This is a genomic window from Balneola sp. (assembly GCA_003712055.1).
Lineage (GTDB): Bacteria > Bacteroidota > Rhodothermia > Balneolales > Balneolaceae > RHLJ01.
Window position 1 is genome coordinate 461,370 of record RHLJ01000002.1, and the last position, 83,180, is coordinate 544,549.

Consider the following 83,180-nt stretch of genomic DNA (forward strand, 5'->3'; position numbering starts at 1 on the left):
AGAAGTATTACTCCATACACCTTTAGAAGCTTCATCATATGAGGTATTTATAACAATTATTTTATCATCCTGATCAAAGCTTATCTCGATTTTTGAATCAGATAATTCTTTGAGAGCAACGTCAACTTCAGTTAAAAACTCATCCCTTACTTCGTTAGGAATTAGGTGCGCCAATGTTTTTAGCTTTTCAAGGTCCTCAAGCTCTGATATTTTTTCTAGCTCAGCCAAAGCAGAGAGTTCGGAAAGGTTCTCTAAATCAATTACATGTACCGGACTTGGTTTATCAGGAGGGGTAGGTGCAGTTGGAGCGGGGGCCGCGTCAGTATGATCATCGTAATCGTTGCCTGAAGGTTTGCCTGACAAATAAATAGCAATCGCTATAAATAAGAAGCCGGCTAGAACTATTTCCCAAGATAATTTCTTCATTCTCTAATTAATTTCGTGCACTGGTGCACGTACGCACCTATACATACTAAGTTACACAATAGTATATTAAGCCGTATTATCTCAAAAAAAATCTAACAACCCTTTCAATGTCTCTTAGAAATCGAATAATTGAGCTTTCAAGAACATATAAAGATGAAATGATAGCCACCAGAAGGCATCTGCATCAATATCCTGAAGTAAGCTTTAAAGAATTTGAAACAACAAAATATATCAAGCAAAAGCTTGGAGACCTGGGAATACCTTTTGAAAGCCCACTTGAAACGGGGTGTGTGGGAATACTTGAGGGAGGAAAAAAATCAAATCGAGTGATAGCTCTTCGAGCTGATATCGACGCCCTACCAATGGAAGAAGAGGGGAAGTACAAAAGTGAATTCTTCTCAAAAAAACCTGGTGCTGCGCATTGTTGCGGACATGATGCACATACAGCAAATCTATTGGGAGCGGCAAAGATTTTGTCGGAGCTTAAGGATGAAATTGAAGGGACAGTATTACTCGTATTTCAACCTGGAGAAGAGAAGTTACCTGGTGGGGGAAAGCTATTATGCGATACAGGCTTTCTTCAGGACAAAAAAGTATCCGCCATTTTTGGGCTTCACACTTCTCCTTCACATAAACCTGGTACCATTGCAGTTAAATCCGGCCCACTTATGGGGAGCCCAGATGAATTTGAAGCAGAAATTTTTGGAAAGGGAGGGCATGCTGCCAGACCTCATGAGGCTGTTGACCCGATTGTTATTACTTCACAATTCATAACTACAGCTCAAACTATTGTAAGTCGGAGTGTTGATCCAACCGAACCTGCAGTTGTTACCATTGGTCGAATTGAAGGAGGAACAGCCCATAATGTGATTCCAGAAAGCGTAAAGATATGGGGCACTGTCCGAACACTAAATAAAGAAACCGCTGATTTGATAGCGAATCGGCTGGAGACTTTATTAAAAGGGATTACAGAGGGAGCCGGAGGAAGTTATGAGTTTAGTTTTAACCGCGGTTATCCGGCTGTAATAAATACTGAACCGGAAACGGAACAGGTGGTTTCAACTATGGCGTCTCTTTTTGGGGATGAATCTGTAATACATATGGAACGTCCCATCATGGCAGGTGAGGATTTTTCTTTTTATCAGCAACATTTCCCAGGAGCCTTCTTTTTTGTTGGAAGCGGAAGTGAGGAATCTGAATCGACCTATGTATGGCACCATCCAAAATATAATGTAGACGATAGATTTTTTGATACAGCCTGCCCGTTGATGGTATCACTGGCATTAGCCACTTCTTAATCCAAGATGAGACAATCTGCTAGACAGTCGCTTTGGGAAGATGCACTTTATGATCAAAAGTACGATTTAGCTGTTATCGGAGGTGGCTTAACAGGATTATCTACTGCTTATTTCTTCAAAAAAAAGCACCCAAGAGCAAAAGTTTTAGTTATTGATCGGGGCTTCTTCCCAATTGGAGCAAGTACCAGGAATGCAGGATTCGCTTGTATTGGAACTATAGGTGAGTTTATATCTGACCTGGAAATAGATACAGAAGATCAGCTCAAGAGGCGGATCAGTGATAGATATTCTGGGTTAAAACTGCTAAGAGAAGTAATAGGTGATGAGCACCTTGAATATCAGCACACAGGAGGGTATGAGCTTTTCACCGATTCTGATGATTTTGCTACTGTTTGTTCAAAAATTGAATTATTTAATAATTGGATGAAGGAACTGGTAGGCAGCGAAGCTCTTTTCAAGAAAACGGAATACCGAGGATACCCAGCCATCTTCAACCCAATCGAAGGGATGTTACATCCTGGCAAAATGATCCAGGCACTTATTGAAATGAATTCACAGTTGGGGGTGCAATTCAGGTGGAATACCGATGTGGAAGAATTGGATCATGCCAATGGCTTAATTCATGCTGAACAGGGAGTTTCTATACATTCTGAGTTATTGATTCTCACTTCAAATGCATTTACCCAAAAAATATTACCGGATACCTCGATTAAGCCGGGAAGAGGTTTTGTATTTGTTACTTCAAAAATCGAGGACTTGAAGTGGAAGGGTACGTTTCATTACGATAAAGGCTATGTGTATTTCAGAAACCTTGGGAATGATCGGCTATTAATTGGTGGTGGTAGAAATGCAGACTATCAAACAGAAGAAACCGATGAGTTTGGAGTTAATGAATCTATCAAAGAGTATATGACTGATTTTACCAATAATATAATTAAGCCTCCTAAGGGGTGGCAGATTGAGAGAGAGTGGTCGGGGATAATGGGATTTACTGAAACCAAATCTCCGATATTGGAATTCGTATCTGATAACTGTGTAATAGCAGCTGGCTTAAGCGGCATGGGAGTAGCAATGGGCATGAAGCTGGGAGAGTCTGCCGCTAATATATTCGACTACTGATCGGTATACTCCCGGTATAATTCGAGAAGTTCACTAATCATCATAGCCGTAGCACCCCAAAGCGGTACCCGGTGAATATCCCAAAAAGGAACGATATAAGGGGTATCTCTAAGTTGCCATTCTTCTCTTTTTCTGTTTTTTGTGGATGCTAATTCCGAAAGCGAAACAGTAAATACCTCATCTACCTCATTGGGATTCAAACGAAAATCTTGAGCCTGGTCAATAAAACCCACCACAGGTGTTACCATATTATTCGAATGGTTTACATATAAGGGAGTCAGATTTCCTACAACCGATACCTCATTTTCTGAAATCCCGATTTCTTCTCTGGATTCCCTTAAAGCTGTTTGTTCAAAGGTTTCATTTCCTTCTTTACCACCTCCAGGAAAGCTTAATTGGCCTCCATGCTTAATTCCGGATGTTCGTAAGGTAAGAATCAATTCAAGTTCGCCAGTCCATGATGTAATGGGTACCAACACACTGCTATTGCGATAATTTCCATTTTCTACATTATTGGATTTAAAAGAGGGGTTTTTGAGATGAGCTGGGTACGGTCTCATTAAATTCTGTGCTGTTTCACCTGGTAGAATTTGTTCAAATCTTTTTTTGAGAAATACCTCGAAATCTGTCATTAAATGTATCTAGGGGTTGGTTCAAAAGAAGCTTAACTTTGCGCTTCTATAATTAATATAAGTTTCAAAAAATTCGTTCTTAAAGCTTAATGAAAACTTACAATGTATATGGCATTGGAAATGCCCTGGTTGATCTGGAATTTAAAATCTCGGATGAGTTCATCAAAAAACATGGTATCGAAAAAGGAATGATGACCCTGGTTGATGAAGAGAAACAGAATCAGCTTATCAATGCAATTAACATGGAAGGTGTGGGGAGGATGTCTGGAGGATCAGCAGCTAACACAGTTTATGCTATTAGCCAATTTGGAGGAAAATCTTTCTACTCATGTAAAGTGGCTAATGATAAGTTTGGAGATTTCTTTTTGGACGAAATGGGAGAAGCAGGGATAAAAACAAATTTAGATCAAAAAGAGAGGGAAGAGGGTACCACAGGTAAATGCCTTGTAATGATTAGCGAAGATGCTGAACGAACAATGAACACCTTTCTTGGAATAACAACAAACCTCTCTGTTTCAGACGTTGATGAGTTGTCACTTAAAGATTCCGAGTATTTATATATGGAAGGGTATCTTGTGGCATCTCCTACTGCTTTTGAAGCAATGAAATTAACCAAAAGAATTGCAGAAGAGAATGGAGTTAAAACTTCTATAACCCTCTCTGACCCAACCATTGTAGAGTTTTTTAAGGATAAATTTTATGAAGTAATTGGTGCTTCAGTTGATCTTCTTTTTTGTAATGAGGAAGAAGCCATTATGTTTACTGAAACGCAGGATGTAATGGAAGCTCGTGAGGAGTTAAAAAAATCCGCAAAGCGTTTTGTGATTACCCAGGGTAAGAATGGAGCTATGATTTTTGATGGAGACACTTTCATAGATATTGAACCCTATGAAGTAAACGCAATCAATGCGAATGGAGCCGGAGATATGTTTGCAGGAGCTTTTTTGTACGGTATTACTAATGGATTGGGTTATGCCGATTCGGGTAAACTGGCAAGTCTTGCATCTTCAAAAGTAGTATCTCAATTTGGCCCAAGGTTAAAATGGCATGAAGTTCAGGAAATTTTGAAGGCTTCGAGATGAGTGGGATTGAAATACTTGGCTGGACGGGGTTTGGTATCCTGATTATGGCTTGGATACCCCAAACAATAGATACAATCAAGGCAGGGAAAACAGATTTAAATATTGCTTTTATCTTGATGTATGTAGTTTCAAGTTTACTCCTAACAATCTATTCCATTCTCGAAAATGATCACGTATTTATTGCTCTTAATGGTCTTTTAACAATTGGGAGTGGTATTAATCTGTACTACAAACTCTTTCCACGGCAAAAAAATGAATAAACTTGTACTGGCATCGAGGAATAAAGATAAAATAGAGGAAATGAAAAGCCTGCTTTCAAAATTAGGCATAGAAGTACTCTCAGCTTTAGATTTTCCACATCTTCAGGATGTAGATGAAGACCAGCCAAGTTTGGAAGGAAATGCCTTAAAAAAAGCACGCTATGTTTTTCAGGAAACAGGATTTCCAGCACTTTCTGATGATACAGGACTTGAAGTGAATGCATTAGATGGAGCACCGGGAGTATACTCTGCCCGATATTCAGGTGAAGACGCAAGTTATCAGGATAATGTAGATAAACTGCTTAGAGAAATGTCGCCGATGGAAAATCGAACAGCTCAATTTCGTACCGTAGTAGCACTGGTTGATGGAGAAAAAGAATACACTTTTGAAGGGGTTTGTAAAGGTAAAATCCTTACTCAGGAGAAAGGGAACAAAGGTTTTGGATATGATCCTGTTTTTAAGCCTGATGGGTTTGAGAACAGCTTTGCTGAAATGGAAGCTGTTTTGAAGAACGAAATTAGTCACCGTTGGCGCGCCATCCAGAAATTTATAAACTACTTATCCGAATTTGACAACTGATGCAGTTTGGACTGATAGATTATATTGTTCTTGTTTTATATCTGGTTGGAGTAGCCTTTTTTGGATTCAAAGCATCAGGAAAACAAAAATCTGCTAAAGACTATTTTCTAGCGGGGGACGGTGTTCCCTGGTGGGCAGCACTTTTTTCTGTTGTTGCTACTGAAACAAGCACCCTTACTTTTATAAGCATTCCTGCTGTAGCCTATGGAGGAAATCTCACCTTTTTGCAAATTACGCTGGGTTATTTAATAGGTCGGATTATAGTAGCGTTCTACTTCTTGCCTAAATACTATGAAGGAGAACTATATACCGCGTATCAGTTTCTGGAAAGACGTTTCGGTGCTAAAATGCGCAATGCTACGAGTGCCACTTTTATGTTTACCCGATTACTTGCCGATGGAGTAAGGTTGTTTGCAACAGCTATTCCACTTGCAATAATATTGAGGTTTGGAGGAGCTTTTACCCAAATGGGTGATTTAGAACTTTATGTCTTGTCCATTCTGATAATTTCTGTTATTACTCTGTTTTATACTTTTTTTGGAGGAATTAAAGCGGTGGTTTGGATGGACGTGGTACAGATGATAGTGTATTTAGGTGGTGCAGGGCTGGCACTCTTTTTACTATTAAATCAGCTTCCTGATGGGTGGAAAACAGTAACCGATATGGCCAGACCTGATCATAAGCTTCAAATATTCAGATCAGGTTTCGATCTATCATTTAAGGAGTTCATTGCTCAACCCTATACCTTTTTTACTGCACTAGTTGGTGGAGCTGTCTTTTCACTAGCTTCCCATGGTACAGATCAACTATTAGTACAACGATTACTTGCTACCGGAGATCTGAAATCGGGTCAAAAAGCTCTGGTGTGGAGTGGAGTAGTTGTAATGCTACAGTTTGCCCTATTTCTCGTGATCGGCTTACTGCTATTTGCTTTCTATAATGGAGTAAATCCTGATGTACTAGGTTTGGCTACCAATGACGAAATTTTTGCGAAATTCATTGTTGAACATTTACCACCAGGTATTTCAGGATTAATTGTAGCGGCACTTTTTGCTGCCGCTATGAGTAGTCTTAGTTCCTCACTTAATTCTCTAGCCTCAGCTACTACCTTTGATTTCTACAAACCATATTTCAGCAAGGAGAACAATGCTGAAAAAGATTTGATGATCTCAAGGAGGATTACACTTGTTTGGGGAGTCATACTTACAGTTTCGGCGCTTATCTTTGCTTATCTGCAATTGCAAGAAGGTGAACGACCTACAGTAGTTGAACTTGGCTTGGGGATAGCTTCCTATACATATGGTGGGCTTTTGGGTGCTTTCTTGTTGGGTATGTTTTTTACCAAGCCTACTACTAAAGATGCATTAATTGGCTTTTTTGCAGGATTAATTTCTCTGCTCTTTTTAGTTAATGGCCCGGTTCAACAGATACTACCGGGTGAAGGTCTGATAATTGCCTGGCCACTTTACACACTAGTAGGAAGCTTGATTGTAATAGGAGTGGCGTTAGTTAGCGAAAAAATAAGAAGCGGGTTGTCTTAGTCGAGGATAGTTCCTTGGCCGTCTTCCTTGTTTATAGTCCTGATAAACTCTTTTAAACCTTCCAGGCTTTTCATATCAACATGGTAGGCTATAAAGTTATAGAGTTCTTCTAATGGTTCCTGAAGCTCTTTGTCAGTAGTTGCAGTATCCAGATTGATCATAACTTCACTAGACTCAAAATCTTTTCTGATCAAACTGAACATGTAATGATTATCCGAAGAGCCATCAATTCTCTTTAGCGTAAGAATCAGGTCTTCCAGATCCTTATTTACCGTTTTATATACAAATGAGTTTAGACTGTTTCTCTTCCAAATGATATTCTCTGTGATCGTAGCCTCTTGAATTTCGAATAGAGCAGCGGTGTAGTCGTTTATTGCCTTCATAGGAATATGGTTGATTTCAATTGTCCTTTACCTGACGGATTGTTGCTTATGTCTTTTCTATCACTTAACTACCAGACCGACCGATTAATGTTAGGAATAATTGTTAAAAATGTCTAACAAAGATTTAATAGTAAGTTTTTACAACTCTTTTGCTCGGAAAGACTTTGAGAATATGGGAATTGTCTATGATGATAGAGCCACATTCGATGACCCTGCGTTCAGTCTTAAAGGAAGAGAAATCGCAGCCATGTGGCATATGCTTTGTGAGAGAGGCAGAGACCTCGAAATAACTTTTGAAGCAGTTAAAGAAGAAGGAGGATATGTATATGCTCATTGGGAAGCTATTTATTCTTTTTCACTTACAAAGCGAAAAGTTCATAATAAAATTGATGCCAGGTTTCGATTTGAAGACCAAAAAGTGATCGAACATATAGATACATTCAACTTCTGGCGTTGGTCTTCGCAAGCGTTAGGTACACCTGGAATAGTATTAGGCTGGTCTCCATTTTTGAAGAACAGAGTTAGGAAACAGGCAGCGGATTCCTTAACTACTTTTATTTCAAAGAATCCCAAATACCAGGCCGATTAAAAAGCTTTCACTCACTTTTTATGCGTCAAAAATTACTCAGTGACGGAGCAAAAGAGCTCAGTTATGAAATCCGGGAAATTGTAAAGAAAGCAAAGCTCTTACAGGAAAAGGGGCAAGAGATTTTTTGGGAGAATATTGGTGATCCGATACAAAAAAACGCACAAATTCCTCATTGGATCAAAGAAATTGTGACAGAGTTATCCCGTGATGACAAAACCTATGGATATTGTGATTCTAAGGGAGAACTTGAAACCCGTGAATTTTTGGCTCAGCGTACCAATGCATTAGATGGTGTTCAAATAACATCTGAGGATATTTTATTCTTCAATGGGCTTGGTGATGCTATAGCAACATTATATCATTACCTGGAACCCACTACGCGGGTAATTGGGCCTTCTCCGGCGTATTCGACTCATTCATCTGCTGAGGCTGCTCACGCCAATAACCAGCCATTAACCTATAGGCTGGATCCTGAGAACCATTGGTATCCGGATATGGATGATCTGCGAAATAAGGTGAAATATAATCCCAATATCGTAGCCATTTTGATTATCAATCCGGACAACCCAACCGGAATGGTTTATCCAAAGGAGATCCTGGACGAAATTGTGTTACTGGCAAAAGAATACAACCTATTTCTTATATCGGATGAGATCTATAATCAGATCACTTATAACGGAGCACGAGCTTATGCACTTTCTGAGGTGATTAAAGATGTTCCGGGAATAGCTATGAAAGGCATTTCTAAAGAATTACCATGGCCCGGTGCTCGCTGTGGTTGGATTGAGTGTTATAATAGAAATTCAGATCCGGAATTCGATCGGCTTTGTAAAACGCTGGATGACGCCAAAATGATAGAAGTTTGTTCCACAACTCTTCCTCAACTCGCCATTCCCAGGATTTTAGGAGATCCCAGATATCAGGAATACAGGGAGGAATTGAATACAAAAATTGGGAATAGAAGCAGCTTTATCTCCGAAACACTTCAGGAAGTACCAGAGCTTACATTCAACCCAACTTATGGAGCTTTTTACAATACTATCGTTTTTAAGGAGGGTGCATTAAATGAGAAACAATCTCTACCGATTGAGCACCCCGCCATCAAAGAGCTGGTAGAGGATTGGGTGGATGGAGTTTCTCTGGATACACGATTTGTGTACTATTTGCTTGGAGCTACGGGGATATGTGTAGTTCCCATTTCTTCCTTTTGTTCAGATTTGCTTGGTTTCCGTATCACGCTGCTTGAAGAGGACGAAGAGTTACTGAAGGAGATATTTACAACATTGAAAGATTCGATAAGATTGTATCTTGACTCATAGTTTATTAAAGTCGTCCTGAGGGTACTACCGAAGGATCTTGCCGTATACCCGCCAGGATTCTTCGCTTTCGCTCAGAATGACATATTATTTTAATTTTCATATGCCTAATGGAACCCACAACGCCATACATGACCCTCGGAATGAACAAGTTCTCATTTCCATCAATGGGGAGTTATTTCCTAGACAGGAAGCGAAGATCTCAGTTTTTGACAGTGGCTATTTAGTAGGGGATGGGGTCTGGGAAGGTTTGAGATTGCATCATGGAAGCCTAGTCTTCTGGGACGAACATATGGATCGTCTCTGGCAGGGAGCCAAAGCAATTGGCATGGATTTGGGGATAAGCCGGAAAGAGCTCAAAACAATGGTTCAAAACGTACTGGATGCTAACCAAATGGATGATGGTGTCCACGTTCGGATCATGGTAACACGTGGTATTAAAAAGACCCCAAGTCAGGATCCAAGGCTAACTATATCAGGGCCTAATGTGGTAATAATAGCAGAGCATAAACAAGCTGACCCTGAAACCAGAAATAAAGGAATTACCCTCTTCACAAGTACCATCCGGCGCGGTTCTCCGGATTATTTAGATCCAAGACTGAACTGTCATAGTAAGCTTCATGAGGTGCAGGCATTAATTCAGGCATTGGAAGCGGGAGCTGATGAGGCCTTGATGTTGGATATCCATGGATTTGTAAGCACCTGCAATGCTACCAACTTTTTCATGGTGAAAGATGGGGAGGTATGGACATCCACCGGGCAGTATTGCATGAATGGTATTACGCGTGGAAAGGTAATAGAGGTTTGCGAAGAAAATAACATTCCATGCCTCCAGAAGAATTTCTCGTTATATGATGTGTATGGAGCTGATGAAGCCTTTGTAACAGGTAGTTTTGGCGGACTTACACCAGTAACTAAGATTGATGGACGTGTTATTTTGGATTCAGTTCCCGGAACTATTACAGGGCTACTTCAGAAATTGTACCAGGGCAAGATTGAATCCGCTACAAAAAATTAAAAATGTAGAATTAAAGATTAAAAATTGGGAACTAGCTAGTAACCAATTTTTAATCTTTAATTTTTAATTCTTAATCCCACGAAGTGGCAAAACGAATCTGCATCTGGAGCGGGCCACGTAATATATCCACAGCGTTGATGTACTCCTTCGCACAACGAAGCGATACAACAGTTGTTGATGAACCCTTATATGCCCACTATCTCACCTCAACAAATGCCCATGAATACCATCCGGGAGCAGAAGAGGTGATAGCTAACCAGGAAAATGACGGGCAAAAAGTGATCGAGGAAATCATTTTTGGAGACTATGACACTCCAGTTGTCTTTTTTAAGCACATGACCCACCATCTTGTTGATCTGGATTGGGGCTTTATGAAGGATACGATCAACATCATTCTTACCCGCGATCCTAATGATATGCTTCGGTCCATTGTGCACCAAATTCCGAATCCAACGATGAGAGACGTAGGCTATGCGGCTCATTTGGAACTCATGGAATACTTGAAAGGAATTGGCCAACAGCCTATAGTGATCGATTCCAAAGAAGTGTTGATGAACCCTCGCCAAAAACTCACAGAGATTTGTAATCACCTCGATATTCCTTTTGAAGAGACTATGCTAAACTGGGAAGCCGGTGCCCGACCCGAAGATGGCATTTGGGCGAAGCACTGGTATCACAATGTGCATAAATCTACCAGTTTTCAGCTTTATAAAGCTAAAACGGGGCCTTTTCCGGAGGAATTGAGGGGTTTGCTGAATGAGAGTGAGGGGTGTTATTCTAAATTGTTAAGCCTGTAATCAACATCTAAGTCATGCTGAACTTGATTCAGCATCTGTGGGGGATGGAAGCTTTGTTAGGTAAATAAATTTTTCTGAAAGCTCGGGCTCCACAGATCCCGGATCAAGTCCGGGGTGACTTCAAAATAAACTGGGACGATAAAAACGTCGGTCAACCGTCGTTAGTCGTCAATCCTACCGAATAATCGTCTCGGATCTTTTCGGGCCAGTAGAGATAATGGTGAACTTCACCCCTAAATACTCTTCCACAAAATTGATGTAGGATTTGGCGGTATCAGGGAGTTCTTCCCATTTAGTCATTCCAGAGATGTCTTTATCCCAGCCCAGAAGGGTGGTGTACACTGGCTCCACATTTTCTACTTCATCTAAACAAAGAGGGAAAACAGTGGTTTCTTCTCCATCAACTTTGTAACTAGTACAGACTTTAATTTCCTCAAAACCATCCATCACATCCATCTTGGTCAGGGTAAGCTCATTCATCCCGTTAATACGGACAGCATATTTTAGCGCCACCAAATCCAGCCAGCCGCAACGACGTGGACGACCTGTGGTAGCACCAAATTCATGGCCTTTTTTGCGGAGTTCTTCCCCGGTTTCATCTTCTAGTTCAGTAGGGAAGGGGCCATTACCTACACGAGTGCAGTAAGCTTTGGTGATACCCATCACATGTGTAATGGCGGTTGGTGGAACTCCGGTTCCTGTACAGGCTCCCCCGGAAGTAGGAGAAGAAGAGGTAACAAATGGGTAAGTCCCGTGATCTACATCTAACAAACATCCTTGTGCACCTTCTAATAAAATCTGTTCACCCGATTCAATAGCTTCATGAAGCATATTGGAGGTATTGCAAATAAAGGGGGTAAGGGTGTTAATGGCTGGCTCAAGTTCCGACATCAAATTATCGGCGTTGAGTACAGGCTCTTTATAGAGGTTTTCAAGAGCATAATTAATATCCAGGATATTCTGCTCAATCTTTTTCCGGAGTACCGTTTTATCTAGTAGATCAATCATTCTGATACCAATGCGAGCAACTTTGCTCACATAGGCTGGGCCAATTCCGCGTCCGGTAGTTCCAATGGCATCTTTAGCCCGGCGTTTTTCTTTGAGCTGATCCAGGATTTTGTGGTAGGGAAGGATCACGTGTGCAGTCTGGCTAATAAAGAATCGATTGTCTAAGGAAAAGCCCATGGCTTTTACTCCTTCGATTTCTTTGACCAGGGCGATAGGATCGATAACAACTCCATTCCCGATGATGCAGTTGGCATCCCCATTAAAAATACCGGATGGTACCAAGTGGAGGACTACTTCCTTGTCATCAAACTTAAGGGTGTGACCAGCATTTGCACCACCTTGAAAACGAGCAACATAATCTGCTTTATCACTTAACAGGTCAACAATCTTTCCTTTTCCTTCATCGCCCCATTGGGCGCCAATTACAACACGAGTGGCCATTTAGTCAAAAATTATACAATAAAAAAGGGGTGTAGTTCTCTACACCCCTGTAAAGTTTATGTGTTTGATCGGTTAGTCTTCATTGAACGAGTTTACAGCCTCTTCTACAGAGTTGTAGTGTTTGAAGACAGTGATCAACTTAGTAACTACGAGCAAGCTTTGGATTTTATCGGTCGCATTTGCGATACGCAGATCACCACCTGATTTTCTCATAGTGGTTAATGCTCCGATTAACATTCCAAGGCCAGAAGAATTCATGAATTTAACCTTGCTCAGATCAACCACAATGTTGGTTTTACCAGCGTCGATAAGCTCATGAAGTTTTTCGTTGAGGCTAACCGCGTCGGGTCCACCCATTACGTTACCTTTAAATTCGATAACAACACTGCCGTAGCGTTCTGATGTTTTAAAGCTCATAAGTTCCTCTTTAAATTCTTATTTAGTTTTACGGGTACGTTTATCGAGTTCCAGTACCAACGGACTCGCTACAAATAAAGAGCTGTACGTACCAAGAACTACACCTATGATAAGGGCAAAAGATAATCCTTTCAACACCTCACCGCCGAAAATAAACAGCACGAGCACCACAAACAAGGTGGTTACCGAAGTAATAACAGTTCGGCTGAGCGTGTCGTTAAGACTCTTATTGATCATCGGAAGGTATTCCATTCCTTTATGCACAATGCTGTTTTCCCTGATTCGGTCAAATACTACCACGGTATCATTGAGCGAATAACCTACAATAGTCAGGAATGCAGCAATAATATTCTGATCGATAAGCAGACTAAATGAAACGAACTCATTAAGTACGGTAAAAATACCCAGAGTAATCGTTACATCATGCACCAGAGCAGCTACTGCTCCAGCTGAGAATGTCCAGTTCCGGAAACGGAACAAGATGTATATAAAGATGATTGCTATCGCATAAATCACCGATTGCAACGCACCGGATCTTAAGTCGTCGCCAAACCGGGGACTGATATAATTCCCAGATTCAGATTCATAAGTGATTCCAGGCAGTTCCGCCTCAAAGACATCCTCAATAAGCACCTTAACTTCTTCTTTAGTATTTGCATTATCAGTACGAATAAGTACTTCCACATCGCTACCAAAGAGTTTGATTTCAGGAGCTGAACCTAGAGGTTCAGTAAGTAGACTTCTAAGTTCTACTGTGTTTACTGGTTCGGAGAATTTGTATACAAATTCACTTCCGCCTTTGAAGTCGATACCATATTGCAGGCCTTTACTTACTATGGCTGTGATAGAAGCTATCATTAAAATTCCCGAAACTATGTAGGCCGTTTTACGATTGCCCACAAAATTAAAGGTTGGTGTTTCAAACCATCTCATAATGTATTCCTATTAAATAAATCGTTTTAATTTCTTTTGGATTAACCAAAGCTCACAGCTTCAGCTTTATTTCTGGATAAATAGTCGATGACTACTCGTGTGATTACAATGGCACTGAACAGGGAACAACAAATACCTGCGAGCAGTGTTACTGCGAAACCTTTAATCGGGCCAACACCAAAGCTGTATAGAATTATTGCAACAAAACCTGTTGTAACATTCGCGTCTATAATGGCGCTCATTGCGTTTGAATAACCAGAAGAGATTGCCGCTTTGATGGTTTTACCTGAGCGTTGTTCTTCCCGAATCCGGTCAAAAATCAGTACGTTGGCATCTACGGCCATACCAATGGTTAGTACGATACCAGCCATGCCTGGCAAGGTTAATACCGCTCCAAAGCTTGCGAGTACACCTAAAATGAATACAATATTAAGTGTAAGCGCTATATCAGCTACTGCGCCGCCTTTTCTGTAATAAACAATCATGAAAATGGCTACGATACTTAACCCGATGATAATAGAACTCAATCCGGCTTCGATTGAAGCTTCACCTAATGTTGCTCCTACAGTACGGCTACCAATAATTTCAAGTGGGGCTGGTAATGCACCCGACATTAAAATATTTACTAAATCTTCCGCTTCTTCTACACTTTCAAGTCCTGTAATTGATGAACGACCACCAGTAATTTTACCAATTACATTTGGGTACGAAACCACGTAGTTATCAAGTACGATAGCTACCGGTTTTCCGATATTAGCTCCGGTAACACGACCCCAAACACGCGCTCCTTCTGAGTTCATGCCCATTGCTACTTCCGGGATATTGGTAGTAGGATCGAACTGGATACTAGCTTCTTCAATTACTTCACCAGTAAGTTCAGCAGTGGTATTTACTCCAAAAAGAGCGTATTGCTCAAGCCCATCTGTAAATGAAACCGGATTTGATCCCCAAAGAACAGTGGTGTTTCTTGGCATCATTTGCTGCACTTCCGGATCTTTTAACAGAGCCATTACCGCGGCTGTATCTTCTGCGGAAGCATACCCGAAGATATAAGGGCTTTGCTGTTGTAGGAACCCTAAAAGATCAACTAACTGGTTGGTAGCAATCGGTTGGGAAAGACTGTCAGATGAACTATCGGGTACAACATCATAATATTGAATTGCTCTTGTTCTGAAATTTGAGAAGTCCTGTGCATCTGCTCCGGTTCTGAATTCAAGTCGTGCGGTTCCTTTTAAAAGGTCAAATACACGCTGTTCATCAGATACACCTGGAAGCTCGGCAATGATTCTAGTGGTACCTTGCTTAACAATTGAAGGTTCGCTTACACCGAATCTGTCTACACGAGTACGTACAATTTCGATTGCTCTGTCTAAAGCAGCATCACGCTGATTTTTCAGATAAACAACTACCTCTTCGTTTGTTGATCGACGGGTGATATTGTCAACATCGCTTCGATAGTATCGGCTTAGGCGTGCATTTTCGTCTCTAGACTCAAACTCAACGACCATTTCGTCAATGAAATCAGTGTCGTTTGCTTCGGCATTTTGCCGGGCCGTATTTATTACGTCGACTAGAAGTGCATCCCTATCTTCACCTGCTAATTCAGAGATAAGCTGAGGAGTACCTACCTCAAGGGTTACGTGCATACCGCCTTGTAAATCAAGACCAAGAGACAGTATTTGATCGCGAATATTAGAAAGCCTTTCAGCATTTTCTCGTTCATATGTTTCTGCTTCGGGAGCAGGCATTTCTGCAATTTGCTTTTGCTCAAGGTTCCATATAACTGTAGGAGAAAGTTCATACAGGAAATAAGCGAGGAACCCAACAATCAATAAGATTTTAAATCCGTTACCTTGCATAATTTTTTCAATTAGATAATTAAGAATGTTTCAATTAAGAATGGGTTAGAGGCGGTTGCCTTAACCTGAATAGTTTAAAAAGTAGGGGTGGTTAGCTTGGCTTATTGAACATTGAACATTGAACATTGAACATTGAACATTGAACAATTGAGCCATTGAACATTTTCTAAGGAGCGCCTATAGCTGTTCCGCTTTTAAGAGGGGTGAGGATATGTGATTTCGAGATTGATAATTCTGAGTATTCAAAATCAACAGGTCGGTCGAAATCAACGTGAGTAAGATTCTTTTGGACAGCTTTTGAAAAAAAGTTGCCATCTGTTGGTAATACAGAATGTGGCTTAATGTTTTGAACAAAAACTGCTTTACCCATTTCATTACCAGAAGTTTGGTAATGCTCCCATGCAGTAATGATTAGGTGATAAGCGTCTTCTGAAGAACTTTCACCATCCTTAGAAATCGGGAGTTTAAACTCATCATAGTTAGAAGCAACTAATTCAGACGCTTCTTTTATAACATCTTCAAGTTCGGCTTTTTTACTGGATAGTTTTTCAATCTCATCAGCAAGAGAACCATTGTCCTGTTTGAGGTGAGAGCCGAGCCAGTTTGCAAAAGCACTGTGGTCGGTTTCGCTATCAGCTGGCTTTATATAGTGCAGGGTAATACCCAGTACCATTAAGGCAAAGCCAAAAAGATGAGTTTTATATGATCTAAAGAATTTCATCAGACTTTAAAGATAGCTAAGTAGCGTCCCAATTATCAACGACTACGGTAAAAATGATTTTTGTTCCAAATCACAGAGCTTTTTCGTGTTTATTAAGCCTGTCGAATTCCTGTTTGAGGAATTTTCCGGTTTCGGATGTTTTATGGTCTGCCAGTTTCTTTGGGGTACCCTGTGCAATGATTTTTCCTCCTCCACGGCCACCTTCCGGCCCCAGATCTATAATCCAGTCAGCCGCTTTAATTAAATCCAGGTTATGCTCAATTACCATTACAGTATTCCCCTTATCAACCAGTTGCTGTATCACATCTATCAGCATGCGAACATCCTGGAAATGAAGGCCTGTTGTTGGCTCATCCATTACATAAAGAGTATCTCCGGTTCCAATCTTGGAGAGCTCTCGGGCAAGTTTTATACGTTGCGCTTCTCCTCCTGAAAGAGTGGTACTTGACTGCCCCAGGGTTAAATAGCCAAGCCCTACCGAATTTAGTGTAGAAAGGATCCTGGAGATGGCAGGCTGTGCATCAAAAAACTCAGCAGCCTCACCAATAGGCATATTCAATACATCAGAGATATTTTTCTTTTTATAATAAATCTCCAGTGTTTCCCGGTTGTATCGCTTTCCGTTACAGGTTTCGCAAGTCACATAAACATCCGGTAGAAAATTCATTTCAATCTTGCGAACACCATCTCCCTGACAAGTCTCACAACGTCCTCCTTTTACGTTAAAGGAGAATCGCCCTTGATCATAACCTCTGATCTTAGCCTCAGGAAGTTCAGAAAACAGTCTTCTTATATGGTCAAATACTTTGGTATAAGTTCCAGGATTTGATCGTGGAGTCCTTCCGATAGGGCTTTGATCAATAGAAATAATTTTATCGATGTTATCTAGGCCTTCTACCGTGTCATAAGGAAGAGGAACACTTTTCGATTTATAGAAGTGATTAGAAAGAATAGGAACAAGTGTTTGATTGATCAAAGAACTCTTACCACTTCCACTCACTCCAGTAACCGAAATAAATTTGCCTAGCGGGAAAGAGATATCAACGTTATTAAGGTTGTGCCCCCTGGCATTCTTTATAGTAATCTTCTTTCCATTACCCTTTCGATATTGCTCCGGCAGTTCAATAATTTCTTCATCCCTTAGAAAACGAGCGGTCATGGAATCATGCTCTAGTTTATCCGGTGTTCCTGATGAAACGATACTTCCCCCATGTACTCCGGCTCCTGGTCCAAGATCGACTACAAAATCAGCATGCTCAATGGTCTCACGATCGTGCTCCACTACAATAACACTATTACCTAAATCCCTTAGTGTTTCCAGTGACTTTATAAGCTTGATATTATCTCTTTGATGTAGCCCGATACTAGGTTCATCAAGTATATAGAGCACACCAACCAATTGAGTACCTATCTGTGTAGCAAGACGAATACGCTGGGCTTCACCACCACTAAGCGTTTGAGCTTCGCGGTCGAGGTTCAGGTAGTTTAGTCCGACATTTAAAAGAAAATCGAGACGGTCTCGAATTTCTTTTAAAACCTGGTTTCCGATTAATTGTTGACGTTCAGTTAAATTGATGGAGTAGAGTACATTACGTAATCCCTGGATATCCAGCTTTACCAGATCATGGATATTATGTCCATCTATTTTATAAGATAACGCCTCCTGATTAAGTCTGCCTCCGTTGCATTTAGGGCAAACCACCTTGCTCATAAATGCTTTCGCTTTTTCTCTTTGTTTAGGAGACTTACTATTCTCGTATTGCTCTATGATAATACGTCGAAGTCCTTCGAACTTGTGCTGGTAAGTAACCGAGCTGTCTTTGAAATCATAGCTCACCCCGAATTTCTTATCCCCGCTTCCTTTCATGAGCATCTTCCGAGCTTCATCTGAATACTTTTTGAGAGGGGTATCAAAATCAAGGCCAAAGCTTTCTAATACAGCTTTGAGTTGTTTGAATGCAAAAATATCTCGTGGAGGCCCCAGGTAACGGATCCCGCCTTGCGTTACTGTTTGCGACTCATTAGGAACTAAAAGGTCCCAGCTTACATCGTAGGTATAGCCAAGTCCATCACATTCATTGCAGGCTCCATAGGGAGAGTTGAACGAGAACAAGTTTGGAGCCGGATCTTCATAAGCTAAGCCACTTTGTAAATCGAAGAGTTTTTGAGAAAAGAGACGGTCTTTGTAAGAGCTATCCTCTTGCTGTACTGAAAGAACCACATTTCCGTCAGCCATTTCTAAAGCTAACCGAATGCTATCAGCGATTCGCTTTTCACTTTTGGGAGAGATCACAAAGCGATCTATTACAACCTCAATATTGTGGGTTTTATATCGGTCAACCTGAAGCCCTTTTGTAAGTTCTGTAAACTCACCATCAATCCGGGCACTTACAAAACCTTGTTTTATAGTCTGTTCAAAAAGCTCCCGATAATGTCCTTTTCTTCCTCTTACTACAGGGGCGAGGCAATATGCTTTGGTTCCTTTAGGCATGGCCATAACCGCAGCTACAACCTGATCAGCTGTTTGCTTCTCCATCTTATTACCACTTATGTAGGAATAGGGAGTTCCAACGCGCGCATATAAGAGTCGAAGAAAATCATAAATCTCGGTAACCGTACCTACTGTAGAGCGGGGATTTCTATTCGTAGTTTTTTGATCAATAGAAATTACCGGAGAAAGACCATCGATAAAATCTACGGCCGGGCGTTCCATCATTCCCAAAAACTGTCGGGCATAAGCTGAAAGAGACTCAAGGAATCGGCGTTGCCCTTCCGCATAGATGGTATCGAAGGCGAGGGAAGACTTTCCGGAACCAGACAGTCCGGTGATTACAACCAGTTGGTCTCTTGGAATATTAATGTCAAAATTCTTGAGGTTATGCTCGCGCGCGCCTTTTACTACAATGTATTCCTGCAATGTGAATTCCCTAGGAGATTAAACCAATCAATTTAATGAACAGTGCACAAAAAACCTGCATTCCTTTGTTCAAAAAAATTAGGCCGGAGTACCTTTGGAAAGGAAATTATAATCTCTGATAAACAACCTATTTGGGATAAGTCCTTCGCTATCTTCTGATAGCTCAGGTTTAATACGGTTTAGGAAATACATAGGTACCTTACCAATATTCTTTGCTTCAATCTCTCCTCTAGGTTCACACTCAAAAAAGTCTTTAATCCTTTCATAAGTATCTTGAGAAATATTGATACTCTCATTTTCAGAGTTTTGCTCCATTCTGGAAGCGAGGTTTACCGCGGCTCCCCAAACATCATATGCAAATCTTCTTTTCCCAATTACCCCGACCACTGACTGTCCGGTATTAATTCCAATCCGAAGAGGGAAATAGGGGATGGAATCGGGTAATGAGTTTCTAAGATTTGATACAAAAAATCTCATTTTTAAAGCAGCAAGTGCTGTATCAATGGGGTGAGTATTATTTCTCTCAGGGATTCCCCCGGCTGCCATATAACTGTCGCCAATAGTTTTAATCTTGATCAGATTATGTTGTGATATGAAGTCGTCAAACTTATCGAAGTAAAAGCTCAGGCTTTCAATCAGCTTTTCAGGAGAAAGATCGGGTACAATACGGCTGAAATCCTCAAAGTCAGTAAACATAAATGTAGCATCTTCATACCTTTCAGGAGCTACTGTTCCATATGCAAGTAAGCTATCCGCAATTTTCTTGGGAAATATGTTTTGAAGAAGATCTTCATGCTCCTTTTTAGTGAGCTCAAGTTCCTGGTTGGCGGCATTTAAACCCGATTGCATTTTTTCGAGTCTGTTGTTTTGACCCAATGTGTTTTTATAAGTGGATACAAGCAGGCTCACAAGATGAGAGAAATCAGCTTTAACGTGATATTGATTCCCTTCAATAGTCACCGGTACTGTTTCTTTAGTTTGAGAAACAGCGATAGGGTTGCTTAAGAGTTCACTTATTTTCGAGAATAAAGTGTCATCATCATAGGGCTTTGTGAGATAGTTATCTGCGCCGGCTTCAATGCCCTTCATTAAGCTTGTGGCTTCAATTCTGGATGTTACCAGGATTACCGGGATACTCTGCAATTTTGGATTCGTTTTGATGGAACTGCAAAGCTCATATCCATCCATCAGAGGCATTTCTACATCCGAAATAACAATGTCAGGATACTCGGTTTCTACGATTTCTAAGGCGTCCTTACCATTCTGAGCGGTAATTACATCGTATCCCTTTTGTATTAGTTTGTGTCGAATAATGGTTACCAAAGCTGGGTAATCATCAACAACTAGTATCCTGGGTTTTGTTTGTAACATTTACATCTCAATTAAGACAAAGAATATAGAAGATTCATAGAAATTTAAGCACTTAGTTTTTTTTAATGGCTTTCCCAAAAAAAGCGTAGCTTTGCAGGTTCAAAATCACTCACAGTATGGCAGAAACGTTAGAGAAAAACTGGACACCCGTAAGCTGGCTTGATAAGCCAATAAAACAACTTCCTGAATATCCGGATGGGAATTCATTAAAAGAAAACTTTGATACGCTTAAGAGCTTACCACCATTGGTAACTTCGTGGGAAATTGATGCATTGAAAAATAAACTGGCCCAAGTTTCTGCGGGGAAATCTTTTTTACTTCATGCCGGAGATTGCGCAGAAAGTTTCAATCATACTACTTCGCCTAAGATTGTAAATACGGTGAAGGTTTTACTACAGACCAGCTTTATTTTGATTCATGAAATGGGAGTTCCTGTAGTAAGGCTGGGGAGAATAGCAGGTCAATACGCAAAACCTCGTTCGCAAAGCTTCGAAGAGGTAAATGGTAAAACAATCCATAATTACAGAGGAGATTTAATTAACGGTTATGAACCCAATGTAGAAGCAAGGGTTCCAAACCCAGCTCGTTTAGTAGAGGGATACCATAAAGCTGCATTAACACTGAATTTTGTACGGGCTCTTGCTGACGAGGGCTTTGCTGATCTTCACCATCCTGAACAGTGGGAACTGGATTTCATGAAGAATAATGAGTACTACAAAGAATATGAGGCGATGGTGGAGTCGATCACCAAGGCAGTGAAGTTTGTTGACGCAATTGCACCGGATCGCTTCTCTTCGTTCCAGAAAGTAGATATCTACACTTCTCATGAAGCACTGAATTTATATTATGACTCTGCTCAGACTCGTAAAGTGCCTCGTAAGACTGACTTTTATAATTTGAGCTCACATTTAGTATGGCTGGGTAATCGAACCAGAGATTTAGATGGTGCTCATGTAGAGTATTTAAAAGGAATATCTAATCCGATTGGAATAAAAGTAGGTCCTCCTTATACCATTGATGACACCCTTAAGTTGATCGAGACGCTTAATCCAACTCATGAGGCTGGTAAGATTGTTCTAATCACCCGGTTTGGAAAATCATTAATTGAGGAAGAATTACCTAAGCTTATCCAGGCAGTTCGCAGAGAGGGATTCCCTGTGGTATGGAGTTCAGACCCAATGCATGGAAATACTTTTTCATCTTCCAATAACTACAAAACCCGAAATTTTGATCATATCCTTGATGAGATAAAGTCAGCCTTTGCTATTCACAGATCAGAAGGTAGTTATTTAGGTAGTGTTCATCTTGAACTTACTGGTGATAATGTAACTGAATGTGTAGGCGGCGCTAAAGGATTAGATGAAGCCGAGCTTGATAATAACTATGAAACCTTCTGTGACCCAAGGTTGAATTACGAGCAATCTTTGGAGATGGCATTTCTGGTTGCCAAAGAGTGGAAGCAGAGTTATTTGTAATTCCTAAGCATTTATCTGTCATAATTTCCAGCCCCTGACGATGAGGCAAAGCCTCGCTGTCAACATTTCTACCACCAAAAAATAGTACTGAAATTTCTTCATTTCAGTTTTGCCGTCGTGTCATACGAACCTGTTTAAGAGCCATTGGCATATCCATTGCAAAATTCTCTGCGAATTCGAACTTAAAATTAAACATTCAAAAGAGGTTAATTATGGCACTTATTAAATATACCAGACCAACTTCAGATTTATTTTCAAGAAACTTCAACGATATCGTTGATGAGTTCTTCAATCAAAAAACTTCTAATTACAGAAGAGATAATTTTATGCCTAGCGTAGATGTTTCCGAAACGGAAACTCTTTTCGAGGTTTCAGTTGTATTACCTGGACTCAAAAAAGAAGACATCTCCGTAGACCTTGAAAAAGGCAAGCTAACAATCAGTGGAGAGCGCAAATTTGAGAATAAAGATGAAGGTAAAAACTTCCATAGAGTAGAAACACAATACGGAAAGTTTAGTCGTTCTTTCTACCTCCCCGATTCTATTGATGAGAGTAGTATTTCTGCAAAATATGACGCAGGAATTCTTTCAATTACTATTAACAAGAGCGAAGAAGAAGCGAAGAAGCAAATCGAGATTGGATAACAATCCGATTTTAGGTTAAAAAAACCGAAGCCCGTGGAAAGGCTTCGGTTATTTTTATGGTTACAAATTGTAAAGCGGTACAATTTTTAACCGGGAAGGCGTTGTAGCTCAAAATTAGAACTATCATCAAAGTTGACATTATGAACACAGGTGTAAGAAATATTTTCGGAGTAGCAGCAGCTATAATTGTTTTATTAGGGTTGAATGCATTTACAGGTAACAATCGGGTTAGTCTACCTGATTACGATACCGAAGTAACCAAATCAGAGAACAGGCCAGTTGCAACCCTTATGGATTTGAACGAAGCTATTGTTGACATAGCAGAAAAAACGAATCCTGCAGTAGTAACTATCACTACAGAGAAAACCCAACAAGTACGCTATAGCGATCCATTTTCCATGTTTTTTAGAAACCCAAACAGTCAGGATGGGCAAACACGGGAATACGTTCGAAGAGGATTAGGTTCAGGAGTTATTGTTTCTGAGGAAGGCTATATACTGACCAACAATCATGTAATTGCTGATACCGATGAAATCAAAATTCAGCTTTTTAACGGTGACGAGGTTTCAGCAGAACTGATCGGAGCAGATCCTGCAACAGACATTGCTGTACTAAGAATAGATGTTGATAATCTTCCGGTAGTAACATTGGGAGATAGTGATGATGCAAGAGTAGGTTCTTTCGTTCTTGCAATTGGGAGTCCATTGAGCGAGGATTTGGCGCATACCGTATCGTTTGGAATTGTAAGCGCGAGAGGTAGATCATTAAATAATCTCACGGTATATGGAGACTATATTCAAACCGATGCTGCGATAAATCCTGGTAATTCAGGGGGTGCCCTTATCGATATGAATGGGGAACTGGTAGGAATTAATACGGCTATTGCTTCAAGGTCAGGTGGAAATGATGGAATTGGATTCGCAATTCCGGTAAACCTTGCCAAAAGAATTATGGACGATCTTATTGATGATGGATCGGTTTCCCGAGGCTATCTGGGAATTTTACCTGCTGACGTTGACCAGGTTATGGCAGAGGCTCTTGGGCTTGAAAATGTAAGAGGTATCCTCGTAGCTAGTGTTGAGGAGGATACTCCTGCAGACATTGCTGGACTTCAGGAAGAAGACATCATAATTGCTGTAAATGGTGATTTATTGAACTCAGGAGATGCAAATGCATTCCGAACCTTGATCGCAAGTTTTAAACCTGGTAAAAAAGTTGATCTTACTGTAATTAGAGATGGAAGCGAGAAGAAAATTACTGTAACTTTAGGCACGCGACCAGGAGAAGAGACAACTTCTAATACGTCAGGTAGCGAGGACATTGATGAAAAACTGGGTTTCAAAGTATCAGGGATTTCTCCTGAGATAAGAAGACAACTAAATTTATCGAATGATAAGGAAGGAGTTGTTGTTACAGAGATCAGAGAATCTAGTAATGCGTTTGAACGAGGACTGGAAAGAGGAGATGTAATCTCAGCAGTAAAGAGAAAAAAGGTTAGTACCGCTGAGCAGTTCTACAAAGAGATTGAGAAAAGCGTTAACAAAGGTGATGAAGCAGTTTTACTTACTGTTGAACGCAACAATCAGAAACAATTTATCGCATTTAGACTCTAAGTAATCAAAGATTTTATTGTACCCCGAAAAAGCCAAGGCCCAGGTCATGATATGATCTGGGCTTTTTTGATTTTCTATATTCGTCCTAGGCTAAATCTCCACTTTTTATCGTCATCCCGCATCCCGATGCTGGATCTGTAAGGGGTTACTCTAATAATAAATATCTCATGATCAACGATTTTACCTTTTCAGATCCCGGATCAAGTCCGGGATGACCAGTAGAAGGAGCTAGAAATCAAATCAGAACAAAATCTTTGTCCCGGAACAAGGGGCTCAAATCTTCAGGAGGAGGAAAGTGTTTATCTCGGAAATCATTGAAGAACCCGAGCGTTTCATTACTCATTAATTGGATGATGTCGTCCATAGCTTTTCCTGAGATCATCATTGGAGTACGATCAAATACCATCATAGTACCAACGCATTGTGTGCTAATCTGATATTGAGCACATTCTTCAATGGAAGTACCTTTAATTACACACCGGGAAAGCCACTTATCAACATCAAATTCCTGGTTCTTTTTTAATTCTTCATGAGCAGAAAAATCCAGGTTCGATTGAAAATAATCCATCATTTTTTGTTCTGATTCTTCGGAGTATTCTTTCATTTGAGTCTGCATGCATTCCATACAGATAGCAAATTCCCACACCAGATCTCTTGTATTTAATCCAGGATAATTTGTAAACGCTTTCTCGATAATATATTCCTCATTATCCAACAGGTATTTCTCGCAAACCAGGCAATGCTCAATGGGTTTACCTGTTTCAGAGGAGTAAAAAAGTTCCGGGAGTTCAGAAAGTGTTGGAGCCATCTTTACAATTTATAGCTTTCTAAAACTAGTACAAGTTTCTATCAAAATAATATCGAACTGATACGTTGAACCCAAAAAAATGGTTTTGAGTAGTTGATTCCAGCAAATCAGGAGATCGTGTTATTACAAATCTTCTGTTGTAATTAAATGATATTCCAGCCGAAATAGAGACTCTGTTCTCGATAAAAAAAGAAAGGCTACTCTGAGTAGTATTTGCGAAGTAAGTTTCCTCTAATTCTGGATCATCTTTTATATCTGAAGTTTGATAATACGTATTGTTAAATGTATTAATGATCATTTGATCGGCTATATTCCAAAGCCAACCAATCGAACTAGTTCCATTAAAATTCCAATTAACCGGGTCGGTTCTTTCGAGTGGAAGTGAAATAAATGTTGTTATAACTGCACTAATTTGATGCTCCAGACTCAAATTTTTGTACGCCCTTGCATTAACTCGAAAGCCGGCTTCTCTATCAACTATTATATCTCTTAATTGGAGAACTCTATTTTCATCCTCGGTTCTTCTCAACAGGTTTTCATATCTATAAAACCCTGCTAGTTCTATTTCAGCTCCTTCGAAACGCTGCCCTAGATTTTCATTAAAAACATCGTTTAAAAAGAATAATTCATAAGCATTAAGCTGGTCGAGCTTATTATTTGAAGCTTCATTAATGTCTTGCCAGAAATATTTTAAAGGGCGGTCATATCGTTGTAGGTAGCCATTGTATTTGGTGAATAATTCAGCAACTTCTATTATTTCATCGCTTGAAAAAGAGTTATTGCCCAGGTCTTTATAACGCTCGTTTAATCTAAGTGAGCGTAGTATCGGAGAAATATTTCGTACTCTGCCAAAACCTATTCCAAAAGAAGGATATGCATTAATTCTTCGGTTTATAGTTACATCCTTTTCTTCAAAAGAATCCTGTTGTTCATCTCTTTTACTTCTTATGATCCGAAAGTCTGTATTTAAGGAAGTAGAAATAAAAAAATTCTCACCTATATACTCCTTTAGGTCAAAATATACTGATGGTTGAATACCTAAATTTCTGAGTTTTATTTTCTCATGATCTTCACCGAAGAAGAAATCTTGTTTATCCTCAGTGTTTGTTACTTGTGTGAATACAGAAAAAGAGGTGTTTAATTGGTAAACTCGTTGTTCGCTTTCTCTAAAAAGAGTTAAATGGGGAGTAAGATTAATATTAAAATTAGAAACACTATTTGCGAATTCACTATCAGATCCAGAGGAAAAGGGATCAGGAATCTCATTAGTTGTATTTGTATTTCTCCAATCATACCTCAAATGCCCCGTGGAAAGATAGAAGTTTTTGTATCCCCATTCAGGTAATCGGTAATAAATAAGTTTTTGAAAGTCTGCTTTATTTTGGAAGCCTACACTTTCTTGGGATAAACCTATTGTGGGTACCAGGAAGCAAATCATTAAGAAAGAAGTTTTCATTGATGAAGAAGATTTTTAGAAAAGGTTTGAAGAAAATCTAAGTACCAGCTAAGAATGAGTAGTAATCCTGCAATTCCGTCAGAAGCTCAATCCGGGCATGATTTTAGACATTAATAGTGGAAAAAAGAAGTAAAGATCGAACACTATGAATTTAAATAAATTCACTCTCAAAGCTCAGGAGACCATCCAAAAGGCGTTGGAACTAGCCCAGTCTTCAAACAACCAGGCATTGGAACCAGCTCACGTTTTAAAAGCATTTCTGATAGATGCAGATAATATCGTAATCACATTGATTAACAAGCTAGGAGCCAGCTTAAAAGTAGTAGAAGTAAGTACAGATGCTTCCCTTCAAAAGCTTCCAAAAGTACAGGGTGCTTCTGTATCTGGTCAATATCTTTCTCCATTAGCCAAAGAAGCATTTGATTTAGCACAAAAAGAGTCGACGGCACTAGGCGATGAGTATATCAGTTCTGAACATGTGTTATTAGGTTTGGTCCAGACCAAAGGAGAGATCGCCGATGTCTTAAATGACCAAGGTGTTACTAAAGATAATATTCTTAAGGTGCTCAATGATGTTCGAGGAGGCCAAACAGTGGACGACCCCAATGCGGAAAGCCGCTATGGAGCGCTTAAAAGATATGCCAGGGATTTAAACGAATTAGCGGAGAAAAATAAACTGGACCCCGTAATTGGTCGGGATCAGGAAATTCGAAGGGTAATGCAAATCCTTACCCGCCGCACCAAGAACAATCCTGTACTTATTGGTGAGCCAGGAGTGGGTAAAACTGCTATTGCCGAAGGTATGGCACTTCGGATTGTAAGAGGAGATGTTCCCGAAGGGCTTAAGTCAAAACGCATTGTGGCTCTAGATATGGGAGCTTTGGTTGCCGGGACTAAATTCAGAGGTGAGTTTGAAGAACGATTAAAGGCAGTAGTGAAAGAGGTAACAGAATCTGACGGAGAATTAATTCTCTTTATTGATGAAATCCATACACTGGTTGGAGCAGGTTCAGCAGAAGGTTCCATGGATGCAGCCAATATTTTGAAGCCAGCACTTGCAAGAGGAGAGATGCATGCAATTGGTGCCACAACCCTTGATGAATACCGGAAATACATCGAAAAAGACAAAGCACTTGAGCGAAGATTACAGACGGTATTAGTTGGTGAGCCTTCGGTTGAGGATACGGTATCTATCCTTCGTGGATTACAAGAACGATATGAGGTACACCATGGGGTAAGAATTACCGATGCAGCCATTATAGCTGCTGCCGAGCTTTCTCACCGTTATATCTCAGATCGCTTCCTTCCAGATAAAGCCATCGACCTAATTGATGAGGCGGCTTCGAGGTTACGATTGCAAATAGATTCTCTTCCAGAGGAGTTAGACGGCATTGAACGCCAAATCCGCCAATTAGAAATTGAAAGAGAGGCACTTAAGCGAGAAAAAGATCAATCCAAGATTAAAGGGATTGAGAAAGAACTGGCTAATCTTGAAGAAGAGCGCAACAGTATGCGTGTGCAATGGGAGCAGGAACGTGATCTCATTCAAAAAGCGCGTGAACTTAAACAAGCCATAGAAACCACAAGAAATGAAGCTGATAAAGCGGAGCGTTCGGGGGACTATGAAAAAGTAGCAGAACTTCGTTATGGTACCATCACCCGATTAGAAAAAGATCTGGAAGCAGCAAAGGTTCAGTTGGATGAAATGCAGGAGCGAAAAGCATTGCTCAAAGAAGAAGTGGACGGGGAAGATATTGCTGATATTGTAGCTCGTTGGACAGGTATCCCAGTGAAGCGTATGCTTGAAAGCGAACGCCAGAAGTTATTGCTACTTGAGGAAGAGCTTCACAAAAGAGTAATTGGTCAGGATAAAGGAATTGAAGCGGTAGCTAATGCAGTTCGTCGATCAAGGGCAGGATTACAAGACGAAGGCCGGCCTATTGGCTCTTTCTTTTTCCTTGGTTCAACAGGGGTAGGAAAAACCGAATTGGCGCGATCACTTGCTGAGTTTTTATTCAATGATGCAAATGCAATGATTCGAATTGATATGAGCGAGTACATGGAAAAACATAGTGTAAGCCGATTAATTGGACCTCCTCCGGGATATGTGGGCTATGATGAAGGCGGGCAGCTTACCGAAGCGGCTCGCAGACATCCTTACTCAGTGATTTTGTTAGACGAAATCGAAAAAGCACATCCTGATGTATTTAATATCCTGCTTCAGGTTTTGGATGAAGGAAGGCTGACCGATAACAAAGGGGTAACTGTCGATTTCAAGAATACCATCATCATTATGACTTCCAACATCGGCTCTCATTTAATTGTGAATGAAATGGAGAAGAGCAAAGGTGAGCTTAGTGACGAACAATACGAGAAGCTTCAGCAGCAATTAATTGACCAGTTAAAGTTGACCATTCGACCGGAATTCCTGAACAGGGTAGATGACATTATTGTATTCCATCCATTAGGAAAGGAACATATTCGTCAGATTGTAGATATCCAGTTGAAACGAGTTCATCAGTTACTGGAGAAGAATAAGGTCAAACTCACAATCCCAGACTCAGTGAAGGATTGGCTAGCTACCCGGGGATATGATCCGGTATATGGAGCACGTCCTTTGAAAAGAGTAATTCAACAGCATATCACCAATACCCTTGCTACTCAGCTGATTATGAAAGACTCTGATGCTCCTATCAAGTATGAAGCAGCTCTAAACAAATCCGGAGAAGAGATCGCTTTTGCTGAAGTTGTAAGTGATGTAGAAGAGTGGGTGGAGGAATAATTTAAGGTATTAATATTCTAATGTCTTAAGTTAGGGTATGGATAAGCAAAAGTTAATTGATGAGATAGTTCAATATTTTGATGAAAATATTGCTCAAGTGCATCAAGAGAATTTGATTAATAAACACGCAAAATTATCTAGTTATCAGATCAATCCAATACTGGTTAAGTACCTTTCGCAACTTATAGAGAGTGGGATTACTGAAGAGGGAATTGCTAAAGCTCTTTTTTACCCAAGGGCTTTGGGTACTTCAATAACTGGCTCATTTGGAAGTAAATTTCAAAAAATGCTTGTTGATTTAGGGCTTGTTAAAGGATCACTAATCCCAGGGATGGACATAGAATATCAGGATAAGCTAGATGGTAGAGATAAATATTGTCAGTTAAAATCTGGACCAAATACTATCAATTCCAAAGATGTTGATCCAATGCTGAGCGAATTTGATAAGGTCGCAAATTTGGCTAGAGCAAATAGTTCGAAAGATTTTAGCAATAATGATCTTGTTGTTGGAATAATGTACGGTGACAAAGATCAATTAAGTGCTCATTATTTGCGTATAGATGAAAGATACCCAGTCATTATTGGACAGGAGTTTTGGGAAAGAATTACAGGATATCCATCTTTTTATGGTGAGCTTATTTCATCAATTGATGATTTAATTGACAGTATGCCTTTCAGTGATTCATTTCAAAGCGCCTATCATAAGCTTGTATCCGAAATTCGAGCAGCAAACCTAATTTAAAGTGAAAGAGTTGCTTGTCTAGAGTTAAAAACCTGTTCGCTAAAACGATACGTTTCGTATGTTCTATTAAGAAACTCAATGATTGAATACCCAAGTTCCCTTCCTAGATTTACAGGGACAGCATTCCCAATCTGCTTATACTGATTTGTTACTGATCCAGCAAATTTCCAGTTGTCAGGAAATGTTTGGATCCTTGCATATTCTCTAACAGTAAAAGGGCGGGTTTCTTCAGGATGACAGCGTTCTGTTTGTTTTTGAGCAGGGCTACAAGTAAGAGTCAAACTTGGTTCGCTCCAGCTAATTCTTCTTGCCATTCCTGTTTTCCCTCCTCCAAGATAAAAGCTCTTTTGCATGTATTCCTTCTGTAAATCAATTGGAAGGTCTCGCCAATATCCCCCGGGAGGGACAAGATCTAATATTTCTTTTTTCCTTTGAGGGTATGAAGAGCCTTCTGAACTTGGGACATCAGTATCAAAAAGTTCTCCCTTTTTTAATGCATCTCTTAGTGTATATATTTTTTTATAGGGTTTTGGGTAATTAAAATCTATTTCAATGTCTTTTCTAATACCTACCAATATTAACCGTTCTCTTTTCTGAGGAACGTTATAAAATATGGCTTTTAATATTCTAGGATTTAATGGCTTATACCCAATCTCATCAAGTACAGATTTCATTCCTTCTAATGTATTTCCTCCATCGTGATTCAAAAGGCCGCGGACATTTTCTGCAACACAAAGAATTGGTTGCGTTTCGTCAACAACTCTAGCAAACTCATAGAATAAGGTGCCTCTAGCGTCCTCGAACCCTAATTTTTTTCCAGCATAACTGAATGCCTGACAAGGAAATCCACCAGTTACAACATCAACTTTTCCTCTGTAAGACTTGAAAGATACATTTTTAATATCGTCTTCAATTACATGCCAGTTTGGTCTATTGATTCGTAATGTCTCTGCTGCCCAATGATCAACTTCATTTAGTGCAGCACAATTCAGTCCAGCTTTTTCTAAACCCAAAGCTAAACCGCCTGCTCCAGCAAATAACTCTAAAACTGAGTATTGATTATCAGGTTCTTTTTTATTCCCATTTTCATGGTTATTAAATAGGAAGTCTAGTTCATCAAATATTTTTAACTGTTCTTTTTTGTAGACTCTATAGTTGCTCATTGGCTCTCTTACAGCAACTAATTTTCCATTATTATCCCATCTTCTAAGAGTTTCTTTGCTTTTACCAAGCAAGTCTGCAACTTCCGAAATAGTATAGTAATCTTTCATAACCATGTGTAATGTTTAATAACGTGGTTATAATATGTATTAAATATGTAAAGCTCAATACAGGAAATGTCAATTAAGTATCAAGAAGAACCTATTAAAGTTCCTAGATTTGAAGAATCAAGTGGGTTTTATACAACTGAAGATAGAAGCAGGCTTATGTCAAAAATAAAACGAAAGAACACTAAGCCTGAAATTATTCTCCGGAAGTCTCTTTATGAGCTTGGGTTTAGGTATCGTATTGATTTCAAAGGCTTACCTGGGAGACCAGATATCTCTAACAAATCCAAAAAAATTGCAATTTTTATCGATGGCGAGTTCTGGCATGGATATAATTGGGAAGAAAAGAAAAAGTCAATCAAGTCAAATAGAGAATTTTGGATTCCAAAGATTGAAAGAAATATGCAGAGAGATAGGGAAAACAATAGACAACTAAAAGAAATGGATTATCATGTTCTTCGTTTTTGGGAACATGAAATAAAGAAACACTTAGACATTTGTGTAGAGGAAGTTTTTCAGTATTTGAGATCAGGTTAAATCTAGTTTTTTCTTTCCAACCTCATCACCATACACTCATCCTCACCAAAAGTGCGGTATTCCACAAACTTGAAGCCAAGGCGTTTATAGAACCTTATTGCATCTGTATTGGTAATTAAAGGATCGATGATAATTGCGGTTACCTTAGGGTTAGAGAAGCAATGATCGAATGCAAGGTTCATCATTTGAGCGCCATAACCTTTTCCCAAATCATCGGCTTCGCCTATCCAGATATCTATAGCACGAAGGTCCTGCTCTACTTCTCCCCAGTAATGAGTTTCTTCATTTGCAGGATCAATGATTTGAACCATTCCAATAGGGTGATCTCCCAACATGGCTATGAATAATTCTACATAGGGAGAATCTTTGGCTATTTCTTCTTCCCACTCCCATTCATCATCCTCTCCGGAAGCAGCAATTACATGAGGTTGTTCATCCCAATGTTGCAATATGGGAATGTCTTCAAGAGTAGCCGGGCGTAAAGTGATATCAGTCATCAATTACAGTGCGGTTTTCCATGTCATATTTATCACCTGATCGGAGGAAGTAGAAAAGCTCACTGCTAGGAGGAAGAGTCTTCTGAGAGCTTCCTTCTCTTGACCAGAAAGTCCCATCAAAAATGATGACGTAGCTATCACCAATTACTTCGAATTGGTTACCCTGAACTACTGCAGCTGTTCCTTCATCTACACTAATTCCCAATAACTCAGGGCGGTTTTTAAGAATATCAAACATATCGAAATGACGGTTTCGGGCAATTACATGTTGGTCAATAGCGATATTCTTTACAAAGCCAAATCCTTCTTCATGATCTCCCATCATAATCTGGTTGGTTCTGGTATCTCCTCTTGCTAAATAAGAGCCCTGAATAGTAGCACCTGCAGAAGACCCTCCGATTACTCCACCTCGTTCAAGAACTTCCCAAAAAGCTGCTTCCGTTTTAGTACCAGCGTAGGCATCAACAAGCCTCCATTGGCGGCCACCTCCAAAAAATACACCTGCCGCTGTTTTAAGAGGCTCAATGAAAGCGTCTGTATCAGCTTCTTTCGGGTCACGAGTATGTAATACGATAACATTAGTTGCTCCAAAATTTCTTAAGGCCTGTGCTCCTCCCGAGTTTTGAGTGATGTTATCTGAACCTGATGCAGTTGGGATTACTACGATGGGAGCATCCAGTCCACCTGCTAATTCCATAAATTTTTCTATAACACTATCCGGCATACGCCCTCCACCAACTATAACCAGAGAACCGTTTTCCGGACCAGTTGTCACAGCTTTTTGTGCATCAACTGGAATAGATAGAAGAAGAAAAAGAATACAGAAGAGATAGAAAGATTTCATAAAGTGCATCATTTAATTTGAGCACTAATGAAAAGGTTTATTTCGAGATTATAAAATCTTTCTTCGATTTATTTATCTATTGCAGCTGGAGAAATGGTAATGGTTCTTCCCTTTTACAAAATCGAAGGTGTGATGATGGTGATCAAATAAAAGGTGTGAAGCATAAGGCTCTGCAAAAGCAGCTCCCGTTGCAAGAAGTAATACCACGATTAACCCGGTAGTTCGCCTGCCTTTCTTTTTTGAGTTTTTTAGAATCCATGCCACCCAGGTAAGGATACCCACTATGACAATTTTAAACAGGCGTTGTTCCCAGCTTATCCATGGATTAAATCCACCAATGATCCATAGAAATAGAATAGCAGCGCCAACAAGGAAGATAGCTTTAGAGTTTTTCATGACTAGAAAATTTGTTGCAACACTCTAAGCACGAATGGAAATAAAAAAGGTTTCGCTCGGTCAGGAACGAAACCATTAATTTACGATAGGTTTTCTAACTAACTAATCTTGTTAAAGAGTGCTGTCTTTGCCTCTTTTAACACTAACAAGGCCGCAAAAATAAGTCCGGTAAGTACAGCTCTAATGGTCATTTCTGCCATAGAGATTCCGGATTCAAATCCTCCGAGTATTCCAAATAGAGTTATAGCAAGAACGATGGTGATGATGTATTTTGAAAATTCCATGATAATGATCCTCTTGTGATTTCTGATGACCGACTGTATGACGAGAGGAATCCAAAAAAAGTGACAAACAAAATCGCTTTTTTGAACGATTTTACAAGTTCTTAACAAATATCCGCCAGGCTTAACAATTACTTTTCCTTTCTCCAGAAGGCTGCAAGAATGGAACCAGTAATATTTTGGATAATGCTGAATAAGGCAGGAGCCAATCCCATTGTTGCGATCTTCCCCATTTCAACTGCGATTCCTGAAGCCAGTCCCGAGTTTTGGAGACCAACTTCAAATGCAATGGTTCTGGCTGATTTTTTATCCATTCCAAGTAGTGTACTTAATCCATACCCCAATACATAACCAATTGAGTTATGAAGAAGAACAATACCAATTAATAGGAACCCAATAGAGAGTATCGAATCTCGTCCTGACGCTGTGATAATTGCAATGATGAACGTGATGCCCGCCATTGAAAAAATGGGCATAATCTTTTCGAAGATTTTAAAACGCTCATATAAGAAATGATTGAAGATTAAGCCTCCTATGATGGGTAAGAGTACAATTTTAGTAATGCTCCAAAGCATGGCTAATGCATCAATGGGAACATAGCTACTGGCTAACAATTTCATGAGCAAAGGCGTGGAAAAAGGAGCTATAACCGTGGCACAGGCGGTAAGAGTAATGGAAAGGGCCAGGTTAGACTTGGAAATAAAGCTCATTACATTTGAAGCAAGTCCACTAGGTGATGAACCTACTAATATTACTCCTGCAGCTATTTCAGCTGGAAGGTCGGCTACCAGTACTAAAAAGAAGCCAATAACAGGCATTATTGAGAATTGACAAAGTAAACCAACCAAAATAGCCCGAGGCATTTTAATTACTCCTGCAAAATCTTTGATACTCATGGTAGTACCCATACCAAACATGATTGCCATCAATAGGGGAATAATAAGAGCGCTTAATTTGAAATCTCCCCAACTTGTAAAATGAGTGGGGAATATAAGCGCCCAAGCCACAGCGATGATTACCGAAGCGGTAAACGCGATATTTTTTACCTGGATTTTTTGGGTGTCTGCAGGATTCGACATGGCTAAATTATTGATCGCCAAGTATAAGAATCCTAACTATATAAAGAAGGTGAAAGTTAGTTTATAAGACTACCCCATAAGATTCAACGCATCATCAGTTCCCATCTTTTCATACTCTTCATCATTGGGTTCCCAGAGTTCTATCTTGTATCCATTCGGATCCATGATCCATCCAAATTTTCCGTATTCGAAGGACTCCATTTCTCCAACTACTTCTACGCCTTCTTCTCTAAGAGTAGCCAGAAGCTCTTCAAGGTTTTCAACGCGGTAATTGATCATTGCATCTTTTGTGCTTGGATTGGTATAAGTAGTATCGCTTTTAAAAATACTCCAGGCAGTGAACCCCTTTTTTGATTCATCACCTCCGTGGCGCCATTCAAAGGTTCCTCCCCATTGTCCTGTTTTTATTCCAAGGTGTTTTAAATACCATTCATTTGTGGCCTTTGGGTCATCTGCTTTCAGGAAGACTCCTCCGATTCCGGTTACTCTTCGTTTCATTGTGGTGTTGGTTTAGTGATTATTCCTAGTGTGTTGCCGGCAATGTCGTTAAACCAGGCAAAGCGTTGCCCATTGGGTAGCGCAATAGGTGGGACTTTAGTCGTTCCCCCAGCATTTTCAATGCGTTCAAGAGCTTTTTCAATATCATCAACCTGGATGTAGAACAACACATAGTGGTCAATTTCGGTAACTAATGAGGTGATGAATCCATTAATACTATCCTCATTCTTGGTATCAATGCTATCCATATTGTCTGCTTTTGCAATATTCCAGTCAAAACAAGCTTCATAAAAAGCAGAAGTTTCACTTTGGTTACTACAGCCAATCTCAAAAAAGGATATCGGATTAGTTCCAGTATTCATTTTCTTACTCACTCGTTATGTTGATCAATGAGGATTTGATTACCGTCTGGATCGGTGATGCAAAAATGACAAGGACCTTTTTCATCTTTAACCGATTCCGACTCCATAATAAAATTAATGGAGTCGTCGGCTTTTAACTCTTTATAGATACCCCTCGCATTGGTTGGATTGAAGGTGATAATGTTTTCTTCGAACATATCCTGGAATAGGCCAATCTTAACATCTTGTCTCTTCATAATTAACCATTTTTCCTCTACTGAACCATATTCGGTTAGAGCTTCAAATCCTAGTTTCTCATAAAATGCTTTTGAGCTAGCAATATCTTTTACCGCAAGCGATGTGGAGTGGGTACCTAATTCAGGGATCATAATGTTATTCGTTTTGATTAAAAGTTGTCTTATTCCAAGTCCATTGCATTCCTTTTTCACCTGATTCATCTTCGATTCGAGCTGTGAGGGAATTTTCTTCAAGTGAGTAAATAATGCGTTGAGGAAAGTCGTGCTCTAGGTTTTCAAAAACAGCTTTATTTGCAGAAACCTCTTTAAGCTTAAAAGAAGTAGAAGGTCCTCCTCCGAGACTAGCTACATAATGAATTTCGTTGTTGATTTGTACAATTCTAAGGTACTCGAAAGAACCTCTGCCATTAGCAAAAGTATCGCGGTGCAAGCCCAGCATCATACCTGCTGAAGGAGAAGTCCAAACTTCTTCCATGGTCATGCCATTATCAGAAGCTGTCCAATAACCGCTCATCCATTCCAGATCGTTTAGAGTTTGAGAGTTAACCTGTTGTGTGGAAAGAAATAGAAAAGTGATGATTAAATAGAATGTGGTTTTCATATCAGTAGTTTTGGGTTTTTGAATAGCCCAAAAGCTAAATCTCCGGGTTTGATATGTATTGGAAAAAACCGACATCACTTTTCCACAGGGCGGTTTAAGAAGAAGTTGGCCATAGTTTCTTCTTCAAAGAAATATTTGGAAGGATCCTCACCTGTAAATTCCTGGAAGTTTTTTATGAAGTGAGACTGATCATAATACCCGCTTAGATAAGCCAATTCGCTCCAGGACAGCTTTTGTTCTTTGATCAGTTTAAAGATGTAGTTAAAACGAATGATTCGGCAATAAAACTTGGGAGACAGCCCAATAAATTTCTTGAATGATCGCTCTAATTTACGCTCGCTCACATCTAATTGATCAACAATCTCAGAAACAGAAAGTACTCCGTTTCTTGTAAAAATGAGTTGAAGAACCTTATCGATTAGCTGATCGGATGTTTCTTTCGAATTGACAGAGTCTTCTAGGAATGAGCTTAGTGCTGTTATTTTTTTAGAGAAATGATCCTTTCCCAGGAGCATGCTTGAAACGGGGTCAAACTGACCAGGCAGGGTTGTCTCCAGCTCTACCACATCATCGGTTAAGGGCTCCATATTTGTACCAAAAAGGGTAGTAATTCCCTGGGGCCTGAATTTGATTCCGATCATCCCGGAGCGGCCGGTGTTTTCCAAAAGGAAATGGTTTCGTATCTGGCCGGCCAGTAACTGATTGGATTGAGCGCTCCATTCTCCTGAAATATTGATTCTGTAAGGATCTCCATAATGAAAAATGATTTCGGGAAATCCATCAGGAATAATCTTCTGCTGATGTACAGTAGTATCATCACTTTCAATTACCCAAAAACAGTCAATGAATTTGGAAAGGGAAGGCGGAGACTGAATACGCTCGTACAGCATGGATTCTCCAGCTTACCGTTTTATAGAAGTTTGATAGATTGAGATCCAGTCTTCAACAGATATTTTGGAAACTAATTCGCCCATTAAATCATAAGGAATATGCTTTGTATTCTTAAAACGAATACAGCTCTTGCCCATATCTAGTTTAGTAGGAACGAGGTTTTTATACTCTTCCTGAAACCATTTCAACAGATTTTCATCAGCATACACCCCCATATGATAGAATCCAATATGGCTTTTCTGTGATGCTATATTCAAAAAAGGAAGTGGAAGTTTTGGGTCGCAGTGGTAGCCATCAGGAAAAATGCTATGAGGCACTACATAGCCAATCATTCCATAATTGATACATTCTTCAAAGCCTTCCGGGAGATTGTCGAGTACTACCTGGCGTAGTTTGGTTACCGCATCTTTACGGTCTCCTTCTAATTGATCGATGTATTCGTCTACTGTAGTTGGTTTTGTGGCCATGGTATTAAGATTGAGTTTGAGGTTCTTTTGATGCTAAGAAGTTGGGATTTCTAAATAAGAAAGCTCCTACTAGAGAGATTATTAAGCCTACAGGAAAAATCTCAGAAAAAGTGATGGGAAGACGAAATACAGGGTTTTTATAATTTTCCATACTATTCGTCATTTGCTCTGTCAAAGCTTCAATTTCTTCATCTGTTGCTCCAGATTGTATAGACTTCTCAATTATCGATTTTGGATAATCTTCAATAAATGAATAATCGGTTACGTATAGATTTATTTCCCATACTATTACATATACGATGCTTGCGATTAATGAAATCCCCAGGCCGATTTTAAACGCAGTATTAAACTTTATCACACCCCCCAGCGTCTCATCTCTATATTTTTTTATGGCTACAAAAATCATGGAAAAGCCAATGGCCATAATTGAGAAACCAAGAGTTTGAGATGCAAAGAAAGAGTCAGCTCCAGCTCTGGCTGCATAAATTCCAAGTGTCATGCTTCCTATAATTACTGCTCCTACAATTGATCCGTAAACAAGTATTATTTTCCTCATCGTTGTTTGGTTTTGTTTATGTGTTACCGCCGACTAAGAAAAGAATTAGCAAGGCTAAATCCGTCACCCGAAAGTATGATTTTGATAAAATCATCCCAAAAGATGAGCGAAATGGTCACCTTTTGGTCATTCTGGGTTGAATGGTTCTGACTGTTACTTCTTTGTCATCCTGAGGCTACTGCCGAAGGATCAACACAACTGCGAATAGTTCGGATTGTGTGTTGATTCTTCGCTTACGCTCAGAATGACATGAAAAAGTGGTGCAGAAATCACTCAATCAACTTCAGGGACTTTGCTTTCTCTACCGCCTGGGTACGCCGCTTTACTCCCAGTTTTTCGTAAAGCTTGGAAAGATGAGTTTTTACCGTGTTGATGGATACGAAAAGTCTTCCGGCTATTTCTTGATTGGAAAGCCCTTCAGAAACCAGGATTAGTACTTCAAGTTCTCGTTCACTGATCCCAAGGTAATCCAGGGCTTTTTCATTTTTTTGAAAGGAAACGGGTTCGGTTTTTGGTTCTGTCAGTTTTTTTCCTAACCAGAGCCCAAGTCCAGTAAACAGAACCGCTATAATTAGAATGTAGAATTCAGTAGAGAGGTCACGAACAAAGAAGCGATACTCGAAATACTCCAGCAGAAACACTAAGAGAGCAAGTGCTAAACCATATAGAATAATCGTTTTCTTCATTATTTAGTAAGTATCAGGTGGAATCGTCGACATAGCCTTTAAGATGCCACTTGTTTTGGATAGACAAAAACCAGCATGTAATGAATATTCCGTTGTCTACACCAATGATTTGAAATCGGATAAGTTTTGGTTCTACCAGTTCGACTTCTTCAATAGTATTTTCTTGAAAAGTAAGGGCTTCAAATATCCAGTTTTCCTTTGAGACTAAAAGGCGATCCATTTCTGGTAAAAAATGTCCATTCTTTTGTTCGAGGAAATCGCCGGTGGCGTAAACTACTCTAACCGAATCCACAAGCCTGGATTTCTGGAAAGCCTCATCTTGGCGAAATTTTTCTAGAAAAGTCGTAAAGTCCTCATGTTGAGCTTGAGCAACTTGAGGTAAATGAAATAGAAAAGAAATAGCTATTAAGCAGATTTTTTTCATCAAAGCAGTTGATTAGGATTCAATCCTTTTAAGTCATCCACAACAAATTCACGACCTTTGCGAACCAGTTCTCCATCTAAATATACATCAGCACCGATGCACACTAAATCCCAGTGAATATTACTGGAATTCCCATTTGGAGCAATTTCATAGTCTTTGCCTAGTGTGAGGTGATTTGAGCCATAAATCTTTTCATCAAACAGGATGTCGTACATAGGACTTTCAATCACAGGGTTTGTGCCAAAGCTGAATTCGCCAAATCGGCGTGCTCCTTCATCAGTATCAAGAATGTCTTTTAAAGCTTCATTATTGGAGGATTCAAAGTCTACAACCACTCCGTTTTCTACAACCAGCTTCACAAACTCAAAAGGCTTACCCTGATACACAGATGGGGCATAAGTGATGTAGCCATTTACAGAATCGCGGATTGGTGAAGTAAAAATTTCTCCATCCGGGATATTATGTGATCCAAAGCAAGGCACCCAATTTTGGCCTTTGACTGAAAAGCTGATATCTGTTCCTTCGCCCTTTAAATGAATGACATCCGTTTTTCGTAATCGAGCTTCAAGCGGATCCATTGCCTTTTTCAGTTTTCCATAATCCACCAGGCAGGCATCGTAATAGAATTTGGTGAACTCACGCGTCGGCAGTTTTGCATTCATAGCAAAAGAAGGAGAGGGGTAGCGCATAATGCACCACTTCGTATTATTTACCCGTTCTTCGAAGTGAACGGGATGAAGAAAATGCTCAGAATAAGCTTTGTTGGCGTCTTTACTTGCCTGAGAATTTTCGTAAATATTTTCTGAAGCGCGAATTCCAATAAAAATATCCATCTGCTTCATCAAAGGTAATTGGTCTACCGAAGCCTGGTTTTTCCAAAATCCTTCATCACCTTTTTCGATCAGTAATCGTTGCGTTTCGGTATCCTCAATTTGCACAAAAGGATGCGCCTCTTTATCTCTGATCTGCTCAACCAGAGTTCTCAATAAATTGATGCCATTTAAACCTATTAGCTGCACCATTACATTTTCTCCTTTTTGGAGTTGGGTGCTGTGTTCGAGGATGAGTGTTGCTAAATCCTGATCGTTCTGTGAAATCACGGTCTATATTTTGAAGGTGAATGTTTACGATGAGAAAGTAAAAAAACCAAGATTCAATCGTGCAACTGAATCACCTGATCACACAGTTTGATTTCTTCAGGATCATTGGAAGCTATTACCACAAAGGTGCCAGCTTCATTTTGATCTTTTACAATATTCTCTACAAGTGCGTGTCCTTTTGTATCGAGATTAGAGCCAGGTTCGTCCAGGAATAGAATTTCAGGATTTCGTACCAAACTGGCGGCTAATTTAGCTCTTTGTTGCTGACCGGTTGATAAGTTTTTAAAAAGGTGGTCTCCCAGCTTATCGATCTCAACATATTCAAGAAGAGAAAGAATCGGGGCTACATCGTTTGAAAGTCCACTTACTGTTTTTAAGAATCGCAGGTTTTCAATTAAGGTGAGCTCATCGTATAAATTGATATAAGGAGCTGAGTATCCCATCAATGTCTTGGAGTTTTCCTTTGAATAATTGACTTCATCTTTACTCCAAAGAATGGTTCCTGTTTTAGGCCTGAGTAAAAAAGCCAGGCATTTTAAGAGTGTTGATTTACCGCTTCCATTAGCTCCGGAAATGCCCAGTACCCCTTTTGAGTGGGAAAAACTGAGATTATCAAAAACTTTATGCCGATTGTAGTTTTTAGAAAGCTGTTCAACCTGTAGACGAAACATGTTTAAAGGTACCAAGATCAATCCTAAGAAAAGAACAAGTTTTTAGTTTGTAAAACTTATTAGATTTCTGATTAAGCTTTATTGGAAAGGGATAGTATACATCCTATTTTTAATCCTCTATGCAGCAAATAATTGATCAAATATCTGACCATTTGGTTAGCCTGGTTACTAGTGATAAATCGGAATACACACCGAATGAATTATTGAAATCAGGTATACCATCGTTTGTAGTAGAAAGAATTCGCTTATTTCTTGAAGACAAGGTTAAGGAAGAGTTAAAGATAGAATCCAATAGCTGGTTCGATGCAGATTCAAAACTAGTAAGTCAGGCATTCGAAGATTATTTAAGATCGGCCATAAGTTCTTCTCATATCCCAAAATCAGAGCTGTATAAAGTGATCCAAACGATTATTAGTGGAATAATTATGGTATTCATTGAGCCTCGGAAGAATATGGCTGAATACCTATTTAGAGAAGATGAGGAACTGCCCATAGAGGAAGTCGAGTCCAGGTGTGCAACCTTAACGATCTACAAGCACTTCGGAACAGCCATTCCCCTATACATGAGGAAGAGAAACCTCGATACGCTCACTAAAGAACGCTGCAAGCTCCTTATTCATAAACTGGATGAGAAGTTAGTTACTTCCTATTCTGCAAATGATTGGGCTCAGAAATTAGAGCAGCTCTTTGAACTTTTTGGTGGGCAAGTCGAACCTAGACTTCTGGCCACATTTTTTGAGGATAAAGGTCTCTATGGGATGGCAAGTAAATTTGAGGGGCGAACCGACTTACTGGATAAAGCTGTATTTATAGAAATTATTTCATCAGAAGGTTTTGTGGATTTTACTTCAATCGGAAAATCTGAATCTATTGATGCTAAAAATGAAAAGCTGGCTACCGAACAGATCGAGAAAATTTCAGAAGAGGATGCCTCTGAACATAGTTTAATAGAAAGCTTTTTTGGTAATTATGAATATGTACCTGGTGATGAATCACAAGAGGATACTTCACTTGCTGATCAGTATTCCGAAGGTGGACTGTCGGACGATGAAATGTCAGAACTGCTATCAGATATAGCCAGCGAAGGAGTTATTGGGTTAAATGATTATGATGAGGGCAACTCTCTAAATGAACTATTCTCACTAGGAACGGAAGGGAAGGAGGAAGAGGGAATATTGGAAACTTCGGAAGAAATAGCAGAGAGCATTAAAAGAGACCCTAATGATGAAATTAATACCGAATTCAGGGATAACCTGATATCTATTCTTGACCAGGCCAAGACTTCTTTTGATGGAATTGAAAATACTGAAGAAGAAATGGAAGCAGTAGAAGATCTACCTGTTGATATTATTGAGGAGGAAACAGAAGAAGTCTTGGAAGTAGAATCTCCTGATCTAGCAGATACATTTGAAGAAACTCCAGAAGCAGAAGATGAAGAACAGGTTGAAGAAGGGGAGGAAAAACCCATGTGGGCTCAATTCTTGAATCAGGATCAAATGGATGTCCTGATGGGTGGGGAAAGGAGTGCAGAACGGGAACAGGAATTAGAATCGGACATTGCTGAATCCTTTGAAGAAGAAATTGAAGTGGAAGGGGCAATGGAAGAGTCATCTATTTTTGAGGAAGAAGCAGAGGTATCAGGTTCAACCGAGGTTCGGAAAGAGTTAGAGGATATACTGGAAAGCCGAAGAGACGAGTTTATCGAGGTAATCTTTAACGAATCATCCGGAGAGTATGAAGATGCACTAAACGCTCTTAGTACTTTTGAAACCTGGAAAGAAACCTCAACATTTATTCAGGAAGAAATTTTTGCAAAGAACGATGTAGACATGTTCTCAGGTGCAACCGTAGATTTTACCGATCGCATGCATCAGTACTTTAATAAACCACGGAATACATAAGGAGTTGGATGGAATCGAATGAAAAAGTAGAGCGTTTGCTCTCGCTTAGAAAAGAAGCATTAAAGGGTGGTGGAGAAGCTCGAATTGCCAAGCAGCACGAAAAGGGAAAGTTAACTGCCAGAGAGCGTATCGATTTATTAGTAGATAAAGGAAGTTTTGAAGAGATAGATGCTTTTGTAACTCATCGTAGTTCAGCTTTCGGCTTAGAGAAGCAAAAATATCTTGGAGATGGGGTGATAACCGGCTTTGGAAAAGTTCATGGCAAACCTGTGTATGTATTTAGCCAGGATTTTACCGTTTTCGGAGGCTCCCTTTCTGAAACTCATGCAGAGAAAATTTGCAAAATCATGGATCTGTCTTTGAAGAACGGAGTACCTCTTATTGGTTTGAATGATTCCGGCGGGGCAAGAATCCAGGAAGGAGTTACCTCTCTGGGAGGATATGCAGAGGTGTTTTGGAGGAATACAATGGCTTCCGGGGTAGTTCCACAAATCTCAGCTATTATGGGGCCATGTGCTGGTGGAGCGGTGTATAGTCCGGCGCTTACCGATTTTATTTTTATGGTTGAAAACACCAGCTATATGTTTGTAACTGGTCCAAATGTGGTGAAAACAGTAACCCATGAAGAGGTTACCTCGGAGGAACTTGGTGGATCGGTTACTCACAATACAAAATCAGGAGTAGCACATTTTTCAACACCAAATGATGCCGTATGCCTCCAGCAAATTCGAACCTTGATGAGTTATGTTCCTCAAAACTGTGAAGAGAAGGTTCCTGTTATTGAGAGTAAAGATCCTGACGCATCAAAAGCAGAGGCATTAGAAAATATTGTTCCTCTCAATCCAAATAAGCCTTATGACATGCATGAGGTTATTCAAGGTATTGTAGATAAAGACTCTTTCCTTGAGGTACACAAGGATTATGCAGAAAGTATAATAGTTGGTTTTGCTCGTTTAGGGGGTAAAAGTGTTGGGATTATAGCCAACCAACCACTATCAATGGCTGGAGTACTTGATATTAGATCTTCGTTGAAAGGAGCTCGCTTTGTTCGTTTCTGTGATGCCTTCAACATCCCATTGGTTGTATTTGAAGATGTTCCTGGTTTCCTTCCGGGAACTGATCAGGAGTGGGGAGGCATCATTAAACACGGAGCGAAGCTGCTTTATGCATTCTGTGAAGCCACTGTTCCTAAGATGACGGTAATCACCAGAAAAGCCTATGGTGGAGCTTATGATGTAATGAACTCCAAGCATATTCGGTCTGATTATAATGTGGCCTGGCCTACTGCCGAGATTGCAGTCATGGGAACTAAAGGAGCGGTGGAGATTATTTTCCGACGAGAAATTTCAGCTGCTGATGACCCAGAAGTCAAGCAAAAAGAATTGGAAGCACAGTATGCAGAGGAATTTGCACATCCCTATAAAGCAGCAGCAAGAGGCTTTATTGATGATGTAATTCTTCCTTCCGAAACCAGGGAAAAGCTTATTAAGATGCTGGAGGTTACTCAGCATAAAGTGGATTCAGTGCCAAAGAAAAAGCACGATAATCTGCCTTTGTAATTAAGCACTTTAAAAGTCATTCTGAGGCTGCCACCGAAGAATCTTATCTGCTTACTATCCGCTTAGATCCTTCGCAGGTATGCTTAGGATGACCAAGAAGGTTTAGAGCTTCCTCGACATTATGTAGGCATTGGTCAGCCCGTATTCCTGGTGGTCAAAAGCATCAGGAATTTCCCCGATAACTTCGAAACCCAATTCTTTCCAAAGTTTAATAGCACCTGTATTTGTCTTAACTACAATGTTAAACTGGAGGGATAAGAAGCCGATATCTCTTGCCAGGTTTATAGAAAAGATTCCAAGCTTGCGTCCAATTCCTTTTCCGCGGTGTTCTGGTTTTACCATATAAGATGCATTAGCAATATGAGAACCTAAGCCGGGCTGATTTTCAGTGAGAATAAAGGTGCCTATAATCTCACCCTCTTCTTCGGCTACATACGTCATTGTGCCGTGTTTAAACCAATAGTTGATCATTTCTTCTTTCGAAGAATCAGGGTTGAAGACATAGGTATCACCAGTTGAGATAACGGATTGAATAATTTCCCAAACCTGGTTTTGATCTTCTTTTTTTGCTTCTCTAATCTCCATTGATAATGTTATTTCCTACTTCTCTAATAACCTTTATTAGATAGTCTATATCTTCTTTTTGTTTGCGGTGATTGATAACACATGCACGGATTACAAACATTCCATTCAATCGTGTTCCGGTAATAAATACCCGACCATCTTCTTCTAAAGCAGGGATTAACCGATTATTTAACTCGACGATTTCTTCCTCCGTTTTTAGATTACCTGTAAACCTGAAACAGGAAACAGCAAGTTTAGATCGTGCTACTAACTCAAAGTCATTGGCCTCTTCTACTTTATCAGAAAGGTAGTCGGTGAGATCAATATCCTTTTGGATCATCTGTCTGATTCTTTTCATTCCATATCCTTTTACCGACATCCAGACTTTTAAAGCCCTTGCCGATCGGGATAACTGAAACGTGTGTTCGTTAAAATCTAATCTCCCTTCATCCTCAAGGCCGGTATCAAGGTAATCTGCCTTTTTGAAATAGGTGTCTTTTAGTACACTCCAATTTTTAACCAGGGTACATCCAACTCCAAAAGGGGCATACAACCATTTATGAAAATCTATGGCTACAGAATCTGCTAACTCCAGTCCTTTGTAATCTGTTTTTAAGGATTCCAGGGTTGAGGCTAGACCTCCATAAGCTCCATCTACATGAAACCATAATCCATATTTCTTAGTAATAGCTGCAAGGCTGTCTAAATCATCAATTGCTCCGGTATTTACGGTTCCGGCAGTTCCAACAATACAGAAAGGCTCTAATCCCTGCTTAATGTCTGCTTCTATTTGCTGCTTGAGGGCTTCCAGGTTAATAGTAAAATCAGGATTCGTTTCAATTTTTCTCAAGTGTGAGGTGCCGATTCCAAGCATATCAACACTTTTATCGATACAGCCATGTACCTCTTTTGAAGCATAAACAACAAAAGGTTTTTGCCCAAATAATCCCTTTTCTCGGATTCCTCTTTTTTGAAAGAAGATATTCCTGGCAGCAGTTAAGCCTGTTAGATTAGCTGCCGAGCCTCCGCTAACCAACACACCTCCAATATTATCCCCATAGCCGATAATGTCTGAACCCCATTGTACTATACGTTTTTCCATTTCAGCTACAGATGGGCCAAGGTGCCATTTTCCCATATTTTGGTTTATGGTAGCTGCTAAAAACTCTCCGATTATCCCAAGCTGATTACCTCCAGCCATTACATAGGCATACATGTGCCGGCCCAGGTTATCAGTAGCCACATCTGTGACTTTGCTTTTTGTTAGTTCTAGCAGTTCCTCAGCGGGCATACCCTCTTCAGGAAGGGTTTCATCAAACCAGGCTTCGAACTCTTTTTGTGGATGTGAATAGAACGCTTTCTTTTCGGATAGGTTCTCAAACTTTTCAAGCACCAATTCGGTGCTTTTTTCAAGCAATGTTTTAAAATCCTCAGGGGAGAAATCCAGACTATTTTTGATCATTAGACAGTTGTTTCAGGGTTCTTAACTCATAACTTTCTTCCATAAAATATTCTCCCATAGAATCCAGGATTTGGTAAAAGTCCACATCCTTAGGGAGCATCTCTTCAATAACTACGGCACTTGCATCCCAAACTTTTTCAAATTCAGGGAGTTTTTCTTTAGCTGCTTCGCTAAGTGATATTAATTGCCTTCGCGAGTCTGATGGATCACTTCTGGTTAACAGGAACCCTCTTTCCTTCATTTTTCCAATAATAGAGATTACTGATGGGTGAGAGAATTGAATGGCTTCAGCAATTTCAGTTACCGACAGCTCTTCGTGTTCTTGTAGTAATTTGAAAATGAGGTGCCAGTTTGGTTCGATGTCTAAATCCAAGGATTTATACAGAGAACGGGCACTGTGAACCATCGTTTCATGAAGCTGCTTAAGGCGAATGGCTAGAGAATAAACTCCTAAATCTTTGATAAATGGTGTCATAGAATACATTTATGTAGTTGGCTACATAAATGTATTAAAAATGTAGTGGACTACATAATTTATTTATCTTTTATTCTTATATCTCCAAATCTACCTGTAGCCTCTTCAATAAATAGTCCAAGAAAATAGAAGTAGTTGCCTGTGCGTGAGGTGTAAAATCCATAATCTTCGATGGCTACAAAAAACGTGAAATCTTCATGTTTGTTCGTTATAAGAAAACCTTCATTCTTAATTGAAACCAGAAAATTTTCAGAAACAGTATTTATAAAATCTTTCTTCTCAGATATCGAAGCATTATTGAATAAGAAATATTGGGTCATGGTTTTTCAATAATTGCTAGCGTACAACGAGATGTACAAACTAACTTCCCTCTCTCATCAACTATCTTGGTTTCCCAAACATGGATAGTTTTTCCAATCTGGATGGGAGTGGCAGTCGCGGTTACTTTTCCACCTTCAAAAACCGGTCTATGGTGGTTGGCATTGATCTCAATACCAACAGCAGTTTTCCCTTCGGGAAGGTGAATCCAGGCTCCGACTGAACACAGAGTTTCGGATAAAGCTACCGAAGCTCCACCATGCAATACTCGAAAAGGTTGAACGGTTCGATGATCTACAGGCATTTCTGCGACCATTTCTTTCCGGCTGATTTTTAAAAACTTAATTCCGATTGTAGTTCCCATATTTTCAATATTCTTGGTAAGGAACCCTTCTACTTTTTTTTTGATTGATTCTTCTATAATCATTGCTTGCTTAACAGTGTTAAGTTGAGTATTTATTTGGTGGAATCGCTTTCATGTTTTTAGGCGAAAGTGTATCTACCGATACATAGTAACAACCCAGTGCAAAATATGAAATATGAACCGACAGTAGTACCCTTAATGCTGGAAGAGGGTATGAAGAAAAATAAATTAGGGATTTTATCTGCGGTAAAACGCAAAGGTAAATGGCTGGAAACGAGTGTGGACGAGTTCAGGGAAAAAGTTCGCAGTCTTGCTTTGGGGTTATATGAGCTCGGTGTAAGGAAGGGGGATCGGGTTTCTATCCATTCTGAAAATAGTACGGAATGGTTAATCTGCGACCAGGCTATTCTTTCTATTGGTGCGGTAAATGTGGCAATTTATACTACCCAGCCTGCTGATCAAATCAAATATATACTTGAGAATTCAGAGGCAAAGGTGCACATCATCTCTAACGACGAGATGTTTGCAGAAACCAAACCTCTCATTAAAGAGATTGAAACGATTCAGGCGATTATTAGCATCCAGCCTTCTGTACACGAAAAGCTTAAAGGTTTTGAGGAAGTCATGGAAATGGGAAGGGCTTTAGATAAAGACCAGCCTAACTTATTGGATGAATTAAGAAACGCCATCGAGCCTGATGATTTGGCAAACATCAATTATACCTCTGGTACTACAGGAGTTCCAAAAGGGGTGATGTTAACGCACTTGAACCTGGCTTCGAATACCATTGCGTCAGATTTGTACATGCCTTTTGATACTACCAGGATAGAGCAGCCAAAGATTCTTTCTTATCTGCCACTTACACATATGCTGGAGAGGATTGCATCCTATATTTACATCTATTGCGGAGCCTCGGTGTACTATGTAGAGGATGTGCAAGACTTTAGATCAGATCTAATCACCATCAAGCCCATTTACTTTGCTACAGTACCCCGTTTACTTGAAAAGATTATGACGGGGATCAAAGTAAGAGGACAAGAACTTTCTGGGATTAAGAAACAATTGTACTATTGGGCTATTAATCTTGCCGAAGATTATGATCCGGAAGACCCTCCTCAAGGCATGGATGCTGTAAAGTGGAAAATTGCTGATAAGTTGGTGTACTCGAAAATCCGGGAAAATATGGGCGGGAATTTAATGGGCACCATGTCAGGAGGTGCAGCTTTAAGTCCTAATGTGATGCGCTTTTTTAATGGTATTGGTTTGAAATGTGGGATGGGTTATGGCTTAACGGAAACTTCCCCTGTAATGAGTGGTTCCCTTCCGGATCAGATTCGGATTGGATCTGCTGGTAAGGCACTGGTGGATGTAGAAATTCGAATTGCAGAGGATGGAGAAATCCAAACTAAAGGACCGAATCTCATGAAGGGTTATTACAAGATGCCAGAGAAAACGGCAGAAGTAATGACGGAGGATGGGTGGTTTTGTACAGGTGATATAGGCTACTTAGATGATGAAGGCTGGTTATTTATTACCGATCGAAAGAAGTCGATGTTTAAGCTTTCGACAGGAAAGTATGTTGCACCTCAGCCGATAGAAAATGCACTAATGAATAGTGGGTTCATCGATCAGGCCATGGTGATCGGAGATCAGGAGAAATTCTGTGCTGCTTTGATAATTCCTGATTGGGTAAATATGGAAAAACGATTTGAGCAAAAAGGGAGGCCATATCCTCAAAATGATCGGGCATTAAATGAAGACGTAATTGGTAGGATTCAACTCGAAGTAGATAAAGTGAATCGTAAACTACCACACTGGGAGCAAGTCAAAAAATTTGTAATAATAGAAACTCCATTCAGCATAGATACGGGAGAGTTGACGCCAAAGATGAGTATCCGTAGAAGTATTGTTAAACAAAATTATGCTGATGAGATCAAATCCGTTTATATAGAATAATTGAGTAATACATGTCTAGCAAAACATATAGAATTCGTAAAGTAGCTGTATTAGGTTCAGGAGTAATGGGAAGCCAGATTGCTGCTCATTGCGTAAATGCAGGGCTGGAAGTAATGCTTCTTGATCTGAAGAGTGATGATCCAAAACGACCTAACAAAATTGCAGAAGAAAGCCTCAAAAAAATCCTGAAACTGAAACCAGCTCCTTTTGGTCTTTCCAAGTTTGCAGAACGTATCCGGGTTGGGAATTTTGATGACGATATGGATTCTCTTTCTGGAGTAGATTGGATTTGCGAAGTCGTGATTGAGAGAATGGATATCAAGAAAAGCCTAATGGCTAAGATTGAGAAGGTAAGAGGCGAACATACTATTGTAAGTTCAAACACTTCCGGGTTACCTATATCAGAAATAAGTTCAGAATGCTCACAAGAATTTAGATCTCACTTTTTAGGAACTCATTTTTTTAACCCGCCACGATATATGAAATTATTGGAGTTGATACCGACTGAGTCAACTTCCAAAGAAGTAGTTTCTACTATCAAGTCCTTTTGTGAAAGAGTATTGGGGAAAGGGGTAGTGCTATGTAAAGATACCCCAAACTTCATTGCGAATAGGATTGGGGTATTTTCAATGGCATCTATGATGCCTCATTTCTTTAATGGAGATTTCCGCGTTGAGGAGATAGATGCGCTCACCGGAACTCTTGCAGGGTACTCAAAATCGGCCACGTTCCGGACTGGAGATATAGTAGGATTAGATGTAATGGCCTATGTATCAGGGAATTTACATCCGATGATTCCAGATGATGAAATGAGAGATACCTTTCTGCTCCCAGAGGCTTTTATAAAGATGGTAAAGGAAGGAAAGCTCGGGAATAAATCGGGCTCCGGATTCTATAAGAAAGTACAAACAGAAAAAGGGAGGGAATTTCATACGATTAATTCAGAAACGATGGAATATGGGCCTCAAAGGAGTGGTACTTCAGAAGTAATTGCAGAGGCCAAGAAACAACCAGGAACTGCTGGGAAGTTAAAGTTTCTGGCTTTTCATGACTCAAAAGAAGGTAAGCTGGTCTGGCAAACTCAACGTGATGTGTTATTGTATGCTGCCAATAGAGTCCCCGAGATAGCCGATTCTATTGAGTCAATTGATCGAGCGATGAAGTGGGGATTTAATTGGAGATTAGGACCTTTTGAGCGTTGGGATGCTTTAGGAGTGGATGAAGTATGTACTCGATTAGAAGAAGAGGGTATCACAACTCCTAAAGTTGTAAGCGATTTAAAAGAGGCAGGCTTTCAGACTTTTTACAAAGATGGGTTGGTGTTCGATCCGGTTTCAAAAAAGATGATCGAACAAACCGCTAATGTTGATGGCGAAATTACAGTGGCTTCACTTCGTAGAGCAAATGATCCCATTTTTGAAAATGATTCTGCTGCTCTTATTGATATGGGAGATGGGATTGCTTTATTCGAATTCAAAACAAAAAATGCCACGTTAGGCTTTGAACTCGTGACAACATTAGAGCGTTGCCTGAATATTGTAGAGGAGCAGTTCAAAGCCCTTGTTATCAGTCACGATGGCGAAAATTTCGCTTATGGAGCAAATTTAATGGAGGCTGTACAGGCGCTCCAGTCTGGGAAGTTTAATAATGTGGTAGATGCAGTAAGTAACTTTCAGCGGACTGCCCTAAAGTTGCGCTACAGCCCATTTCCTGTAGTATCTGCTCCATTCGGAATGACTCTTGGAGGCGGAACTGAATTCTTGCTCTATTCGGATAGAATAGTAGCACACCATGAACTCTATATGGGTCTTGTTGAAGTGGGTGTTGGTTTGATTCCTGCTGGTGGAGGAACCACAGAATTACTTAAACGAGCAATGACTCAAGTAGAAAAAGAAGCAGATCCGTTACCATATATTCGCGAGGCTTTTAAAACTATTGGTTTGGCAAAAGTCTCAGATAGTGCGCATAACGCAAGAGAAATTGGATTTTTAAGGGATGAAGATATTATAGTGATGAACAGGCATTTACTTATCTCTGTAGCGAAACAAGAAGCTCTTGCAATGGTGGAATCTGGTTATCAGCCACCGGCAAAGGAAGATATCCAGGTGTTAGGTGATAAGGCAATGAGTGTAATGAAGGTTATGCTATATGTGATGCATGAAGCACGATTTGCTACTGATTATGACAAGGTACTAAGTCTTCGGGTAGGGAATATCTTGGCTGGAGGAGAATTAAGTGAGCCACAACTAGTACCTGAGGATTACCTACTTAAGTTAGAAAGAGAAGCGATACTTGATTGTTTCAAAGATGAACGCACACATGCTCGAATTGAGCATATGATGAAGACTGGAAAACCATTAAGGAATTGATATGAGTACTGCATATATCGTAGCAGCAAAAAGAACTGCGTGTGGAAAAGCAAACAAAGGATCCCTTAGATTTACCTATCCCGATACACTAGGGGGTGAAGTAATTAAAGACCTTCTTAAAGAAGTTCCTTCATTGGATTCGGCTCAAGTAGATGATGTGATAATGGGGTGTGCATTTCCCGAGGCCTCTCAAGGATTAAATATAGCACGGCAAATTGCTTTTCTGGGAGGTCTTCCGGATTCGGTTCCCGGAGTCACAGTAAATCGTTTTTGTTCATCCGGACTGCAAACCATAGCGATGGCTTCTGAGCGAATAATAGCAGGAGGGGCAGATGTAATTATCGCTGGTGGGGTAGAGTCAATGAGTATGGTTCCTATGGGAGGATTATCGTTTCAACCTAATCCAACGTTAGTAGATAATCGCCCGGAAGTATATATCAGCATGGGGCTTACAGCTGAAAATGTTGCTGAGAAATATGGCATTAGCCGTGAAAATCAGGACGCCTTCGCATTGCAAAGTCATATGCGATCTATAGCTGCTTGGGAGAATGGGAAGTTTGATAACCAGATCACTACGGTTCAGGTTGAAGAGAAAAAAATTACAGCCGAAGGAGAGTTAGTCAAAGAAATTTTTTCCTTCTCAAAAGATGAAGGCCCAAGGGCTGATACTTCTGTAGAAGTATTAAGTGGACTGAGAGCAGTTTTTAAAGCAGGTGGATCTGTTACTGCTGGTAATTCCTCACAAATGAATGATGCGGCAGCTGCTGTATTAGTGATGAGCGAAGAAAAAGTAAAAGAACTTGGTCTAACTCCTATAGCCCGGTATGTAGGTTTTGATGTGGCAGGGGTAGCGCCGGAATATATGGGTATTGGGCCTGTTGAGGCAGTTCCCAAAGTTTTGAAAAGGACAGGGGTTAATAAAAATAGCATTGACTTAATTGAACTAAATGAAGCGTTTGCTGCTCAGTCATTGGCCGTGATTAGGGAGTTGGAGCTGGATCAGGAAATCACAAATGTAAACGGCGGGGCAATTGCGATGGGGCATCCTCTGGGATGTACCGGAGCCAAGCTAACCACTCAGATCTTACACGAAATGCAATCTCGAAACTCTAAATATGGCATGGTTACTATGTGTATAGGTGGGGGAATGGGAGCTGCGGGTATTTTTGAAAATTTAAATTGATCAGGCATGTTTAAAGAAGATACACTAAAGGGAAAAACCATTTTAATTACTGGAGGAGGAAGTGGCCTGGGTTTGGCAATGGCAAAAGGTTTTACCAGGCATGGAGCTGATGTTGCTATTTGTGGAAGAACCGAAGAAAAATTGCAATCAGCTGTTAATGAAATTAGTAAGGAAAAGGAGGGAGCAGTTTCAAGATATTATATAGTGGATGTGAGAGATCATGGAGCAGTAAGTGAAATGATTTCAAAAGTAATTTCGGATTATGGTTCCCTTGAGGGTCTTGTCAATAATGCTGCTGGTAACTTCCTTTCTGCATCTGAGGACTTATCTCCTGGAGGGTTCAAGGCCATTGTGGATATAGTACTTCACGGAAGTTTTAATTGTACACATGCATTTGGTAATTATCTAATTAATGAAGGCAAAGAAGGAGCAATTTTAAATATTGTGACCACTTATGCGGAAAGCACAGGATGTGCATTTGTACTTCCATCGGCTTGCAGCAAAGCAGGGGTGCTTACTATGACTCGATCTCTTGGCTATGAATGGGCTGAGTATGGCATTAGGGTGAATGCAATTGCTCCTGGTCCATTTCCAACGGAAGGGGCGTGGTCTCGATTAGTACCTGGGAAAGATGCAGAGGCATTATTTTTAAAGAAAATTCCAATGAAGAGATATGGAAAACATGAGGAACTCGCTAATTTAGCTACGTTCCTCATGTCTGACCTCGCTCCTTATATAACTGGAGAATCTGTTGTAATTGATGGAGGAGAGCGGCTTCAAGCTGGGCAGTTTAACTTTATTAGTGAGTTAATGTCACGAGATGATTTAAAAAAAGCATTTAAATCAATCAGGCCTAAGTAAAACTATAATATCAAGGCTAAAATAATTATTACAAGAATCAATCCTAGATAGAACACTTCTGTTCGAATATCTGTTTTGTGAAGCCCGAACAATCTTTTATTAATGAAATGTTCTAGACCAAGCTTATAATAGTGATTGTATAATCCGGATTTCATTTTACCCTCCTAATATAAAGGGGCTGGATTATTCCAATTCGCTTTCATTTACTTGCTTCTCCAGAGCTGCAATACGGTCTTCCAGGCGCTTCACCAATAACTGGTATTTGTCGATCTTTATTTTCTGACCATCGATAATGGTTTCAACCCAAAGTTGATCACCTTTATCATATTTGGCAGTTGTAACTAATTCAAAGGTGTTGTGATCGTATAGTTTCCAAATACCATGCGGCTTCAAACGTTCACCGACTTTAAAGTACTGTCCTTTTTGTAGAACATTACCCTCTTCATCTGTATAAACTACATCGTAATGATTGCCAATTACATGTGTGACTTTCTTTTCGTTTTCAGTCGAAGTTATAGTTTGTTGTGCATTTGTAGTAGATAGCGTTGCTGCTAAAAAAACAAACAGCGTAAAAATGTATTTTTTCATAACAATACCTCTCTAATTTTACTGACATTGCTATGTTACCAAATTGTTAACTCAAAGTAAAGTTAACATCACCTTAATATTATCTAAATGTTACGTGAATTGTGTAAGTCGTTGTTTTACTTTCTCAATTTGAATGGCGAGTTGAAGAGCATCATAACTGGTATATGCAGTCTCTTTATTAAGTTGAACAGCTTTAAGGAATAATAGTGCAGCCTTTTCTGCTGCTGTTGACGGGTCAAAGACCTGTTTCTCAAAAAACAGTCTATTGCTATCGCTTACCCGTCCAAGTTTTATGGTTTGAGTAGGGACATTGCATTCAAGAAATGAAGACTTATTTGAAATAAGTCTTTTGTGGTTACTTTCAGATGCTCCACTGTATACATTAATTGAAGCAGTAGAACCATTATCAAACCTAAGAAACAAATGAAAGGAAACCGGCAATGTGCCCTGAAGATTGATCTGTTTTGCTTCAAGATTATGAATTCCGCTATCAATCCATTTGAGGCATAATCCTAGCTCATCTATCCAGAGATGCTCAAATTCTGTTTCAGCATCAATAATTTGATTTCTGTTTACTTCTTTTTCTATATGGATATAGTTGGGCTTTCCCACTTTATCAATCATCCACTGGGTAGCAGGAGCAAGAGTTGGCCAATGTGCGAACTGTACCAATACACCTGCCTCTTTAGAAGCTGCATGTATCTTTTCCAGTTTTTTAATATCAGTAGGCTGTTTGGCTATAAAGAATATGTTAAATCCCTTTTGAATCCCTTCAAGAAGAATGTCTAAATTTTGCGGAGATTCGTCCAATATAAAACATGCATCTACTTGGTCGATATCAGCAAGATTTGGAGTGAGATCTACCTGTCGAACAATGCTATGGGGGCGTAAGTGTTGCTCCCATGCAAGACCTCTTGAAGCGTCTCCTACAATTCCAACTTTCATAAGCACAAATAATTAATGTGCTTAAGATGCACATGCAAACCTAATTTTCCAACTATGGATAAAAGGGCCTTAATCAGGCATTACTATGGCTAAAATAAAATAGATAAGAACGGGCGAACCATATGAAAAGAAAGCAGCGCCAATAAAAAGAATCCGTACAATAGTAGGATCCCATCCCAGATATTCTGCTAGACCACTACATACCCCGGCGATCATCTTGTCCTTCTTGGATTTTCTTAACTTAGCAGGCATAACAAAATATGTTTAAAATTAAAAAACTCCGCACTAGTACGGAGCCTTAAAATCGAAGTTTCAAAAAAAATTAAAAAAAGAAAAATCTAAAACTATTCTTTGAATTCATGATATACTTTGGCGGTATTTAAACCAATATAGGTAATGACAAATTCATTTCTTCCAGGTGGTAAGTTTGTCAAAGTAACTACCCCATTTTCATTAGCTGCTGAACCTATATTTGTACCCGAAACACTAACAGTAGCTCCAGCAAGGGGTTGAGAGGTTGCGTTTGTAATTTTAAACTTTACTTCATTATCTGAATAACTTAACAATACAGCTACAATATCATTATTTGAAGTAAAATCAGAATCAGATAATCGAAATACAATTGGTAATGTATATTTCACCTTAACTGGCTGTCCTCTTTGAATTCCAGGAGAGAATTTAGCTTCTTTTACCACTCGTAAAGCTTCTTCATCGGCTCCACCACCTATCCCACGGATGATCTCAGGACTTTCCACTTCTCCCTGTTCATTAACTATAAATTGTACGGTTACTCGCCCTTCTATACCGGCTCTTTTAGCCATTGTCGGATATATAACTTTACTTTGAAGTGAACTTAGTCCTCCTATAAGTTGAGGCATTTCTTCAACTACAATAAAGACATCCGGATCATCATGGCTTATTTCTTTGCCATCCAGTCCTAAAAATTGATCAATTGTCTGTGTAGCAGCTGCAACCCCATGAGAAGGCCCTACTATTTTTATAGCTTTATGAGTTACCCATAACTCGGCTTCAGAAATGCCATCAAGGAAATTGGAGCTCGATGAAATCACTACATCCATTTGATTAATTTTAAAACGAGCAGTATTGCCTATGAATTCTCCTGCGAGCTGGCCTTCATCAAATCTTGTTGGGGATATCTTGAATACTCCATATTCTCCAGTATTAATAAAAAGAGCAGAAAGCCCCGAAGAACTAGCTCCAGCATCTCCATCCTGGGAAAAAACTTCTTCTCCATTGATTTCAACAGTAATGCTTTTCATGCTAAACGAAGTGCCTTCGAGTTCTTCATAACTCAAACCTTCAGGTGCTCTTAAGTCGGAGCAAGCAATAGGTATAGTTATAATTATTAGCAGTAAGCTTAAAAATACTAAGCTTCGTTTAAGCGAGGTTTTATAAATAGAATGTTGTTTCATAGTTACAAGGCGTTTTTTAAGTGTAGATTGTCGTACAGCCATACTCACTGAGAATTCACTTAAACCCCTATTAAGAGGTAAAAGCTCATAAAGCATGGAGGCATATTTTTTTAAAGACACATCGGTTGTATTCAATACTTCCTGGTCACATGAGATCTCTCTGTAAGTTTCAATTTCTCGGGCACCAAATTTGATAAGTGGATGGAACCAAAACAGAGATTCAATAACGGATAGAAATAATTGTAATAAGTAATCTCCTCTACGAATATGAACTAGCTCATGCCTAATGGCCATTTCTATTTTTTTGGGTTTCGATTCAATTCTCTTAGGTAGTACTATTACCGGGTGTTTCCATCCAAAAGTGAAGGGAACTAAAGGGTGTTCTATGAAAGAGACTTTGACGTTTTGAAATGAGGTTCCTCTAAACTCGTTGATATTGCTTAAGCTGGTTTTGAACAGTCCCCTGTATAAAGCTTTAAGGCGATAATAGCTTATAGCCAATCTGATGATCATTATAACACTCACTATTCCAAGAATCATTGTAAGGACACCAAGAAGGAAGTTGGGCTCAAACCAGTTCAGGTTTACTACCTCGGCACTTCCAACAGAATTTTCGAGAAGAAATGTTTGCGGAGTTTCCACAATAAATAAAGCTGGATCAAAAGGTTGAGTCGAAGAAGTGTTTGATACAAAGAAATGAACTCCGAAAGCTGTAACTAACCCAAGCGGTATGGCAACTAAGGTTGCTGCTCTTAAGTGATAATGGTAGAGAGGGTTTAGTTTATTTGAGGAGCTTAAAGCCAAAAAAACAATAATAGCGATAGAAGTCCATATGAGTAAGGGAAACCAGAAAACGTCTAAGCTTTGTAAACCGGTTTGTTGAAGAAAATCATATAAAGCTTGCATATCAGTCCTCCAGCTTATCAATCAATTTTTTTATTTCAGCAACTTCTTCTTCGCTAAGATTCTCGTTCTTAACAAGAGTTTGAACTAATGCAGCAGGGGATCCTTTAAATACCTTATCTATTAGTTTATCGATAAGATTAAACTGAACTTCTTCGGGTTTTTTTGCGGCGCTATATACATAGGTTGCTCCATCTTTTCTGTACTTCAAATACCCTTTGTCATTCAGGTTTTTCATGATAGTCATTACGGTGGTGTAGGCAACCTTCCTCTCCTGAAGGATACGTTCCTGGACATCTGCAACGGTTGCTTCTCCAAGCTCCCATACATGATGCAGGATTTCCATTTCAGTTTCACCAAGGGGAGTCAAAGATTTCTTCATACTATTACGATTTAGTTAATACTAATATAATAGTATTAATATTTGAAGCAAACACTTTTTTGGAAAAGGAACTAACTAATGTTCCTTTTTATTTGCTGGGTATGAGTAATCGCGCATATCTCAGATGTATAGATTCAAATATTCAACGACCAAATCTTAAAGAATATTCAAAGGCTGTTTTTATTCTACATGATCAGTTGAATATTGATGCCTGGCCGGAATGGGTTAGGGAGGAAAAGCCTCTTCTAATATTTATAGAGTCGAAGGCCAAAGGTTCTTCTTTGCCATACCATAAAAAGAAGTTAGTATATCTATTGAGTTCGATGAGGCACTTTGCCTTAGAACAATGCTCAGAAGGTTATCCGGTATGTTATCACTCTACACCAGGTCATTATGATGACGGGCTCAGAGAATTATTAGGAGGAAGTATGGATTTGAAAATATCATATATGACTCCTTCCGAGTGGGAAACAAGACAAAGAATAAAAAGCATTTCTGAAGAATTTCCGGAGCGTCTTACGGAAGTTCCAAATACCTTTTTTCTTGCGGATGCTGATAAGTACAAAGAGAAAATAAGGCCGGGTTCTAGAATGGAGTATTTCTATAGGGACATGCGCAGGCAAACAGGTTACTTGATGAATGGAGAAGAGCCTGAAGGAGGTTCCTGGAATTATGATGATCAAAACAGGGAGAAACTTCCGAAAGGAATATCGATTTCGGAGCGAATGACTACCAAATTAGATGTAATTACAAAGGAAGTAATAGAATTGGTAAGGCATGAATTTGATAACCATTTTGGAGAGATTGAGAGCTTTGGATATGCAGTTACCAGGCTCTATGCATTACACCGGCTAAATGAATTCATAGAGAAGTGCCTGGATAACTTTGGGCCGTATGAGGATGCAATGAGCAATGGAGAGCCAGTAATTTTTCATTCTCACCTTTCTATGTATTTAAATAATGGACTCCTATTACCTGAAGAAGTGTGTGATGCTGTAATAAAGGCTTATAAAGAAGGAAAGGCCAGGCTGAACTCAGCGGAAGGGTTTATCAGGCAAGTGATTGGTTGGAGAGAATTTGTGAGAGTATACTATGAAGCGACCATGCCTGAAGCTCGGGATTTTAATTATTTCGAGTTTGATGAGAAGTTACCAGAGCTGTTTTGGACAGCTGATACTAAAATGAATTGCATGAAAGAATGTGTCAGTCCGGTAATAGAACAGGGCTATTCGCATCACATTCCTCGGTTAATGGTACTTAGCAATTTTAGCAAACTTACAAAAACAGATCCAGGGGATTTGAATGAGTGGTTTTGGTTTGCATATGTTGATGCCTATGAATGGGTAGTCCTTCCAAATGTATTAGGAATGTCCACATTTGCTGATGGTGGTATTTTAGCATCAAAACCATATGTAGCAGGTGGGAATTACATTAATAAGATGAGTGACTATTGTAAAAATTGTGCATATAAAGTGAAACAGAAAACAGGGGAAGAGGCATGTCCATTTAACTACCTCTATTGGAATTTTATTGATGAACAACGAGAGACTTTTGTACAGAACGGGAGAGCTAATTTTATGGTAAACTTGTACGAGAAAAAATCTGAAGACGAAAAAAAGGCAATAAGAGAAGACAGTGAAAAATTCCTTTCAACCCTGAAAAGGATCTCTTAGACATGGAATTTTTTGTTAGGCATACCGCACAAACATGCTTCACATCTTTATGTAATACTTTCTCCACTAGGATTAAAAGAAATTCCCCCAACCTAAACAATCTCGGGAGGAGTTATGATACGCATAGTTACCATTTTTTTAATTCTATCTATTTCAGGAATTATCCATGCACAATCATTTAATATTGATGTAGGCTTTGCGTTGGGGACTCCTCAGGGAAGTTTTCAGCAAGCATTGGATAGAAATTCATACGGGGTAGACTTGGCAGGAACATATCAGCTTCCAGGCTTGCCGATCCATATAGGAGGAGGCTTGATATATCAGAATTTTGGTTGGGCAGAGAGATCAGAATACTTTAGTCCTGACATCCAGGAAGTGTTGGTTAGAGTTCGAACCACCAATAATATGGTTACTCCACATTTCTTAATGCGTTTTGAACCAGCTTATGGAGCTATTCGTCCTTTTATAGAAGGAATGATAGGTATCAACTACCTATATACTGAAAGTAGTGTAGTTGATGATTGGAGTGAAGAAGATATTGCAAGCACGATCAATTATGACTACACAACCACAAATTATGGAATAGGTGGGGGGTTAAAATTTAGGCTATATGAAGGGTATGACGAGGATGGAGATTTTTTTGGAGTTTCCATGATAGTAAAAGCTAAACACATGTTGGGTGGAGAAGCATCTTATCTGAGAGAAGGGGGATTGATTAGAAACCGAAGAGGCGTAGAGTATGATGTAACCCGATCCAGAACCGACTTAACAACATTCAATGTGGGAGTAGTATTCAGTTTCTAAAGGAATGTCTTGGACTCTAAATCAGTTTGTACATTTATGCAGACTGATATCAAGAATATTAACAGCTTCCGAAAATTTACAAGAAACAATAAAGCTCCAAATAAGGATGGGGCTTTTGTTTTGTATTGGTTGCAAATTACACGCCGCTTTCATTATAACTATGCTCTGGAATTTGCCATTGCATGGGCCAATAAGTTAGGTAAGCCTTTATTAGTGTATGAAGGATTAAATATTGCCTACCCTTGGGCGTGTGACAGATTCCATAAGTTTATGATGGAAGGAATGAAGGAAAACCTGGATTATGCTAAATCGCAGGGGATAAACTTTTATAGTTTTGTAGAGTCAGAAAAAGGGCAGGGTAGGGGCTTATTCTATAAGTTAGCAGAAGAAGCTTGCATGGTTATTTCTGATGAACATCCAGTATTCATAACCCGAAAACACAACGAATCGGTAAGTAAGAAGCTGGATATCCCATACATTACTATCGATTCAAATGGGTTAATTCCCCTTGGGGTTACTGATAAAGATCCCTATTCCGCTTATCTGTTCAGGAAGGTAATGCAAAAACATTTTATAGAAGCATATACCAATCCGCCAAAAGAAAATCCCATTCGAGATTTAAAAAATAAGGATAAGATCATCCTTAGCTCTGAATTCCTCAACACTTATCCTGCAGGAGATGTTCTACTCGAAGATATTGGGAAATCCATTTCACAATTTGATATTGATCATGAAATCTTACCTATAGGGGCAAAAGGAACAAGAAAAGCAGCATTAGCAAAGCTTGATGATTTTATAGTAAACAGTTTATTTGAATACAATGAAAAGCGGAATCACCCAGATGAGCAGAAGACAAGTGGTCTCAGCGGTTGGTTACATTTTGGAAAAATTAGTGAGTACGAAATTGTAAAGGCAGTTTTGGAAAAGCAACCTGAGGATTGGGATATAGGTTCAATAACCCGCAATGGAGGGAAGAATTCGGGCTTCTTCAACGGGAATTCGAGTATAGAGAGTTTTCTCGATGAGGTAATAACCTGGAGAGAAGTCGGTTTCCATTATGCACATCATAGGCCCGATTACGATAAATTTGAAAGTCTACCGGCATGGGTACAAGAAACAATGGCCGATCATAGGGATGATAAGCGCGAGCATTTATATACGTTCGAAGAATTTGAAAAATCTAAAACTCATGATGAACTTTGGAATGCTGCTCAAACCCAGTTAAGAGAAGAGGGTATTATTCATAATTATCTGAGAATGCTTTGGGGTAAGAAAGTGATAGAATGGACCCCAGATTATCGAACAGCCTTAGATTATTTAATCGAATTAAACAATAAGTATGCAATTGATGGGAGAGACCCAAATAGCTATTCCGGAATTTTTTGGTGTTTGGGGAGATTTGATCGGGCATGGCAGGAAAGAGAGGTTTTTGGAAAGCTTCGATATATGACAAGTGAAAGCACACGCAAAAAGGTAAAACTGAATCAATATCTGAATAAGTACGGAGCTCAAAAAAGTTTGCTGTAAGTTAATTAAAACATATATTGCACATATTTTATTTATATGTGATGGATCTTTTCCAGGAAAAAAAGCACAGCAACAATAACAAGGTTAATGAACCTGACACCTTCGATTACCACCAGCCTTTAGCTACAAGGATGCGTCCTGATAGCTTAGCTGAATTTGCGGGGCAAGAACATTTGGTAGGAGACGGAAAAATGCTACGTAGAATGATAGAGAGTGGTGTAATTGGCTCACTCATTTTTTTTGGTCCGCCAAGCTCTGGTAAAACAACCCTTGCACATGTTATCTCTAAAGAAATTAAAGCGGTATTTGAAGTAATAAATGCAGTATTGGATGGAATAAAAGAATTACGTTTGGTCGTAGAAAAAGCTGAAAAGCTGAGGAAACTCAATGGTCGCAAAACCATCCTTTTTGTTGATGAAATTCACCGATGGAATAAAGCGCAGCAAGATGCTCTTCTACCTCACCTCGAATCCGGAATAATAACTCTGGTTGGCGCGACTACCGAAAATCCATTTTACTCATTAGTAAACCCACTTTTATCCAGGTGTCAATTATTTGAATTAAAGCCTCTACTTACTTCTGATGTTGAGAGAATGATTTATCGGGCGCTTGATGATTCTGAAAGAGGGTTGGCAAGTAAAAAGATTGAAGTAGATAAAGGTGCGGTCAAACATTTTGCTGAATATGCAGGGGGAGATGTAAGAAATGCTCTTAATGCACTTGAGGTAGCTGTATTATCAAGCGAGGAAGAAGGCGGAAGAATCCATATTACACTAGAGGTTGCCAAAGAGAGTATTCAGAGAAGAGTGGTTAGATACGACCGGACTGGAGATGAGCATTATCATTATATATCTGCCTTCATAAAATCTGTTCGAGGTTCTGATCCTGATGGAGCACTTTATTGGATGAATGCGATGCTGGAAGGTGGGGATGACCCAAACTTTATTTTTCGTAGAATGTTCATTCTTGCCAGCGAAGACATCGGACTTGCAGAACCTAATGCAATCACTATTGTAAATTCATGCCACGAAGCTTTTATGAAATGCGGTATGCCGGAGGGTATGTTTTTCCTTTCTCATGCAGCACTTTATTTGGCAGTTTGCCCGAAGAGTAACAGCACATTAGGAATATTTAAAGCCAGTAATGAAATCAAGTCGAGGGGAGTAGGAGAAGTGCCTCCTTATTTGAAGGATAAAACGGCTAATAAACTTTCTTCCCGATACATGGATATTGAAAACGCATCAAAAGAATATAAATACCCTCATGATCATCCCGGGAATTGGGTAGATCAAAATTATCTTCCGGGAAATCTCAAAGGAATAAGTTTCTATAAGCCAGGTTTAGAGGGTAGAGAGGGTTTACTTCATAAAAGACTTGATGAGATAAAAAAGAGAAACAGCTAACCTTGATTTAGCTTTAATGTAACTCCGTATAAAAAAACAGGCGAAGAGGATCAGCACTTCGCCTGTTGTTGTTGGAGTCACTAATACTTCCGGAAGGAAAATTGCAGCCTAACCAACCTAATCCTTCCGGCTTTGTATTAGGCGGAATAAAAACATGAGTAAAGTTATTTTTCTAACTCGTAAAATGATACGGAGTAAAGCTACTAAAACAAAATAAAATTAGATATTTCTTATAAAATATTTAAATAAATTAAATATCTATCTAAAAAGCGCTTACAATATTTATTTAGAAGTTTAAATGAAGGTTGGAATGATTTTCTTTATCAATCAGTATTTTATGCATCATCAAATAGAAAAAAATGCAGTTAAAAATTATTAGTTCTACTGACCGCCCTAATTCAAAATCTTTGGAAGTGTCGGGGTATATCCAAAAGCTATATGATAAGCAAGGGGTCGATACTTCTGTTGTATCCTTAGAAGATTTTCCTTTGCAGGATGTTGCTGGGGGGAAATATGGAGAAGAGATACAATCAGTTAAAAATTTCCGAGATCCGGTACTCAACGCAGATGCACTTCTATTTGTAATACCAGAGTACAATGGAGGTTTTCCGGGTATTCTGAAGGTCTTTATTGATTACCTGCCTTTTCCAGGAGCTTTTGAACATCTTCCAATGGCTTTTATAGGGGTTGCAGCAGGTGCTTTTGGGGCATTAAGAGCAGTAGAACAATTTCAAATGGTTGCAAACTATAGGAACTCTATTCAATTCCCTGAACGAGTATTTATTAATAGAGTAAGCTCTGAGTTTGATCCTGAAAGTGGCCTGAAAAATGAATTCCAGCAGAAGCTTCTAGAGGGGCAAACCAAGAATTTTATCGGTTTCGTAAGGCGTCTTAAGGATAACTAAGTCGTCTTTAATAGGTATCCGACTCCGTGTAGAGTAATTAAATATCTGGGGTCTTCCGGATGAACTTCAATTTTAGCTCTCAATTTAGAAATATGAACATCAACTGTTCTGGTATTAGTACTGTACTCATATCTCCAGACCTTTTCGAGAAGTTCATCTCTTGAAACAGGTTCTCCACCGGCACCAAGTAAGTATCTAATTAATTCTACTTCACGGGCTGTAAGTTCATTAACTGATCCGTCCGGGAATTGTACCTCCGATTCCAATAAATCTATCTTTACTGATCCTAATTTGAGAATCTCGACTTCACTAGAAGAAGAGTAAGTTCCTGCCCTTCTAAGACGAGCTTGAATTCTTGCCAGTAGTTCTTTAACACCGAAAGGTTTCGTTAAATAATCATCAGCACCTAAATTTAATCCCTTTACTTTATCTATTTCCTGATCCTTGGCAGTAAGCATTATAATTGGGAAGGCGTACTTAAGTTCACGTACTTCTTTACAAATATCATACCCACTTTTGCCAGGTAACATGATATCGAGAATCATTAAATCCGGAGAATATTCCTGAACCAGTTCTACGGCTCGTTCTCCATCTTCGCTTACAATTACCTGGTATCCTTCACTTTCCAGGGTGTCCCTAAGTGTAAAGATTAAACTTGGTTCATCTTCAACTACAAGAATTTTGATCGTTTTATTTGGCATACTCCGAAATATTGCTGATTTGTTGAGTTAGATCTCCATGATTTTGAGAATCCCTGTCTATGTGCTTTTCGCGGATGAAAATAGGGAATTTGATCGTGAAAACAGTTCCCCTTCCAACTTCACTAGTAACATGTATAGTTCCACCATTCAATTCGACCAGATTTTTGACAATACTAAGGCCGAGTCCATGTCCCTTTGTCTTTGCATTTAGTGAGTCTTCAACTCGATAAAATTTCTTGAAAATATTTTTAAGATGCTTTTTGGGAATCCCTATCCCTACATCTGAAACTTTCAAAACAACAAACTGATTCACCGTTTTAAGGCGTATTTTTATAGCCTTATCTTCGGCACTATATTTTATTGCATTCTCAATAAGGTTACTGATTACCGTTTCAAAATGATCTCTGTCGATCATAATGAGTGTAGAATCAGAATTATAATTGAAGGATAAGGTAAAGCCCTTACTTTCAATATAAGGTCGGTTTTCCTTCACGTAATCCCGTACTAATTCTAGTAGGTTAGCAGGACTTGCCTTTATGAGAGTTTGTCCGGAATCAGATTTCGCGACATCTAACAGTTTTTCAATCATTCTTCTTAACCGGATAGACTCATTGTAAATATGATCTCCATACTGCTTTAATCTCGCCTTCTCAGTTACTCGCCCATCAGAAATATTTTCGCCTGCAGCCTGCATTACTGCCAATGGAGTTTTCAATTCATGGGTAACATTTGCCAGGAAACCTGCCTGACGCTGAGAAAGGGCTCTTTCTCTTTGTGCGGTATAAAACATGAAGACCAAAGCACCTACTAAGAGGAGCATAGCAACACCCAAAACAATCAGGTTTTTTAGAAGTGATTCGTTGTAAATATTACCAACCGGATTGTCTAGAAAAGCGATCTTGATATTCCAGTTCTCAAGCATGTTTCCATAAATAAAACTTCGACGGGTATTTACAATTTCACGATCGTAATTAACGGAAGGGTTATTAGTCGCCAGTACTACATTATTCGCCCAGTCATGAAGCCAAAGAATAGTACCTGGGTTATCAATTGGATCAAAATACTCCGTTAGAAGAGGAGCGATCATATCATTGACGATATAGTCTTTGTTTAATGTGACCGTGAGATAACCAATGATTCGATTTTCTTTAATGTTAATGAAGCCAATGTTCATTGTTCGATGCGCATCAAACTCTACATTTGTATTCCAGTTATATTCTAAACTATTTAATTCGATACGGGCTTTTGTTCTTACCAGCCCCACTCCATCACACACAGTGCTAGGGTAGGAGTCAGTAAATACCATGGTTTCATTCGAGTAATTATATGAGTAGATCTGCTCCTCATCTAAGCATGGGTCAGTACCTTCTGGTGTATAATAAATGCCATCAAATACTTCATTCTTAGATGCCTCTACAATAATTTCCTGTACTTGAGAAGGAAATTTTCCATGGTTTGCGATAGTGTTTTCAGTAGGTTCGAGCTCCAGTTTTCCTAAGGGTCTGAATGGTCCATAGAATTCGAAACGTACTTTAGATACAAGCTCATCAAGTAGATCGAGCTGCCGCTCTTCTTCAGAAGCAATTATTCTATCTCTAATATCATAGAGCGAATATACATTCATTCCAGTCAGTGCTATTACAGCTAATAGCGCTAATCCGAGCAATGACCATCTAAAAACCTTACTTCGAAGCATGAGTGATATTCTTGTTGATCACAAAAATAGAATAAGAATAGATTACATCAACCTAATTATGGTAAAACTTCGTGAAGGATAAAAGAATTATGGGGAAATGGAAAAGAATGATCTATCTAAAATTCTTTTCTATCGATTCTTTTAGGTCATTAAATTCGATGGGCTTTACAAGATAATCAACGTAGTTAGTTTCCTTAGCTCGTTGAACATGATAAGGGTCAGAATTTCCAGTGATATAAATTACGGGGACATCAGAGAATTTTCGTATTTCTGTCATTGCTTCAATGCCATCCATTTCTCCTTCAAGAGAGATGTCCATAAGTATCAAATCCGGGCTTATTCGTTTGGCGACTTCAATGGCTGTTTTACCATACACTAATTCACCTTCAGCATCATAACCCAGTTTCTCTAGATAACTCTCATAAAGCAGATTCAGTATAAGATCGTCTTCTACGATCATCACTGTTTTGTTCTGAGATTTTTCCATGTGTTAGTCAATCATTCCTTCAAGAACTTACCCTTCACTAATAATAACATGATAAAACATTAAACAAAATTTTTTACATGAATAATTTAGCATGCATTTGTTTTAATTGGGTTTTATCAAACTAGCGGGCAAAAAAAAACCTACCGAATTTCGGTAGGTTTTTAGTACCGCGGGCCGGACTCGAACCGGCACGGGCATTTAAACACCCATTGGATTTTAAGTCCAACGTGTCTACCAATTCCACCACCGCGGCTAACCATTCTTTACATTGGCTTTTAGAACAGCAAATATACGACTTAAATTTAGAACTCTTCAATTCATTTCTACTAAAATGTTATTGAATAAAACTGTGGTTTTGTACTTTCCAGTATTCAGCAATAAGGATTGGTTTATGACTAAAGTTTTTTCGGTATTAATTCCTCTAGTAGTTCTTTTTACGAGCCCGGCATTTGCTCAGTTAGAGGTGGGGGCATCTTATGAATTAAGGGATGAAGATCCTCAAAGTGGATTTGGACTTAGGGTACAAAAAAGCTTTTTAGATCAGTTGTCGATGGTCAATGTTGGGCTTCAAGCTCATTTCAGTTTTTTTAGTGATCAAAATGATGTTTCGGAAGCAGGTATTTCTTACTCGCAGGACTTAACTAATTATGATTTCGGAATTGCTGTAATTGGAGGTGTGTCTGTAGGATTGATAGAGCCTTACCTTGGTTTGGGTTTAGGTTCGACTACATTAGATATAAACAGGAAGGATATTATCGGGGCGCAGGTTGGACTGGAGCCAGGTGACGAAAGTGAATCCAACGTATATTGGAATGGGATTGTGGGAGCAAAAGTAAGTATAATACCTATACTTAAACCTTTTGTAGAATACAGGTATTCAGATACTTCATTAAGTGGCCCTGAACTCTCAGAGGCGACTACTGGAAGGATCCTATTTGGAGTATCGTTAAGCTTTTGATGAGTGATAAAAATAATCACATAAATTTCTGACTAATTCGTTTTAAACTCATCGTTTAGTTAGGTTTATTGATATATGGCTAAACCCACTACCATAGAAAAGTTCAACCTGGATGAATACATCCTCGAAAAAGCTCAACAGCAAGATCTGGAGCAATTACTTGAGGTGTGTAGGTTACATATCGAAAATACCGATATTAATATGGTAACAAGGGCTTTCAAGCTCTGTTATTTGTCTCATAAGGATGGAAAAAGAGCTTCGGGAGAGCCTTACTATTATCACCCTGTTGAGGTTGCTAAAATCGTAGCTCAGGAGATAAATATAGATGATATCTCTGTTGTAGCAGCCTTACTACACGATACCGTAGAAGATACCGAGGTAGAACTCGAAGACATTACTTACTGGTTTGGTGAAGAAGTGTCAGTAATTATAGATGGTGTTACTAAAATAGCTGGAGTATTCAAAAGCAGAGACAGTAAGCAAGCCGAGACCTTCATGAAACTGCTTCTTTCTATGGCAGAGGATATTCGTGTGATCCTGATCAAATTTGCTGACCGTCTCCATAATATGAGAACTATTCAGCACTTGAGAAGGGAAAAACAGATACAGATAGCTTCCGAAACCATGGATCTTTATGCTCCGTTAGCTCATCGCTTTGGATTATTCAGCATAAAAAATGAATTGGAAGATTTATGCTTTAAAGCAATTGATCCAACCTCATTTAAATTCATTGCCAGGAAACTAAGAGAAAAGAAAGAATCGAGAGAAGTATTTATTGATGAGTTTATGATGCCCATCGGCAGGCAGCTTGTTGAACAGGAATTTAAGTTTGAAATTAAAGGAAGGCCAAAGCATATCTATTCCATTTACAGGAAAATGCAAAGGCAGCAAAAACCATTCGAAGAAATTTATGATTTATTTGCCATCAGGATCATTTTAGAAGGGGAGCATACCAAAGAAGATTGTTGGAGAGTATATTCCATTATTACCGATTGGTACACTCCTATTCCGGAACGATTTCGGGATTTTATTTCTGTTCCTAAGGCAAATGGATATCAGTCTCTTCATACCACTGTTATTACCAATAAAGGAAAGAAAGTGGAGGTACAGATCAGAACAAGGAGAATGGATGATATTGCTGAAAAAGGACTTGCAGCACATTGGAAATATAAAGAGGGAGAGCAAAAGGGAAGTGAGACCCTAGATAAATTTGTAAACTGGGTTAGGGATGTATTAGATAATCCTCGCCCGGATTCGACAGCAGATTTTGTAAAAGACTTCCAATTAAATTTATATCAGGAAGAGATTTATGTGTTCACCCCAAAAGGAGAGCTCAGAACCTTACCTAATGGTGCAACTCCTATCGATTTTGCGTTTGAGATTCATAGTGAAATCGGTGAACTGGCTATGGCTTCAAAAGTTAACGGGAAAATGGCTCCATTGCGGCAGAAGCTTAAGAATGGAGACCAGGTTGAAATAATAACAGGAAATAAGATCAACCTTAATCCGGATTGGATTGATGACGTAGTTACTCATAAGGCTAAATCAAGGATCCGTCAGTTTATAAAACAAAAACAAAGAAAAGTAGCTGACGAAGGAAGAGAGATATGGGATAAAAGAGCCGCTCGAGGTAAAATTGAAATTTCAGATCAGGAGCTCACCAAAATAGCAAAACGATTCAAGTATGAATCTACCCAGGGCATGTTCTATGATTTGGGTTTGGGTTCGATGGATGTAAACACTGTTTTTAGACAAGTAAAAAAGTTTAAGAGCACTGGAAGGATAGAGGGAGATGCATCTGAGGCAACTCAAAAGTCTGAGGAAGAAATCCAGGAAACCTATTACTCAACAGCGCGTGGTTTAGGAGGTGCACAATCACTTATTCTTAATGGGGAGTTAAGTAATGTGAAATTTACTTATGCCAATTGTTGTAACCCAATTCCAGGAGATGATGTAATTGGTTTCATAAGTAGAAATGGTGATGTGAAGATACATCGTACTATGTGTAATAACGCCCAACATCTTTTAAAGACTGAGGGTGAGCGAATTGTAGATGTGCAATGGGCAAGAAATATTGAGAACAAATTCCTTGTAGCCATAAGAGTGATTGGAGAAGATAGGGTGGGTCTTATAAACGATTTAACTGATATCTTATCCAAGTCATTATCTACTAATATGAAAAGCATTAATGTTTCAAGTGATGAAGGTATGTTCGAAGGAATTTTGACATTATATGTAGATGGTATATCTCACCTAGATAAGATTATGAAAAGGTTGGGAAAAGTAGATGGGGTTAAGAATGTGCTAAGATATGAGTAAGGGCTTGGGGAAAATTTTGAGTAGACTTTAGCTCAAACTATATGTAAAATCACTTGCTATTCACTTTAGGTTAAAGCGAAGGACAAAAAATAGACATAGCATTCCAATAGGAAGGACAAAAAACATAGCACAAAAAAGTGCACAAACATACGAGGAATAATAGTTATGATGACTTACACTAAGCGTGATATTGTTCGTCGGGTAGCGGAAGCTAAAGGCGAACCAATGATCAAAGTAGAACCTTGGATTGATGCTGTAATCGTTGCAATGCGCGAGATTATGATGTCAGCAAATACCGAGTGCCGTATCGAAATACGCGATTTTGGTGTATTTGAGGTAAAGGAGACTAAAGCAAAGCCAAAGGCTAGGAACCCGAAGACTAACGAGGTGATTTATGTGCCAGCACACCGTAAGACTCACTTCAAACCAAGTAAACTTTTAAAAACCTTTTTACGTCAGCCTTTAGAAGACGTAAAGTAACAGCCACAAACTTTGCAGGAGTATTCACGTCTGGTCGGTATTGATGTTGGAATAAAACGAATCGGTATTGCCCAGACGGATCTCCTCAAAACATTCTCCAGCCCTGTAGGCACCTATTCTCCCGAGCAAGTTTTTGCTCGCTTGGAAGGTATTGTCTCAGAATCGAAGGTTCAGGCATTTATTGTGGGTTGGCCTTTACAACCTGACGGTTCTGAAGGAGATACTGCGACTATGGTGCAATCTTTCATTGATCGATTAAGTGCTACATTTCCTACAATTCCCATCCATAAAGTTGATGAGCGCTATTCGTCTAATGAGGCTATGGGTTTAATGATAGATGCTGGTCTAAAACGAAAGAAAAGGAAGCAAAAAGAGAGTGTGGATAGAATTGCAGCAGCCATTATCTTACAGCGTTATTTGGAAGAAAATCATTCTTAAATCAAATGCCGATTTTACCAATTGTTACTTACAACGATCCTGTTCTAAGAGCTAAGGCTGAGCCCGTTCAGGAATTTACTGAAGAGGTTGTTCAGTTTATTCAAGATATGTTCGATACAATGTATAATTCAGACGGAGTGGGGCTCGCAGCTCCTCAGGTTGGAGTATCAACAAGAATTTTTGTACTGGATGCTGATAATATGTTGGATGAAGAGGAAGAAAAACCAGGTCCTATGGCATTTATCAATCCTGAGATTCTTGAAAAGAAAGGTAGTGAAATCCCAATGGATGAAGGGTGTTTAAGCATCCCGGAAGTAACCGATAAAGTAATTAGGCCAGAAACAGTAGTTGTTAAGTATAAGGATGAAGAATTCAATGATTGTGAAATAGAAGCTTCCGGCTGGCTTGCTAGAGTCATACAGCATGAATATGACCACCTCGATGGGATTTTATTTATCGATTATCTAAGCTCATTTCGCAAAAGAATGCACAAATCAGATCTGAAAGAAATCGAAAAAGGAATTAGAGAAACTAAGTATCCTGTTAAGCCAAAGTGACAAAAAATTCTCCGGGATGAATATTATATTTATGGGGTCACCCGATTTTGCGATTCCAAGTCTTGAAAAAATTTCCAACTCAGAGTTCAACCTTAAAGCAGTTGTAAGCAATGTAGATAAGAGAAGGGGAAGGGGCTCTTCCGTTGCTCCCACTCCGGTAAAAGAGAAAGCAGAGCAATTGGGTGTTCCTGTTATTGAAGTGGATGACTTAAACGACCCTGCTTTTGCTGAACAGTTAGCTTCTTTACAGGCAGACATCTTTGTGGTTGTTGCGTTTCGAATTCTTCCAAAAAACATTTTAGAGATACCGAAAATTGGTTCCATCAATCTGCATGCTTCTCTTCTCCCTAAATATAGAGGAGCCGCTCCAATTCACTGGGCAGTTATTAACGGAGAAGAGGAAACGGGTTGCACAATTTTCTTCCTTGATGAAAAAGTAGATACCGGAAAGATCATTCTCCAAAAAAAGACCCTTATTGATGATAATGAAACAACCGGAGAGGTATATTCCCGTTTGATGGATATGGGAAGTGACGCTTTATTGGAAGCGATGTATCTCATAGAAAGCGGGAGCCATACTGAGGTCACTCAAGACGACGCATTGGCTACTCCTGCTCCCAAGCTTTTTCGGGAAACCTGCCACATTGATTTTGAAAAGCCAGCTCGTGAAGTACACAATAAAATCAGAGGGCTAAGTCCATTCCCAACGGCCTGGGCTAACCTGGATGGAGAGAAATTTAACTTATACAGATCAAGGTTGGGGCCCATTGCCAATATAGATCCCGGAGAGTTATTAGTTCGAGGTGATAAACTATTAGTTGGTTGTGGAGATGGGACAGTTGAACTATTGGAGATTCAACTTCCAGGAAAAAAAAGAATGGAAACTAAAAACTTCTTAGCAGGTAATACGCTCGAAGGAACGCTCAAATAAATTAACGATAATTTAGTTTGAGAAAGAGTCTCCGTTTTTTATCATCCGCGAAATCAAAGGTTATTTGTCAACCATGGAATCACAAGATCTCATTATAGCTGCAAAAGAAGGAAACCTGGAAACAGTTAAAAAACTTCATAAAGAGGGAATTGACCTTAACACAATAAATAGCAGTGGAGCCTCTGCGTTAATAGTAGCAGTTGAAAAAGAGCAGGAAGAAGTAGTTAGCTATTTGATTAAAGCCGGAGCTGATTTAAACATCGAAACGAAAATGGGGGGTACCGCTTTAACTAGGGCTGCTGAGAATGGTAATCTAACAATGATTAACCAGCTTTTTGAAAAAGGAGTAAACGTTAGTTCTCTGGCACTGATTGTTGCTGCTCGTAAAGGTAATCTTGAGGCTGTACAGCTCCTTACTGAAAAAGGAGCTGATATAGATTTTCAACAAAGATGGGGGCATACTGCTCTTATGGTTGCCGCCAAAAGCGGAAGTCTGGATGTAGTAAAATATCTTATTGAAGAGGGGGCAAATATCTCGCTAAGAGATCGCAATGGAGATACGGCGATGATGATCGCGAATGAAAACGATCATGATGATGTAGTGTTGGTATTGAAAAGAGCGGGAGCCATCACGGAATCCAAGCCAAAGAAAGAGAAAAATACTGCTCCTGCGCCTGAAGATGAGGAAGAGGAAGAAATTGATGATACTCCGGATGTAGAAGATTTGGTATCGGATGAGCAAGCTCCGGATGAAATTGACCTTGATGATTAATTTATTCTCTGAGCTGGTTATTTAAGTTATCTCCACTTTCTTCGTTTCCATATACATCTTCTGATTCAATGTTTATCGAAGAAGTATTTGTAGTATTGACTTTCTTTTTTACTTCCTGAATACTGGAGGGAAGTTGATCCAAAATTTTATCCGCTAAAGTTCTGAGGCTTTTTAGTTTTCGTTTCCTCCAGGCTACATCCAGTGTATAAACAAGTAAAGAGGAGATTCCCCAAAGCCCGGCACCCATCACAACTGCATTTCTTATTGACGGTTCAAAAACAGCCATACCAACAACGGTAAGTAAAAAAGCCAATATGGCGCCATATCCGACTCCTTCTGTTAAAGGACTTCCGAGGCCTACTCTTTGAGATAGCCTGAGCTTTGATTGGCCTTCCCTTGTGTTAAGGGACACTATCGTTTCAATTCCAGACACACTGGTATGAGTCCATTCTTTTTTCTGATGATGCTCTTTCGTACTCCCAAAAGTATCGCCTCCAAAGTGATGGGTTAGTTCCGCAATTACGTCATCCCAAACTAAATCTTCAGGAGCTTCAGTATTAAATTCTCTCTCTTCAAAAATATGGGTATCTGTAATCCCTGAATGTCTAACTATCTTCTGACCTCTCATTTCCAGAGCAGCCGTTTTCAGGTATTGGATATCAAGCCCTGCTTCTTCTCCGATGCTTAAAAGCTCATCCATAGTCAAACCGGATTCTTGCTTTTCTTTATTTCTAGCTTCCTTTTTTTGAAGCTCGGTAGCTCTTTTAATGATTCGTTGGATCTCGTCTTCAGAAAAAACTTTATTTGGCGCCACGTTGAAGTTCCGTTTAGTTACAAATAAAAAAACCCCGGTTTTATAACCAGGGCTTTAAAATAATCATTCAAAGACTGAAAATTAGTCTTTTGCATATTCGAATGAATGAACATCCATTTCGACACCCTCACTAGGACGAACAGTCATAGATTTTGGCTGTAGGAAATAGAGAAGGTAGTCACGGCCACCCGCTTTAGCATCCGTTCCACTCATGTTGAAGCCTCCAAACGGCTGGGCTCCTACAAGGGCTCCTGTACATTTTCTGTTTATATAGAGGTTGCCAACTTTGAATTCCCGCAAAGCTTTATCAATCTTCTTTGGATCCTGAGAGAAGTATGCACCCGTTAATCCATATTGAGTACTATTCGCAATTCTCAAAGCATCATCGGTGTCTTTTGCTTTTATAAAAGCGGTGACGGGTCCAAAGATTTCTTCCTGTGCAATACGCGCATTTTCGTCAATATCAGCAAAAACGGTTGGCTCTATATAATGCCCTTCATGTTCTGTTTCAGCACGTTTTCCTCCAGTCATCAGTCGACCTTCTGTTTTACCGATCTCGATGTAGCTCATAATTTTATCTACAGCTTGTTGATTTACAACAGGGCCTGAGGCGAAGTTATCTTTTGCATCTCCAACATTAAGAGCTTTGGTTTTTTCTACGACCTTTTCTAGTACTTCATCATAAACCGACTCCACAACAATAGTTCGAGATCCGGCTGAACACTTTTGTCCCTGGAAACCAAATGCACCTTTTACAATCTCCCCTGCTGCTTTGTCCAGATCGGCGTCGGCATCAACAATTGTTGCGTTCTTGCCGCCCAGTTCACAAACAAGTCGTTTTAAGAAATGCTGCCCTTCTACAACTTTTCCAGCTATTTCTGCCATATGTAATCCAACCGCCTTAGATCCGGTAAAACTTATGAATCTAGTTTTAGGGCTTGTAGTTAAAGCTTCTCCGACTTCAAGATTTTCTCCGGTTACAAAGTTAAATACTCCTTTAGGGAGCCCAACTTCTTCAAATATCTCAGCAACTATATGACCCATTTTTGGAGTATCAGGAGCTGGTTTTGCTACCACGGTATTCCCAGCAGCAATTGGAGCGGCGGCCATACCCAGGTAAATAGCAAAAGGAAAATTCCATGGAGAGATAGAAACTCCTGCACCAATTGGCATATAAATGGTTTTGTTGGCATCACCCCATGAATCTTTCACGGGCATACCAGTATCGAGACGCATAGCTTCGTATGCATAGTAGATCAGGAAGTCGATTCCTTCAGCAGTATCTGCATCAGCTTCTAGATAGTTTTTGCCTGCTTCGCTAATCATCCAGGCATTAATCTCAAGACGACGTCTCTTAACAACATCGGCTGCTTTTAGTAGATATTCTGCACGTTCTTTAGCTGGAGTATATTGCCATGTTTCGAAAGCTTCCCAGGCTGCATCCAGTGCACCAAGTGCTTGCTCGGTACTAGCCATTTGGAAAGTACCAATCACTTCTTTCAAATTAGAAGGGTTGGTGCTTTCAAAGGTACCTGAGCTTCCCTTAACCCATTCTCCATTAATATATAAATCATATTCCTTCCCGAAATTACTGCGAGCCTCTTCAAGTGCTTTTTTCTGAGCAGCATCAATAGTAGGATCAGAGAAATCCAAGTATTCTTCGTTGGTAAATTTTTCTAGGGTTAAGTCAGACATTTTGTTTACAAGTAGATTCTAGAGTTAGTATTACGCTTCAATTTTTGTAAATGAGGAGGATAAATATAGCTAGAAAAGCGCTCCCATTTCAAAAGTGCAATTTCAGATTTTTAAGTTACGGTAAAACCGTTGAAAATGGGACTTAGTAGTGGTAGTTTTGAGCGTATTTAAAAGAACTTTACGTGGATTTAAGCTTCCTAAAAAAGCAGATGAGGTTTAAATTCATTCATCTCAAAAAGGATAAAACATGTCTAAAATTAAAGTCGGAATAAATGGTTTTGGTCGAATTGGTAGAATGGTTACCCGCGCTATTTTAGCGAAGTATACTGATCAGATCGATATTGTTGGAGTTAATGATTTAACCGATACCAAAACACTTGCTCACCTGTTCAAATATGATTCTTCTCAGGGGATTTATGCCGGGGATGTTTCAGCGGATGGTGATACTATTAATATTGATAGCTTAAGCTTTAAAGTTACTGCAGAGCGAGATCCGGCAAACCTTAATTGGGGCGATCTTGGTGTAGACGTAGTAATCGAATCAACCGGATTTTTTGTTGATAAAGACGGAGCAAGCAAACACCTTGCGGCTGGTGCAAAAAAAGTAATCATCTCTGCTCCTGCGAAAGGAGAGGTTAAAACAGTGGTACTAGGAGTAAATGAAGATGTAATTGATGCCGATACTGCTATTTACTCTAACGCAAGTTGTACAACTAACTGCCTTGCTCCAATGGTAAAAGTATTGGATGATGCTTTCGGAGTGGTAAAAGGTTTTATGACAACCATTCACTCTTACACTGGTGATCAAAGAATTTTGGATGCACCACACAGAGACTTGAGAAGAGCAAGAGCTGCGGCTATTAATATTATTCCAACCTCAACAGGCGCTGCTAAAGCTGTTGGTTTAGTACTTCCTCATTTAAATGGTAAGCTTGATGGCGGAGCTGTCCGTGTTCCAACCCCAACGGGATCACTTACTGACTTTGTTTGCGAAGTAAGTAAAGAAACTACTATTGAAGAAGTAAATGCTGCTTTTAAAGCTGCTGCTGAAGGTAGTTTAAATGGAATTCTTGAGTATACTACTGATCCAATTGTATCTACCGATATTATTGGGAACCCACATTCAAATATTCTTGACAGTCAACTTACTAAAGTGGATGGCACTTTAGTTAAAGTAATTGGCTGGTACGACAACGAAGCAGGATATGCAAATCGAACTGCAGATTTGATTTCGAAGATCGTGTAAGTTGCCAATCTTGGAGTATTAAAGCCCGGGCGTTCCGTCCGGGCTTTTTTTATGTCCTAAAGTTTTTAAAAATAGATAGTTTCTTCTTTCCTCTTTTCTTGCTTTATTGGGCTGGGAATAAATAAAGGATAACTAGTAATTATTATTGAATAAATGAATAATTCACGCTCTTGGTTACTGGGAGTATTTTCTATTTTAGTTTGGAGTGGTGTTGCCGCCTTTATTAGGCGGGTTTCTGAAGACACAGATCCTATTCAGATCACTTATATTTCCATTTTCTTTGGATGTTTTTTTTCTATCCTTTATGCTATTGTATTAGATAAAGAAAAAATTAAACCTTTTGGAAAGCTTTTTTTAGCTGATACTAAACTACAGTTATTTGGAATTCTTTCAGGAATATTTTTAGTACTTCACTATTTTAGCATTTATTACATTTTTTCAACAGACTACGTAATTAAAGGAAATATAATAAATTATTTATGGCCTGTTTTACTTTATTTATTGCTAAAAATATATAATAAAAAAAAGCAGTATAGTGCCCCTTCTGATTTTATTTTTTTAATCATGTCTTTTTTGGGTGTCGCCTTAACTCTATCTCCGAAACAGGAGATGGGGATGCTATTTTTTTTTAGCAGCAACCTATATTTTATTTTATCCATTTTATCAGCCATTTCTGCAGCTCTTTACTTCTTTTTTTCCACGAGAATTAGAAATAAACTAGAAAGTGATGCTCTTTTTTTTACAATTCCGTTACTCACTGGCTTAATAATCTCTAGCCTACCTTTTTGGATTCAGAATTCAATATATGAGATCAATTTAAATTCAGTATTAGCGGGTTTTTTTCTAGGTTTTTTTAGTCTATCAAGCGCCAATATTGCTTGGATTTATGCTACATCAATAAATAAAAACCCTTCCTTTCCTTCTATAGCTTATTTTATACCAGTTTTAAGTACAATACTAGTTATAGTGATAAACGGAGATACTGTTGATCATTTAATAATTTCGGGGCTTGCCTTAGTATTTGTAGCAAACATATTTATACATATTAGGCAACACTCAATTAGTGAAATAAAAATATCGATATCATTATTGATAATATTCCTTTCCATTTCAATATTAACTACTCCTGGGGAGGATAGCATAAATTCATCTTTAACTGAGATAGCAGCTACAATTTTTGCTCTGTTTGCGGCTTTTCTTTTAAACCGTGTTTGGAAAAAAAATGAACACGAGAACTTGATTTTAAGTGAAGTGATTAACTTGGCTCAGAAACAAATAAACTCAAATAAATATGCAAATAGTATAATTCTTAGCTTTGAAAAAGGTATACTAGATATGTATATATGTGGGTCTAAATCTTTGAAAGAAAAGTATCTACAACTTAGAAATATTATAGAGTACTATATAGAAGATGAGTTAGAAAGACATGAATTATTGAGCAAAATTCGAGTCTGGTATTTTCAAAAAAATCCAGTTGTTAGTAATCCTGAGTTATTAATGCTTTTCCTCCTTGGGGGAATTTCAATCATACAACTATTGGCTAGTAGAACCCCTTCTCTATTAGGGGATTTTACTTTCACAATTTATTCAGCTACGATAACATTCATAATTTATATCATTTATGAATATGATAGGTTTGGGGTTGTCAAAAAAGATAATATAGAATCCATATCTGGCGATTTAAGTTTTCTTGATCCTTCTAAAGAAATATATATACCAAGGAAGTTAGAGCGGCATTTTGAATACTTGATTAAGTTTAATCAGACTTTTTTTTGGAATGAAAAAGGTGATAAGATTTTCCGAATAAATAAAAGAAAAATCATTACATCTTCTAAAATACTTTCTGTTACGCTTTTTATGTGCTTAATTATAGTTTTATTCGGATTAATTTTGGAAAAAAAATCCATATCTTTATTATCTTTTTGATATCAATGTAATATCGAATTCTTCAAATATATCAATAGTTTGTTGAATTTTTTTATGATCTGTTATCCATTTTTGTATTACTGTTTCTGATATATTCCACAAGCACGACAATTGTTTAGACTTTAATGCTCTGATATATTCCTTAAAAGGTACTGAGACAGGAGCTCCATATTTATTAGTTTCTAAGGAAAAATTGGAATCACTGAGCACTCTTTGTATTAATTCTTTCCTTTTAGATTCATTCTTTTCCGCAGCATAATTTTTTTTGGCTTTCTCCATAAGCCAATAACTTTCTATTGATATTGGAGTCTTTTGAATTAAACATAATATTCCTTGATCCTTAAGTAACAAAAAGAGGCTTAGTGGATCGAAATTTTTATCGAATAAATGCAAAGCACTTTTGATTACTATCAAATCAAACCTAAGAAATAGACTTTCAAAGTTTTCTACACTAAAAGTATCAAATCGGACATTGGGTGGGATAAATAATTTTTTAGCGTGATTTATTAATTCTTCATTTATATCTATTCCTAGCACATTCGACTTCTTAAATGCTTTTGAGATAGCTCTTGTAGAAGTACCTGTTCCACATCCAATATCTAGAATATTTTTAGGATCGATACTAATTGTATTGGATAAATTTTCGAAGAGTTTTGAATTGAACTTGTTAAAATTACTATAAAAGCTCTCAAAATCTTTCGGACTGTACATAATTACTAGTTATCCTGCACTCATAGGAAGAATCACCCAAGCACCAACCTATTCCTCGGATGTTTTGAAGCTAGAATCTCTCTTTGTTTTTGGTTGCTCACATGGGTATAGATTTGGGTGGTTAGAATGGAGCTATGGCCAAGGATTCGTTGGATATATTTTATGTCCACTCCTTCTTCTAATAGCATAGTGGCGAAGGTATGTCTGAAACAGTGAGGGGTCACTGTTTTAGTGATATTTGCTTTAGCAACATACTTCCGAATCATGAACCGGACAGACTGAGTAGAAAGTGGTTTATTCAACCGGTTATGGAAGAAATAAACAGTGAGCTTTGGAGAACTGAGTTGCCTGTATTCTTTCAAAGCTTTTAAGAGTTCTTTATTACAAAGCTGGATGACTCGTTCTTTATTACCCTTTCCATCTACTTTAATAAAGCCTTCATGGAGATTAATTCTGTTGCTCCTTAACCCGCATAATTCCCCAACTCTGATTCCGGTTGCAAATAGCAGTTCAAGAACGGCTATATCCCTAATTAGGGTTTGATATCGAAATGACGTCTTGCTCTTTATACTTCTTTTTTCTTTGTAGACGACCTTGAATAGTCGTCTTATTTCCGCCATCTCAAGTACAATAGGCAACCTAAAAGGTTCTTTTAACTGAATTCGAACTTTCCTAAATGGGTTTATAGCGATCTTATCTTCAAATTCGAGGTGACTAAAAAATGCCTTGGCTGAGGCAAGTTTTCGTTTAACTGACTTGATTTCATACTTCTTTACCAGGTGAGCGATATAGGCTTTGATTTCCTCTTTTGTGATTTCACTGATGGATGGATTTTTATCCAGCTGGTATTGTAAGAAATCATGGAATTGCTTTAAGTCAATTTTATAAGCTTTTAACGTTTTGGCGTTCAGGTTTTTCTCAAACTTGCAATGCGCAAGAAATTCAAAAATGTGTACTTTCATGTCCTTCATATTTTATAGTAGAAAAGCGCCAAATATGAAGAGGCAATCTTGATTTACCAATCATGAATATTTAATTCCAAAAGATGGCAATAATGAACAGGTTTCTTCCAGTTGTATTAATTCTATTCACATTAACAGCCTGTGCCCAGGAAGCACCAAAGGATGATGTATCAAACAGTGATCAATTAATTGAAGATTTAAGAATACTCTCTTCTGATGAAATGCAGGGAAGATTAGTAGGTACGGAGGGAAACGCTAAGGCACGAGCTTATTTGGTTGAACGCTTCGAGGAGATGGGAGTACCTGCTTTCAGAGATAATTATGAGCATCCCTTTTCCATTGAAAGAAGAAATGGGCAAATGGTCGATGGGATTAATGTTATTGGAATGATAGAGGGAGAAACAGATTCTGTGATCGTAGTTGGAGCCCATTATGACCATTTGGGAGTCAGTGAGGGTTTGATTTATAACGGAGCAGATGACAATGCATCAGGTACAGCAGGCCTTCTCGCAATAGCCGGATACTTTATGAAGACAAAGCCAAATCATACCTTAGTATTTGCAGCATATGATGCTGAAGAAGGAGGGCTTAATGGTGCAAGAGCTTTTGTTAGAGATTCTGTATTTCTCCAAAAAGTAGTATTAAAGGTGAATATGGATATGATTTCCCAGAATACAGCAAATGAATTGTATGTAGCCGGGACATATCATTATCCCTGGTTAAAGCCAATTCTCGAGGAGATTGAAACAGGAGATGTACAATTACTTTTTGGACATGATAGTCCCGATTTAGGGTATAATGACTGGACCATGGCCTCAGATCATGGACCATTTCATGCTAAGGGGATTCCCTTTGTCTATTTCGGAGTAGAAGATCATGAGCACTATCACGAGTCTACGGATGAGTTCGAAACTATCCCCCAGGAGTTTTATAAAAAATCAGTACAGACGATTTTGAATGCTGTAATTGCCCTGGATCAAAGCCTTTGAATGAAGAGTGAACAATGTTCAATTATCAATTCAGAATTAAGCCTTTGTCGATTACGAGTAGAGCGAGAAATCTAAATACTTGCCTTTTTTTACAACTTTCAGATCTCTTCTTCCAGTCGAAATGATAAACTTCTAATTGAACATTGAACATTGAACATTGAACATTGAACATTGAACATTGAACATTGAACATTGAACATTGAACATTGAACATTGAACATTGAACATTGAACATTGAACATTGAACATTGAACATTGAACATTGAACATTGAACATTGAACATTGAACATTGAACATTGA

General features: G+C 39.1%; 83 protein-coding genes and 1 tRNA gene (1 of these 84 only partly in view). 37 read left to right on the forward strand and 47 right to left on the reverse strand.

What is annotated here, in order from left to right:
- Positions 1-426, reverse strand: partial view of a hypothetical protein gene (locus ED557_06940; GenBank protein ID RNC84708.1) — the start only. The gene continues 843 nt to the left of window position 1, outside the view; only the first 426 of its 1,269 coding nucleotides appear in the window; its start codon is at positions 424-426; its stop codon lies off the left edge, out of view.
- Positions 427-533: 107 nt separating this feature from the next.
- Between ED557_06940 and ED557_06945 the strand changes: the two genes are divergently transcribed.
- Both ED557_06945 and ED557_06950 read left to right on the forward strand, forming a co-directional pair.
- Entirely contained in the window at positions 534-1,724 is a 1,191-nt protein-coding gene (locus tag ED557_06945) for an amidohydrolase (GenBank protein RNC84709.1), read from the forward strand.
- Positions 1,725-1,730: 6 nt separating this feature from the next.
- Positions 1,731-2,843 carry an FAD-binding oxidoreductase gene (locus ED557_06950; protein ID RNC84710.1) on the forward strand — a complete coding sequence of 371 codons (1,113 nt, stop codon included), beginning with the start codon at positions 1,731-1,733 and terminating at the stop codon, positions 2,841-2,843.
- Here the strand turns inward: ED557_06950 and ED557_06955 are convergent.
- Positions 2,837-3,403, reverse strand: coding sequence for a CoA pyrophosphatase (locus ED557_06955; GenBank protein RNC84811.1), 567 nt, complete (start codon positions 3,401-3,403; stop codon positions 2,837-2,839). The two genes, ED557_06950 and ED557_06955, sit on opposite strands and share 7 nt — an antisense overlap.
- Positions 3,404-3,564: 161 nt before the next feature.
- Between ED557_06955 and ED557_06960 the strand changes: the two genes are divergently transcribed.
- The 4 genes from ED557_06960 to ED557_06975 are packed head-to-tail and all read left to right on the forward strand — an operon-like array spanning position 3,565 to position 6,938.
- Complete coding sequence (locus tag ED557_06960; GenBank protein ID RNC84711.1) at positions 3,565-4,557, forward strand: adenosine kinase; 993 nt, start codon at positions 3,565-3,567, stop codon at positions 4,555-4,557.
- Complete coding sequence (locus ED557_06965) at positions 4,554-4,817, forward strand: hypothetical protein (GenBank protein ID RNC84712.1); 264 nt, start codon at positions 4,554-4,556, stop codon at positions 4,815-4,817. The genes ED557_06960 and ED557_06965 overlap by 4 nt, the downstream gene beginning before the upstream one ends.
- Positions 4,810-5,397, forward strand: coding sequence for an RdgB/HAM1 family non-canonical purine NTP pyrophosphatase (gene rdgB, locus ED557_06970; protein RNC84713.1), 588 nt, complete (start codon positions 4,810-4,812; stop codon positions 5,395-5,397). Before ED557_06965 ends, rdgB begins: the two co-directional genes overlap by 8 nt.
- Entirely contained in the window at positions 5,397-6,938 is a 1,542-nt protein-coding gene (locus ED557_06975; protein RNC84714.1) for a sodium:solute symporter, read from the forward strand. The genes rdgB and ED557_06975 overlap by 1 nt, the downstream gene beginning before the upstream one ends.
- Here ED557_06975 and ED557_06980 read toward each other — a convergent pair.
- Complete coding sequence (locus ED557_06980) at positions 6,935-7,321, reverse strand: hypothetical protein (GenBank protein ID RNC84715.1); 387 nt, start codon at positions 7,319-7,321, stop codon at positions 6,935-6,937. The two genes, ED557_06975 and ED557_06980, sit on opposite strands and share 4 nt — an antisense overlap.
- 109 nt (positions 7,322-7,430) lie before the next feature.
- On the opposite strand from ED557_06980, the gene ED557_06985 reads away from it, so the two are divergent.
- The 4 genes from ED557_06985 to ED557_07000 all read left to right on the forward strand — a co-directional run bounded on the left by ED557_06985 (position 7,431) and on the right by ED557_07000 (position 11,041).
- Entirely contained in the window at positions 7,431-7,910 is a 480-nt protein-coding gene (locus tag ED557_06985; protein ID RNC84716.1) for a nuclear transport factor 2 family protein, read from the forward strand.
- A gap of 20 nt (positions 7,911-7,930) precedes the next feature.
- A complete protein-coding gene (locus tag ED557_06990) occupies positions 7,931-9,229 on the forward strand; it encodes a pyridoxal phosphate-dependent aminotransferase (protein ID RNC84717.1) in 1,299 nt (432 codons plus the stop codon).
- Between the two features lie 100 nt (positions 9,230-9,329).
- Positions 9,330-10,244 (forward strand): aminotransferase class IV, encoded by a 915-nt coding sequence (locus tag ED557_06995; GenBank protein RNC84718.1) that lies wholly within the window; start codon positions 9,330-9,332, stop codon positions 10,242-10,244.
- Between the two features lie 137 nt (positions 10,245-10,381).
- Positions 10,382-11,041 carry a sulfotransferase family protein gene (locus ED557_07000; protein ID RNC84719.1) on the forward strand — a complete coding sequence of 220 codons (660 nt, stop codon included), beginning with the start codon at positions 10,382-10,384 and terminating at the stop codon, positions 11,039-11,041.
- Positions 11,042-11,215: 174 nt separating this feature from the next.
- Here ED557_07000 and ED557_07005 read toward each other — a convergent pair whose 3' ends face one another.
- The 7 genes from ED557_07005 to ED557_07035 all read right to left on the reverse strand — a co-directional run bounded on the left by ED557_07005 (position 11,216) and on the right by ED557_07035 (position 20,708).
- The gene (locus ED557_07005) at positions 11,216-12,490 is read right to left on the reverse strand and encodes an adenylosuccinate synthase (protein RNC84720.1); all 1,275 of its coding nucleotides are present in this window, start codon (positions 12,488-12,490) and stop codon (positions 11,216-11,218) included.
- Between the two features lie 72 nt (positions 12,491-12,562).
- Entirely contained in the window at positions 12,563-12,907 is a 345-nt protein-coding gene (locus ED557_07010; protein RNC84721.1) for an anti-sigma factor antagonist, read from the reverse strand.
- Positions 12,908-12,925: 18 nt separating this feature from the next.
- Positions 12,926-13,840, reverse strand: a complete 915-nt coding sequence (secF, locus tag ED557_07015) for a protein translocase subunit SecF (GenBank protein RNC84722.1) — start codon at positions 13,838-13,840, stop codon at positions 12,926-12,928.
- A gap of 41 nt (positions 13,841-13,881) precedes the next feature.
- On the reverse strand, positions 13,882-15,699 hold the full coding sequence (secD, locus tag ED557_07020; protein RNC84723.1) for a protein translocase subunit SecD: 1,818 nt from the start codon (positions 15,697-15,699) through the stop codon (positions 13,882-13,884).
- A gap of 166 nt (positions 15,700-15,865) precedes the next feature.
- Positions 15,866-16,372: a hypothetical protein gene (locus ED557_07025; GenBank protein RNC84724.1), complete on the reverse strand. Its 507-nt coding sequence runs from the start codon at positions 16,370-16,372 to the stop codon at positions 15,866-15,868.
- A 118-nt stretch (positions 16,373-16,490) separates the two neighbouring features.
- Positions 16,491-19,337, reverse strand: coding sequence for an excinuclease ABC subunit UvrA (uvrA, locus tag ED557_07030; GenBank protein ID RNC84725.1), 2,847 nt, complete (start codon positions 19,335-19,337; stop codon positions 16,491-16,493).
- A 78-nt stretch (positions 19,338-19,415) separates the two neighbouring features.
- Complete coding sequence (locus tag ED557_07035; GenBank protein ID RNC84726.1) at positions 19,416-20,708, reverse strand: adenylate/guanylate cyclase domain-containing response regulator; 1,293 nt, start codon at positions 20,706-20,708, stop codon at positions 19,416-19,418.
- Between the two features lie 116 nt (positions 20,709-20,824).
- On the opposite strand from ED557_07035, the gene ED557_07040 reads away from it, so the two are divergent.
- The 3 genes from ED557_07040 to ED557_07050 all read left to right on the forward strand — a co-directional run bounded on the left by ED557_07040 (position 20,825) and on the right by ED557_07050 (position 24,440).
- Entirely contained in the window at positions 20,825-22,183 is a 1,359-nt protein-coding gene (locus tag ED557_07040) for a 3-deoxy-7-phosphoheptulonate synthase (GenBank protein RNC84727.1), read from the forward strand.
- 212 nt (positions 22,184-22,395) lie between these two features.
- Positions 22,396-22,827 (forward strand): Hsp20/alpha crystallin family protein, encoded by a 432-nt coding sequence (locus tag ED557_07045; protein RNC84728.1) that lies wholly within the window; start codon positions 22,396-22,398, stop codon positions 22,825-22,827.
- A gap of 140 nt (positions 22,828-22,967) precedes the next feature.
- The gene (locus ED557_07050) at positions 22,968-24,440 is read left to right on the forward strand and encodes a Do family serine endopeptidase (GenBank protein RNC84729.1); all 1,473 of its coding nucleotides are present in this window, start codon (positions 22,968-22,970) and stop codon (positions 24,438-24,440) included.
- Between the two features lie 235 nt (positions 24,441-24,675).
- On the opposite strand, the gene ED557_07055 is transcribed toward ED557_07050, so the two are convergent.
- Complete coding sequence (locus ED557_07055) at positions 24,676-25,248, reverse strand: hypothetical protein (protein RNC84730.1); 573 nt, start codon at positions 25,246-25,248, stop codon at positions 24,676-24,678.
- 25 nt (positions 25,249-25,273) lie between these two features.
- A complete protein-coding gene (locus ED557_07060) occupies positions 25,274-26,704 on the reverse strand; it encodes a hypothetical protein (protein RNC84731.1) in 1,431 nt (476 codons plus the stop codon).
- A gap of 145 nt (positions 26,705-26,849) precedes the next feature.
- Here ED557_07060 and clpB point away from each other — a divergent pair, with 145 nt between their 5' ends.
- Both clpB and ED557_07070 read left to right on the forward strand, forming a co-directional pair.
- On the forward strand, positions 26,850-29,486 hold the full coding sequence (gene clpB / locus ED557_07065; GenBank protein ID RNC84732.1) for an ATP-dependent chaperone ClpB: 2,637 nt from the start codon (positions 26,850-26,852) through the stop codon (positions 29,484-29,486).
- Positions 29,487-29,523: 37 nt separating this feature from the next.
- Positions 29,524-30,228, forward strand: a complete 705-nt coding sequence (locus ED557_07070) for a restriction endonuclease (protein ID RNC84733.1) — start codon at positions 29,524-29,526, stop codon at positions 30,226-30,228.
- Here the strand turns inward: ED557_07070 and dcm are convergent.
- On the reverse strand, positions 30,225-31,505 hold the full coding sequence (dcm, locus tag ED557_07075) for a DNA (cytosine-5-)-methyltransferase (protein RNC84734.1): 1,281 nt from the start codon (positions 31,503-31,505) through the stop codon (positions 30,225-30,227). The two genes, ED557_07070 and dcm, sit on opposite strands and share 4 nt — an antisense overlap.
- A gap of 60 nt (positions 31,506-31,565) precedes the next feature.
- Here dcm and ED557_07080 point away from each other — a divergent pair, with 60 nt between their 5' ends.
- Entirely contained in the window at positions 31,566-32,033 is a 468-nt protein-coding gene (locus tag ED557_07080) for a very short patch repair endonuclease (protein ID RNC84735.1), read from the forward strand.
- A 2-nt stretch (positions 32,034-32,035) separates the two neighbouring features.
- Here ED557_07080 and ED557_07085 read toward each other — a convergent pair whose 3' ends face one another.
- From ED557_07085 to ED557_07160, 16 genes are all read right to left on the reverse strand, one after another.
- Positions 32,036-32,530 carry an N-acetyltransferase gene (locus tag ED557_07085; protein ID RNC84736.1) on the reverse strand — a complete coding sequence of 165 codons (495 nt, stop codon included), beginning with the start codon at positions 32,528-32,530 and terminating at the stop codon, positions 32,036-32,038.
- Positions 32,523-33,383: a peptidase S51 gene (locus ED557_07090; protein ID RNC84812.1), complete on the reverse strand. Its 861-nt coding sequence runs from the start codon at positions 33,381-33,383 to the stop codon at positions 32,523-32,525. The genes ED557_07085 and ED557_07090 overlap by 8 nt, the downstream gene beginning before the upstream one ends.
- A gap of 63 nt (positions 33,384-33,446) precedes the next feature.
- Positions 33,447-33,770 (reverse strand): hypothetical protein, encoded by a 324-nt coding sequence (locus ED557_07095; protein ID RNC84737.1) that lies wholly within the window; start codon positions 33,768-33,770, stop codon positions 33,447-33,449.
- Between the two features lie 98 nt (positions 33,771-33,868).
- Positions 33,869-34,054, reverse strand: a complete 186-nt coding sequence (locus tag ED557_07100) for a hypothetical protein (protein RNC84738.1) — start codon at positions 34,052-34,054, stop codon at positions 33,869-33,871.
- A gap of 128 nt (positions 34,055-34,182) precedes the next feature.
- Positions 34,183-35,130 carry a bile acid:sodium symporter family protein gene (locus tag ED557_07105; GenBank protein RNC84739.1) on the reverse strand — a complete coding sequence of 316 codons (948 nt, stop codon included), beginning with the start codon at positions 35,128-35,130 and terminating at the stop codon, positions 34,183-34,185.
- A 69-nt stretch (positions 35,131-35,199) separates the two neighbouring features.
- A complete protein-coding gene (locus tag ED557_07110; GenBank protein RNC84740.1) occupies positions 35,200-35,628 on the reverse strand; it encodes a VOC family protein in 429 nt (142 codons plus the stop codon).
- On the reverse strand, positions 35,625-35,990 hold the full coding sequence (locus ED557_07115; protein ID RNC84741.1) for a VOC family protein: 366 nt from the start codon (positions 35,988-35,990) through the stop codon (positions 35,625-35,627). The genes ED557_07110 and ED557_07115 overlap by 4 nt, the downstream gene beginning before the upstream one ends.
- A gap of 8 nt (positions 35,991-35,998) precedes the next feature.
- On the reverse strand, positions 35,999-36,358 hold the full coding sequence (locus tag ED557_07120; protein RNC84742.1) for a VOC family protein: 360 nt from the start codon (positions 36,356-36,358) through the stop codon (positions 35,999-36,001).
- 4 nt (positions 36,359-36,362) lie between these two features.
- On the reverse strand, positions 36,363-36,902 hold the full coding sequence (locus tag ED557_07125; GenBank protein ID RNC84743.1) for a hypothetical protein: 540 nt from the start codon (positions 36,900-36,902) through the stop codon (positions 36,363-36,365).
- Positions 36,902-37,717 (reverse strand): AraC family transcriptional regulator, encoded by an 816-nt coding sequence (locus ED557_07130; protein ID RNC84744.1) that lies wholly within the window; start codon positions 37,715-37,717, stop codon positions 36,902-36,904. The genes ED557_07125 and ED557_07130 overlap by 1 nt, the downstream gene beginning before the upstream one ends.
- Before the next feature lie 12 nt (positions 37,718-37,729).
- Positions 37,730-38,185 (reverse strand): DUF1801 domain-containing protein, encoded by a 456-nt coding sequence (locus ED557_07135; protein ID RNC84745.1) that lies wholly within the window; start codon positions 38,183-38,185, stop codon positions 37,730-37,732.
- A 4-nt stretch (positions 38,186-38,189) separates the two neighbouring features.
- On the reverse strand, positions 38,190-38,741 hold the full coding sequence (locus tag ED557_07140; GenBank protein ID RNC84746.1) for a DUF4199 domain-containing protein: 552 nt from the start codon (positions 38,739-38,741) through the stop codon (positions 38,190-38,192).
- 269 nt (positions 38,742-39,010) lie between these two features.
- Positions 39,011-39,427: a DNA-binding response regulator gene (locus tag ED557_07145; GenBank protein ID RNC84747.1), complete on the reverse strand. Its 417-nt coding sequence runs from the start codon at positions 39,425-39,427 to the stop codon at positions 39,011-39,013.
- A 13-nt stretch (positions 39,428-39,440) separates the two neighbouring features.
- A complete protein-coding gene (locus ED557_07150) occupies positions 39,441-39,851 on the reverse strand; it encodes a hypothetical protein (GenBank protein RNC84748.1) in 411 nt (136 codons plus the stop codon).
- Positions 39,851-40,951 (reverse strand): aminopeptidase, encoded by a 1,101-nt coding sequence (locus tag ED557_07155; GenBank protein ID RNC84749.1) that lies wholly within the window; start codon positions 40,949-40,951, stop codon positions 39,851-39,853. The genes ED557_07150 and ED557_07155 overlap by 1 nt, the downstream gene beginning before the upstream one ends.
- 53 nt (positions 40,952-41,004) lie before the next feature.
- On the reverse strand, positions 41,005-41,622 hold the full coding sequence (locus ED557_07160) for an ABC transporter ATP-binding protein (protein ID RNC84813.1): 618 nt from the start codon (positions 41,620-41,622) through the stop codon (positions 41,005-41,007).
- 152 nt (positions 41,623-41,774) lie between these two features.
- On the opposite strand from ED557_07160, the gene ED557_07165 reads away from it, so the two are divergent.
- Both ED557_07165 and ED557_07170 read left to right on the forward strand, forming a co-directional pair.
- On the forward strand, positions 41,775-43,523 hold the full coding sequence (locus tag ED557_07165) for a hypothetical protein (protein ID RNC84750.1): 1,749 nt from the start codon (positions 41,775-41,777) through the stop codon (positions 43,521-43,523).
- 8 nt (positions 43,524-43,531) lie between these two features.
- Complete coding sequence (locus tag ED557_07170; protein RNC84751.1) at positions 43,532-45,082, forward strand: acyl-CoA carboxylase subunit beta; 1,551 nt, start codon at positions 43,532-43,534, stop codon at positions 45,080-45,082.
- A 102-nt stretch (positions 45,083-45,184) separates the two neighbouring features.
- On the opposite strand, the gene ED557_07175 is transcribed toward ED557_07170, so the two are convergent.
- The 5 genes from ED557_07175 to ED557_07195 are packed head-to-tail and all read right to left on the reverse strand — an operon-like array spanning position 45,185 to position 48,328.
- Positions 45,185-45,667, reverse strand: a complete 483-nt coding sequence (locus ED557_07175; protein ID RNC84752.1) for a GNAT family N-acetyltransferase — start codon at positions 45,665-45,667, stop codon at positions 45,185-45,187.
- Positions 45,657-47,108 carry an aminotransferase class V-fold PLP-dependent enzyme gene (locus tag ED557_07180; GenBank protein RNC84753.1) on the reverse strand — a complete coding sequence of 484 codons (1,452 nt, stop codon included), beginning with the start codon at positions 47,106-47,108 and terminating at the stop codon, positions 45,657-45,659. Before ED557_07180 ends, ED557_07175 begins: the two co-directional genes overlap by 11 nt.
- Positions 47,095-47,592: a MarR family transcriptional regulator gene (locus ED557_07185; GenBank protein ID RNC84754.1), complete on the reverse strand. Its 498-nt coding sequence runs from the start codon at positions 47,590-47,592 to the stop codon at positions 47,095-47,097. Before ED557_07185 ends, ED557_07180 begins: the two co-directional genes overlap by 14 nt.
- Positions 47,593-47,642: 50 nt before the next feature.
- The gene (locus ED557_07190; protein RNC84755.1) at positions 47,643-47,903 is read right to left on the reverse strand and encodes a hypothetical protein; all 261 of its coding nucleotides are present in this window, start codon (positions 47,901-47,903) and stop codon (positions 47,643-47,645) included.
- Positions 47,900-48,328 (reverse strand): hotdog fold thioesterase, encoded by a 429-nt coding sequence (locus tag ED557_07195; GenBank protein ID RNC84756.1) that lies wholly within the window; start codon positions 48,326-48,328, stop codon positions 47,900-47,902. The genes ED557_07190 and ED557_07195 overlap by 4 nt, the downstream gene beginning before the upstream one ends.
- A gap of 105 nt (positions 48,329-48,433) precedes the next feature.
- Between ED557_07195 and ED557_07200 the strand changes: the two genes are divergently transcribed.
- The 4 genes from ED557_07200 to ED557_07215 are packed head-to-tail and all read left to right on the forward strand — an operon-like array spanning position 48,434 to position 54,634.
- Positions 48,434-50,221, forward strand: coding sequence for a long-chain fatty acid--CoA ligase (locus ED557_07200; GenBank protein ID RNC84757.1), 1,788 nt, complete (start codon positions 48,434-48,436; stop codon positions 50,219-50,221).
- An 11-nt stretch (positions 50,222-50,232) separates the two neighbouring features.
- Positions 50,233-52,590 (forward strand): 3-hydroxyacyl-CoA dehydrogenase/enoyl-CoA hydratase family protein, encoded by a 2,358-nt coding sequence (locus ED557_07205; GenBank protein RNC84758.1) that lies wholly within the window; start codon positions 50,233-50,235, stop codon positions 52,588-52,590.
- The gene (locus ED557_07210) at positions 52,586-53,773 is read left to right on the forward strand and encodes an acetyl-CoA C-acyltransferase (protein RNC84759.1); all 1,188 of its coding nucleotides are present in this window, start codon (positions 52,586-52,588) and stop codon (positions 53,771-53,773) included. The genes ED557_07205 and ED557_07210 overlap by 5 nt, the downstream gene beginning before the upstream one ends.
- 6 nt (positions 53,774-53,779) lie before the next feature.
- Positions 53,780-54,634: an SDR family oxidoreductase gene (locus tag ED557_07215; protein RNC84760.1), complete on the forward strand. Its 855-nt coding sequence runs from the start codon at positions 53,780-53,782 to the stop codon at positions 54,632-54,634.
- A 183-nt stretch (positions 54,635-54,817) separates the two neighbouring features.
- On the opposite strand, the gene ED557_07220 is transcribed toward ED557_07215, so the two are convergent.
- From ED557_07220 to ED557_07240, 5 genes are all read right to left on the reverse strand, one after another.
- Positions 54,818-55,222, reverse strand: a complete 405-nt coding sequence (locus ED557_07220) for a hypothetical protein (GenBank protein ID RNC84761.1) — start codon at positions 55,220-55,222, stop codon at positions 54,818-54,820.
- 90 nt (positions 55,223-55,312) lie between these two features.
- Positions 55,313-56,167: a hypothetical protein gene (locus ED557_07225; protein RNC84762.1), complete on the reverse strand. Its 855-nt coding sequence runs from the start codon at positions 56,165-56,167 to the stop codon at positions 55,313-55,315.
- Between the two features lie 69 nt (positions 56,168-56,236).
- Entirely contained in the window at positions 56,237-56,419 is a 183-nt protein-coding gene (locus ED557_07230; GenBank protein ID RNC84763.1) for a PspC domain-containing protein, read from the reverse strand.
- Positions 56,420-56,511: 92 nt separating this feature from the next.
- The gene (locus ED557_07235; protein RNC84764.1) at positions 56,512-58,506 is read right to left on the reverse strand and encodes a TonB family protein; all 1,995 of its coding nucleotides are present in this window, start codon (positions 58,504-58,506) and stop codon (positions 56,512-56,514) included.
- Position 58,507: 1 nt separating this feature from the next.
- A complete protein-coding gene (locus tag ED557_07240) occupies positions 58,508-58,885 on the reverse strand; it encodes a BlaI/MecI/CopY family transcriptional regulator (protein RNC84765.1) in 378 nt (125 codons plus the stop codon).
- Positions 58,886-58,986: 101 nt separating this feature from the next.
- On the opposite strand from ED557_07240, the gene ED557_07245 reads away from it, so the two are divergent.
- The 5 genes from ED557_07245 to ED557_07265 all read left to right on the forward strand — a co-directional run bounded on the left by ED557_07245 (position 58,987) and on the right by ED557_07265 (position 65,197).
- Positions 58,987-60,558, forward strand: a complete 1,572-nt coding sequence (locus tag ED557_07245) for a cryptochrome/photolyase family protein (GenBank protein RNC84814.1) — start codon at positions 58,987-58,989, stop codon at positions 60,556-60,558.
- A gap of 114 nt (positions 60,559-60,672) precedes the next feature.
- A complete protein-coding gene (locus ED557_07250; protein RNC84766.1) occupies positions 60,673-61,362 on the forward strand; it encodes a hypothetical protein in 690 nt (229 codons plus the stop codon).
- 36 nt (positions 61,363-61,398) lie between these two features.
- A complete protein-coding gene (locus tag ED557_07255; GenBank protein RNC84767.1) occupies positions 61,399-62,889 on the forward strand; it encodes a hypothetical protein in 1,491 nt (496 codons plus the stop codon).
- A 41-nt stretch (positions 62,890-62,930) separates the two neighbouring features.
- Entirely contained in the window at positions 62,931-64,292 is a 1,362-nt protein-coding gene (locus ED557_07260) for a replication-associated recombination protein A (GenBank protein RNC84768.1), read from the forward strand.
- Positions 64,293-64,651: 359 nt separating this feature from the next.
- Complete coding sequence (locus ED557_07265) at positions 64,652-65,197, forward strand: NADPH-dependent oxidoreductase (protein ID RNC84769.1); 546 nt, start codon at positions 64,652-64,654, stop codon at positions 65,195-65,197.
- On the opposite strand, the gene ED557_07270 is transcribed toward ED557_07265, so the two are convergent.
- The 4 genes from ED557_07270 to ED557_07285 all read right to left on the reverse strand — a co-directional run bounded on the left by ED557_07270 (position 65,194) and on the right by ED557_07285 (position 68,334).
- On the reverse strand, positions 65,194-65,898 hold the full coding sequence (locus ED557_07270; GenBank protein ID RNC84770.1) for a DNA-binding response regulator: 705 nt from the start codon (positions 65,896-65,898) through the stop codon (positions 65,194-65,196). The genes ED557_07265 and ED557_07270 overlap by 4 nt on opposite strands.
- Positions 65,888-67,594, reverse strand: coding sequence for a sensor histidine kinase (locus ED557_07275; protein ID RNC84771.1), 1,707 nt, complete (start codon positions 67,592-67,594; stop codon positions 65,888-65,890). The genes ED557_07270 and ED557_07275 overlap by 11 nt, the downstream gene beginning before the upstream one ends.
- Before the next feature lie 112 nt (positions 67,595-67,706).
- Positions 67,707-68,054 carry a response regulator gene (locus ED557_07280; protein RNC84815.1) on the reverse strand — a complete coding sequence of 116 codons (348 nt, stop codon included), beginning with the start codon at positions 68,052-68,054 and terminating at the stop codon, positions 67,707-67,709.
- Positions 68,055-68,243: 189 nt separating this feature from the next.
- Positions 68,244-68,334: transfer RNA gene (locus ED557_07285), tRNA-Leu, on the reverse strand.
- 138 nt (positions 68,335-68,472) lie between these two features.
- Between ED557_07285 and ED557_07290 the strand changes: the two genes are divergently transcribed.
- The 7 genes from ED557_07290 to ED557_07320 all read left to right on the forward strand — a co-directional run bounded on the left by ED557_07290 (position 68,473) and on the right by ED557_07320 (position 74,536).
- Positions 68,473-69,039 carry a porin family protein gene (locus ED557_07290; protein RNC84772.1) on the forward strand — a complete coding sequence of 189 codons (567 nt, stop codon included), beginning with the start codon at positions 68,473-68,475 and terminating at the stop codon, positions 69,037-69,039.
- A gap of 75 nt (positions 69,040-69,114) precedes the next feature.
- Positions 69,115-71,358, forward strand: a complete 2,244-nt coding sequence (locus ED557_07295) for a bifunctional (p)ppGpp synthetase/guanosine-3',5'-bis(diphosphate) 3'-pyrophosphohydrolase (GenBank protein ID RNC84773.1) — start codon at positions 69,115-69,117, stop codon at positions 71,356-71,358.
- A 165-nt stretch (positions 71,359-71,523) separates the two neighbouring features.
- Positions 71,524-71,838 (forward strand): integration host factor subunit beta, encoded by a 315-nt coding sequence (locus ED557_07300; GenBank protein ID RNC84774.1) that lies wholly within the window; start codon positions 71,524-71,526, stop codon positions 71,836-71,838.
- A 12-nt stretch (positions 71,839-71,850) separates the two neighbouring features.
- A complete protein-coding gene (ruvX, locus tag ED557_07305; GenBank protein ID RNC84775.1) occupies positions 71,851-72,276 on the forward strand; it encodes a Holliday junction resolvase RuvX in 426 nt (141 codons plus the stop codon).
- 5 nt (positions 72,277-72,281) lie between these two features.
- A complete protein-coding gene (gene def, locus ED557_07310; GenBank protein RNC84776.1) occupies positions 72,282-72,833 on the forward strand; it encodes a peptide deformylase in 552 nt (183 codons plus the stop codon).
- A 16-nt stretch (positions 72,834-72,849) separates the two neighbouring features.
- Complete coding sequence (locus ED557_07315; GenBank protein ID RNC84777.1) at positions 72,850-73,764, forward strand: methionyl-tRNA formyltransferase; 915 nt, start codon at positions 72,850-72,852, stop codon at positions 73,762-73,764.
- A gap of 73 nt (positions 73,765-73,837) precedes the next feature.
- The gene (locus ED557_07320; GenBank protein ID RNC84778.1) at positions 73,838-74,536 is read left to right on the forward strand and encodes an ankyrin repeat domain-containing protein; all 699 of its coding nucleotides are present in this window, start codon (positions 73,838-73,840) and stop codon (positions 74,534-74,536) included.
- A 1-nt stretch (position 74,537) separates the two neighbouring features.
- Here the strand turns inward: ED557_07320 and ED557_07325 are convergent, their stop codons facing one another.
- A complete protein-coding gene (locus ED557_07325) occupies positions 74,538-75,350 on the reverse strand; it encodes a hypothetical protein (protein ID RNC84779.1) in 813 nt (270 codons plus the stop codon).
- Positions 75,351-75,431: 81 nt separating this feature from the next.
- Positions 75,432-77,045 (reverse strand): L-glutamate gamma-semialdehyde dehydrogenase, encoded by a 1,614-nt coding sequence (pruA, locus tag ED557_07330; GenBank protein RNC84780.1) that lies wholly within the window; start codon positions 77,043-77,045, stop codon positions 75,432-75,434.
- A gap of 247 nt (positions 77,046-77,292) precedes the next feature.
- Between pruA and gap the strand changes: the two genes are divergently transcribed.
- Both gap and ED557_07340 read left to right on the forward strand, forming a co-directional pair.
- A complete protein-coding gene (gene gap / locus ED557_07335; GenBank protein RNC84781.1) occupies positions 77,293-78,291 on the forward strand; it encodes a type I glyceraldehyde-3-phosphate dehydrogenase in 999 nt (332 codons plus the stop codon).
- 153 nt (positions 78,292-78,444) lie between these two features.
- A complete protein-coding gene (locus ED557_07340; GenBank protein RNC84782.1) occupies positions 78,445-80,217 on the forward strand; it encodes a DMT family transporter in 1,773 nt (590 codons plus the stop codon).
- Here the strand turns inward: ED557_07340 and ED557_07345 are convergent.
- Both ED557_07345 and ED557_07350 read right to left on the reverse strand, forming a co-directional pair.
- The gene (locus ED557_07345) at positions 80,206-80,928 is read right to left on the reverse strand and encodes a class I SAM-dependent methyltransferase (GenBank protein ID RNC84783.1); all 723 of its coding nucleotides are present in this window, start codon (positions 80,926-80,928) and stop codon (positions 80,206-80,208) included. The genes ED557_07340 and ED557_07345 overlap by 12 nt on opposite strands.
- Before the next feature lie 32 nt (positions 80,929-80,960).
- Positions 80,961-81,899 (reverse strand): integrase, encoded by a 939-nt coding sequence (locus ED557_07350; GenBank protein ID RNC84784.1) that lies wholly within the window; start codon positions 81,897-81,899, stop codon positions 80,961-80,963.
- An 83-nt stretch (positions 81,900-81,982) separates the two neighbouring features.
- Here ED557_07350 and ED557_07355 point away from each other — a divergent pair, with 83 nt between their 5' ends.
- Positions 81,983-82,879, forward strand: coding sequence for a M28 family peptidase (locus tag ED557_07355; GenBank protein RNC84816.1), 897 nt, complete (start codon positions 81,983-81,985; stop codon positions 82,877-82,879).
- Positions 82,880-83,180 lie beyond the last annotated feature (301 nt).

Bases quoted from the DNA above. Each gene is read 5' to 3' on its own strand.
- ED557_07235 (RNC84764.1), bottom strand. From the start codon at position 58,506: ATGCAAGCTTTATATGATTTTCTTCAACAAACCGGTTTACAAAGCTTA.
- ED557_07270 (RNC84770.1), bottom strand. From the start codon at position 65,898: ATGCCAAATAAAACGATCAAAATTCTTGTAGTTGAAGATGAACCAAGT.
- ED557_07130 (RNC84744.1), bottom strand. From the start codon at position 37,717: ATGCTGTACGAGCGTATTCAGTCTCCGCCTTCCCTTTCCAAATTCATT.
- ED557_07280 (RNC84815.1), bottom strand. From the start codon at position 68,054: ATGATCGTAGAAGACGATCTTATACTGAATCTGCTTTATGAGAGTTAT.
- ED557_07070 (RNC84733.1), top strand. From the start codon at position 29,524: ATGGATAAGCAAAAGTTAATTGATGAGATAGTTCAATATTTTGATGAA.
- ED557_07085 (RNC84736.1), bottom strand. From the start codon at position 32,530: ATGACTGATATCACTTTACGCCCGGCTACTCTTGAAGACATTCCCATA.
- ED557_07150 (RNC84748.1), bottom strand. From the start codon at position 39,851: ATGAAAAAAATCTGCTTAATAGCTATTTCTTTTCTATTTCATTTACCT.
- ED557_07290 (RNC84772.1), top strand. From the start codon at position 68,473: ATGACTAAAGTTTTTTCGGTATTAATTCCTCTAGTAGTTCTTTTTACG.
- ED557_07160 (RNC84813.1), bottom strand. From the start codon at position 41,622: ATGTTTCGTCTACAGGTTGAACAGCTTTCTAAAAACTACAATCGGCAT.
- ED557_07185 (RNC84754.1), bottom strand. From the start codon at position 47,592: ATGTATTCTATGACACCATTTATCAAAGATTTAGGAGTTTATTCTCTA.
- ED557_06975 (RNC84714.1), top strand. From the start codon at position 5,397: ATGCAGTTTGGACTGATAGATTATATTGTTCTTGTTTTATATCTGGTT.
- ED557_07245 (RNC84814.1), top strand. From the start codon at position 58,987: ATGAGTAATCGCGCATATCTCAGATGTATAGATTCAAATATTCAACGA.
- ED557_06995 (RNC84718.1), top strand. From the start codon at position 9,330: ATGCCTAATGGAACCCACAACGCCATACATGACCCTCGGAATGAACAA.
- secF (RNC84722.1), bottom strand. From the start codon at position 13,840: ATGAGATGGTTTGAAACACCAACCTTTAATTTTGTGGGCAATCGTAAA.
- ED557_07145 (RNC84747.1), bottom strand. From the start codon at position 39,427: ATGAAGAAAACGATTATTCTATATGGTTTAGCACTTGCTCTCTTAGTG.
- ED557_07300 (RNC84774.1), top strand. From the start codon at position 71,524: ATGATGACTTACACTAAGCGTGATATTGTTCGTCGGGTAGCGGAAGCT.
- ED557_07135 (RNC84745.1), bottom strand. From the start codon at position 38,185: ATGGCCACAAAACCAACTACAGTAGACGAATACATCGATCAATTAGAA.
- ED557_07140 (RNC84746.1), bottom strand. From the start codon at position 38,741: ATGAGGAAAATAATACTTGTTTACGGATCAATTGTAGGAGCAGTAATT.
- ED557_07125 (RNC84743.1), bottom strand. From the start codon at position 36,902: ATGTCGGTTTTTTCCAATACATATCAAACCCGGAGATTTAGCTTTTGG.
- ED557_07005 (RNC84720.1), bottom strand. From the start codon at position 12,490: ATGGCCACTCGTGTTGTAATTGGCGCCCAATGGGGCGATGAAGGAAAA.
- ED557_07250 (RNC84766.1), top strand. From the start codon at position 60,673: ATGATACGCATAGTTACCATTTTTTTAATTCTATCTATTTCAGGAATT.
- rdgB (RNC84713.1), top strand. From the start codon at position 4,810: ATGAATAAACTTGTACTGGCATCGAGGAATAAAGATAAAATAGAGGAA.
- ED557_07205 (RNC84758.1), top strand. From the start codon at position 50,233: ATGTCTAGCAAAACATATAGAATTCGTAAAGTAGCTGTATTAGGTTCA.
- ED557_07035 (RNC84726.1), bottom strand. From the start codon at position 20,708: ATGTTACAAACAAAACCCAGGATACTAGTTGTTGATGATTACCCAGCT.
- ED557_07175 (RNC84752.1), bottom strand. From the start codon at position 45,667: ATGGAGATTAGAGAAGCAAAAAAAGAAGATCAAAACCAGGTTTGGGAA.
- ED557_07240 (RNC84765.1), bottom strand. From the start codon at position 58,885: ATGAAGAAATCTTTGACTCCCCTTGGTGAAACTGAAATGGAAATCCTG.
- ED557_07025 (RNC84724.1), bottom strand. From the start codon at position 16,372: ATGGTACTGGGTATTACCCTGCACTATATAAAGCCAGCTGATAGCGAA.
- ED557_06965 (RNC84712.1), top strand. From the start codon at position 4,554: ATGAGTGGGATTGAAATACTTGGCTGGACGGGGTTTGGTATCCTGATT.
- ED557_07190 (RNC84755.1), bottom strand. From the start codon at position 47,903: ATGACCCAATATTTCTTATTCAATAATGCTTCGATATCTGAGAAGAAA.
- secD (RNC84723.1), bottom strand. From the start codon at position 15,699: ATGCAAGGTAACGGATTTAAAATCTTATTGATTGTTGGGTTCCTCGCT.
- ED557_07320 (RNC84778.1), top strand. From the start codon at position 73,838: ATGGAATCACAAGATCTCATTATAGCTGCAAAAGAAGGAAACCTGGAA.
- ED557_07010 (RNC84721.1), bottom strand. From the start codon at position 12,907: ATGAGCTTTAAAACATCAGAACGCTACGGCAGTGTTGTTATCGAATTT.
- ED557_07265 (RNC84769.1), top strand. From the start codon at position 64,652: ATGCAGTTAAAAATTATTAGTTCTACTGACCGCCCTAATTCAAAATCT.
- ED557_06955 (RNC84811.1), bottom strand. From the start codon at position 3,403: ATGAGACCGTACCCAGCTCATCTCAAAAACCCCTCTTTTAAATCCAAT.
- ED557_07105 (RNC84739.1), bottom strand. From the start codon at position 35,130: ATGTCGAATCCTGCAGACACCCAAAAAATCCAGGTAAAAAATATCGCG.
- ED557_07115 (RNC84741.1), bottom strand. From the start codon at position 35,990: ATGAATACTGGAACTAATCCGATATCCTTTTTTGAGATTGGCTGTAGT.
- ED557_07215 (RNC84760.1), top strand. From the start codon at position 53,780: ATGTTTAAAGAAGATACACTAAAGGGAAAAACCATTTTAATTACTGGA.
- ED557_07340 (RNC84782.1), top strand. From the start codon at position 78,445: ATGAATAATTCACGCTCTTGGTTACTGGGAGTATTTTCTATTTTAGTT.
- ED557_06985 (RNC84716.1), top strand. From the start codon at position 7,431: ATGTCTAACAAAGATTTAATAGTAAGTTTTTACAACTCTTTTGCTCGG.
- ED557_07040 (RNC84727.1), top strand. From the start codon at position 20,825: ATGGCAGAAACGTTAGAGAAAAACTGGACACCCGTAAGCTGGCTTGAT.
- ED557_06960 (RNC84711.1), top strand. From the start codon at position 3,565: ATGAAAACTTACAATGTATATGGCATTGGAAATGCCCTGGTTGATCTG.
- def (RNC84776.1), top strand. From the start codon at position 72,282: ATGCCGATTTTACCAATTGTTACTTACAACGATCCTGTTCTAAGAGCT.
- ED557_07195 (RNC84756.1), bottom strand. From the start codon at position 48,328: ATGATTATAGAAGAATCAATCAAAAAAAAAGTAGAAGGGTTCCTTACC.
- ED557_07275 (RNC84771.1), bottom strand. From the start codon at position 67,594: ATGCTTCGAAGTAAGGTTTTTAGATGGTCATTGCTCGGATTAGCGCTA.
- ED557_07350 (RNC84784.1), bottom strand. From the start codon at position 81,899: ATGAAGGACATGAAAGTACACATTTTTGAATTTCTTGCGCATTGCAAG.
- ED557_07090 (RNC84812.1), bottom strand. From the start codon at position 33,383: ATGCACTTTATGAAATCTTTCTATCTCTTCTGTATTCTTTTTCTTCTT.
- dcm (RNC84734.1), bottom strand. From the start codon at position 31,505: ATGGTTATGAAAGATTACTATACTATTTCGGAAGTTGCAGACTTGCTT.
- ED557_06945 (RNC84709.1), top strand. From the start codon at position 534: ATGTCTCTTAGAAATCGAATAATTGAGCTTTCAAGAACATATAAAGAT.
- ED557_07225 (RNC84762.1), bottom strand. From the start codon at position 56,167: ATGAAAGTTGGAATTGTAGGAGACGCTTCAAGAGGTCTTGCATGGGAG.
- ED557_07220 (RNC84761.1), bottom strand. From the start codon at position 55,222: ATGAAAAAATACATTTTTACGCTGTTTGTTTTTTTAGCAGCAACGCTA.
- ED557_06950 (RNC84710.1), top strand. From the start codon at position 1,731: ATGAGACAATCTGCTAGACAGTCGCTTTGGGAAGATGCACTTTATGAT.
- ED557_06980 (RNC84715.1), bottom strand. From the start codon at position 7,321: ATGAAGGCAATAAACGACTACACCGCTGCTCTATTCGAAATTCAAGAG.
- ED557_07315 (RNC84777.1), top strand. From the start codon at position 72,850: ATGAATATTATATTTATGGGGTCACCCGATTTTGCGATTCCAAGTCTT.
- ED557_07200 (RNC84757.1), top strand. From the start codon at position 48,434: ATGAAATATGAACCGACAGTAGTACCCTTAATGCTGGAAGAGGGTATG.
- ED557_07050 (RNC84729.1), top strand. From the start codon at position 22,968: ATGAACACAGGTGTAAGAAATATTTTCGGAGTAGCAGCAGCTATAATT.
- ED557_07260 (RNC84768.1), top strand. From the start codon at position 62,931: ATGGATCTTTTCCAGGAAAAAAAGCACAGCAACAATAACAAGGTTAAT.
- ED557_07255 (RNC84767.1), top strand. From the start codon at position 61,399: ATGCAGACTGATATCAAGAATATTAACAGCTTCCGAAAATTTACAAGA.
- pruA (RNC84780.1), bottom strand. From the start codon at position 77,045: ATGTCTGACTTAACCCTAGAAAAATTTACCAACGAAGAATACTTGGAT.
- ED557_07045 (RNC84728.1), top strand. From the start codon at position 22,396: ATGGCACTTATTAAATATACCAGACCAACTTCAGATTTATTTTCAAGA.
- gap (RNC84781.1), top strand. From the start codon at position 77,293: ATGTCTAAAATTAAAGTCGGAATAAATGGTTTTGGTCGAATTGGTAGA.
- ED557_07110 (RNC84740.1), bottom strand. From the start codon at position 35,628: ATGAAACGAAGAGTAACCGGAATCGGAGGAGTCTTCCTGAAAGCAGAT.
- ED557_07060 (RNC84731.1), bottom strand. From the start codon at position 26,704: ATGAAAACTTCTTTCTTAATGATTTGCTTCCTGGTACCCACAATAGGT.
- ED557_07095 (RNC84737.1), bottom strand. From the start codon at position 33,770: ATGAAAAACTCTAAAGCTATCTTCCTTGTTGGCGCTGCTATTCTATTT.
- ED557_07355 (RNC84816.1), top strand. From the start codon at position 81,983: ATGAACAGGTTTCTTCCAGTTGTATTAATTCTATTCACATTAACAGCC.
- ED557_07100 (RNC84738.1), bottom strand. From the start codon at position 34,054: ATGGAATTTTCAAAATACATCATCACCATCGTTCTTGCTATAACTCTA.
- ED557_06990 (RNC84717.1), top strand. From the start codon at position 7,931: ATGCGTCAAAAATTACTCAGTGACGGAGCAAAAGAGCTCAGTTATGAA.
- ED557_07055 (RNC84730.1), bottom strand. From the start codon at position 25,248: ATGGCTCCAACACTTTCTGAACTCCCGGAACTTTTTTACTCCTCTGAA.
- ED557_07295 (RNC84773.1), top strand. From the start codon at position 69,115: ATGGCTAAACCCACTACCATAGAAAAGTTCAACCTGGATGAATACATC.
- clpB (RNC84732.1), top strand. From the start codon at position 26,850: ATGAATTTAAATAAATTCACTCTCAAAGCTCAGGAGACCATCCAAAAG.
- ED557_07120 (RNC84742.1), bottom strand. From the start codon at position 36,358: ATGATCCCTGAATTAGGTACCCACTCCACATCGCTTGCGGTAAAAGAT.
- ED557_07180 (RNC84753.1), bottom strand. From the start codon at position 47,108: ATGATCAAAAATAGTCTGGATTTCTCCCCTGAGGATTTTAAAACATTG.
- ED557_07345 (RNC84783.1), bottom strand. From the start codon at position 80,928: ATGTACAGTCCGAAAGATTTTGAGAGCTTTTATAGTAATTTTAACAAG.
- ED557_07170 (RNC84751.1), top strand. From the start codon at position 43,532: ATGGAATCGAATGAAAAAGTAGAGCGTTTGCTCTCGCTTAGAAAAGAA.
- ED557_07080 (RNC84735.1), top strand. From the start codon at position 31,566: ATGTCAATTAAGTATCAAGAAGAACCTATTAAAGTTCCTAGATTTGAA.
- ED557_07230 (RNC84763.1), bottom strand. From the start codon at position 56,419: ATGCCTGCTAAGTTAAGAAAATCCAAGAAGGACAAGATGATCGCCGGG.
- ED557_07000 (RNC84719.1), top strand. From the start codon at position 10,382: ATGTACTCCTTCGCACAACGAAGCGATACAACAGTTGTTGATGAACCC.